At 71.6% G+C, this 83,808-nt stretch carries 80 protein-coding genes, 5 tRNA genes and 1 pseudogene; 42 read left to right on the top strand and 44 right to left on the bottom strand.

Going from position 1 to position 83,808, the window contains the following annotated elements; translation table 11 throughout:
• Positions 1-78 precede the first annotated feature (78 nt).
• Entirely contained in the window at positions 79-915 is an 837-nt protein-coding gene (locus KV557_RS26630) for a hypothetical protein (protein WP_218204024.1), read from the bottom strand.
• Between the two features lie 824 nt (positions 916-1,739).
• Here KV557_RS26630 and KV557_RS26625 point away from each other — a divergent pair.
• Positions 1,740-2,678, top strand: a complete 939-nt coding sequence (locus KV557_RS26625; RefSeq protein ID WP_308130081.1) for a hypothetical protein — start codon at positions 1,740-1,742, stop codon at positions 2,676-2,678.
• An 88-nt stretch (positions 2,679-2,766) separates the two neighbouring features.
• Here the strand turns inward: KV557_RS26625 and KV557_RS26620 are convergent, their stop codons facing one another.
• The 3 genes from KV557_RS26620 to KV557_RS43015 all read right to left on the bottom strand — a co-directional run bounded on the left by KV557_RS26620 (position 2,767) and on the right by KV557_RS43015 (position 6,911).
• A complete protein-coding gene (locus KV557_RS26620) occupies positions 2,767-4,449 on the bottom strand; it encodes a DEAD/DEAH box helicase (protein WP_218204022.1) in 1,683 nt (560 codons plus the stop codon).
• A 539-nt stretch (positions 4,450-4,988) separates the two neighbouring features.
• Positions 4,989-5,849 carry an LPXTG cell wall anchor domain-containing protein gene (locus KV557_RS26615; protein WP_218204021.1) on the bottom strand — a complete coding sequence of 287 codons (861 nt, stop codon included), beginning with the start codon at positions 5,847-5,849 and terminating at the stop codon, positions 4,989-4,991.
• A 129-nt stretch (positions 5,850-5,978) separates the two neighbouring features.
• A complete protein-coding gene (locus tag KV557_RS43015) occupies positions 5,979-6,911 on the bottom strand; it encodes an LAETG motif-containing sortase-dependent surface protein (protein ID WP_308130080.1) in 933 nt (310 codons plus the stop codon).
• Between the two features lie 232 nt (positions 6,912-7,143).
• Between KV557_RS43015 and KV557_RS26605 the strand changes: the two genes are divergently transcribed.
• Together KV557_RS26605 and KV557_RS26600 are read left to right on the top strand one after the other, a co-directional pair.
• Complete coding sequence (locus KV557_RS26605; RefSeq protein ID WP_308130079.1) at positions 7,144-7,362, top strand: hypothetical protein; 219 nt, start codon at positions 7,144-7,146, stop codon at positions 7,360-7,362.
• Positions 7,363-7,395: 33 nt separating this feature from the next.
• The gene (locus KV557_RS26600) at positions 7,396-8,760 is read left to right on the top strand and encodes an amidase (RefSeq protein ID WP_218204019.1); all 1,365 of its coding nucleotides are present in this window, start codon (positions 7,396-7,398) and stop codon (positions 8,758-8,760) included.
• Positions 8,761-8,814: 54 nt separating this feature from the next.
• Here KV557_RS26600 and KV557_RS26595 read toward each other — a convergent pair whose 3' ends face one another.
• A complete protein-coding gene (locus tag KV557_RS26595) occupies positions 8,815-9,456 on the bottom strand; it encodes a TetR/AcrR family transcriptional regulator (protein ID WP_218204018.1) in 642 nt (213 codons plus the stop codon).
• Positions 9,457-9,611: 155 nt separating this feature from the next.
• Here KV557_RS26595 and KV557_RS26590 point away from each other — a divergent pair, with 155 nt between their 5' ends.
• Together KV557_RS26590 and KV557_RS26585 are read left to right on the top strand one after the other, a co-directional pair.
• A complete protein-coding gene (locus KV557_RS26590; protein WP_218204017.1) occupies positions 9,612-10,475 on the top strand; it encodes an alpha/beta hydrolase in 864 nt (287 codons plus the stop codon).
• Positions 10,475-11,089 (top strand): TIGR03086 family metal-binding protein, encoded by a 615-nt coding sequence (locus tag KV557_RS26585; RefSeq protein WP_218204016.1) that lies wholly within the window; start codon positions 10,475-10,477, stop codon positions 11,087-11,089. Before KV557_RS26590 ends, KV557_RS26585 begins: the two co-directional genes overlap by 1 nt.
• On the opposite strand, the gene KV557_RS43010 is transcribed toward KV557_RS26585, so the two are convergent.
• Entirely contained in the window at positions 11,090-11,212 is a 123-nt protein-coding gene (locus KV557_RS43010; protein WP_256177976.1) for a hypothetical protein, read from the bottom strand.
• A 214-nt stretch (positions 11,213-11,426) separates the two neighbouring features.
• On the opposite strand from KV557_RS43010, the gene KV557_RS26580 reads away from it, so the two are divergent.
• Positions 11,427-12,248, top strand: a complete 822-nt coding sequence (locus KV557_RS26580) for a protein phosphatase 2C domain-containing protein (RefSeq protein ID WP_218204015.1) — start codon at positions 11,427-11,429, stop codon at positions 12,246-12,248.
• Between the two features lie 39 nt (positions 12,249-12,287).
• Here the strand turns inward: KV557_RS26580 and KV557_RS26575 are convergent, their stop codons facing one another.
• Both KV557_RS26575 and KV557_RS26570 read right to left on the bottom strand, forming a co-directional pair.
• Positions 12,288-13,238, bottom strand: a complete 951-nt coding sequence (locus KV557_RS26575; protein ID WP_218204014.1) for a pirin family protein — start codon at positions 13,236-13,238, stop codon at positions 12,288-12,290.
• A gap of 190 nt (positions 13,239-13,428) precedes the next feature.
• Entirely contained in the window at positions 13,429-13,932 is a 504-nt protein-coding gene (locus tag KV557_RS26570) for an SseB family protein (protein WP_374106673.1), read from the bottom strand.
• 214 nt (positions 13,933-14,146) lie between these two features.
• Here KV557_RS26570 and KV557_RS26565 point away from each other — a divergent pair, with 214 nt between their 5' ends.
• Positions 14,147-15,976: an acyl-CoA dehydrogenase gene (locus KV557_RS26565; RefSeq protein WP_218204013.1), complete on the top strand. Its 1,830-nt coding sequence runs from the start codon at positions 14,147-14,149 to the stop codon at positions 15,974-15,976.
• Between the two features lie 102 nt (positions 15,977-16,078).
• Here KV557_RS26565 and KV557_RS26560 read toward each other — a convergent pair whose 3' ends face one another.
• From KV557_RS26560 to KV557_RS26550, 3 genes are read right to left on the bottom strand one after another with little or no spacing between them, the layout of a single operon-like run.
• Positions 16,079-17,329, bottom strand: coding sequence for an ABC transporter permease (locus KV557_RS26560; RefSeq protein WP_308130078.1), 1,251 nt, complete (start codon positions 17,327-17,329; stop codon positions 16,079-16,081).
• Positions 17,326-18,054: an ABC transporter ATP-binding protein gene (locus tag KV557_RS26555; RefSeq protein WP_218204012.1), complete on the bottom strand. Its 729-nt coding sequence runs from the start codon at positions 18,052-18,054 to the stop codon at positions 17,326-17,328. Before KV557_RS26555 ends, KV557_RS26560 begins: the two co-directional genes overlap by 4 nt.
• On the bottom strand, positions 18,051-19,580 hold the full coding sequence (locus tag KV557_RS26550; protein WP_218204011.1) for a peptidoglycan-binding domain-containing protein: 1,530 nt from the start codon (positions 19,578-19,580) through the stop codon (positions 18,051-18,053). Before KV557_RS26550 ends, KV557_RS26555 begins: the two co-directional genes overlap by 4 nt.
• Positions 19,581-20,017: 437 nt before the next feature.
• Between KV557_RS26550 and KV557_RS26545 the strand changes: the two genes are divergently transcribed.
• Positions 20,018-21,325: a M18 family aminopeptidase gene (locus KV557_RS26545; protein WP_218204010.1), complete on the top strand. Its 1,308-nt coding sequence runs from the start codon at positions 20,018-20,020 to the stop codon at positions 21,323-21,325.
• A 69-nt stretch (positions 21,326-21,394) separates the two neighbouring features.
• Here KV557_RS26545 and KV557_RS26540 read toward each other — a convergent pair whose 3' ends face one another.
• The 3 genes from KV557_RS26540 to KV557_RS26530 are packed head-to-tail and all read right to left on the bottom strand — an operon-like array spanning position 21,395 to position 24,154.
• Positions 21,395-23,224: an NHL domain-containing thioredoxin family protein gene (locus KV557_RS26540; RefSeq protein WP_218204009.1), complete on the bottom strand. Its 1,830-nt coding sequence runs from the start codon at positions 23,222-23,224 to the stop codon at positions 21,395-21,397.
• A 14-nt stretch (positions 23,225-23,238) separates the two neighbouring features.
• Positions 23,239-23,769: a GNAT family N-acetyltransferase gene (locus KV557_RS26535; RefSeq protein ID WP_218204008.1), complete on the bottom strand. Its 531-nt coding sequence runs from the start codon at positions 23,767-23,769 to the stop codon at positions 23,239-23,241.
• A gap of 34 nt (positions 23,770-23,803) precedes the next feature.
• Entirely contained in the window at positions 23,804-24,154 is a 351-nt protein-coding gene (locus KV557_RS26530) for a winged helix-turn-helix transcriptional regulator (RefSeq protein ID WP_218204007.1), read from the bottom strand.
• Between the two features lie 96 nt (positions 24,155-24,250).
• Between KV557_RS26530 and KV557_RS26525 the strand changes: the two genes are divergently transcribed.
• Positions 24,251-25,147: an NAD(P)-dependent oxidoreductase gene (locus KV557_RS26525; RefSeq protein WP_218204006.1), complete on the top strand. Its 897-nt coding sequence runs from the start codon at positions 24,251-24,253 to the stop codon at positions 25,145-25,147.
• A 23-nt stretch (positions 25,148-25,170) separates the two neighbouring features.
• A complete protein-coding gene (locus KV557_RS26520; RefSeq protein ID WP_218204005.1) occupies positions 25,171-25,740 on the top strand; it encodes a GNAT family N-acetyltransferase in 570 nt (189 codons plus the stop codon).
• Positions 25,741-25,808: 68 nt separating this feature from the next.
• Here the strand turns inward: KV557_RS26520 and KV557_RS26515 are convergent, their stop codons facing one another.
• Positions 25,809-26,864, bottom strand: coding sequence for an aldo/keto reductase (locus KV557_RS26515; protein WP_218204004.1), 1,056 nt, complete (start codon positions 26,862-26,864; stop codon positions 25,809-25,811).
• A 157-nt stretch (positions 26,865-27,021) separates the two neighbouring features.
• Between KV557_RS26515 and KV557_RS43005 the strand changes: the two genes are divergently transcribed.
• Complete coding sequence (locus tag KV557_RS43005; protein WP_256177975.1) at positions 27,022-27,948, top strand: hypothetical protein; 927 nt, start codon at positions 27,022-27,024, stop codon at positions 27,946-27,948.
• Between the two features lie 200 nt (positions 27,949-28,148).
• Complete coding sequence (locus tag KV557_RS26505; protein WP_218204003.1) at positions 28,149-29,030, top strand: class I SAM-dependent methyltransferase; 882 nt, start codon at positions 28,149-28,151, stop codon at positions 29,028-29,030.
• 42 nt (positions 29,031-29,072) lie between these two features.
• Here KV557_RS26505 and KV557_RS26500 read toward each other — a convergent pair whose 3' ends face one another.
• The gene (locus tag KV557_RS26500) at positions 29,073-29,384 is read right to left on the bottom strand and encodes an ArsR/SmtB family transcription factor (protein ID WP_218204002.1); all 312 of its coding nucleotides are present in this window, start codon (positions 29,382-29,384) and stop codon (positions 29,073-29,075) included.
• A gap of 141 nt (positions 29,385-29,525) precedes the next feature.
• Between KV557_RS26500 and cutA the strand changes: the two genes are divergently transcribed.
• Entirely contained in the window at positions 29,526-29,861 is a 336-nt protein-coding gene (cutA, locus tag KV557_RS26495; protein ID WP_218204001.1) for a divalent-cation tolerance protein CutA, read from the top strand.
• 114 nt (positions 29,862-29,975) lie between these two features.
• Here cutA and metG read toward each other — a convergent pair whose 3' ends face one another.
• The 3 genes from metG to KV557_RS26480 all read right to left on the bottom strand — a co-directional run bounded on the left by metG (position 29,976) and on the right by KV557_RS26480 (position 32,887).
• The gene (metG, locus tag KV557_RS26490; RefSeq protein ID WP_218204000.1) at positions 29,976-31,709 is read right to left on the bottom strand and encodes a methionine--tRNA ligase; all 1,734 of its coding nucleotides are present in this window, start codon (positions 31,707-31,709) and stop codon (positions 29,976-29,978) included.
• Between the two features lie 114 nt (positions 31,710-31,823).
• Complete coding sequence (locus KV557_RS26485) at positions 31,824-32,036, bottom strand: DUF397 domain-containing protein (RefSeq protein ID WP_218203999.1); 213 nt, start codon at positions 32,034-32,036, stop codon at positions 31,824-31,826.
• Positions 32,033-32,887 carry a helix-turn-helix domain-containing protein gene (locus tag KV557_RS26480; protein ID WP_218203998.1) on the bottom strand — a complete coding sequence of 285 codons (855 nt, stop codon included), beginning with the start codon at positions 32,885-32,887 and terminating at the stop codon, positions 32,033-32,035. The genes KV557_RS26485 and KV557_RS26480 overlap by 4 nt, the downstream gene beginning before the upstream one ends.
• A 310-nt stretch (positions 32,888-33,197) precedes the next feature.
• On the opposite strand from KV557_RS26480, the gene KV557_RS26475 reads away from it, so the two are divergent.
• Positions 33,198-33,353, top strand: a complete 156-nt coding sequence (locus KV557_RS26475; protein ID WP_218203997.1) for a hypothetical protein — start codon at positions 33,198-33,200, stop codon at positions 33,351-33,353.
• 293 nt (positions 33,354-33,646) lie between these two features.
• Positions 33,647-34,183: pseudogene (locus tag KV557_RS26470) on the top strand (NUDIX hydrolase); the annotation flags it as partial.
• A gap of 40 nt (positions 34,184-34,223) precedes the next feature.
• Here KV557_RS26470 and KV557_RS26465 read toward each other — a convergent pair.
• Positions 34,224-35,354 (bottom strand): helix-turn-helix domain-containing protein, encoded by a 1,131-nt coding sequence (locus tag KV557_RS26465; RefSeq protein ID WP_218203995.1) that lies wholly within the window; start codon positions 35,352-35,354, stop codon positions 34,224-34,226.
• 263 nt (positions 35,355-35,617) lie between these two features.
• Here KV557_RS26465 and KV557_RS26460 point away from each other — a divergent pair, with 263 nt between their 5' ends.
• Positions 35,618-37,036, top strand: coding sequence for a pyridoxal phosphate-dependent decarboxylase family protein (locus KV557_RS26460; protein ID WP_218203994.1), 1,419 nt, complete (start codon positions 35,618-35,620; stop codon positions 37,034-37,036).
• The gene (locus KV557_RS44940) at positions 36,970-37,365 is read left to right on the top strand and encodes an HIT family protein (protein WP_374106674.1); all 396 of its coding nucleotides are present in this window, start codon (positions 36,970-36,972) and stop codon (positions 37,363-37,365) included. The genes KV557_RS26460 and KV557_RS44940 overlap by 67 nt, the downstream gene beginning before the upstream one ends.
• Before the next feature lie 166 nt (positions 37,366-37,531).
• Here the strand turns inward: KV557_RS44940 and KV557_RS26450 are convergent, their stop codons facing one another.
• From KV557_RS26450 to KV557_RS26440, 3 genes are all read right to left on the bottom strand, one after another.
• Positions 37,532-37,726 carry a DUF397 domain-containing protein gene (locus KV557_RS26450; protein ID WP_218203992.1) on the bottom strand — a complete coding sequence of 65 codons (195 nt, stop codon included), beginning with the start codon at positions 37,724-37,726 and terminating at the stop codon, positions 37,532-37,534.
• Positions 37,727-37,800: 74 nt separating this feature from the next.
• Positions 37,801-38,001: a DUF397 domain-containing protein gene (locus KV557_RS26445; RefSeq protein WP_218203991.1), complete on the bottom strand. Its 201-nt coding sequence runs from the start codon at positions 37,999-38,001 to the stop codon at positions 37,801-37,803.
• A 2-nt stretch (positions 38,002-38,003) separates the two neighbouring features.
• On the bottom strand, positions 38,004-38,948 hold the full coding sequence (locus KV557_RS26440; RefSeq protein WP_218203990.1) for a DUF5753 domain-containing protein: 945 nt from the start codon (positions 38,946-38,948) through the stop codon (positions 38,004-38,006).
• Positions 38,949-39,189: 241 nt separating this feature from the next.
• Here KV557_RS26440 and KV557_RS26435 point away from each other — a divergent pair, with 241 nt between their 5' ends.
• Positions 39,190-39,609 (top strand): ATP-binding protein, encoded by a 420-nt coding sequence (locus KV557_RS26435; RefSeq protein ID WP_256177981.1) that lies wholly within the window; start codon positions 39,190-39,192, stop codon positions 39,607-39,609.
• A gap of 64 nt (positions 39,610-39,673) precedes the next feature.
• Here the strand turns inward: KV557_RS26435 and KV557_RS26430 are convergent, their stop codons facing one another.
• Both KV557_RS26430 and KV557_RS26425 read right to left on the bottom strand, forming a co-directional pair.
• Positions 39,674-40,276, bottom strand: coding sequence for a GNAT family N-acetyltransferase (locus KV557_RS26430; RefSeq protein WP_218203988.1), 603 nt, complete (start codon positions 40,274-40,276; stop codon positions 39,674-39,676).
• A 124-nt stretch (positions 40,277-40,400) separates the two neighbouring features.
• Positions 40,401-41,684 (bottom strand): adenylosuccinate synthase, encoded by a 1,284-nt coding sequence (locus KV557_RS26425; protein WP_218203987.1) that lies wholly within the window; start codon positions 41,682-41,684, stop codon positions 40,401-40,403.
• A gap of 126 nt (positions 41,685-41,810) precedes the next feature.
• On the opposite strand from KV557_RS26425, the gene KV557_RS26420 reads away from it, so the two are divergent.
• The 3 genes from KV557_RS26420 to purM all read left to right on the top strand — a co-directional run bounded on the left by KV557_RS26420 (position 41,811) and on the right by purM (position 45,742).
• Positions 41,811-42,656, top strand: coding sequence for a diacylglycerol kinase (locus tag KV557_RS26420; RefSeq protein ID WP_308130077.1), 846 nt, complete (start codon positions 41,811-41,813; stop codon positions 42,654-42,656).
• Between the two features lie 323 nt (positions 42,657-42,979).
• The gene (gene purF, locus KV557_RS26415) at positions 42,980-44,560 is read left to right on the top strand and encodes an amidophosphoribosyltransferase (protein ID WP_218203986.1); all 1,581 of its coding nucleotides are present in this window, start codon (positions 42,980-42,982) and stop codon (positions 44,558-44,560) included.
• A 96-nt stretch (positions 44,561-44,656) separates the two neighbouring features.
• The gene (purM, locus tag KV557_RS26410; protein WP_218203985.1) at positions 44,657-45,742 is read left to right on the top strand and encodes a phosphoribosylformylglycinamidine cyclo-ligase; all 1,086 of its coding nucleotides are present in this window, start codon (positions 44,657-44,659) and stop codon (positions 45,740-45,742) included.
• 157 nt (positions 45,743-45,899) lie between these two features.
• On the opposite strand, the gene KV557_RS26405 is transcribed toward purM, so the two are convergent.
• Both KV557_RS26405 and KV557_RS26400 read right to left on the bottom strand, forming a co-directional pair.
• Positions 45,900-46,160, bottom strand: coding sequence for a DUF3073 domain-containing protein (locus KV557_RS26405; RefSeq protein ID WP_218203984.1), 261 nt, complete (start codon positions 46,158-46,160; stop codon positions 45,900-45,902).
• Between the two features lie 395 nt (positions 46,161-46,555).
• Positions 46,556-47,713, bottom strand: coding sequence for a Glu/Leu/Phe/Val dehydrogenase dimerization domain-containing protein (locus tag KV557_RS26400; protein WP_218203983.1), 1,158 nt, complete (start codon positions 47,711-47,713; stop codon positions 46,556-46,558).
• A 198-nt stretch (positions 47,714-47,911) separates the two neighbouring features.
• Here KV557_RS26400 and KV557_RS26395 point away from each other — a divergent pair, with 198 nt between their 5' ends.
• Together KV557_RS26395 and bldC are read left to right on the top strand one after the other, a co-directional pair.
• Positions 47,912-48,835 (top strand): hypothetical protein, encoded by a 924-nt coding sequence (locus KV557_RS26395; protein WP_218203982.1) that lies wholly within the window; start codon positions 47,912-47,914, stop codon positions 48,833-48,835.
• Positions 48,836-49,320: 485 nt separating this feature from the next.
• A complete protein-coding gene (gene bldC, locus KV557_RS26390; protein ID WP_014137253.1) occupies positions 49,321-49,527 on the top strand; it encodes a developmental transcriptional regulator BldC in 207 nt (68 codons plus the stop codon).
• A 410-nt stretch (positions 49,528-49,937) separates the two neighbouring features.
• Here bldC and KV557_RS26385 read toward each other — a convergent pair.
• Both KV557_RS26385 and hrpA read right to left on the bottom strand, forming a co-directional pair.
• Positions 49,938-50,011: transfer RNA gene (locus KV557_RS26385), tRNA-Asp, on the bottom strand.
• A gap of 115 nt (positions 50,012-50,126) precedes the next feature.
• A complete protein-coding gene (hrpA, locus tag KV557_RS26380) occupies positions 50,127-54,110 on the bottom strand; it encodes an ATP-dependent RNA helicase HrpA (protein WP_218203981.1) in 3,984 nt (1,327 codons plus the stop codon).
• Between the two features lie 198 nt (positions 54,111-54,308).
• Between hrpA and KV557_RS26375 the strand changes: the two genes are divergently transcribed.
• The 3 genes from KV557_RS26375 (at position 54,309) to KV557_RS26365 (ending at position 57,038) form a co-directional block, all read left to right on the top strand.
• Positions 54,309-54,827, top strand: a complete 519-nt coding sequence (locus KV557_RS26375; protein ID WP_218203980.1) for a SigE family RNA polymerase sigma factor — start codon at positions 54,309-54,311, stop codon at positions 54,825-54,827.
• Positions 54,824-55,738: a hypothetical protein gene (locus KV557_RS26370; RefSeq protein ID WP_218203979.1), complete on the top strand. Its 915-nt coding sequence runs from the start codon at positions 54,824-54,826 to the stop codon at positions 55,736-55,738. The genes KV557_RS26375 and KV557_RS26370 overlap by 4 nt, the downstream gene beginning before the upstream one ends.
• A gap of 94 nt (positions 55,739-55,832) precedes the next feature.
• On the top strand, positions 55,833-57,038 hold the full coding sequence (locus KV557_RS26365) for a serine hydrolase domain-containing protein (protein WP_218203978.1): 1,206 nt from the start codon (positions 55,833-55,835) through the stop codon (positions 57,036-57,038).
• A 19-nt stretch (positions 57,039-57,057) separates the two neighbouring features.
• Here the strand turns inward: KV557_RS26365 and KV557_RS26360 are convergent, their stop codons facing one another.
• Positions 57,058-58,038 (bottom strand): LysR family transcriptional regulator, encoded by a 981-nt coding sequence (locus KV557_RS26360; protein WP_218203977.1) that lies wholly within the window; start codon positions 58,036-58,038, stop codon positions 57,058-57,060.
• A gap of 331 nt (positions 58,039-58,369) precedes the next feature.
• Between KV557_RS26360 and KV557_RS26355 the strand changes: the two genes are divergently transcribed.
• A complete protein-coding gene (locus tag KV557_RS26355; protein ID WP_218203976.1) occupies positions 58,370-59,290 on the top strand; it encodes a zinc-binding dehydrogenase in 921 nt (306 codons plus the stop codon).
• A gap of 48 nt (positions 59,291-59,338) precedes the next feature.
• Positions 59,339-60,430, top strand: a complete 1,092-nt coding sequence (locus KV557_RS26350) for an alpha/beta hydrolase family protein (RefSeq protein ID WP_218203975.1) — start codon at positions 59,339-59,341, stop codon at positions 60,428-60,430.
• A 9-nt stretch (positions 60,431-60,439) separates the two neighbouring features.
• Here the strand turns inward: KV557_RS26350 and KV557_RS26345 are convergent, their stop codons facing one another.
• The gene (locus tag KV557_RS26345; RefSeq protein WP_218203974.1) at positions 60,440-60,985 is read right to left on the bottom strand and encodes a Uma2 family endonuclease; all 546 of its coding nucleotides are present in this window, start codon (positions 60,983-60,985) and stop codon (positions 60,440-60,442) included.
• Positions 60,986-61,277: 292 nt separating this feature from the next.
• On the bottom strand, positions 61,278-62,519 hold the full coding sequence (locus KV557_RS26340; protein ID WP_218203973.1) for a plasmid pRiA4b ORF-3 family protein: 1,242 nt from the start codon (positions 62,517-62,519) through the stop codon (positions 61,278-61,280).
• 73 nt (positions 62,520-62,592) lie between these two features.
• Between KV557_RS26340 and KV557_RS26335 the strand changes: the two genes are divergently transcribed.
• Positions 62,593-63,726, top strand: a complete 1,134-nt coding sequence (locus KV557_RS26335; RefSeq protein ID WP_218203972.1) for a hypothetical protein — start codon at positions 62,593-62,595, stop codon at positions 63,724-63,726.
• 73 nt (positions 63,727-63,799) lie between these two features.
• On the opposite strand, the gene KV557_RS26330 is transcribed toward KV557_RS26335, so the two are convergent.
• Both KV557_RS26330 and KV557_RS26325 read right to left on the bottom strand, forming a co-directional pair.
• On the bottom strand, positions 63,800-64,225 hold the full coding sequence (locus tag KV557_RS26330) for a cytotoxic translational repressor of toxin-antitoxin stability system (RefSeq protein ID WP_218203971.1): 426 nt from the start codon (positions 64,223-64,225) through the stop codon (positions 63,800-63,802).
• On the bottom strand, positions 64,222-64,638 hold the full coding sequence (locus tag KV557_RS26325; RefSeq protein ID WP_218203970.1) for a type II toxin-antitoxin system HicB family antitoxin: 417 nt from the start codon (positions 64,636-64,638) through the stop codon (positions 64,222-64,224). Before KV557_RS26325 ends, KV557_RS26330 begins: the two co-directional genes overlap by 4 nt.
• Positions 64,639-64,982: 344 nt before the next feature.
• On the opposite strand from KV557_RS26325, the gene KV557_RS26320 reads away from it, so the two are divergent.
• The 4 genes from KV557_RS26320 to KV557_RS44545 all read left to right on the top strand — a co-directional run bounded on the left by KV557_RS26320 (position 64,983) and on the right by KV557_RS44545 (position 69,214).
• Positions 64,983-65,711: a hypothetical protein gene (locus KV557_RS26320; protein WP_218203969.1), complete on the top strand. Its 729-nt coding sequence runs from the start codon at positions 64,983-64,985 to the stop codon at positions 65,709-65,711.
• A 196-nt stretch (positions 65,712-65,907) separates the two neighbouring features.
• On the top strand, positions 65,908-66,138 hold the full coding sequence (locus KV557_RS26315) for a FitA-like ribbon-helix-helix domain-containing protein (RefSeq protein ID WP_218203968.1): 231 nt from the start codon (positions 65,908-65,910) through the stop codon (positions 66,136-66,138).
• On the top strand, positions 66,135-66,539 hold the full coding sequence (locus KV557_RS26310) for a type II toxin-antitoxin system VapC family toxin (RefSeq protein WP_218203967.1): 405 nt from the start codon (positions 66,135-66,137) through the stop codon (positions 66,537-66,539). The genes KV557_RS26315 and KV557_RS26310 overlap by 4 nt, the downstream gene beginning before the upstream one ends.
• 251 nt (positions 66,540-66,790) lie before the next feature.
• A complete protein-coding gene (locus KV557_RS44545) occupies positions 66,791-69,214 on the top strand; it encodes a helicase-associated domain-containing protein (RefSeq protein WP_218203966.1) in 2,424 nt (807 codons plus the stop codon).
• A gap of 279 nt (positions 69,215-69,493) precedes the next feature.
• Here the strand turns inward: KV557_RS44545 and KV557_RS26300 are convergent.
• The 4 genes from KV557_RS26300 to KV557_RS26285 form a co-directional block, all read right to left on the bottom strand.
• Positions 69,494-69,567, bottom strand: a tRNA-Phe gene (locus KV557_RS26300).
• 27 nt (positions 69,568-69,594) lie between these two features.
• Positions 69,595-69,668, bottom strand: a tRNA-Asp gene (locus tag KV557_RS26295).
• Positions 69,669-69,725: 57 nt separating this feature from the next.
• Positions 69,726-69,798: transfer RNA gene (locus KV557_RS26290), tRNA-Glu, on the bottom strand.
• Between the two features lie 126 nt (positions 69,799-69,924).
• Positions 69,925-70,266 (bottom strand): metallopeptidase family protein, encoded by a 342-nt coding sequence (locus tag KV557_RS26285; protein WP_218203965.1) that lies wholly within the window; start codon positions 70,264-70,266, stop codon positions 69,925-69,927.
• 70 nt (positions 70,267-70,336) lie between these two features.
• Between KV557_RS26285 and crcB (KV557_RS26280) the strand changes: the two genes are divergently transcribed.
• From crcB (KV557_RS26280) to crcB (KV557_RS26270), 3 genes are read left to right on the top strand one after another with little or no spacing between them, the layout of a single operon-like run.
• Complete coding sequence (crcB, locus tag KV557_RS26280) at positions 70,337-70,855, top strand: fluoride efflux transporter CrcB (protein ID WP_218203964.1); 519 nt, start codon at positions 70,337-70,339, stop codon at positions 70,853-70,855.
• On the top strand, positions 70,852-71,253 hold the full coding sequence (locus tag KV557_RS26275) for a DUF190 domain-containing protein (protein ID WP_218203963.1): 402 nt from the start codon (positions 70,852-70,854) through the stop codon (positions 71,251-71,253). Before crcB (KV557_RS26280) ends, KV557_RS26275 begins: the two co-directional genes overlap by 4 nt.
• The gene (gene crcB, locus KV557_RS26270; RefSeq protein ID WP_218203962.1) at positions 71,250-71,624 is read left to right on the top strand and encodes a fluoride efflux transporter CrcB; all 375 of its coding nucleotides are present in this window, start codon (positions 71,250-71,252) and stop codon (positions 71,622-71,624) included. Before KV557_RS26275 ends, crcB (KV557_RS26270) begins: the two co-directional genes overlap by 4 nt.
• Before the next feature lie 117 nt (positions 71,625-71,741).
• Here the strand turns inward: crcB (KV557_RS26270) and KV557_RS26265 are convergent, their stop codons facing one another.
• Entirely contained in the window at positions 71,742-72,557 is an 816-nt protein-coding gene (locus tag KV557_RS26265; RefSeq protein WP_218203961.1) for a hypothetical protein, read from the bottom strand.
• A 238-nt stretch (positions 72,558-72,795) separates the two neighbouring features.
• On the opposite strand from KV557_RS26265, the gene KV557_RS26260 reads away from it, so the two are divergent.
• Together KV557_RS26260 and KV557_RS26255 are read left to right on the top strand one after the other, a co-directional pair.
• Positions 72,796-75,153 (top strand): DEAD/DEAH box helicase, encoded by a 2,358-nt coding sequence (locus tag KV557_RS26260; protein ID WP_256177974.1) that lies wholly within the window; start codon positions 72,796-72,798, stop codon positions 75,151-75,153.
• Between the two features lie 217 nt (positions 75,154-75,370).
• Positions 75,371-76,201 (top strand): TIGR02452 family protein, encoded by an 831-nt coding sequence (locus KV557_RS26255; RefSeq protein WP_218203960.1) that lies wholly within the window; start codon positions 75,371-75,373, stop codon positions 76,199-76,201.
• A gap of 30 nt (positions 76,202-76,231) precedes the next feature.
• Here the strand turns inward: KV557_RS26255 and KV557_RS26250 are convergent, their stop codons facing one another.
• Positions 76,232-76,567, bottom strand: coding sequence for a hypothetical protein (locus KV557_RS26250; protein WP_218203959.1), 336 nt, complete (start codon positions 76,565-76,567; stop codon positions 76,232-76,234).
• Positions 76,568-76,714: 147 nt separating this feature from the next.
• On the bottom strand, positions 76,715-77,809 hold the full coding sequence (locus KV557_RS26245; protein ID WP_218203958.1) for a hypothetical protein: 1,095 nt from the start codon (positions 77,807-77,809) through the stop codon (positions 76,715-76,717).
• A gap of 106 nt (positions 77,810-77,915) precedes the next feature.
• Here KV557_RS26245 and KV557_RS26240 point away from each other — a divergent pair, with 106 nt between their 5' ends.
• Positions 77,916-79,172 (top strand): low temperature requirement protein A, encoded by a 1,257-nt coding sequence (locus tag KV557_RS26240; RefSeq protein ID WP_218203957.1) that lies wholly within the window; start codon positions 77,916-77,918, stop codon positions 79,170-79,172.
• Complete coding sequence (locus tag KV557_RS26235) at positions 79,165-79,614, top strand: RICIN domain-containing protein (RefSeq protein WP_218203956.1); 450 nt, start codon at positions 79,165-79,167, stop codon at positions 79,612-79,614. Before KV557_RS26240 ends, KV557_RS26235 begins: the two co-directional genes overlap by 8 nt.
• Positions 79,615-79,636: 22 nt before the next feature.
• Here the strand turns inward: KV557_RS26235 and KV557_RS26230 are convergent, their stop codons facing one another.
• The 3 genes from KV557_RS26230 to KV557_RS26220 form a co-directional block, all read right to left on the bottom strand.
• A complete protein-coding gene (locus KV557_RS26230; protein ID WP_218203955.1) occupies positions 79,637-80,332 on the bottom strand; it encodes a tyrosine-protein phosphatase in 696 nt (231 codons plus the stop codon).
• A 124-nt stretch (positions 80,333-80,456) separates the two neighbouring features.
• Positions 80,457-81,215 (bottom strand): SDR family oxidoreductase, encoded by a 759-nt coding sequence (locus KV557_RS26225; RefSeq protein WP_218203954.1) that lies wholly within the window; start codon positions 81,213-81,215, stop codon positions 80,457-80,459.
• A gap of 24 nt (positions 81,216-81,239) precedes the next feature.
• Positions 81,240-82,433, bottom strand: a complete 1,194-nt coding sequence (locus KV557_RS26220; RefSeq protein WP_218203953.1) for a DNA glycosylase AlkZ-like family protein — start codon at positions 82,431-82,433, stop codon at positions 81,240-81,242.
• Between KV557_RS26220 and KV557_RS26215 the strand changes: the two genes are divergently transcribed.
• Together KV557_RS26215 and KV557_RS26210 are read left to right on the top strand one after the other, a co-directional pair.
• A complete protein-coding gene (locus KV557_RS26215; RefSeq protein ID WP_218204025.1) occupies positions 82,432-83,421 on the top strand; it encodes a nucleotidyltransferase domain-containing protein in 990 nt (329 codons plus the stop codon). The genes KV557_RS26220 and KV557_RS26215 overlap by 2 nt on opposite strands.
• Positions 83,384-83,456 (top strand) — tRNA-Lys (locus KV557_RS26210). Before KV557_RS26215 ends, KV557_RS26210 begins: the two co-directional genes overlap by 38 nt.
• Positions 83,457-83,808 lie beyond the last annotated feature (352 nt).

The raw sequence follows: 83,808 nt of genomic DNA, 5'->3' as shown, positions 1-83,808 counted from the left end.
TCCTCGGCATGCCCACCGACGAGGCGTCCGTCAACATCACCCGCAGCCGCCTCGGACGCCTCACTCGCCAAGGCTTCCTCACCCAACCCGGACGAGGCCGCTACCAGAAACGGACTTAACGTCCACTGAGATACAGCGGTGGACTATCTGCAAGTCCGGCCGAACTTCAGGGCCGGCCGTACTCAGTTCAGCAATCGCCTGGCTACGGCTGCGGGCGCGCTCCGACTGGAGGGCTGCCTCGGCGGCCAGCAGGCGAGCTTCCAGTCGAACGCACTGTTCCTCCGTGGCGTGCTTCAACGCCTGGGCGCGGGACAGCTCGATCCGTAGTGCCTCGACCTCAGCCTTGAGGCTGAGGATTTCGTCTCGGAGTTCATCGGCTCCGTCTGGTCGGGCGTAGATGTCTAGTGTCGTGGAGCCCGAGGCATAGCGGGCGATAGCCCAGTCGCTCTCTAGCTGGCGGTAGCGCTGTTCAGCCTGGTGGGTGTGGTCCTCGGCTGCTTCAAGGGCCCGCAGCAGGGCGCGCTCACGAACGCTGGCGAGGTGTAGTTCCCGTTCGGCGGCGCCCAAGCTCTCCCGGAGTTGTTCGAGTTCATGCTGGGAGGCGTTGCGCACGCGCAACGCCTCGAGCCGAAGTTGGTGTGCCTGTGCGCGAACCTCGTCAGTGACCGGGTTGCCCGTGAGGTCGGCGACCTGGCGGATCAGCTCGTCGACGAAGTCCTTGGGGGCGATGCGCAGGCCGTTGAAGTAGCGTGAGACGGAGCCCTTGTCGCGGTTTACGCGGGCGGCGTACCGGGTGAGTGAAGTGCCCAGGGCATCGAAGAGTTGCTTGATGAATGCGGTGAACGCGGCAACCTCGGGCTCGGGCTGTGTACTCTCGGGCACCTTGCCAGGGGTGGGGCGTTGGAGCACCGCCATCTCCTCTCCTCGGACCGTTGCAGGTGATTGGCAACGTGTTCCGGCTCGTGCAACGGTCTCGGCGATCGGCAGCCTAGGGGAGTCGGATCAACTCGCGTAGTGGAAAGACATCCTGATGCTCAATCTTCTGGCTCGACTTGTGCCAGCGCAGCGGGCGCTGATTGTTGGACTGGCGCTCGTGCCGCTGGTGCTGGCGACCGTTGCGCTCTTGCCGGCCCTGGCTCTGCTTCCGCTGTCGCCAGGCGGTGCCCGACGCGCTACGAGTCTCCTGACGCACCTGCGGGGCTGGACGGAGGCCGTCCTCGAAAAGAGCCGCGATGGACGGGCTCAGAGCAGGGTTACCCGGGCGGATGCGTGAGCAGGTCGGGCGGCAGGTGGGGCCGAGGTTGGACCGGCAAGCGGCGGAAATCGCTTCGCGTGACCAGCGATGACTCTGCGGAGCACGAGCGGATTGCGGCAGCGAGGACGATAACCGCCGTCGCCCATGAGCGTGGCCTCGTCCGTCGCATCGCCCACGAGATCAACCACAGCCCCGGTCTGCTCTGAACCGACTGCGTACGCCCCGATGTACACCCGATTCCGGTCGAGGAATGCCACAGCGCAGGTTCGACTTGGGCGTAGTGGTTAGGGGAACGTGCCCGATCTCGCTTCCCTCCAAGGGGAGTTGTGATCAAGGCCGCTCGCATGATTGGCCCCCGCCGTGCCGGGTGACGTGGTACGTTCCGTGGTCCAATCGAAAACAGGCGACCCCGGCGGTGCGCTAACACCCCGGGGTCCGGCACCAGGAGCGTCAACTCCCGATGCGAGTCCATCGTAGCGCCCACGTGCGCAATTTCACCGTGCTGCCCAACGCCATGCTGCAGAACCGGCAGCTGTCCTACACCGCCCGCGGTCTGCTCGCGGACCTCCTCTCCCGCCCGGACGGCTGGCGCGAGGACGGCCGGCACATGGCCGACTCCAGCCCGCAGGGGCGTGGGACGATCCGCAAGGCCCTGAAGGAGCTGACCGAGGCCGGGTACTACCGGGTCGAGAAGATTCGCATGCCGGACGGGACGATCCGTACCGAGACCCACGTCTACGACACCCCGCAGCTGGCGGTGCCGGGTGTCACCCGTCCGGTCTCCGGCGAGGCGAGCACCGGCCGTGCTGGCGCCCCTCTTGTAAAGAAGCGGTACCAAGAACCCTCCCGCCCCGCCGAGCAGGTCGACCAGCGGACGGTCCCCGGCGATGAGGCCGCCGATCGACCCAAAGGGCGGGAGGAAGGCCACACCATCGAGCAGGAGCCTCCGGCCATGCCGGACGAACAGGTCCAGGAGGCGGTGGCGACGCTGTTCCGGGCGATCCGCCCTGAGCCGCGCCTGCAGCTGGGCGAGGCCGAGGCCACCGAGCTGGCGCCGCTCGTCGCCCAGTGGCTGGAGCGCGGCAGTACTGCCCAGGAGCTGGCCCAGGCCCTGCTGCCCGGCCTGCCCGTGCCCCTGCACTCCCCGGTCGGCGTCCTCCGCAGCCGCCTGCAGCGCAAGATGCCGCCCGTCCTGGCCCCACAGCAGCCGTCCAAGCCCTGGTACGCCGAGTGTGCCAAGTGCCACGACCCGGTGCCGCAACCAGGCATCTGTGCCGGATGTGCGGGCCTTGGCGGGAGAACGCTGCAGGTCGGTAGTGGAGCGGCCGTGGCCACCGCTGGCGCCGCACGTGTTCGGGCCGCCGTGCTCGCTGCCAGACCGGCGCTGAGAACCGGGCAGTTCGCTGCCACAGGCGCCGGATAGGCGCTCATCGCCGTGCGGGCGTTGGCGCCGCTGCCCAAGGACTTGTTCCGCAGGGAAGGAACGAGAGCTTTGGCCCCGGTGCTGGCCTTCAGCCGCTTGGCTTCGCGTCGTGGATCCAACCGTCGAGGATGACAAGGCGCTCGTTCAGCGTGTGCATGGTGGCCTGCTCGATGTTGTCCTCGTGGAAGAAATCGTGGAGGCTGCGGTGGATCTCACTATGAGCCTGGCGCCTCAGAGCAGCTAGGTGCCCCACCTTGCGATTAACGACCAGCCGCAGCTCCTTTTTCTGCTCGGCCAAAGTCTGTTCCTTCACGACTGGCCAGGGTTTGCCGTCGCCTGTACGGATCCCGGCCAGACGCATCAGGCGGACAATGGCAGACGGTTCGGAACTGATCGGCAGACCAGCTTCTTGCCCCAAGCGTCGAGCCTGTAGGAGAAGAGGCTCGCCAATGGCCTCGCCTTTGTTGATGGTGTACGGGTGAATAGAATTTGAGGTGCCGATCACCTCCAGCTTGCGCGGAGGGGCGACTGCGGAGGGAGTTCCCTCATCGATGGATTCGTTGTTGCTGTGGCGTGCTCGAACCATCTCCTCCTGATAACGCACCACGTGCTGGACGGTTAATTCGATCCGCGCAGCGGGTTCAAGGAGGGGCTGGATGGTTGGGATGAACACGCGTGCATAGAGGTCGTCGTCTTCTCCGCGGCGCCGGATGCAGCGGCCGACGACCTGACGGAAGAAGAGCTCCGTGCGAGTGCGGGTTGCATAGACGATGACTCCCAGGCGTGGAATGTCGACACCCTCGGCGACCATGTGGACGGCGACAATCCAGCGGGACGAGCCGCCGGAAAACTCGTAAATGCTCCTCGATGCGAGAGGTTTGTCCGAGATCGCAAGCGTGGCAGGCTCGCCCGTTAGGCTTTCGAGGATTGCAGCGTATTTTCGGGCGTATTTTTGATCAGTGGCAAGAACCAGCCCGCCGATATCCGGAGTATCCTGCCGGATCAATGACAGCTCGTCGTTGGCGCGGCGCAGGGCTGATGGAATCCAATCCTTTTCCGGGTCAAGGGCGGCGGTAAGAGCGTGCGAGATTGTCCGGGGATCGGTTTCGGATAGCTTCCTTGCCGTCGCGTGCTCGGACGCCAGCCGCCATCTGGCCTCGCCGTCCAGGGCCGGGAAAACGACGGGTCGAACAACGTCCTGGTCCTGCAGAGCCATGCCGTAGTCATAGTTGATGTCAGGGATTACCCGGCGTTCCTCGTCGTAGCGAAGGAACGGGATCGCCTTTGCGTCGGTCCGAAACGGAGTGCCGGACAGCATGAGCCGCCTGTGAGCGTCGCTGAACGCCTCGAACAACGCCGGTCCCCATGCGAGCTGCTGGGCGTCCCCAGCGTGGTGCACCTCGTCCAGGATGACCAGGCACGGCCGACCGGGCTGGTTGGCCATGCGTGACCATACAGACGGGTCGGCCGCCACGGACTGGTACGTCGTCACCACGCCGTCATAGTCGGTTGCGGTGCTCTTTCTGGCGTTCTTGAAGGCTGGGTTGAGCTTGATGCCCGGTCCCGCTGCGGCTCTGGCCCACTGCCCCTTCAGGTGGTCGGTCGGCACGACAACAACGACCCAACTGATCTCGCCCCGGTCCATCATCGCTAGGGCGGCGAGCAGCGCGAATGTGGTCTTGCCTGCACCCGGGGTAGCCACGGCGAGGAAGTCGCGGTTCGTCCCCAGGAACTTACGTAGGCCGTTGTCCTGCCACTGCCGCAACCGCACGTGCCGAACCTCCAGTTGGGACTGCGCCCGCGACTGCCGCGGGCATCACCGTGGTCAGGCGACCAACGCGGGCGCAGGATCGGCATTTGTGCTCCTGCCGGCGCTGATCACCAGGTAGAACCTGGGTCCGATGTCGGGGCTCCGCGAGGTTCACAACATGGCACCGTAGACCAACGCAGGGGTGGTCTATCCGCGTTGAAGGGGGCGCTGAGGGATCCCTTGGAGCGGCCAGTATCACCCAAACGGCGCACAGCAACGGCGTGCGCCCCCGTCACTTCAGTCGCCAACTCATCCGTACCGTGGAGGGGCGGTGGGGAACTGAGCCGGGCGGCCCCGGGCACATCCGGGGCACATGAGGGCCAAAAGTGCCGCTGACCAGTGCGAACTACTGAAGGTAGTTTCGCCTGGTCAGCGGCACTTTTCTGGTTGAACCCGCAGGTCACGGGCTTGTGGGGGTCAAAAGATCCTCAAGTGGCAGGACGGCGCGTTGTTGCAGGCGGCGTCGTAGGGGCGCCGCCTGCTCTGGGGGGTCTTCCGGGTCAGTCCTCTTCGACGTTGCGGCGTCGGGTGAGCAGGAGGAGGGCCGTGCCCAGGGCGATGGTGGCGGTGCCGGTGAGGGCGATGGGGGTGGAGTCGGTGCCGCCGCCGGTGTCGGCGAGCCGGCCGGGGGTGCGGGTGGGGCCCGCGGCGGGGGAAGGGGTGGTGCCGGAAGTCGCGGCGGCGTGGTCGGTCACCGTGAACGTGCCGCCGAAGGTGCCGGCCAGCTGGGGGCAGGTGTACTTCTTCGCCGGGGCCGAACCGATCGGCAGCACCTCGGACTTGGCCGCGAACGAGAACCGGTAGTCGTCGAGCGCGGCCCGGGCGCCGGCGGTGATCCGGACCTGGAGGGTCAGCTTCTCGCCCTGGGCGAGCTTGTACGTCCCCGTGTCCGCCGCCGTGAGCGGCTTCCAGTCGGAGCCGGGCGCGCGCAGCTTCACGTCGAGGCCGGCCGTGCCGTCCTTGCCGGTCAGGGTGAAGGTGGTGGCCAGCTCCCGGACCGTGGTGGTGCTGACGTTGTCGAAGGTGACCGACAGTTCGCCGGGTGCCCCGCCCGTCGCCACGACGCCACCCGCCGGGCCGCCGCCGGTGGCCGGCATTGGGGAGGCCATCGGGCCCTCCGGGCAGTTGTAGGGCCAGGGCGAGCCGGTGGCGGTCGGGGTCGCGGTGGCGCTGGGCGTGCCGGTCGCGGTGGGTGTCGCCGCAGGGGTGGTGGCGGGCGCGGTCGGGGCCCCGGTGGCCGTCGCGGACGGGCTCGCGGTGGGCGTGGCGTCGGCGGCGAGGGCCGGGGCCGCGCCGACGGCCGCCGTACCGGTGGTGAGCACGAGCAGGGCGCAGGCGGCGGGCAGCCGGGGGGAACGCATGGTCAGGCTCCAGCGGTGGGTTCGGGGGTCGCTCTCCGGCGGGGAAGACCACCGAGGGGCGCGAACGGTTGTCCGCGCCCCTCGGGTGATCTCACCGGCGGTGGATCGGCCGGTCGATCAGCTGGTCGGTCAGCTGTGCGCGCCGGCCTTGCGGCGGCGCAGGACGAGCAGTGTGCCGGCACCCGCGGCGAGCACCGCGGCACCGCCGAGGGCGATCGGCAGGGTGTTGGAGGAGGCACCGGTCTCGGCCAGGTGCGGGCCCGCGGACGGGGACGCGGAGGCGGCGGCCGGGGCGGTGGCCGCAGCGGTGGTCGCCGGGGTGGTGGCGGTGCCGGCACCGGCCTCGGCGACCTGGAACTCGCCCGCGTAGGTGCCGTAGTACTGGGTGCAGGCGGTCGAGATGTGGTTGGCCGGGGTGGGGGTCCTGTCGTTGTCGAAGGCGTCCGAGCCGGCGTCGTAGTTGCCGCCGTACTTGCCGGCCGGGGCCTTGGCGGTGGCGGCTATCCGGAGCTGGACGGTGAACTTCTCGCCCTTGGCCAGCTTGAAGTCCTGCATCGGGAGGACGCGCTCCTTGCCGGTCAGCTGCTTCCAGCCGTCGGCGGTCTTCAGCTGGATGGTGAAGAACTCGGGGCTCCAGTCGACCGGGCGGTCCCTCATCTCGTCCGTGAGGTAGAGGGCGTTGTGCACGGCGGGCAGGTCGATGCCGGTGATGTTCTCGAAGGTCAGCGTGACGTCTGCGGCCGGGCCGCCCTTGACCAGGGTGGTGCCGTACAGGCCGGTGCCGGTCTCCTGGAGCAGCGTGCTCTGCCAGACGCCGCCGTGGCAGCGGTCGCCGTTGGTCGGCGTCGGGTTCGGCAGGACGGTCGGCTTCGCGGTCGGGGTTCCCGTCGCGGTGGCAGTCGGGGCGGCCGTGGTCGGAGCGGCGGTGGCCGTCGCGGTGGCGGTGCTGGTGGTGGTCGGGGTCGGCGTGACCCCGACGGCGCCGGCGGTGGCGGCGCCGACCGTGGCGCCGAGCGAGAGCGCCACGAGGGTGGACGCAGCCAGGAGGCGGGAAGAGCGCACGATCAATGCTCCAGCTTTGGGTGAATTCTGTCTGTTTTAGGGCGACTTGAGGCGACGGCGGAGCCGCCGGCGGCAGTCGCGCCCGCGCACCCTACAGCTCCGCGGTGGCCGGATTTCGGCCAGGGGGCGGCGTCATTTGATCGCCCTCGAACGAGGCCTCTCCGAGCCCGCCCGCGGGCCACCGGTTGCCGGGGCGGAGGGGCGGTCGGACGATGGGGGCATGATGCACCAGATGCGAGCCGAGTACGGCGCGGGTGGCCCGTCGGACGGGGTACGGCTGTGGCACATGGTCCGGGGCGCCGAGGACGTCGCGATGTGCGGCCGGGAGCTGGACGCGGGGGCGCCGGTCCGGGATGCGGTGGACTGGGGGAAGACGCCCGAACTCTGCTGCCACACCTGCGGGGCGTACTACCTGCGCGAGACGCCGTACCTGGCTGCCGAGCACCAGTAACACCGGGTCCGGCGGCGGTCTACCGTGATCGGCATGGAGGAATCTCTCGTCCGGCCCCGGTCGTTGACCCGCGAGGCCGCCGAACTGCGGTCCGGTGAGCCGCCGCTGCCCGAGTACGTCGACCGGCTGTGCGCCCGGATCGGGCATGTCGACCCGCTGATCCACGCCTTCGTCCCCGAGCCCGGTCGGCACGACCGGCTGCACGCCGAGGCCCGAGCGCTGGCCGCAAGGTACTCCGGACAGCGGGGGTGGGAGCCGGCGGACCGGCCGCCGTTGTACGGGGTGGCGGTGGGAATCAAGGACATCATCCACGTGGACGGGCTGCCCACGCACGCCGGCTCGGCGCTGCCGCCGGGCGTGCTGGCCGGGCCGCAGGCCGTCGTGGTGGACCGGCTGCGGGCGGCCGGGGCGCTGGTCGCGGGCAAGACGGTGACCGCCGAGTTCGCCGCCAGCGCGCCCGGCCCGACCCGCAATCCGCACCACCCCGGGCACACGCCCGGCGGGTCGAGCAGCGGTTCGGCGGCGGCGGTCGCGGCCGGGCTGGTGCCGCTGGCGGTGGGCACCCAGACGGTCGGCTCGGTGATCCGGCCCGCCGCGTACTGCGGGGTGGTGGGCTTCCGGCCGACGTACGGGCGGATCCCGATGGCCGGGGTGATCCCGAACGCGCCGAGCCTCGACACCTTGGGCGTGTTCACCGCCGACGCGGCGGGTGCGGTGCTGGCGGCCTCGCTGCTCTGCGACGACTGGGACGGTCGGTGGGTCGAGAGCGCCGCCCGGCCCGTCAGGCGGGCCGAGTTCAGGAACATCCTGCTCGGGGTGCCGACCCGGACGTACCTGGAACGGGCCGGTGCCGGGCCGGAGGCGATCGACGTCTTCGAGGAGCAGGTGGCGCGCCTTGCCGCGGCGGGGCTGACGATGGACCGGCTGTTCCCGCTGTCCGACGACGTGGAGGAGATCACCCGCCCGCTGCAGACGATCAACCGTTTCGAACTCGCACGCAGTCACGCCGACTGGTTCGCGCGCTTCGGCGGCCTCTACCGGCCGGAGACGGTGGCCGGCATCCGGCACGGTCAGAGCATCGCCGGGGAGGACCGGACGGCGGCGCTGCGGATTCGTGAGCACCACCGCACGCAGATCACCGAGATGATGCGCGAGTGCGGGGTGTACGCCTGGCTGGTCCCGTCCGCCACCGGCGGAGCCCCGCAGGGGCTGCACAGCACCGGTGACTCCGCGATGTCGGCTCCGTGGAGCTACCTCGGTTACCCGGCGATCAGCCTGCCGGCCGGGCGGACCGCGGACGGCCTGCCGCTCGGCCTCCAGGTGGTCGGCGAGCCGGGCGGCGACGAGTCGCTGCTGGGCCTGGCCACCGTCCTGGAACGGGTGTTGGCGCAGCCCTGAGCCCGATCGGCTTTGAGTCCGATCGGCTTTGAGTCCGATCGGCTGTGGGCCGGTTCAGCCGAGCGCGGGGTCGGACGGGTCGGCGGCCTCGGCGCGCAGGAGGCGCAGCAGGGTGCGCCCGGCCCGGTCGTACGGGGTGGCCTCGTCGTAGAGGACGGCCTGGGAGTTGGCCAGTTCCAGCACCGCGATCAGGGTGAACGCGAGGTCGGCCGGGTCGGTGTCGGGACGCAGGCTGCCTGCGGCGCGGGCCTCGGCGAGGGCGTCCTGCACCAGGCCGTGCCACTCCCGGGCGCAGGCGGCGAGGGCGTCCCGGACGGCGCCCGGGCGGGCGTCGAACTCGGCGTTGACCTCGAAGAAGAAGCAGCCGCCGGGGAAGACCCGGGCGCGTGAGTAGGCCAGCCAGCTCTCGCAGAGCGCGCGGGCCCGGGCGAGGCCGGGCGGGGTGTCGGCGACGGGGGCGACCACGGCGTCGGCGAAGATCCGGCGGGCGGCGCGGACGGTGGCGAGCTGGAGCTCCTCCTTGGAGCCGAAGCCGGCGAACACCCCGCTCTTGCTGAGCCCGAGGTCGGTGGCGAGGCGGCCGATCGAGAGCGCGTCGAGGCCTTCGACGGAGGCGATCTCGACGGCTCGGCGCAGCACCGCCCGGCGGGTCTCCTCGCCGCGCAGGACCCGTCCGTCCGTGGTCGACCCGGCCACCCGTCCACCTCAGCTCTCGTCGTCGGCACCGTCACGGTGTGTCCGGTCAGGGTAGCCCCGGAGGCCGAGGACTGAGCAGAAAACTGCACGAACGGTCGTGCTAATATCTGCCGAGCACGGCCCGGCACACCCGTCCGCACCGACAGGGAGACCGCATGGACCCGGCCCTCGCACTGGTACGCACCGCCCTCAACTCCACCTCGCACCTCGCGCCCCGGGCGGCCGGGCGCGCCGCCTTCGAGCTGTGGCGGCACCCGCTGCGCCGCAGCGCCCTGCGCCCGGACGAACGCGAGATCCACCGGCAGGCCGCCGTCGACGAACTCACCGTGAACGGCAAGCGGGTGCAGGTCTACCGCTGGGGCGACGGCGCCCGCCCGGTGCTGCTGATGCACGGCTGGCGCTCCCGCGCCTCGCGCTTCGCCGGCTACGTGCTCAGGCTGCGCGCGCTCGGCCTGACCCCGGTCGCCTTCGACGCCCCCGGCCACGGCGCCTCCGGCGGCCGGGCCACCACGGTACTGGAGTACCGTGAGATCGCGCGCCAACTCCAGCTCCGGTACGGCAACTTCGAAGCGATCGTGGCCCACTCGCTGGGCGTGCTGGGGGCGTTCCTCGCGCTGCGCGAGGGCGTCCGGGCCGAGCGGCTGGTCTCCCTCGCCGGGGTGAGCGAATTCACCTACCTGCCACGGGCGTTCTGCGCCGGGCTCGGGCTGAACGCCGCCGTCGAACGGGACTTGCGGCACCGCATCGAGCACGACCTCTTCGCCGGCACCGAGAACCCGTGGCAGCACTTCGACGCCGCCCACCGGCCACAGGAGATCGACGTGCGGATCCTCGTGGTGCACGATGAGAACGACGACGTGGTCGGCCTGGACCACGCCCACCGGCTGAAGGCCGCGTACGGCGACCGGCTCGACCTGCTGGTCACCCGGGGGCTGGGCCACCGCCGGATCGTCACCGAACCCACCGTCCTCGACAATGTCGTCGGCTTCGTGGCCGCCGGCCGGGAGATCGTGACCTGATGGAGCTGACAGAGCTTTACGCCCGCTCGGTGGACTTGGCCGCCGAGGTGGTCGACACCGTCCGCCCGGAGCACCTGGAGCTGGCGACGCCGTGCGGCGACTGGACGTTGCGCCGGCTGATGGGGCACATCGTCGGCCAGCATCAGGGCTTCGCCGCTGCCGCGCGCGGGGCCGGGCCGGATCTGGCCCTCTGGGCGGACGCACCGATCGATGACGACCCGCCAGGTGCCTTCCGGCGCACGGCGGATGATCTGAAGGCCGCCTTCGTCGAGGCCGAGGCGGCGGACCGCAAGCTGTGGCTGCCCGAGATCCGGGACGGCGGCCCGTTCCCGCTGCACATGGCGGTGGGCTTCCAGCTGGTCGACACCCTGGTGCACGGCTGGGACGTCGCGGCCGCCCTGGGCTCGCCGTCGGGTATCGCGGCAGCCGTGGACGGTGACCCGGTGCTGGCGGAGGCGCTGCTGACGGTGTCCGAGCTGGTGCCGGCCGGGCCGGGGAACCGGGGGCCGGAGCGCGCGTTCCGCGAGCGCCGTCCGCAGGGCGATGCCTACGGGTCGTTCGACCGCGCGCTCGCCCTGCTGGGCCGCGACCCGGCCTGGACACCGCAGAACTGATCAGTCGGTACTGATTCGGTCGCGTTGCTCGTCGGGGAAGCGCGGCCCGCCGATCAGGAAGAACAGTGCGGCGGCCGGGAAGCCGAGCGCGGCGGCCAGCACCACGATGAACTGCCAGAACATGTCGCGCTCCTCGTCAGTCCAGGGACGCCCGGCCACCCGAAGGTGATCCCAAACCCGACCGGCCCCGATTGGCCGAATTGTCCACTCGGTATCCGACGGTATGGCCGATTCACCCCGGCTGCCACCGGGCGGCCACCGCCCCGAGGGCAACGGCCCGCGCCACACCCGCGCAGGGGTCTGGGCGCGGGCCGGGGGAGGCGGCCACACTGTCGGGATGCAGCTACAGCTCGCAGGGGAAGCACGGCGGCCCGGCCGCGAGAGCGAGGACTTCGCGGCGGCCTCGCCGGAGGCGCTGGTACTGCTGGACGGTGCGAGCTCGCCGGCCGGCCTGGAATCCGGGTGCCGGCACGGGACCGCCTGGTACGTCCGCCGGCTGGGCGTGCACCTGCTCGCCCGGCTCACCGACCGGGCGGACCGTGCGATCGCCGAGTGCCTGGCCGACGCCATCGTCGAGACGGCCGCCCTGCACGGCGGCCGGTGCGACCTCGCCCACCCGAACACGCCCGCCGCGATGGTCGTCGCCGCCCGACGGCACGGCGAGTCGCTGGAGTACCTGGTGCTCGGCGACTCGCTGCTGGTGCTGGAGTTCAAGGACGGCCCGCCGAAGGTGATCGGCGACAACCAGCGCTTCCCCGGCGGCGAGGGGCTGCGCCGGCAGATATGGGCGACCGTGCCCGGCTCCACCGAGCGGGCCGCGCTGCACCTGGAGTACGCGCTGGCCGTCCGGGCCGCCCGCAACACCGGCAGCGGCCCGTGGATCGCCGCTGCCAGCCCGCGCGCCGCCGAGCACGCCGAGACCGGCTTCGTCCGGCTGGACCGTCTGCACGCGCTGGCCGCCCTCACCGACGGCGCCTCGCGCTTCACCGAGCGCTTCGGCCTGGGCAGTTGGGCGGACGCCCTGCGGCTGCTCGCCGAGTCGGGGCCGGGCGAGCTGATCGCCCAGGTCCGCGAGGTCGAGCGGGCGGACGCCGCCTGCGAGCGCTGGCCGCGCGGCAAGGCGCACGACGACGCCTCGGCCGTCTACGCGCTGCTGTAGCTGCGGCAGTCGGCCGAGGCGTCGTCGGGCAGGGGCAGGTCAGTCGATCGGGTGGCCGAACCGGCCGTCCTGGAAGTCCCGCATGGCCTGTTCGAGCTCGCGGTGGCTGTTCATCACGAACGGCCCGTACCAGGCGACCGGCTCCCGGATCGGCTGCCCGCCCAGGATGATCACGTCCAGGTTGGGGTGCCGGGAGTCCTGCCTGGCGTCGGCGGAGACGGTGATCGTGTCGCCCTCGCCGAACACCGCCGCCTGCCCGGTGCGGATCGGCCGGCGCTCGGCGCCGACCGTGCCGTCGCCGTTGAGGACGTACGCGAGCGCGTTGAAGTCCGGCCGCCACGGCAGGGTGACCTGCGCGCCCGGGGTGATGCTGGCGTGCAGCAGGGTGATCGGGGTGTGGGTGACGCCCGGGCCCCGGTGGCCGTCCAGCTCGCCCGCGATCAGCCGCAGGATCGCCCCGCCGTCCGGGGTGGAGAGCAGCTTGACGTGCCCGCCGTGGATGTCCTGGTAGCGCGGGGCGGTCATCTTGTCGGCCCCCGGGAGGTTGACCCAGAGCTGGATGCCGTGGAACAGGCCGCCGGTCAGGACCAGCGACTCCGGCGGGGTCTCGATGTGCAGGATGCCCGAGCCGGCCGTCATCCACTGGGTGTCGCCGCCGCCGAGGTGGCCGCCGCCGCCGTGCGAGTCCTTGTGGATGAACTCGCCGTCGATCAGGTAGGTGACCGTCTCGAAGCCGCGGTGCGGGTGCCAGGGCGTGCCCTTGGGCTCGCCGGCGGCGTACTCCACCTCGCCCATCTGGTCCATCATGATGAACGGGTCGAGGTACTTGGTGTTGATCTTGGCGAAGGCGCGGCGGACCGGGAAGCCCTCGCCCTCGAAGCCCTCGGGCGCGGTGACCACGGTGAGGACCGGTCGGTTGCTCGTGACGGCGGGGTCGGGGGTGGCGACGCGCGGCAGGGTCAGCGGGTTGTCGACGGTCACGGCGGGCATGTCGGCCTCCTTCGGGGGTTCCTCTGGCCTACGTCCACGAGAATAGTTCAACTCTCAACAAGTAGCAAGTTGAAAGTTGAACCATGTGGTGATGGAGAAGCCGGGGGCTTCTCTTCTCGGGGTGGGTCGGCCGGGGGTTGGCGGTCAGCCGTCTGCGAAGCAATGGCTGTGGGCGGCCGCGAAGCGGACGTCAGCCATACATGCGGCGCATGGTGAAGTCGACCATCTGCTCGACCGCCTTGGCGTCGAACACCATCCGGTGCTCGCCCTCCATGTCCAGCGCGAAGCCGTAGCCGGTCGGCAGCAGGTCCAGGACCTCCGCGCCGGTGACGGTGAAGTGCTTGGAGTCCTTGCCGGCATAGCGGCGCAGCTCCTTCAGCGAGCTGAACATCGGGATCACCGGGGTGGGGGTGTTGTGCAGCGCGAGGAAGCCGGGGCGGTCGCCGCGCGGGCAGTGCACCTTGGAGGTGATGAAGATCGCCTGGAAGTCCTCGACCGCCATCGACCCGGTGGTGAACGCCCGGACGGCGTCCGCCAGGGACGGCGGGGAGGGCTCCGGGTAGAGCGACTGCTGGTTCGCCTGCGACTGCGCGCCGTAGGCGTCGGCGCCGGGCATGCCGTTCATGCCCGGCTGCGGACCCGCCTGCTGCTGGTAGGGGTCGCCCGGGTATGCGTTCTGGTCATATCCGTACACACGGACAGGCTAGCGGGAGCGCACCCGCCCGTGCTGGCGCCGATCCTGACAAGGAGTGGTTGTCCCGCCTTGTGGGACGTGACCACGTTCATAGCGGATTCACTGCCGGGGGCTTGCCCAAGTTACCGCTGGGTAGCATCATGATGCCTACTGGTGGGTACGGGACGCCCGAACGCGGCGGTCTCCCGGAAGCGACGAACCGGAGAAAACGGCCATGGGTCACTACAAGTCCAACCTGCGGGACGTGGAGTTCAACCTCTTCGAGGTGTTCGGCCGCGAGCAGGTCTACGGCACCGGACCGTTCGCGGACATGGACGTCGAGACCGCGAAGAACATCCTCAGCGAGATCTCGCGCCTGGCCGAGAACGACCTCGCCGCGTCCTTCACCGACACCGACCGCAACCCGCCGGTCTTCGACCCCGAGACCAACACCGCGCCGATCCCGGCCACCTTCAAGAAGAGCTACCAGACCTACATGGACGCCGAGTGGTGGCGTCTGGGCATCCCGGAGGAGATCGGCGGCCAGGTCACCCCGTCCTCGCTGATCTGGGCCTACGCCGAGCAGGTCCTGGGTTCCAACCCGGCCATCTGGATGTACTCCTCCGGCCCGGCCTTCGCCGGCGTCATCGCCGATGAGGGCACCCCGGAGCAGCTGGAGGTCGCCAAGCGGATGACCGACCGCCTCTGGGGCTCCACCATGGTCCTCACCGAGCCCGACGCGGGCTCCGACGTGGGCGCCGGCCGCACCAAGGCGATCAAGCAGGAGGACGGCTCCTGGCACATCGAGGGTGTGAAGCGCTTCATCACCTCGGGCGAGCACGACATGTCCGAGAACATCATCCACATGGTCCTGGCCCGCCCCGAGGGCGGCAAGCCCGGCACCAAGGGTCTCGGCCTCTTCATCGTCCCGAAGTTCGACTTCGACTGGGAGACCGGCGAGCTCGGCGAGCGCAACGGCGTCTACGCCACCAACGTCGAGCACAAGATGGGCCTCAAGGCCTCGAACACCTGCGAGATGACCTTCGGTGCCAAGCACCCGGCCAAGGGCTGGCTGCTCGGCGAGACCGTCGACGGCATCCGCCAGATGTTCAAGATCATCGAGTTCGCCCGCATGATGGTCGGCACGAAGGCCATCGCCACCCTCTCCACCGGCTACCTGAACGCCCTGGAGTACGCCAAGGAGCGCGTGCAGGGCGCGGACATCTCGCAGTTCCTGGACAAGACCGCCCCGCGCGTCACCATCACCCACCACCCCGACGTGCGCCGCTCGCTGCTCACCCAGAAGGCCTACGCCGAGGGCATGCGCGCGCTGGTCCTGTTCACCGCGTCCGTCCAGGACGACATGCTGGCCGCCAAGCTGCGCGGCGAGCGCGACGAGGCCGCCGAGCGCCTGAACGACCTGCTCCTGCCGATCGTCAAGGGCTACGGCTCGGAGAAGTCCTACGAGCAGCTCGCCCAGTCCCTGCAGACCTTCGGTGGCTCCGGCTACCTGCAGGAGTACCCGATCGAGCAGTACATCCGGGACGCCAAGATCGACACCCTCTACGAGGGCACCACCGCGATCCAGGGCCAGGACTTCTTCTTCCGCAAGATCGTCAAGGACGGCGGCCAGGCGCTCACCGCGCTGTCCGAGCAGATCCAGAAGTTCCTCGGCTCGGCCGAGGGCGGCGACGCCCTGGCCGCCGAGCGCGAGCTGCTCGCCAAGGCCGCCGGCGACCTGGAGGCCATCGTCGGCAAGCTGCTGGCCGACCTCTCGTCGGTCGAGCAGGACGTCAAGAACATGTACAAGGTGGGCCTGAACACCACCCGCCTGCTGCTCGTCTCCGGCGACGTCGTCGTCGGCTGGCTGCTGCTGCGCCAGGCCGCGGTGGCCCTGGCCAAGCTGGAGGCCGGTGCCTCGGAGAAGGACGTCCCGTTCTACCAGGGCAAGGTCGCGGCGGCCCGCTTCTTCGCCAAGAACATCCTGCCGACCGTCGCCCCGCAGCGCCTGATCGCCGAGGGCATGGACAACGAGATCATGGACCTGGCGGAGGAGGCCTTCTAAGGCCCGCACCCCCTTCTGGCCGCCTGACACCACCCTCACACCGAAGGGCCCGGCTCCAACGCCGGGCCCTTCGGTGTTGCTCGCTGTCTCCGGGCGCCGGCTCTACGCGCTGCGCAGGGCCTTCAGCGGATCCGTGCGGGCTGCCCGGAGGGCCGGATAGAGCCCGGCCAGCAGGCCCACCACCGTCCCGATCAGCGGGGCGGGGAGGGTGGCGGCCGGCTGGAGGACGGCGGTCCAGTCGCGGGCGGCGGCCACCGCGACCACCGTCACCACGCCGAGGCTGGTGCCGATCAGGCCGCCGAGGGTGCCCAGCGCGGTCGACTCGGTCAGGAACTGGGCCGCGATGTGGCCGGTGCGGGCGCCCAGCGAGCGCCGCAGGCCGATCTCCTCGGTCCGCTCCAGCACGGCCACCAGCGTCGTGTTGGCGATGCCGACCGCGCCGACCAGCAGGCAGATCCCGGCCAGCGCCAGGAACAGGCCGGTCAGGTCGGAGGTCACCCCGTCCTGCAGGCTGTGCGGGTCCGGCGGCGGGACGACGGTGAACGCGTCCGGCGCGTCCGGCCGCAGGGCGAGCGGGATCTGCGCGGCCACCACCGAGGCGGCGCCCACCCTCGTCGCCACCAGGCCCTGCGCGCCGCGGTCCGGCTGTGGGGCCGGGTTGCCGTACCGTTCCAGCGCCGTACTGGCCGGGATCACCAGGCCGAGCAGGGCGCCCGGCCGGCGCCGGACGTCCGAGTAGATCCCGATCACCGTGTACGGGACGTTGTCGAGGAAGACCGCGGGCTGGGCGTCCAGGCGGCTCACCCCGAGGCGTCCGGCGGCGGCCTCGCTCAGCAGCACCACCGGCTGCGCGGTCCGCTGGACGAACGCGTCCATGGTGACCCCGGCCGCCAGGGTCGGCTCCATCGCGGCGACCGCGCCCGGGGTGGCGGCCAGCACGGACAGGCCGGTGCCCTCGTTCGGGCCGTTCGGGCGGGCGGTGATCACCGGGGCGCCCGGGACCGGCCACCAGACGCCGCCGGCCCGGACGCCGTCGATCGCGGCGAGGCGGCGGTCGGTGTCCTCGGGGAAGTTGCTCGGCGGGTTGGCGCCCGGGGCGACGCCGTCGGTGCGCGGGCGGTCGGTCACGTCGACCGTGGTGGCCCTGGTCAGGCTGAACTGCTCGCCGATCTGGCCGGAGGCCGTTGCGGTCAGGCCGAGCACGGCGACGAACGCGCCGATGCCCAGGACGGTGCCCAGCATGGTCAGCACGGATCGGCCGGGGCGTTGCAGGACGCCGGAGAGCGCCTCGGAGAGGAGGTCGCGCAGGCCGAGGCGGGAGGACGGCTCGGGGAGCACGGAACGGCGGCTCACCGGGCTGGCCCCTCGGCCGTCCGGACCTCGGCCTCGGCCTCGCTCAGCACGCCGTCGCGGATGGCCACCCGGCGCTCGGCGCGGGCGGCGACGGCCGGGTCGTGGGTGATCACCACCAGGGTGAAGCCCTGCGCGTGCAGCGCGTCGAACCGGTCCAGCACCGCCTCCGCGCTGGCCGAGTCCAGGTTGCCGGTCGGCTCGTCGCACAGCAGCAGGCTCGGCCGGTTCACCAGGGCGCGGGCGATCGCCACCCGCTGGCGCTCGCCGCCGGACATGGTGCCGGGCAGCGCGTCCGTGCGGTGGCCGAGGCCGACCAGGCGCAGCGCCTCCAGGGCGGCGGTGCGGCGGGTGCGGGGCGGGGTGCGGTTGTAGAGCTGGGCGAGGACGACGTTCTCCTCCGCGGTGCGGTGCGGCAGCAGGTGGAAGGACTGGAAGACGAAGCCGATCCGGCGCCCGCGCAGCGTCGAGCGGTCCCTGTCGCGCAGGCTGCCGGTGTCGATGCCGTCCAGCTCGTAGCGGCCGGTGGTGGGGGTGTCGAGCAGGCCGAGCAGGTGCAGCAGGGTGGACTTGCCGGAGCCGGACGGGCCGGTGACGGCCAGGTACTCGCCGTGGTGGACGGTCAGGTCGGACGGGTGCAGCGCGACCACGGGCGGGCGGCCGGGATGGGTGCGGCCCACGCCGGCGAGGGCGATGACCGGGGGCGTCCCGGGTGGTTCCGTGGTCACTTGCCGACCACCACCTGGTCGCCGGGCCGCAGTTCGGCGCCCGCCGCCGGGGTGACGGCCACCATGCCGTCGGCGGAGACGCCGGTGGTGACCGGGACGGTGGTCCGGTTGCCGGCCGCGTCCACCGTGGTGACGGAGGTCTGGCCGGCCGCGTTGGTCGAGACGGCCGCGACCGGGACGGCGGTGACGGGGGCGCTCGCCTTGTCCTTCAGCACGGTGAGCCGGACGTTCTTGCCGTTCAGGGCGGCCGGCAGTGGGGTGCTCGGGGTGATCGCCACGGGGACGTAACTCGTCGCGCCAGGGCCGTTGTTGGGCGGCCCGGCAGGGGCTCCTCCGCCGCCGGGCTGGGCGCCGGGACCTCCGCCGTTGCCTGCGGCCGCCGCGCCTGCGGCTGCTGCGCCGCCGAGGGTGATCACCTTGCCGGCCGGGGGTGCGGTGGTCGGGGCGCCGACCTCGGCGACGGTGCCGGCGATGGTGGTGTTGGTGTCCTCGGCCAGGATCTCGACGGCCATGCCCGGCTTCACGCCCGCGGCCTGGCTGGGCGTCAGTTGGCCGGTGATGTTCAGGCCGCCGCTGGTCAGCGACACCAGGGTGCCGGAGGCGGGCGAGCCCACGGAGCCGTTGACGGCGGTGACGGCGGCGGGGAGCGCCGGCAGGAACACCACGTGGGCGGCGGGCACCATCGGGCCGTTCACCGCCCGGGCCTTCGCAAGGGCGGCCTGGTCGGTGGCCAACTGCTTCTTGGCGACGGCGAGTTGTTGGTCGATGTCGCCGGCCGGGGCGGGTGGTTGCGCGGGGGCGGTCGGTGCGCCGGGTTGGGTCGGGGGCTGCGTCGCGCCGGCCTTCTTCTGCGCGGTGAGGCTGTCCACCGTCTGCTTGTCCGCGTCCACCGCCTTCTGCGCCGTGTCCACGGCCTGCTGGGTGGTGGCGCCGGTGGTCGGCACCGGGTAGCCGAGCTTGCGGTAGAACGCCGTCACCGCTTGCGCCGTCCCCCGGCCGAACACCCCCTTGTCGTCGTCCCCGACCGAGTACCCCAACCCCTCCAGCGCGTCCTGGAGCTCGGAGACGTCCGGGCCGGTGCTGCCCGGCTTGATGTCCCGGTACGCGGGCACCGGACCCGGGAGCGCGAACAACGGCTGACCGGACACCTCGGCCAGTAACTCCCCGGCCGCGACCGTGTCCCCCGTCCTCACCCCCAGCTTCGACACGAACAGCTGGGTGACATCCGGCGACGCCGCGGCCGGCACCACGTTGTACTGCGCAGGCGGATACACCACCGCCCGCGCCACCACCGACTTCGTCAACACCCGGCTCACCACGGGCGCGGTGATCAGACTGTTCGGCGGCGCCGCCGCCTGCGCCGCCCGCTCCGCCGGCGACTTCACCCACGTCGCCGCCCCCAGCCCCCCGACCGCCACCAAACCCGCGGCCAGCGCCACCCCCACCAGCACCCGCCTCCGTCGCACACCCCGCGACCGGGTGGGCGGTGCGGCGGTCACGTCGTCGGCCGTGCTCGTCGTCGTCAACTTGGCTCTCTCCCCGGAGACTTCACTTCCAAGAGTGTTATCACCCGGCTGCCGGGCGGAGGTAGCCGGACATGGATCGGTGCACCGACGGATTTCTCCTCTCAACTTCCCTGTGGTGGAGGTGCGGTGGGGGAGGTGTGCGCGATGGCTCGTACGGGATTGATCCTTGCGTGCGAAGGGTCGGGGGAACAGGAACTTTTGCCGGAAGTTTTGAACGGGCCGGTGAACCGGTGCCGGGGTGCGAGGGGGCCGGATGACCGTCCGCGACCAGGGCAGATCTCTGGGTGAACGGGCTGCGAGGCAGCGTCACTTCACGGTTGTGTCCTCGTTCTGCATCCGTTGCGAGGTTGCGGGTGCCCTGTCCGTGTACGGGCATATGCTCAAGGTGCGAAGCCGACCCCCATCCGGCTTCGGCCCTCCATCGACTCAGGAGCAGTATGTCGCCCGCCGCCGCCCGACAGGCGTTCTTCGACCGGACACACACCGATGATCTGATCGCGTTCCTCGGCACCTCGCCGTCTCCGTACCACGCGGTCGCGAGTGCCGCCGAGCGGTTGGAGAAGGCGGGGTTCCGGCAGGTCGCCGAGACGGACGCGTGGGACGCGGCGGCCGGGGGGCGCTATGTCATCCGGGGCGGCGCGCTGATCGCGTGGTACCTGCCCGAGGGGGCCGGCCCGGAGACGCCGTTCCGGGTGGTCGGGACGCACACCGACTCGCCGAACCTGCGGGTCAAGCCGCTGCCGGACACCGGGTCGGCGGGGTGGCGGCAGGTCGCGGTGGAGATCTACGGCGGGGTGCCGCTGAACACCTGGCTCGACCGGGACCTCGGCCTGTCCGGGCGGCTGACGCTGAAGGACGGCAGCTGGCGGCTGGTGCAGCTGGACGAGCCGCTGCTGCGGGTGCCGCAGCTGGCGATCCACCTGGACCGCCAGGTCAACGACGGCATGAAGCTCGACAAGCAGCGCCACCTCACGCCGATCTGGGGCCTCGGCCCGGTCGACGAGGGGTCGCTGATCGCGTACGTCGCCCAGCGCGCCGGGCTGGAGCCGGCCGAGGTGGTCGGCTGGGACCTCATGACGCACGACGTCCAGCCCGCCTCCTACCTGGGCCGGGACCGCGAGCTGCTGGCCGGCCCGCGCCTGGACAACCTGCTGTCCGTGCACGCGGCCACCGCCGCGCTGGCCGCCGTCGCCTCGGCGGGCGGCGCCGGGCTGCCGTACATCCCGGTGATGGCGGCCTTCGACCACGAGGAGACCGGCAGCGAGTCGGACACCGGCGCACAGAGCCCGCTGCTGGGCAACGTGCTGGACCGCACCGTCTACGCGCGCGGCGGCACCCCCGAGGACCGCGCCCGGGCGCTGGCCGGCACCGTCTGCCTCTCTTCGGACATGGGCCACGCCGTCCACCCGAACTACACCGAGCGGCACGAGCCGGGCCACCACCCGCTGCCGAACGGCGGGCCGATCCTCAAGGTGAACGTCAACAACCGCTACGCGACCGACGGCGTCGGCCGGGCGGTGTTCGCGGCGGCCTGCGAGAAGGCCGGCGTGCCGTGGCAGACCTTCGTCTCCAACAACGCCATGCCCTGCGGGACGACGATCGGCCCGATCACCGCGGCCCGCCTCGGCATCAAGACGGTGGACTGCGGCATCGCGGCGCTGTCCATGCACTCGGCGCGCGAGCTGTGCGGCGCGGCCGACCCGTACCTGCTGGCCAGCGCGATCAAGGCCTTCCTGGAGGGCTAGGCACGGGCTGAGCGAGAAGACGGACAGGGGCCCGGCGGACGATCGTTGCGCCGGGCCCCTGGCGTTCGGCTACTCCATGCCGGCGAGCACCAGCGGCAGCCGGTCGGCGCCGCCGGCGACCAGCTTCACCGGCACGCCCCAGTCCTGCTGGTGCACGTGGCAGGCCGGGAACTCGATCTCCGGGTCGTCGTCGCAGGACGCGGCCATCGCCGAGACGTGCAGCACGCCCTCGGCGATCCCGTCGGACAGGACCAGCTCGCGGGAGAGGTCGGTGTCCGCGCCCGCGCCGGAGACCAGCAGCTCGGGCGGGGTGGCGCTGACCAGCAGCCGGGTGGACGGGCCGTACCGCTCGTCCAGCTTCTGGCCGCTCGGCGCGGAGAACACCACGTCCAGCCGGAGCGCGCCCGGCGCGACCTCGGTGGCCGCCCGCTGGGTGCGGTGCGCGACCGACTCGACCCGTACGGCCTCCTCGGGCAGCCGTAGCCTGGTCAGCCGGTGCCGGGCCGACTCGACCACCACGATGTCGCCGTCCACCAGGACGGCCCCGGAGGGCTCGCGCAGGTCGGTGGCCAGCGTGGTGACCTCGCCGCTCGCCGGGTCGAAGCGGCGCAGCGCGTGGTTGTAGGTGTCGCTGACGGCCACCGAGCCGTCCGGCAGCACGGTGACGCCCAGCGGGTGCTGGAGCAGCGCCTGCCCGGCCGCGCCGTCGCGGTGGCCGAAGTCGAACAGGCCGGTGCCGACGGCGGTGTGGACCGTCTTCGTTTCACGTGCCCCTTCTGATCGACTGAGCCAACGCAGCGCGGAGGTCTCCGAGTCGGCGACCCAGAGCCGCTCACCGTCCGCCGAGACCGCCAGGCCGGACGGCTGGGCGAACCAGGCCTCGCCGGCCGGACCGTCCACCAGGCCCTCGTTGGTGGTGCCGGCCGCGACGCCGACCGTGCCGGCCGCCGGGTCGTACGCCCACAGCTGGTGCACGCCGGCCATGGCGATCCACACCGCGCCGTCGAACCAGGCGACGTCCCACGGCGAGGAGAGGTCCACTTCGCGGGCCGGGCCCTCGGTGGCCGAGCCCTGCCACCACTGGCGGCCGGTGCCGGCCAGGGTGGTGACGCTGCCGTCGGCCAGCCGGACGCCGCGCAGCGCGTGGTTGACGGTGTCGGCGACGATCACGTCGTGGTCGTGGCCCTCGGGCAGCAGCGCGAGGCCCTGCGGCTCGCTGAACCGGGGGCTGGTGCCGTCCACCAGGCCGCGCTGCCCGTCGCCGATCCGGCGGACCACCGTCTCGCCGTCCTCGGCCAGTTCGACCAGCGAGTGGTGGCCGGAGTCGGCGACCAGGAAGTGGCCGTTCGCGAGGCGGACCGCCTTGCCGGGGAACTTGAGGTCCCCGGCGGTCGGCTCCGGCGCCACGTACGGGCCGTCGCCGCGGCGCAGCGTGCCCTTGGCGGCGTGCTCCGCCTCCAGCTCCTCGACCAGCCGGGCGATCGCGTGCGCGTGCCCCTCGCCCGCGTGCTGGGCGACCACGTAGCCCTCGGGGTCGATCACCACCAGCGTCGGCCAGGCGCGCACCGCGTACTGCTTCCAGGTGGCCAGCGCCGGGTCGTCCAGCACCGGGTGGTGCACCTCGTACCGGGCGACGGCGTCCACGACGGCCTGGTGGTCGGCCTCGTGCACGAACTTGGGGGAGTGCACGCCGACGATCACCACGGTGTCGCGGTGCTTCTCCTCCAGCTCGCGCAGCTCGTCGAGGACGTGCAGGCAGTTGATGCAGCAGAAGGTCCAGAAGTCCAGGACGGTGATCTTGCCCCGGAAGTCGGCGAGGGTGAGCTCCTTGCCGCCGGTGTTCAGCCAGCCGCCTGCGCCGACCAGCTCGGGGGCGCGTACACGTGCACGAGATGCCATGCCTGTATCCAACCTCATCGGGTGGGGGAGGCATTCCGGGGTGCGTCGATGCGCGCGTGCCAGCGGGTTTCGCCGTCCTGCTGTTCGTCGGTGGGGGCGAGGCCGAGGGCGCGGGCGACGGCGGCCGAGGCGTGGTGGTCGGGGTGGATGTGGGCCGTCACGATGGTGACCCCGGCGGCGGTGAGGTGGCCGAGCAGGGCGCGGGCGGCCTCGACGGCCAGGCCGCGGCCCTGCCACGGCGTGCCGACCACCCAGGCCAGCTCGGCGGCCTCCGGGCGGATCGTGGCCTGGACGTAGCCGGCCAGGCGGCCGTCGGCGCGCAGCCGCAGCGCCCAGTTGCCCCAGGCCTCGGCAGGGCCCGGGGAGCCGGCGGCGAGCCGGGTGTAGCGGGTGTGCAGCGCTTCGGCGGTGGCCGGGGTGCCACCGATGAAGGCGTGCAGGGCGGGGTCGGCGAGGGCGGCGGCCATCTCCTCGGCGTGCTCGGGCCCGATCGGGACGAGGTCGAGGCGTTCGGCGGGGACGATCGCGGAGGTGTCGGGGCGCATGGGCGTATTCAACGCCCACGACCGACGACCGCTGCTACACGGGGTGCGGGGCCGTCCCGCCCAGGACGTGCTCCCGCCCCCACGCGCCGAGCGGGGCCAGCGCCGCGTTGAGCTGCGCCCCCGCCTCCGTCAGCGTGTACTCCACCCGGGGCGGCACCTCGTCGAAGGCCTCGCGGTGCACGATGCCGTCCGCCTCCAGTTCGCGCAGGTGGGCGGCCAGCACCTTCTCGGTGATCCCCGGCACCAGCCGGCGCAGCTCGCCGAACCGGCAGCCCGGGCGCTCGCCCAGCGCCCACAGGATCAGCACCTTCCACTTGCCGCCGATCACGGCCATCGCGGCGTCGATCCCGCAGACGTACGCCCCCGGCCTCGGCACGGTCGCCATCGCCACCCCTCCCGACCTCGTCGCTCACCCCAGGGTAACCACCCACTTCGAAGTGCGTACTTGATCGTCCGCGGGGCCCGGACGAGGCTGATCGGCATGGCACAGCACGCAGTTGAGAAGACCGCAGTTGAGAAGACCCCCGTCACACTCCTCGGCCTCGGCGCGATGGGCGCCGCCCTCGCCCGGACCTGGCTCGCCGCCGGGCACCCGCTGACCGTCTGGAACCGTACCCCCGCCCGCGCCGACGCGTTCGCCGCCGAAGGCGCGGCCGTTGCCGCCGTCGCCGCCGAGGCCGTCGCGGCCAACCGTCTGGTGGTCGTCTGCCTCCTCGACGACGCGTCCGTCGAGGAGACGCTCGCCGGCGCCGACCTCGCGGGCAAGGACGTCGTCAACCTCGTCACCGGCACCCCCGCCCAGGCCCGTGCCCGCGCCGCCTGGGCCGCAGAACGCGGCGCCCGCTACCTGGACGGCGGGATCATGGCCGTCCCGCCGATGATCGGCGTCCCGGCCGCCGGGCCGTACGTGTTCTACAGCGGCTCGGCCGATCTGTTCGACGAGCACCGGGCGGTCCTTGCCGTCCCGGCCGGCGCCCGCTACGTCGGCGCGGACGCCGGGTACGCGGCGCTGCACGACGTGGCGCTGCTCAGCGCGATGTACGGGATGTTCGCCGGGGTCGCGCACGCGTTCGCGCTGATCCGCGAGGAGGCGGTCGCGCCGGGCGATCTGGCTCCGCTGCTGGGGAGTTGGGTCACCGCGATGAGCGGGTCCATCGCGAAGACCGCCGAGCAGCTGGAGAGCGGGGACTACACCAAGGACGTGGTGTCGAACCTGGCGATGCAGGTGGCGGGCCGGCAGACGCTGCTGCGCACGGCCGAGGAGCAGGGGGTGAGCGACGAACTGCTCGCGCCGTACTTTCGGTTGATGGAGCGCCGCCTCGCGATCGGCGGCGGGGACGAGGACCTGACCGGCGTCGTCGACCTGCTGCGTCGGTGAGGCCCGGCCGGTAACGTACCGGCATGGCTGACCTTGAAGAACGCGCCAACGTCGTCGCGTCCGGTTCACGGCAGGCCGGGGCAGGGGTGTCCGTCCGCCGGCGCCGCGTGACCGACCTCGCCGACTGCGTCCGGCTGCTCGACGACGTCCACACCGCCGACGGCTACCCCACCGACTGGCCCGACCGGCCCGCCGACTGGCTCACGCCCGACGGCCTCCTCGCCGCCTGGGTGGCCGAGCTGGACGGCCGCCCCGCCGGGCACATCGGCCTCGCGCGCAGCACGCCCGGAGACGTCGCTCCCCTTCTGTGGAGCCGCCGCACCGGGGCGCGGCCGGAACTGACCGCCGTGATCAGCCGGCTCTACGTCGCCCCCGCCGCGCGCGGCCACGGCATCGGCGCGCGCCTGATGGCGAACGCGCTGACGCACGCGCGGGCCCTCGGCCTGCATCCCGTCCTCGACGTGCTAGCCACCGACACGGGGGCGGTGGCCTGCTACCGGCGCCTCGGCTGGACGTGGCTGGGCAGTGTGGACCAGCAGTGGAGCGGGGGCCGCAGCGTCGTGGTGCAGTGCTTCGCCGCACCGAGGGAGTAGTAACTGGCCTGCGGGGAGCCGCTGGTGGCTCCCCGCAGGCGTCGCTTTGGCGTCAGCTCGCCGAGCCGTCAGCTCGCGGAACGGTCCGAGGCGGGCCGGCGGCGGAGGGCGGGGGTGGTGAGCGCCGGGGGCTGCCAGACGCCGTCGGGCTGGTACACGTTGGTGCCGGGCGGGACGATGGCGTCGATGCGGTCGAGGGTGGCGTCGTCGAGGACGAGGTCGGCGCCCTTGAGCGCCGCTTCGAGCTGCTCCATCGTGCGCGGGCCGAGGATCACCGAGGTGACGGCCGGGTGGGCCGGCGGGAAGGCGACGGCCAGCTCGGGGAGCGTGCGGCCGAGCTCCTCGGCGAGCGCGGTGAAGGCCTCGACGGCCTCCAGCTTGGTGGCGGTGAGCGCCAGCTCCGGGTCGAAGCGGGCCGGGTTGATGGCGGCGCGGCCGGCGGTGAGGTCGATCGGACGGCCCTTGCGGTAGCGGCCGGTGAGGAAGCCGGAGGCGAGCGGGCTCCAGGTCAGCGCGCCCATGCCGAGCTGCTGGACGACGGGCAGCACGTTCGCCTCGATGCCGCGGGCGAGCAGCGAGTACGGCGGCTGCTCGGTGCGGAAGCGCGGCAGGCCGCGGCGTTCGGCGACGTGGTGCGCCTCGACGATCTGCTCGGCGGGGAAGGTGGAGCAGCCGAAGGCGCGGATCTTGCCGGCCCGGACGAGGTCGTCGAGGGTGGAGAGGGTCTCCTCGATGTCGGTGGTGTGGTCCGGCCGGTGCACCTGGTAGAGGTCGATCCGGTCGGTCTGCAGCCGCCGCAGGCTCTCCTCGACCTCCCGGACGATCCAGCGTCGCGAGTTGCCGCCCCGGTTGCGGCCCTCGCCCATCGGGAAGTGCACCTTGGTGGCCAGCACGATCTCGTCCCGGTCGCCGCGGGCGGCGAGCGCCTTGCCGACGATCTCCTCGGACTCGCCGGCCGAGTACATGTCGGCGGTGTCCACGAAGTTGATGCCCCGGTCGAGGGCGGTGTGGATGATCCGGATGCAGTCGTCGTGGTCGGGGTTGCCGATCGCGCCGAACATCATGGTGCCGAGGCAGTAGGCGCTCACTTCGATGCCGGTGCCGCCGAGGACGCGGTAGCGCATGGTCGTGCTCCCCCTGGTGGTGGGTGGTCCGTCTGACGGCTCAGAGGCTAGGAGTTGGAGTGCACTCCAGCGCAAGGGCCGGGATCCCCCGGCAGGGGGAGCGGGTTCGTCACGGCGGCGGAGGCCGGGGCGAGGGTGTGCGGGCGAGCCTGGAGGTATGACGAGAAGCGGATGGGGAGTGGCCGGCTGGGGAGTCGTCCATGCCGGGTTCGGGGCGGGCTGCGCGATGAGCGGGACGGCGCTGTTCGGTGTCTCCTGGCTGGGGTGGGTGGTCGCCGGGGTGGGGGCGGCTGCGGTGCCGGCCGGGGTGGCGGTGGCCCGGGGGTGGCCGGTGCCGGGGCTGCGGCCGGTGCTGTGGGGGCTCGCGGGGCTGGCGGCGGCGACGGCGTTCAGCCTGCTCATGGACGTGGTCACGCTGCTGTTCGGCGAGGGCGTGGACAACGTGCCGAACGCGGTGCTGCGCGCGCTGGCGGCCGCGGGTACCGTCCTGCTGGTCGCGACGGCCCGGGTCCGGCGCCCTGATGCGGTCCGGGCGGTCGGTGCCTCTGCCGCTCCCGATTCGGTGCAACTCGCGGCCATTGCAGGGACCTTGGCCTTCATCCCGTACGCGGCGATGAAGCTGACCTGGGCGTTCGGCGGCACGTTCGCCGGGGCGAGCGGCGCGGAGATGCGGGCCGGGAACGAGCGCAACGGCGCCTCCGGGCTCTGGCTCACCCTGGAGTCCTGGGGGATCGACGGCACCGCGCTGCTGGCCGCGCTCGGGGTGTTCCTGCTCTGGGGTCTCGTGCGCCCGTGGGGGCAGGTCTTCCCGCGGTGGACCCTGCCGCTGAGCGGCCGTCGCGTCCCGCGCTGGCTGCCGCTCGTCCCCGCCCTGCTGGGCGCGGGCACGCTGGCGCCGTACGGGGTGGTCGGGCTCGGCTACCTGATGCTGTGCACCGTCGGCGTGTTCTCGCTCCGGAAGGGCGAGTTCGCGAGCCCGACGGACGCGATGCTGGTGGCCTGGATCGGCATCGGCGCGTTCGCGGTGTACGGCGTGGCCCTGGCGGTGGCCGCCCGCTCGTACTGGCGACGGACGGGCGGGTGAGCCCTGGTGTGTGGGCCCGGGGAAGCAGTTTGCGGAAACAGCAACAAAGCTTGCCGTTCCAGTAGCGGTGGTCGCAGCCTGGCGGTGGAGTGTGACCGCCATGAGCGAGACGAACACGAAGCCCTCGGAGCTGAGCGGGGAAGCTCCCTCCCGTACGCCGTTCCGTCACGCCGTCCCGTCCCCACGATCGGAGACCTTGCATGTCCGAGCACCAGCACCACCACCACGGCCACGGCCACGTCCCTGCCGCCGACTTCGACTGGGACGCCCTCGCCGCCCACCTGGAACGGGAGGCCGAACTGCGCGCCCCCGCCGTCACCGCGGCCGCGCAGTGGCTGCGCGACCTGCCGGGCGGGGGCGAGGCCCGGCGGGTGCTCGACGTCGGCAGCGGGCCGGGCGTCATCGCCGGGCTGCTCGCCGAGGTCTTCCCGGACGCCGAGGTGGTTGCCGTCGACCAGTCGGCGGCCCTGCTGGAGCGCGCCCGGACCCGGTCCGGCGGGCGGCTGAACGTCCAACAGGCCGACCTGCCCGATGAGTTCGGCAAGCTGGGCGAGGCCGACCTGATCTGGTCCGCGAACGCCATCCACCACCTCGGCGACCAGCAGACCGCCCTCACTGCGCTGGCCGGCCGCCTGCGGCCCGGCGGCCTGCTCGCCGTCGCGGAGCGCGGACTGCCGCTGCGCTACCTCCCGCGCGACTTCGGCCTCGGCCGGCCCGGCTTCCAGGCCCGGCTCGACGCGGCCCACGAGGACGGCTTCAGCACGATGCGGGCCGAACTCCCGGGCGCCACCGAGGAGGTGGAGGACTGGACGGCCATGCTCGGCCGGGCCGGCCTGACCCCGTCCGGCACCCGCACCTTCCTGGTCGACCACCCGGCCCCGCTGGCCCGCCCCGCCCGCGAGCACCTCCACGCCCAACTCAGCCGCCTGCGGGACCAGCTCGCCGACCATCTCGACCCCGAGGACGCGACCACCCTCGCCGCCCTCCTCGACGAGCACGCCCCCACCGGCATCCTCCACCGACAGGACGCGTTCTTCCTGTCCGCCATGACCGTCCACACCGCCCGGGCCCTCCCCGCCTGAGTGCTCCTCGGGTGCCGCCGGGACGCCGGTGGCACCCGGGGTTCAGAGCGTGCGGCCGAGGGTGCCGACGAGGTCGGCGATGCGGGCCTCGTCGCGGCGGTAGTGGGTCCACTTGCCGATCCGGGTGGCGCGGACGAGTCCGGCGCGCTGGAGTTCGGCCATGTAGGCGGAGACGGTCGACTGGGCGAGGCCGGCCTTGGCCTGGAGGTGGCTGACGCAGATGCCGACCTCGTACGGGTCGGCGATGGCCTCGTCCAGCGGGAAGTGGCGTTCGGGCTCGCGCAACCACACCAGCAGTTGCAGACGCATCGGGTTCGCGAGTGCGCGCAACGCGGTGACGAGGTCGGCATCCATGGCAGGAAGCGTACCGGCGGGCCGCTGCTGCGGCAGAGCCCGAGCGTGGGGGGCCTTGCCGGCGTCCGGTTCGAGCGAATATGAGCTGCAAGGGTCGTCGGACGCGGCGTCAGATCCCGACGGGCGGGTACCGTCGCCGGTATGGCAGCCAACGAGCACGGGTTCGTCGTGGTGACGACCACCCACGAGACCGAGGTCCAGGCCAGCGTCCTGGCGTCCGCCGCCGTCCGCGAGCGGCTGGCCGCGTGTGCGCAGGTGTATCCCGTCCGGTCCGTGTACTGGTGGGAGGGGGAGGTCCAGGACGCCGAGGAGTGGCGGATCGACCTCAAGACCCGGGCCGAACTCGCCGACCGGCTGAGCGCGTTCCTCGCCGACCGGCACTCGTACGAGATGCCCGAGGTGATCGCCGTCCCGGTGGTCGCGGGCAGCCCCGGCTACCTGGCCTGGGTCACCGCCGAGACGGCCGCCCCCAACTGACGCCGGAGGACGCCGGGTTCACCCGACGGCCTCCGCCTTCCCGCTGCGCCCAGGGCGTGTCCGACAACTTCCGTGCGCCAGGCGGGAATTGTCAGACACGCCCAAGTCCCCGCGCTACGCCGACTCGCCGCCGAAACGGACCGTCCAGGCGGCCAGGTCCTCGTCCGTGATCTTCGCGAACAGCACCGGCGGCACCGTGAACGCCGTCCCGGCCGGGACCAGGTCCAGCGCCCGTGCCTCCGCGGCGCTCACCCACCGCCGGGACGCCGCCGGGGCGTCGTCGGCCGACGCGAACGCCCCGCGCATCGCCGCCGCGGCCGTCGGGATGAACGGCTCCGACACCACCGCGTACAGGTGGATCAGGTTCATCGCCGTGCGCAGGGTCAGCGCCGCCGCCTCCGGGTCGGTCTTCACCTGGAGCCACGGCGCCTTCTCGTCCAGGTACGCGTTGCCCGCGCTCCACAGCGCGCGCAGACTCTGCGCGGCCTTGCGGAAGTTGAGCGCGTCCAGCTGGGCCTCGTACTCGGCCAGCAGGTCGGCGATCTGCGCTCCCAGCCGCTGCTCCGCCTCGCCGGGCGCGTGCCCGCCCGGGACGTGGTCGCCGAAGCGCTTGCGGCTGAAGGACAGCACCCGGTTGACGAAGTTGCCGAGGGTGTCGGCGAGGTCCTTGTTGACGACGCCGGCGAACAGGTCCCACGTGAAGCTGGAGTCGTCCGACTCGGGAGCGTGCGCCATCAGGAAGTAGCGCCAGTAGTCGGCCGGCAGCAGCTCCAGCGCGACGTCCGTGAAGATGCCGCGCTTCTGGCTGGTGGAGAACTTCCCGCCGTAGTACGTCAGCCAGTTGAAGGCCTTGACGTAGTCGACCTTCTTCCACGGCCGGCGCGAGCCGAGGATCGTCGCCGGGAACATCACCGTGTGGAACGGGACGTTGTCCTTCGCCATGAACTCGGTGTAGCGCACGGTCGCGTCGGCCTCGTACCACCAGGACTTCCAGTCCCGCAGCTGCCCGGCCGGGGCCGCGTCCGCCCACTCCTTGGTGGCGCCGATGTACTCGATCGGCGCGTCGAACCAGACGTAGAACACCTTGCCCGCGGCCGCCAGCTCCGGCCACACGTCGGCCGGCACCGGGACGCCCCATTCGAGGTCACGGGTGATCGAGCGGTCCTGCAGGCCCTCGGTGAGCCACTTGCGGGCGATCGAGGAGGCGAGCACCGGCCAGTCGTCGCCGTGGGCGGAGATCCACTCCTCGACCTCCTCGGTGAGCTTCGACTGGAGCAGGAACAGGTGCTTGGTCTCCCGCACCTCCAGGTCGGCGCTGCCGCTGATCGCCGAGCGCGGCTCCAGCAGGTCGGTCGGGTCCAGCACCCGGGTGCAGTTCTCGCACTGGTCGCCGCGCGCCTTGTCGTAGCCGCAGTGCGGGCAGGTGCCGACGATGTACCGGTCCGGCAGGAAGCGGCCGTCGGCGTTGGAGTACACCTGGCGGATCGCGCGCTCCTCGATGAAGCCGTTCCGCTGGAGTTCGCGGGCGATCTCCTGGGTGATCTCCCGGTTCTGCGGGGACGAACTGCGGCCGAAGAAGTCGAACGAGAGCCCGAACCCGTCGTACACCGCCTTCTGCGCCTCGTGCGCCCGCGTGCAGAACTCGGCCACCGGCAGCCCGGCCTCCTGCGCGGCCAGCTCGGCGGGGGTGCCGTGCTCGTCCGTCGCGCAGATGAAGAGCACCTCGTGGCCGCGCTGGCGCAGATAGCGGGAGTAGACGTCCGCCGGGAGCATGGACCCGACCATGTTGCCCAGGTGCTTGATCCCGTTGATGTACGGAAGGGCGCTGGTGATCAGGTGCCGAGCCATCCTGGGATGCTCCGATTTCTCCCGCACGCGCACCCCGCCCGGGGATACCGTGCCAGGCGCAGGGTCCACTGTGAGGGCCAAAGCCTACCGCCGCCGGTAGGCCGCCGACCGGGATCAAAGCCCGCCGAAGTCGCTGCCGAAGTCGCAGTACCGGTCGAACTCCCCGGCCTTCACTCCGCGGACGAACGCCGCCCACTTGCGCGGCGTGGTCCGGACGACGACCTCGGCGAGGTCCGACTCACGGATCTCCACCAGGCCGTCGGCGGCCCTGATCTCGACGCACTCGTTGGCCTCGCCGCTCGCCGACGACTTCTGCCAATCACTCATGCGACGGCTTTATTCAGCATGGTCCGGATGAAGTCCCGGGACTCGTCCGGCCCGAGCGCGATCGCCTCGGTCTCCGCCTTGATCTCGCGGTACGTCCGCAGATCGGCGTCGGTGTGCACGAACTTCGGCCCCTGGGAGAGATCGATCTGGACGGTGTCCAGCTCCGGAACCGGCCCGCAGGCGAGATACAGGCTCTCCCCGGAACCCGGAAAGGTGTCCACGCTGAACGGGATCGCCCGGATCTCCACCCCGGGACGCTCGGAATCCTCCAGCAGGCTGAGCAGCTGCTCGCGCAGCACGGCAGGCCCGCCGAACTGCATCCGCAGCGCGGATTCGTGGACGAAAGCGGTGTACGGCTTCGGCCGGTCGACCAGGATCTGCTGGCGCTGAATCCGGAATGCCGTCCGCACGTCCGTCTCGTGCCAGGGCAGCGGGGGGCGCAGCCGGGCGAACACGGCGGTGGCGTATGCCGAGGTCTGCAGCAGCCCGGGGATGAAGCTGGTGTGCAGGATCGTCAGCGCCTCCGCGTGGTGCTCCATCTCCGCGATGTCGATGATCCCGCTCGGGATCCGGCCGCGGTAGCCGTCCCACCAGTACTTCCGGCGGTCCCGGGTCATCGCGAGCAGCGCGTCGAGGTAGGGGCCGTCGGCGCAGTCGCAGGTGCGCGCCCAGATCCGGAGCCGCTCGGCGCTGATGCCGGACTTCCCGTTCTCCATCTGCGAGATCTTGGGCAGGTCGGTCCCCAGCGTGGCGGCCAGGCTCTTGGGCGTCACGCCCACGCGTTCACGCATCTTGCGCAGCTCGATGCCAAGGCGCTGCTGGCGCACGGTCGGCGACAAGCGGGGTGGCATGACTCTCTTCTCCGGGTCGCGGGGTTCCGTCGATGCTTCCGGTGAAGTGTGCCGTGCGTACCGGGCCCTAGCTACTGAAACGGGGGATACCCCACGATGGAGTGAACGTTCACTCTCTCGGTAGCAAGTCTTGCACTTCGACCCTAGGGTCGAACGCGTCACACAGTGACCAGTTGTCCTCCCGCCTTGTCGTCAATCAGCCGTAAACACACACCAGATGCATGGTCGGCAGGCTCGACATCACCCGACCGGAGACAACCATGCCGCTTCCGCCGCTTCCCCGCCCTTTCCGACGCATTCCCGTAAGCCGGTGAACACCCTGCTCGTCGCCGGACTGTCCCTTCTCCTGCTGGCCGTGCTCTTCGTCGGCTGGCTGGTCTGGCTGGTCAACACCCAACCCCGCGTACCGCGTTCGGCCAAGTGCGACCTCGCCGCCCGCCGTTCCCCCTCCGCGAAGAAGAAATAGCTGGCGGTGGTCCCCGGTGCCCGGTTGCCCGGCGCTCAAACCGCCGGGCAACTCGCCATCGACCAGGCTCGGTTGGGGCACACGATGACGCAGTGACCGACCCCCGGCTGTCCGGCACCCACCCACTCTTACCCATGGAAGTGCAGGGCGCCCGTTCCTTCGCCCTGGCCGTCCGCAGCCGCAGGCCGGTTCAAGCTCGCAGACACTTGTCAGGGTCTCGGAGCATTGTGGTCAACTAGGGCCATTGCTGCTCTCACACCGGGATGTGAACGCTGATGAGCAATCAGGCGGACGAGCTTGAGCCGTGGCGGATCCACGGGGACCGAGTGGTGTACGACAACCCCTGGGTGCAGCTCGCCCTGGTGGATGTCGAACCACCGGGAGTTCCGCGGTTCGAGCATCACGTGGTCAGGTTGAAGCGGGTCGCCATAGCTGCGGTCCTGGACTCCGAAGACCAGGTGCTGATGCTGTGGCGATACCGCTTCGTGCCGAACTCCTGGGGCTGGGAGCTTCCGGGTGGCATCGTCGATCCTGGGGAGGACGGCCGGCAGGCGGCGCTGCGTGAGGTGGAGGAGGAGACCGGCTGGCGTCCGGACGGCCTTGACCACGTGGTGACGTTCCAGCCGATGGTCGGGATGGTGGACTCCCCCCACGAGGTCTTCGTCGGCGAGGGAGCGACCTTGGTGGGCAAGCCCGAGGACGGCGAGGAGGCTGGACTCATCTCGTGGGTGCCGCTGGCCGACATTCCGGCGCTCATGGCGGAGGGGAAGTTGATGGGCTCCGGCACCTTGGTGGCGCTCCTCCATATCTTGGCTGCCCGAACGCGGTGAGTCGGCGCGGGGCCAGCTCCCCCGCCGTCCACTGATGTCCTCAGAACTTGGCGCCCAGCTGGTCGATGCGCGCCCGGTGACGGGCGGAACCCGTGCGGTTGGCGAGCAGTCGAGCCTTGCGTAAGTGGTTCACGGCCTGGTCCTGTTCCTCGCGCGCGAGATGGGCCTGTGCAAGGTCGCAATGCAGTCCGGCGGCGGCCCGGGTGAACGTCGCGTCCATGCCTGCGAGCGCGTCGTACAGGTCGCTCATCGCGGCGTCGTCGCCGAGTCGGGCCAGCACGTTGCCACGCCACCGGGTGAGGTGGTTGCCGTTGAGGAAGACGCTCAGCATGTCGGGATCCCGGTCGGTGTCCCCGGGCGGGAGGACGGCGGCTGCTCGGTCCAGTGAGCGGCGGCAATCGTCCGGACGGCCCGCCTGAGCTAGGAGCTCGGCTTCGGCGGCGTGCAGCCATGCCAGCAGGCGCGGCGATGCCTTGCCGCCGACTGTCCGATGTGCCTCCTGCACGAGCTGCACGGCCAGGTCCGACTTGCCGGCCGCGGACAGGACGTAGGCCTGCTCCGCCATGGCGTGAGCCAGGTACATCGGCTCCTTCGCCTCGGCGGCGGCCCGCTTGCCCAGCTCGTAGTGCCGCCAGGCCCGCTCGGTGGCGCCCACGTCGAGTGCCTGCCATGCACCGAGCGTGGCTGCCCCGGCGAGCGCTCGTGCAATCGGCTCCCGGGTACTCGGCAGCACGGCGAAGGTCAGACACTCCTCCAGCGCCGCCAGATGGGCCTGCATCTGGTCCACCAGGGCGGCGGCGCCCATCTGACGGTCGACGGTGCGCAGCAGCTCGGTCTGGGCCATGAACGTGTCGACCATGCCGAGGCTCAGGTTGTGGGCCGAGTCGATGCGGCCGATCAGCTCGTCGTAGCCGGTGACGGTGACGGGCTCGGCCGATGTCGTGCGGCCGAGGAGTTCACGATCGGTGAGCCCGAGGAGGGCGCGAAGTACGGCCGCGTACAGCGGGCCGATCGGGCGCCGGTTGTTCTCCCACTCCGACACGTAGACACGCAGGCTCGCCGTCGAAGCCACGTCGAGGCTGTGCTGCCGGGCGTAACGCTCGATCTCGTGGACAAGCCGCTCCTGCGACCAGCCGTGTGCCTTGCGCGCCTGCCTGAGCCGAGCTGACACCGTCGCCCCCACCTTGAGATCGTGCCACCGACCGGTGCCGTACCTCGGGCGTATCGGCGCAGGTCGGCAGGGGTTAACCCCGTGACGTTAAGGCCCGTTGGCTACCGGCCGGGCCGCCGGTCAGCTCTCATGGTTCCCAAGCTAATCGCCGCGCCTCCCGTCCGGGGAGGGTTCGCTCCGATTCGATCGGTTGGCGGCAGCACGGCATGTCTCATCCAGCCGCTGGCTCGCAGGCATGTGACGTTGCATCACTGGAGGCATCGATGACCACACCGCTTGTCCTGGATCAGCCGCCGCGCCATCTCACCGCCGAGCACCGCGAGGAGTTGCTCGGCCTGTTTACCCGCCTTGTCGGCCTGGGCCTCGATTTCAAGCTCCAGGACTCCGTTTCCCAGGCACGCCGCCGGCCGTTCGAGCTGAGGGACACGCTGCTCGTCCCGCTGCCGGAGGAAGGCAGCCCGGTCGAGGCGGTACTCGACGAGTTCGTCCGCGACGTGCTTCCGGACTGCAAGAACGAGAACACTCCCTTCTTCCTCGGCTTCGGCGACACGGGCGATGACGTGGCGGCCCTCTGCGGCGGTCTGCTCTCCCTGTTCACCCAGCAGAACCTGATCAACCAGAGCTTCGACTCCCCGAGCGGCACCTTCGTCGAGATCGTGGTGCTGCGCTGGCTGCGCGAGCTGCTCGGATACGGCAACTCCCAGGTCGAGAGGACGGAGTCGATCTGGGACGTCGGTGGGTGCGTCACCCACGGCGGCACGCTCAGCAACACCATCGCGATGATGCTCGCCAGGGAGCACCGTGCGCCGGGCACCATGGAGCACGGGATCACCGACCCTTCCAAGCTGTCCATCGTGGTGCCGCGCGGGATCGGCCACTACAGCGTCAAGAGCGCCATGGCGTGGATCGGCTGCGGCTCCCGCCTGGTCGAGGTCGACACCGTCGACTACCGCTACGACCTACGGGCGCTGGAGCGCACGCTCCGCGAGGAGGCCGGCTCGGTGATGGCGGTCGTCGCGTACGCCGGCGACAGTCGCACCCACACCATCGAGAACCTCCGTGGGGTGCACGACCTGGTGCGCTCGGTTGACGAGAGCATTTGGCTGCACGCGGACGCGTGCTGGGGCCTCGCGTGTGCGCTGACGGACAAGCTCAGTCACAAGATCGACGGGATCGGCGGCTTCGACAGCATCACGGTGGACCCGCACAAGGTCATGGGCATCCCGTACGCGCTCAGCGCGCTGCTGGTGCGCGACCCGTCACACATGAGGATGGTCGCGAGCTACTCGGACCTGGTCATGCAGGAGGACTTCGCGATCGGTCAGACCACGCCCTTCATCGGCTCGAAGGCGTGGATGTCGCTCAAGCTCTGGATGATGGTCAAGGCGTACGGCCGGTCCGGGCTCGCGGCCATGGTCGAACGGCGGCTGGACACGACGAGGCGGTTCACTGAGCTGGTGGACGCCTCGCCCAGGCTCGTGCGCCTGAACGACCCCGACCTGACGGCGGTGGCGTTCATGTACGTCCCCGCCGATGTGGACCTGGCGGCCCCCGACGTCGTTCGGATCAACAAGGTCAACCAGGCCATCCATGACCGCATGCTCGCTGAAGGCACCTGGCACCTGAAGACAACGGCTATGGCCTCCGGATCCTGCACGGAGCCTTCGCCGACGTCTACCTGAACCGGGCAGCCCTTCCTGGCTACGCCATGGCGATCTGGAACGGACCCCACGTCGCCGAGCCGACCCAGCTCGACGAGGACCAGGCCGCTGGCTTCTTTCGCGATACGCTCCTGGCCGCGCGAGCTGTCGAGAGCCACTTCAACCCCGTCAAGATGAACTATGAGGTGCTGGGAAACTCGGTTCCCCACCTGCACGTCCACCACATCCCCAGGTACACCGACGATCCGGCGCCAGGATCACCACTCCCCACATCCTTCCTCCGGCCAGGCCATCCAGCGGATCACCGATTCCGCGCGGATGCCGATGCTCTCCGCGGGCTACTGGCGTAATGGGCTACCCCTTCGAGCCTGAACCGGATTGCTGTGTCCGATGCTCCAGCGGAGGATGATGCCGCATAAGGATGGGGTTATGCAGTAACGGGAATAGGCCAGGGCCCACGTGGCCGTTGCCCCGGCGGCCCCTTGCGAGGAACAAGGGGCCGCCGGAACAGCTCGGCTATGCGTCGGCGATGAAGTGGTCGAACTCGCCGGCCTGGACGCCGAGGAGGAAGGCTTCCCACTTCTTCGGGGTGGTGCGGACGATGATCTCGTCGGAGTCGGACTCGCGGATCTCGACCATGCCGTCGACGGTCCGGACTTCGAGGCATTCGTTGGACTCGCCGCTCAGTGACGGCCTCTGCCAGTCGCTCATGGTGGCTCCCAGGATGGTGCGGTTGTGGTTGGCCGGCGGCCCCTTGCTCCGCAAGGGGCCGCCGGAACGATTCGCTACGCCTTGCCGAAGTGGTCGAACTCGCCGCGCTTGACGCCTTCGATCCAGAGGGCGAACTTCACGGGGGTGGTGACGATGACCGAGTTGGGTGCGGCGGACTCGCGGACCTCGATCAGGCCCTGGTCGTTGACGGAGACCTCTACCGAGTTTCCGCCGTCCTGGGAACTGCTGGTCGACTTCTGCCAGTTTCGCGGCATGGCTACCTCTCCAATTCGAGTCCGTGCTTGATGTGTTGGATCACTGCCCAGGAGTCCCGCTGCGAGTGAGGAGCGGATGACGTCGCTGAGCTTCCGGGGCACAGCGCCAGTCGGCGGAGATCATTGAACCGATCTCTGAACTTCCTCACGGTCTCGGGCAGGTCATGGAAGGCCGGCTCGCCTGGGCTGTCGATGACGACGGTCGAGAGGTCGACTGAAGCAGGTTGGGTGATGAGAAAGGGGCCGCTGTACGGCGGGGTCGCCTTCGCGCTGAACGGGAAGACCTGGATGGTCACGTTCGGTCTTTCGGATACCGCAAGCAGATGGGTGAGCTGGTGGCGCATCACGTCAACACCTGCGAAGGACATCAGAAGGGCGGCCTCGTGGATCACGAAATGGAAGTCCGTTGGCCCGTCCAGGATCCGCTGTCTCTGGAGACGGAAGAACACGGTGTCTTCGCGTTGTTCGGGCGAGAGTGGAGCTTCGCTCGTCTCGAAGAGCTGGTGCATGTAGCCCGGGGTCTGGAGCAGGCCTGGGACCAGGAACGTCTCGTAGTTGAGGTAGGCCCTGCTCGACCAGTGCTCCAGTTCGGCGAGGTCCAGCGCGAAGGCGGGAACGCGCCGCTTGTGGGCGTTCCACCAGCCCTTACCGTCGCTGGCACCGAGCGCTGCCAGCGTGGCCAGGTACTCCTCATCCGTGCAGCCGTACAACTCAGCCAGTGAACGCATCCTGGTCTCGTCGAGCCCGGTGCGTGCGGCTTCGATGTGGTTGAGCTGGGGGCCGCGCATGCCGACATGGGCTGCGGCTGCCTGAACCGCCACATCGGCATTCAAGCGGAGTCGGCGCACCTCGGCGCCATACCGCCGCTGGCGTTCGCTGATGTGCGCTCGCAGAGCCAAAGTCCGTTCCCTTCCCGTGGCACCGGCAGTGTCGCGCGTGTGGGTCACGCAGCGCCACCCGCCCCGGGACTCACCGTAGCGTCACTCTTGTGAGTGGTTGCACTCATGAGGGGGTTGGCTTTACCTTGAGTGTCGGATCGACTACTGAGTGTTGATCGGATCCAAGTGCACTCCGGGTGTGAGGGTGCAGGCTGCCGACGCCTGTCCTCTTCGCCGTCGGCGGGGGCAGGCCACGGGTGACCTCTTCTCGTGTGGGTACATTCCTCTCAACTCAGGGCTGGAGACAGTCATGTGCCTTCCATCTTTCCGTCCCTCAAGGGCCTCTCTGGTCTCCGAGTTCAGGCTGGACCTCTCGCCGCCCGCCCTTCCCGGGATGGTCGGGCCGATCCGGCGACTCCTCCGGGACGTTCTCCGAACCATCGGGCTGGACGGCGACTCGGCGTGTCTGATCGTCTCCGAGTTGGTGACCAATGCGCTGGTCCACGGGGAGGGGCGGCCGACCGTAGTACTCGAACTCCGGGGCGGGAAGCTGCACATCACCGTCTCCGACGCCTCGGGCGATCCGCTCCAGCGGCAGGCCCCGGACGACTCGCGGGCGAGCGGCCGGGGCCTGGACATCGTCGACGCGCTCTCGGAGGAGTGGGGTGTCGAGGTCATCGGAAGCTACGGCAAGGCGGTGTGGGCCGTGGCGAAGGTGGGGCGCACGTGATCGGGCTGGTGTCGTTGCTCGTCGCGCTCGTCTTCGTGGGCTGGGTGACGTGGCGGGTAGGCAATCAGCCGAGTGAAAGCCGCTCGGTGAGCCGGGACTTGGCGGCCGGCCACTCGTCGGCGAGCATCGAGAAATAGGCGGTGTCGCGCCAGATGCCGTTGGCGCGGAGCTTGTGGCGGCGGAACGTGCCCTCGTACTGGGCGCCGAGGCGCAGGATCGCGTTGCGGGAGCGGTCGTTGAGCGCGTCCGTCTTCCAGCACACCCGGCCCATGCCCAAGTCCTCGAACGCGTACTGCAGGAGCAGCAGCTTCGACTCGGAGTTCACGGCCGTCCGCCACACCGACTGCGCGTACCAGGTGCCGCCGATCTCGACCAGCTCGTCCACCGCGCTGAAGTCGTAGAAGCCGGTGATGCCGACGGCCTTGCCGCTCGCCACCTCGACGACGGCGAACTTCACCGCCGCCCCGGCCGCGATCTCGCCGAGGCGGTGATCGATGATCGCGCCCAACTCCTCCTCGGTCGTGGGCGGGAGGAAGGGGATCCACCGCCAGACCTCGGGATCCGGTCCGACGGCGGCCCAGAGGTCGGGGACGTGGTGGCGCCCGAGGGGCTCCAGGCGGACATGGCGGCCGGTCAGGGTGACGGGCGCGGGCAGCTTCGCGGTCATGATCCGCAAGGTAGCGCCACTCTGCACTAGACGCAATGGATTTATGTGCTAGTGCAAAAAGGGGCGAGGCAAGGCGAAGGGCCCTGCGGGATGGATCCCACAGGGCCCTCGAAGAGGTTCAGGCTCAGATGAACGAGTTGATCTGGATCGTCTCGTCCCGGCCCGGGCCGACGCCGATGGCGGAGATCGGCGCGCCGGACATCTCCTCCAGCGCCTTCACGTACGCCTGCGCGTTCTTCGGCAGGTCGGCGAAGGTCTTGGCCTTGCTGATGTCTTCGTTCCAGCCCGGCAGCGTCTCGTAGATCGGCTTGGCGTGGTGGAAGTCCGACTGGTTGTAGGGGAGTTCCTCGACCCGCTGCCCGTCGATCTCGTACGCGACGCAGACCGGGATCTGCTCCCAGCCAGTCAGCACGTCGAGCTTGGTGAGGAAGAAGTCGGTGAGGCCGTTGACCCGGGTCGCGTAGCGCGCGATGACGGCGTCGAACCAGCCGCAGCGGCGGTCGCGGCCGGTGGTGACGCCGCGCTCGCCGCCGATGCGGCGCAGGGCCTCGCCGTCCTCGTCCAGCAGCTCGGTCGGGAACGGGCCGGAGCCGACGCGGGTGGTGTAGGCCTTGAGGATGCCGATGACCCGGTCGATCTTGGTCGGGCCGATGCCGGCGCCGGTGCAGGCGCCGCCCGCGGTCGGGTTCGACGAGGTCACGAAGGGGTACGTGCCGTGGTCGACGTCGAGCAGGGTGCCCTGGCCGCCCTCCAGCAGGACCACCTTGTTGGCCTTCAGGGCCTCGTCCAGGACGAGGGTGGTGTCGGCGAGGAAGGGCTTGATCTTCTCCGCGTAGCCGAGGTACTCCTCGACGACCAGCTCGGCCGGGATGGCGCGGCGGTTGTAGAGCTTGACCAGGACCTGGTTCTTGTCGTGCAGCGCCGCCTCGATCTTCTGGCGCAGGATCGACTCGTCGAACAGGTCCTGGACCCGGATGCCGACGCGGTTGATCTTGTCCGCGTAGGTCGGGCCGATGCCGCGGCCGGTGGTGCCGATCCGGCGCTTGCCCAGGAAGCGCTCGGTGACCTTGTCCAGGGTGCGGTGGTACGGCGTGATCAGGTGGGCGTTGCCCGAGATCAGCAGCTTGGAGGTGTCGATGCCGCGCTCGTTCAGGCCGTTGAGCTCGGAGAGCAGCACGCCCGGGTCGATGACGACGCCGTTGCCGATCACCGGCGTCACATTCGGGCTGAGGATGCCGGAAGGGAGCAGGTGCAGGGCATACTTCTGGTCACCGATGACCACCGTGTGACCGGCGTTGTTGCCGCCCTGGTAGCGGACGACGTAGTCGACGGAGCCGCCGAGGAGGTCGGTCGCCTTCCCCTTGCCCTCGTCTCCCCACTGAGCGCCAACGAGCACGAGTGCCGGCACAGGCGTACACCCCTTCCGGTTGGGGCATCCTGCGTAGGCCGCAGTCTGCCCCGAGATAGACGAAGCCCCTGGCGCAGTAGCGCAAGGGGCTCTTGCACCGAGAGATTACCTGAGGAAGGACCGGTCGTGTCGTCCCTGTCCACGCCTGCAACCGGCGGCCCCGAGCCGCTCCTGCTGCTCCTCGACCCGGCGGCCCGGCAGGCCGACGGCGAGTCGGTGCGGATCGCGAAGGACGTGCTTTGCGGGGGTGCGGACGTCAAGGTGGTGTATCCGGAGAGCACATCCGAACTCGACCGAGTGCTTTCGCACCGGGGTCGACGGAGACCGGTGGTGATCGGTTCCGATCTTGCTCTGCAGCGGGTCCTGCAAGCCCTGCATCGCCACCGTGAGCTGGGAACGGATCCGGTGGGCATGGTTCCGGTCGGCCGGTCGGAGGACCTGGCCACCGCCCGCGCGCTCGGCGTGCCGGCGGAGCCGGTGCCGGCGGCGCGGGCGGTGCTGTCGGGTGCGCCGCGGAAGCTGGACCTGCTGGTGGACGACGGTGGCGGGGTCGCGCTCGGCGGGGTGCGGATCTCCGGGGTCGGGACGCGGCGACTGGCCGGGCGCCCGGGTGGCTGGCGTTCGCTATGGGCGAAACTCGCTGCGGCCGAGCAGGGGACCGTACTCACCCCCGAGCCGGCCGAGCACAGTTCCCGGATCCGGGTCGAGGCCGACGGCCGGCTGCTCGCCGACGTCCACCGGCCGGTGCGGCTGGTGCAGGTCACGCTGCCGTCCGGCGAGTCGGACGGGACGGGCGTGATGGAGATCGTCGTCCGTGCGTCCGGCGCGCTCGTGCGGGCCCGCGCCGCGAGCGTCTCGGTGGTCGGGCGCGGCTTCGGCTACGAGGCGGACGGTCACCCGGTCGGCCCGGTCCGCGCCCGCACCTGGACGGTGCACCCGGGCGCCTGGGGCCTCCTCCTGCCCGCGGCGTGAAGCCGGGCCGCGAACGGAGCCGTGAGCCGAGCCGCCAAGCCGAGCCGCCGGGCCGCCAATCACCCCGTCAACCGACCCGTGAAGCCCGCGTGAACCCCGGGTGAGCAGGCTCACGTTCGCCGCGGCCCCGACACCCGGCGCTTCGCACGCGGATTACGCCAACGGGCGCGAACCGCAAGGCGAATCGGCGCGCGCCGGAATTCCGCGCCCCGAAATCCCCACCCGGTAAGGGGTTTTGTCTACGCGCGTTGCCGACCGATCGCCCAACAATCCCGGCATCCCGGGTTCCGGAAGCCTGTGCCAACTGCCCTAGACTCGAAGGCGTGCCACGTGGTGACGGAAGACTCAACCACGATCTTCTTCCCGGCGAGAAAGGCCCCCAGGACGCTTGTGGCGTCTTCGGTGTCTGGGCTCCCGGCGAGGAGGTCGCCAAGCTCACGTTCTTCGGCCTTTACGCCCTGCAGCACCGCGGTCAGGAATCCGCGGGCATCGCAGTGAGCAACGGCTCCCAGATTCTCGTCTTCAAGGACATGGGACTCGTCTCCCAGGTCTTCGACGAGGCCTCGCTGGGGTCGTTGCACGGGCATATCGCCGTCGGACACGCCCGCTACTCGACCACCGGTTCCTCGGTCTGGGAGAACGCCCAGCCGACCTTCCGGGCGACCGTGCACGGTTCGCTGGCCCTCGGGCACAACGGAAACCTGGTGAACACCGCCGAACTGGCGGCCATGGTCGCCGAACTGCCCGGTGAGGAGCACGTCTCCCGCTCCGGCCGGACCGCCGCGACCAACGACACCGACCTGGTGACCGCGCTGCTCGCCGGCCACCCGGACCTCTCCATCGAGGAGACGGCCAAGGTCGTGCTGCCCAAGGTCAAGGGCGCGTTCTCGCTCGTCTTCATGGACGAGCACACGCTCTACGCCGCCCGCGACCCGCAGGGCATCCGTCCGCTGGTGCTCGGCCGGCTGGAGCGCGGCTGGGTGGTCGCCTCCGAGACGGCGGCGCTGGACATCTGCGGCGCCTCCTTCATCCGTGAGGTCGAGCCCGGCGAGCTCATCGCCATCGACGAGAACGGCATGCGCACCTCCCGCTTCGCCGAGGCGAAGCCCAAGGGCTGCGTGTTCGAGTACGTCTACCTGGCCCGCCCCGACACCTCCATCGCCGGCCGCAACGTCCACCTCTCCCGCGTGGAGATGGGCCGCAGGCTGGCGCAGGAGGCCCCGGTCGAGGCCGACCTGGTGATAGCGACGCCCGAGTCCGGCACCCCCGCCGCGATCGGCTACGCCGAGGCCAGCGGCATCCCGTACGGCTCGGGCCTGGTGAAGAACGCCTACGTGGGCCGCACCTTCATCCAGCCCAGCCAGACCATCCGCCAACTCGGCATCCGACTCAAGCTGAACCCGCTGCGCGAGGTCATCGCCGGCAAGCGCCTGGTCGTCGTCGACGACTCGATTGTCCGCGGCAACACCCAGCGCGCGCTGGTGCGGATGCTGCGCGAGGCCGGCGCCGCCGAGGTGCACATCCGGATCTCCTCGCCGCCGGTGAAGTGGCCGTGCTTCTTCGGCATCGACTTCGCCACCCGCGCGGAGCTGATCGCCAACGGGATGACCGTCGAGGAGATCGGCCGCACGCTCGGCGCCGACTCGCTCGCCTACATCTCGATCGACGGCATGATCGAGGCCACCAAGCAGCCCAAGGACCGGCTCTGCCGGGCCTGCTTCGACGGCGAGTACCCGATGGAGCTGCCGGACCCGGCGCTGCTCGGCAAGCTCCTGCTGGAGGCCGAGATCAAGGGCGGCCAGCAGCCCCCGGCCGTCCGCGGCAAGCCGACGGGCAGCGACCTGGACGGCGTCCAGTCCCTGCTCGGCGGAGCGGGCGCGGCCGACGCGCTGCGCCGCCCGTAACGAACCACGGTGGGGTCCCGCAGGCGGGGCCCCACCGCTGTTCCCACCCCCGGTGTTCCGAACACCCCCCACCAGACCCGAAAGGGCCGCACCGCAGTGACCACGAACCAGAACGGCGCCACCTACGCCGCCGCCGGCGTCGACATCGAGGCCGGCGACCGCGCCGTCGAGCTCATGAAGCAGTGGGTGAAGAAGGCCAACCGCCCCGAGGTGGTCGGCGGCCTCGGCGGCTTCGCCGGGCTCTTCGACGCGTCCGCCTTCAAGAACTACGAGCGGCCGCTGCTGGCCTCGGCCACCGACGGCGTGGGGACCAAGGTGGCCATCGCCGCCGCCATGGACAAGCACGACACCATCGGCCACGACCTGGTCGGCATGGTCGTGGACGACCTCGTGGTGTGCGGCGCCGAGCCGCTGTTCATGACCGACTACATCTGCGTCGGCAAGGTCGTGCCGGAGCGCGTCGCCGCGATCGTCAAGGGCATCGCCGAGGGCTGCGCGCTGGCCGGCTGCGCCCTGGTCGGTGGCGAGACCGCCGAGCACCCGGGCCTGCTGGGCCCGGACGAGTACGACGTCGCGGGCGCCGGCACCGGCGTCGTCGAGGCCGACGCGCTGCTCGGCGCGGACCGGGTCCGGGCCGGCGACGTGGTGATCGCGATGGCCGCCTCCGGCCTGCACTCCAACGGTTACTCGCTGGTCCGCCACGTGCTGCTGAACCAGGCCGGCTGGAAGCTGGACCGCAAGGTCGAGGAGTTCGGCCGCACCCTCGGCGAGGAGCTGCTGGAGCCGACCCGGATCTACTCGCTGGACTGCCTGGCGCTCACCCGCGCCACCGAGATCCACGCCTTCTCGCACGTCACCGGCGGCGGCCTGGCGGCCAACCTGGCCCGGGTCATCCCGGCCGGCCTGCACGCCCGCCTGGACCGCGGCACCTGGACCCCGCTGCCGGTCTTCCGGACCGTCGCCGAGGTCGGCAAGGTGGCCACCCTGGAGATCGAGAAGACGCTCAACATGGGCGTCGGCATGGTCGCGGTCGTCCCGCCGGACTCGGTGGACGTCGTGCTGTCGGTCCTGGAGGACCGCGGCGTCGAGGCCTGGCTGCTGGGCGACATCGTCGAGCGCACCGACGAGCACGAGGGCGGCGCGGCGCTCTACAACGCCTACGAGGGCTTCACGGCGGGCTGATCCGGCCCGTACGTCGAGAGGGCCCCTCCGGTGCTCCGGAGGGGCCCTCTCGCGTCACTGCCGGCCCGGTGGCGCGACCGTGCGCCGGCCCGTACGCGGGAACGCCGAAGACCGGCCCGGCGCTCTGGGCGCCCGGACCGGTCCGGCGAAGCTGCGGTTACGAGCGGCGGGAGGCCTGCGACGGCCCGGTGCCCGGCTCGGTGTCGTCGTCCTCGTCGTCGAGGTCGCCGTAGCGAGCGGCGTACTCCGCGTACGGGTCGTCGTCCTCTTCTTCCTCGATCGGCTCAGGCTCGATCGGGGTGGTGGAGGGCGATACGCCCAGCTCGCTGGACAGGCGATTGGCGTCGAACCCGCCGCTGTTGTACTTCAGCTCGCGGGCGACCTTCGTCTGCTTGGCCTTGGCCCGGCCGCGCCCCATGGGTCGACCCCCTCAACGATGGGGCTCACGGCCCCGAGTCTGACACGTGTTCATGACCAAGAGCGGCCTGCCCGAATGGGGAGGACCGTCCCTTGGAGCATTAACGGTACCTGTTTCTGCCGCTGGACGATACGTCGTCGGTGTGACGTGGCGCGCACTGGCCGCACCCGAGACCAGGTCTTCCCAGGTCACGGGAGGGTTTGCGGCAGTTTGCACGCTGTCCGGAGGTACCTCAGGTCCGTTGTTCCGGGATCGATTATCCCCCCTAGGGGGACGTTGGATCACCCGATCGGGCGTAGAAGTGAGAATCCGGTTCCACATCGTGATGCGCGGGGGGCGAATGTGGGCCGCCCCCCGCGCACCGGGTGTCCGAACGTGATCCGAAGGGGACCGGATCAGCCGCGGCGGGCGCCCGGCAGCAGGACCGTGCGCAGCGCGCTGATCTCGCGCATCCGCTTCTCGGCCAGGCGGTCGGCGGCGACCGCCGGCGGGACGCCGTCGGCGGCGGCCCGGGTGAAGATCTCCAGGGTGGTGTCGAAGATCTTGGTGGCCTTGTTCTTGGCCCGCTCGAAGTTGAAGCCCTCGATCTCGTCGGCGACCTGGATGACGCCGCCGGAGTTCACCAGGTAGTCGGGGGCGTAGAGGATGCCGCGGTCGGCGAGGTCCTTCTCGACACCCGGGTGGGCCAGCTGGTTGTTGGCCGCGCCGCAGACGATCGAGGTGCCGAACTCGGTCAGCGCGGCGACGCTCTGGTCGGTCAGCGCGCCGCCGAGGGCGCAGGGCGCGTAGACGTCCAGCTTGGCCTGGAGCAGGGCGGCGGTGTCGGCGACCACCTCCACCTCCGGGTGGGCCGCGCGGACGCGGTTGACGGCGGCCTCGGAGACGTCGGTGATGACGACGGTGGCGCCGTCCGCGACGAGGTGGCCGACCAGGTAGTGGCCGACCTTGCCGACGCCCGCGACGCCGACCCGCTTGCCGCGCAGGGTGGGCTGGCCCCAGCGGGCCTGGGCGGTGGCGCGCATGCCCTGGAAGACGCCGAAGGCGGTCAGGATGGACGAGTCGCCGGCGCCGCCGTGCTCGGGCGAGCGGCCGGTCACGAACTCGGTCTCGCGCGCGATGACGTCCATGTCCTGGACGTAGGTGCCCACGTCGCAGGCGGTGATGTAGCGGCCGCGCAGGGACTCGACGAAGCGGCCGTAGGCCCGGAGCATCGCCTCGTTCTTGTCCTTGTTCGGGTCGCCGATGATGACGGCCTTGCCGCCGCCGAGGTCGAGCCCGGCCAGCGCGTTCTTGTAGGACATCCCGCGGGACAGGTTCAGTGCGTCCTCCAGGGCCGCCTCCTCGGAGGCGTACGGGAAGAAGCGGGTCCCGCCGAGGGCCGGGCCGAGTGCGGTGGAGTGGATGGCGATGATCGCCTTGAGCCCGGAGCTGCGGTCGTGGCAGAGGACGACCTGCTCGTGGCCGTCGCCGGGGGCGCCGTCCTGCTCGGTACGGAAGATCCTGCTGAGCACGCCGGGTGCGGGGTGCGTGGCGGGGGTCTGTACGTCGGTCACTGTGGTGACTCCAGTATCGAAGGCCCGCTGCTGTGGTGCGGGCGCCTAAGGCGAAGCGTAGTCGCGGGCGCGCCGCCGATCCGCCCTCTTGTCCGAGCTTGTGCCGGTTGTCCGCGGAGTGAGACGGGAGGGGGTGCGGAGTGCGGGCGCGAACGGTTCGGGGGCGCGCTCTCCCGGCTCCGGGCGGCGCGTGCGACCATGCAGGACGTGACCGTCGTGCGTACGTCCGTACAGCCGCCCTACGCCGCCCACCTGCGGGTCTACGAGCCGCTGGCCGCCTACCCGGGGCCCGAGCGGGCGCGCTGGCAGGCCTACGCGGCGGAGCACGGGCCGGACGCCGCGGAGGCCGCCCGGCCGGTCGCCGAGGCGGTGCTGGCGGAGCAGCGGGAGGCCCTGGCGGAGCTGGTCGGCCGGACGCCCCGGGCGCTGCCCGAGCGGGAGAGCGAGCGGGCCTACGTGCGCGTGGTGGACGGCGTCCTGTACGTCTGCCCGTGGGCGACCAGGCTGCGCAGCTGGCAGGCGCTGGAGGAGCTGCGGGCGGGGGCGCCGGTGGCGCTGCTGGACACCGCGGTGCCGCCGGTGGCCCGGGCGGCCGCGGAGGCCGACCGGGAGCGCTGGCGGGCCGAGCACCCGGACGCCCGGCCGTGGATCCTGACCAGCCGGTGGGAGGTGCCGGTGCGGTGGTTCCTGCCGTTCGGGGAGGAGGACCGCTGCTTCGTGCCGTCGGGCGAGGGGGTAGGAAACGAGGGGGCAGGAAAGGAGAAGGGGGAGACGCGGCCGGCGGCGCTGTTCTATCTGACGCCGATGGCGCAGGCGCGCCGGCGGGTGGCGCGGGCCTACCGGGCGCTGCGTGAGGCGGTGCCGGACGGGGAACTGGTGGTGGGGGCGGAGCAGGTGGGGCGGTGGCTGGAGGAGTTCCATCCGCGCTCGCTGGTGGAGCTGGACTACGGGGGGCTGGTGCATCTGCTGGGGCCGGAGCGGCTTCTGGCGGACCGTTCGGCGGGGGAGCTGGAGGAGGGCCTGCGGGCGCTGCGGGCGGGGGACACCGTGGAGGCGCTGCGGATGTACGGGGAGCTGACAGTGCGCTGGCGGCGGGTGCTGGCACTGCGGTACGCGAACTGACGTCCGACCGCCCCTGTATGACTGTAAGAGTCCTAGGGCCCGAGCCTCATGACCAAGGTCCCGGTTCGGGTCAATAGCTGTCGAACGTGACACTACTCACCGTTGACGCGAACTTACCCCTATGTGCAAAAATGGGACAACCAGCCCAACTTCACGTGAGCGTGCCCACTTTTGGGTGGTTCTGGAGTCAATGCGTGCTTTGCGGGGAAACGGAGGGTCTGGTCCCCTCGTAACCGGATGTCACGGCCGCGTGACTGTCCGTTATGGGGTGGTCCATCGCCATCCGTCGGCCTTGAACCCGTGAGGGGTCAATTTTGGCGGTTTGGTCGATAGGGCTGGACGGATGGTGTAGTTGTAGACACCAGGACAAGCCGTTCGTCCTATAACCGACTCGGCCCGTCTATGCCATTTCGGGCATCGCGGGCCAAGGTGCAGAATTTGAAGGATAGAACCGCCCTGGTTCGGTTCTCCCGAGGAGGCCGCTCATGACCGCTCGTACCCCTGATGCTGAGCCGCTGCTGACGCCGGCAGAGGTTGCCACCATGTTCCGCGTGGACCCGAAGACGGTTACCCGCTGGGCCAAGGCCGGCAAGCTGACGTCGATTCGCACGCTCGGCGGTCACCGCCGTTACCGCGAGGCGGAGGTGCGTGCACTGCTGGCCGGGATTCCCGCTCAGCGCACCGAGGCCTGATAGGCCAAAGGCTCTTTAAAGGGGCCGCTTACCGGACTCCGCCGGGTCCGGTAAGCGGCCCCTTTGCCATGCCCGGTTTGCCGTGCCCGGTTTGCCGTGCCCGGTTTGCCGTGCGCGGGGCGCGACCGTTCGATCCGGTTCCGGTCGGCAGAGCTGTCGGAATGTTGAACTCCGGATAACGATTTGATGCTTGTGTGGCGGGGGGGATTTACAGTGAATAGCAGTGCAATTTTACATATTAAATTAGTGGCTCTTTGACAGGGGCGCGCCGCGCCCGGTCTCAGGGAAAGACAAGTGACGACTGTCACACGGGTTGTCACTTGTGGTCCAGACCTGGTCCGGGATAGAAGCCGGACGGTCAAAAGCGAGAGGCCCGGAACCTGAACGGTTCCGGGCCTCTCGCGTTACGGCGATCCCGACGGGACTTGAACCCGCGACCTCCACCTTGACAGGGTGGCGAGCTAACCAACTGCTCCACGGGACCAGAGTGTTCTGATCTCGTTCACTCGCTTGCCGCGCTGCGAACAAGACAGATCGTAGCCCATGGTGGGCCCCCAGGTCGAACTGGCTCCTGAGGGCCCGTTCCGGCCCGTCCCAGCTCAGAGTGCGGCCCGGGCCGCCTCCATCGCCTTCAGGATCCGCTTCTCCGAGACCGGGGCCGGCGTGCCCAGCGACTGGGCGAAGAAACTGACCCGCAGCTCCTCGATCATCCAGCGGATTCCCCGCACCTCCGGGGACGGCTGCCGCCCGGCCGGGAGGGCCGCCAGCAGGTCCCCGTAGGCCTGCTGCACCTGCTGGACCTTCAGCAGCTGCTGGGCGTCCCGCTGCGGATGGTTGGGCAGCGCCTCCAGCCGGCGGTCCACCGCCAGCAGGTAGCGCTTGAGGTCCGGCAGCCGCTGCCAGCCGGTGTCCGTCACGAAGCCCGGGTGCACCAGCGAGGCCAGGTGCAGCCGGATGTCGTTCACCGCGTTCAGCAGCACCGGGCTGCTCACCGTCTTCAGCCGGGTCGAGGCCTTGTGGAAGGCGATCAGCGCGGTGGCCGTCTTCAGCGTGGTGTCGGCGGACAGGTCGTACAGGTCAGCCCGCACCTTGTCGCGCAGCTTGCCGAAGGACGCCTCGTCCCAGGCCGGGCCGCCGCCCAGGGTCATCAGGCGGTCCGTCGCACAGGCCACCACGTCCTCGAACAGCGCGGCGATCGAGCCGTGCGGGTTGTGCGAGAGCGCCAGCTTCGCCTGGTTGCCCAGTCGGCCCTGGATCGACTTGGCGGGCGAGTTGGTGCTCAGCATCAGCAGCCGGCGGGTGCCCTCCCACATCGCCTTCTCCTGCGCCTCCGGGGTGTCGAACAGCTTGATGCCGACGGCCTCCCCCTCGTCCACCAGGGCCGGGTAGGCGCGCAGCGAGTGGCCGCGCGAGCGCTGCTCGAAGGTGCGCTGGAGCACCGGCATCCCACTCGGCCAGGCGGTCAGCCCGCTCTGCTCGATGCCCTGGCCGGAGGCCGCCGAGGAGAGCGTCTCCTTCAGCTTCGGCTTGAGCCGCAGCCGCAGTTCCTCCAGGTCCTTGGACTCGGCGAGCTTGCGGCGGCCGTCCACCACCCGGAAGGTCACCTTGAGGTGCTCCGGCACCCGGTCGTCGTCCCAGGCCTCCGGGGGAACGGTGACGGCCGTCAGGCGCTTGAGCGCGTACTCCAGGGACGGGAGCAAGGGCTCTTGGCGGTCCTTCAGGCCGCGCAGCGCGGCCTTGGCGAAGTCCGGCGCCGGGACGAAGTTGCGCCGGACGGCCTTCGGCAGCGACTTGATCCAGGCGGTGACCAGCTCCTCCCGCAGGCCCGGGATCTGCCAGTCGAAGCCCTCCGCGGTGACCTGGTTGAGCACCGGCAGCGGGATGTGGACGGTCACGCCGTCCGCGTCGCTGCCCGGCTCGAACTGGTAGGTCAGCTTGAACCGCAGCTTGCCCTGCTGCCAGTGGTCCGGGTAGTCGGCCTCGGTGATGCCGTCCGCGGCGTCGTTGATCAGCATCGACTTCTCGAAGCTGAGCAGGTCCGGCTGCTCGTGCCGGGCCTTCTTCCACCACGCGTCGAAGTGCCGGGTGGAGACGATGTCGTCGGGCAGCCGGGCATCGTAGAAGTCGAACAGGGTCTGGTCGTCGACCAGGATGTCCCGGCGGCGGGCCCGGTTCTCCAGCTCCTCGACCTCGCCGAGCAGCCTGCGGTTCTCCGCGAAGAACTCGTGGTGGGTCTCCCAGTCGCCCTCCACCAGCGCGTTGCGGATGAACAGCTCGCGGCACAGCTCCGGGTCGATCCGGCCGTAGTTGACCTTGCGCTGGGCGACGATCGGCATCCCGTACAGGGTCACCCGCTCGAAGCCGAGCACCGCGCCGGCCTTCTTCTCCCAGTGCGGCTCGCTGTAGCTGCGCTTGATGAGGTGGCCGGCCAGCGGCTCCACCCACTCGGGCTCGATCTTCGCGTTGATCCGGGCCCACAGCCGGGACGTCTCGACCAGCTCGGCCGACATCACCCAGCGCGGCGGCTTCTTGAACAGGCCGGAGCCCGGGAAGACCGCGAACCGGGCGCCGCGCGCGCCGCCGTACTCGCGCTTCTCCACGTCGAACAGGCCGATGTGGGAGAGCAGCCCGGACAGCAGCGACTGGTGGATCCGGTCGGCGTCCGGCTCGGCGTCGGGATGCGGCTCCTCGATCGTGACGCCCAACTGCTTCGCCACCGTGCGCAGCTGGGTGTAGATGTCCTGCCACTCCCGTATGCGCAGGTAGTTGAGGAACTCCGCCTTGCACATCCGGCGGAACGCCGAGGAGGACAGCTCGCGCTGCTGCTCCCGGACGTAGCGCCACATCGCCAGGTAGGCGAGGAAGTCGGAGGTCTCCGAGTTGAACCGGCGGTGCCGGTCGTCGGCGGCCTGGCGCTTCTCGGTGGGGCGCTCGCGCGGGTCCTGGATGGAGAGCGCGGCGGCGATCACCATGACGTCGCGGACGCAGCCGTTCGTGTCCGCCTCCAGCACCATGCGGGCCAGCCGCGGGTCCACCGGGAGCTGGGCCAGCTTGCGGCCGAGCGGGGTGAGGCGCTTGCGCGGGTCCTTCTCGTCCGGGTCCAGGGCGCCGAGTTCGTGCAGCAGGTGCACGCCGTCCTTGATGTTGCGGGAGTCCGGCGGGTCCAGGAACGGGAAGGCGGCGATGTCGCCCAGGCCGGCGGCGGTCATCTGGAGGATCACCGAGGCCAGGTTGGTGCGCAGGATCTCGGCGTCGGTGAACTCGGGGCGGGAGAGGAAGTCCTCCTCCGAGTACAGCCGGATGCAGATGCCGTCCGAGGTGCGGCCGCAGCGGCCCTTGCGCTGGTTGGCGCTGGCCTGGCTGATCGCCTCGATCGGCAGCCGCTGCACCTTGGTGCGGTGGCTGTAGCGGGAGATGCGGGCGGTGCCCGGGTCGATCACGTATTTGATGCCCGGGACGGTGAGCGAGGTCTCGGCGACGTTGGTGGCGAGCACGATCCGGCGGCTGCCGGAGCGCTGGAACACCTTGTGCTGCTCGGCCGAGCTCAGCCGGGCGTACAGCGGCAGGATCTCGGTGGACTTCAGCTTCAGGCGGTTGAGCGCGTCGGCGGTGTCGCGGATCTCGCGCTCGCCGGAGAGGAAGACCAGGATGTCGCCCGGGCCCTCGGCCTGGAGCTCCTGGGCGGCGTCGCAGATCGCCTGGATCTGGTCCCGGTCGCGCTCGGCGTCGGTGGAGTCGTCCTCGGCGTCCTCGTCGAGCATCGGGCGATACCGGACCTCGACGGGATACGTCCGGCCGGACACCTCGACGATCGGGGCCTCGTTGAAGTGCCGGGCGAAGCGCTCCGGGTCGATGGTCGCGGAGGTGATCACGACCTTGAGGTCCGGGCGGCGGGGCAGCAGCTGCTTGACGTAGCCGAGGATGAAGTCGATGTTGAGGCTGCGCTCGTGCGCCTCGTCGATGATCAGGGTGTCGTACTGGTGCAGGTCGCGGTCGGTCTGGATCTCCGCGAGCAGGATGCCGTCGGTCATCAGCTTGACCAGCGTGTCCTGGCCGACCTGGTCGGTGAACCGGACCTTCCAGCCGACCGCCTCGCCGAGCGGGCTGTCCAGCTCCTCCGCGACGCGCTCGGCCACCGTACGGGCCGCGATCCGGCGGGGCTGGGTGTGGCCCACCAGGCCGCGCACGCCCCGGCCGAGCTCCAGACAGATCTTCGGGATCTGGGTGGTCTTGCCGGAGCCGGTCTCGCCCGCGACGATCACCACCTGGTGGTCCCGGATCGCCGCCAGGATCTCGTCCTTCTTCTGGCTGACCGGCAGCTCGGCGGGATACGTGATCGTCGGGACGGCGGCGCGGCGCTGCTCGACCAGCAGCTCGGCGCGGTCGATGTCGGTCGCGATCTCGTCGGCGATCTTCTGCCGGGCCTCGGGCTTGCGGACCCGGCGGGCCCCCTCCAGCCGGCGTCCGATCCGCACCTGGTCGCGCAGGGTCAGCTCGGGCAGGCGGGCGGCCAGCTCGCCGATACCGGGGCCCGCGGCGGGCGCGGTGGCGGACTGGACTGCGGGAGAACTCACTGCGGGCATCCCTCTAGGTTCGCAAGGAGGTACGGCGGCGCGCACCTCGGTTTTCGAGCCCCTCCAGTGTCACAGTCGCCGGTGGCGAATCGCGAACGCCCGGTGGACGGGTCGGCGGCGGAACGTTTCCGCGGGCCAGGATCATTCCGCCGGCGGTGCGGCAACGGTTTCGGGGCGCTCTGGGCTCTGGGGGTTGAGGAGGTGCTCATGGGAGCCCAGAAGGCCGCGTGCGACGAGGAGTTCCGCGCGTTCACCGGCAGCGCGTGGACGCGGCTGCTCAGGACGGCATACCTGCTCGCGGGGGACAGGCACACCGCCGAGGACCTGGTCCAGCAGGCCCTGGAGCGGGCGTACGTCGCCTGGGGCAGGGTCCGGGCGGCCGACGACCCGCACGCCTACGTGCGCCGGATCCTGATCAACGAGCACGCGCGGCGGTTCCGCCGCCGGCCGTCCGAGTACCTGGTCACGGCCGTTCCCGACCGGGCCGCGCCCCAGGGCGCCGACCCGGACGACCGGGCCGCGCTGCTCGCCGCCCTCGGCAGCCTGCCGGCCCGGCAGCGCCAGGCGGTCGTGCTGCGGTACTGGGAGGACCTCACCGAGACCCAGACGGCGGCCGCGATGGGCTGTTCCGTCGGCACGGTGAAGAGCCAGTCGGCGAAGGGCCTGGCCAAGCTCAGGGCGGCTTCCTCACTCACCGGACTGACGAGCATCGGAGGCAGGGGATGAACATCGAGGAACTGGCCGGGGACGAGGCCGCCGCGGCGCGGGTGCTGAGCGGGCTGGCCGAGAGTGTCGAGATCGGGTCGGCGCCGTACGACCGGCTGATCGCCGGGGGCCGGCGGCGGCTGCGGCGCCGGCGGGTGCTGAGCACCGGCGCGGCGGCGGTGCTGGTCGCGGCGGCCGTCGGCGGGGTGGCGGTGTTCGGCGGGCTCGGCCAGAAGGGGCCGGGCGTCTCGGACGTCGCGGCCGCGCCGTCCGCGGTGGCCACCAGCGAACCGGCGGCCGCCGTGACCGTTTCGGCCACACCGACCGCCCCCGCGCGGGACCCGTTCACCCCGGTCCGGACCGTGGTCGGCCACGGCACCGCGAACGGCCGGCAGTGGCAGGCGTGGGCCGCGCTCTGGCCGGCGACCGCCACGAAGGAGGACGCCTACCGCCAGGCCGAGCTGATCTGGGAGGACCGGCACGCCGCCATCCCGCAGCTGCCGAAGACCACCCGGGCGGACATCGACCGCGGCTGGAACCCGCACGTGGACACGGTGAACCTCTACCTCACCGTGGACGGCCAGCGGCAGGTGGACGACACCGTGCACCAGACCGACGTCCCGGGCGGGCCGGACACCGGGGCGGGCTCCAGCAGCCCCACCTCCGGCGGCGGGGCGATGCTCGGCTTCAAGGGCGCGGAGATGGGCGCCTCGCCGGTCGTGATCGAGGGCGTCCGCCCCGGGGTCGCGAAGATCGCCGTCACCTGGAACACCGGTGGCACCAGCGAGGCGGTGCCGGTCACCGTCGGGGACTCCCCGACCCGCTGGTACGCCGTCGCCAAGAAGCCCGGAGCCCAGCCCGACACGTACACGTACCTGGGCGCGGACGGCACCGCGCTGGGCACCAACACCGGGTGGTTCCGCTCCTTCTGAGCCGCCGCCTCCGCCCGATTGTCAGTGCCGTGCCCCACAGTGGTGCGGGACAGTGACAATGACGGACCGTCAGCGGCCCGGAGGGTGGTGACCGATGAGCGGCGTGACGGGGTTGTCGAAGGAACGGCTGGACCGGGTGCACACGGTCCTGGCCGGACACGTCGAGCGGGGCGGGGTGCCCGGGCTGGTGGCGGCCGTCGCCCGGGACGGCGACGAGCACGTCGAGGTGCTCGGCCGCATCGGCGCCGACGGGGGTGCGCCGATGCGGCGGGACACGCTCTTCCGGATCGCGTCCATGAGCAAGCCGGTCACGGCCGTGGCCGCGCTGACCCTGGTCGAGGAGTGCGTCCTGCGGCTCGACGACCCGGTCGACGACCTGCTGCCCGAACTGGCCGACCGGCGGGTGCTGCGCCGGCCCGACGGCGACCTCGACGACACCGAGCCCGCCGTCCGGCCGATCACCCTGCGCGACCTGCTCACCTTCCGGCTCGGGTACGGCCTGGTGATGCTCCCGCCGTCCGCCCCGATCGCCGGGGCGATGGCCGACCGCGGCATCAACGTCCAGCCGCCCCGGGCCGACTGCCCCGCGCCGGACGAATACCTGCGCCGGCTCGGCGAGTTGCCGCTGCTGCACCAGCCCGGGGCGGGCTGGCTCTACCACACCGGCTCGGCCGTCCTCGGCGTCCTGCTCTCCCGCGCCTGCGGGAAGCCGCTCGGCGAGGTGCTGCGCGAGCGCGTCCTGGAACCGCTCGGCATGCGGGACACCGGCTTCGTCGTCCTCGCCGACCAGCTGCACCGGCTCCCCGTCGAGTACATGCGCGACCCGGGCAGCGGGCGGCTCGTCCCGTACGACGACCCCGCCGACAGCGCGTGGGCCCGCGAACCGGACTTCCCCGACGGCGGCGGCGACCTCGTCTCGACGGTGGACGACTACCTCGCCTTCGCCCGGATGCTGCTCGGCGGGGGCAGCCACGGCGGCGTCCGGATCCTCTCCCGCCCGACCGTCGAGCTGATGACCGCCAACCAGCTCACCCCCGCCCAACTGGCCTCCGCCGCACCGCTGCTCGGCCGCGACGACCTCACCGGCTGGGGCTTCGGCGTCTCCGTCACCACCACCCGCACCGGCCTCGCCGCCCCCGGTCGCTACGGGTGGGACGGCGGCCTCGGCACCTCGTGGTTCAACGATCCGGCGGAACGGCTGGTGGGCATTCTGCTCACCCAGCGGATGTTCGAGAGCGCCGCTCCGCCGCAGGTGGTGCAGGACTTCGAGGTGCTGGCGCACCAGGCGGTGGCGGGGTGAGGGTCTTCAGGGGGGCTCCTCAGGAGCTGAGGGCGGCCTCGTCCGGGCCCGGGAGCCAGTCGCGGGCGGGGTCGTACTCCAGCCACCGGCTGCGCCGCGCCTCCTCGGCGAACGCCCGCAGCAGCGGCTGCAGTTGGGGGTGTGGATCGGCGTTCGGGGCGCCGCTGCGCCAGACCAGCGACCAGGCGTAGAGCGGGGTCGGGTCGGCCAGCGGCACCGTCCGGACACCCGGCCGCCCCGGCGCGGCCGGGACGTCCGGCAGCGGGCAGTCGGCCGGGACGAGGGAGAAGCAGGACGGATCCGTCCGGACCCGGTCCACGAAGTGCTCCAGCCCCAGATTGGTCGAGCCGACCCGCTCCTCGATGCCGAACCGGACGGCGAACCGGGTCAGGAAGTCCAGCCGGTCCACCGCGGCCGGATAGCGCAGCACACTGCCGCGCAGGTCGGCCGGGCTCAGCACGTCCTGGCCGGCCAGCGGATGGTCGGTGCTGAGCAGCGCGTCCACCGGCTCCAGCCGGACCAGCCGGTGCGTCAGCCCCGCGTCCCGGCCGTCCGGCAGCGGGTGCACCCGGCCGAAGCCCGCGTCCGGCTCCCCGCGCAGCAGGGCCGCCGCGACCGACGGCAGATCCCGCCCCGGTACCGGCTCCACCTCCAGCCCCGGCGTGCCGTCCACCGCCTGGGCGACCGTCCGCATCGGCGCGTACAGGTGCCCCCACACGTCGATCCGCAGCGGCCGGCCCGTGCAGGTCACCGCCGCCACCGCGCGGTCCCCCTGGTCGAGCACCCGCCGGGCGGGCTCCAGGAACCGCCGCCCCGCCTCGGTCAGCCCCACACCCCGGGCGTCCCGGTCCAGCAGCCGCACCCCGAGGGCGGCCTCCAGCCGGGCCACCCGCTTCGACAGCGCCTGCTGGCTGACCGCGAGCCGGCCCGCCGCCCGCCCGAAGTGCAACTCCTCGGCGGCGGCCACGAACGCCCGCACCTGCGCAAGATCGAGATCCATGGGCGTCCACCCTAGGGCGTGTCTGACAATTCCCGCCTACCGCGCGACGCCAGGGCACGCACCTCGCTGCGTTGTCGTCGGTCGCCGATGTCCCCCAGCCTGGCGGCCGGGAGGTGCCCCCACCGCATGGACTCCCTCCTCCGCCTTGCGATGCACGCACCCTGACGCCGCGCGCATGCGCCGGGAATTGTCAGACACGCCCTAGGGGGCGCCTCCCGCACGGACGACAACTGCCCGTTGTCGCCGCCGCTCGGCGGTTGTTGGACCGGCCCGCGCCGGGCGCGGTGTGCTGAGCGGGTTCACGGATGGACGTTGAGAGAGGGCGAACGGGATGAAGGCACTGACACCGACCGGCCGGGCGGACGCACCGGTCGGCTTCGCCGAGGTCGCGCAGCCGGAGCCGGGGCCGGGGGAGGCCCTGGTCAAGGTCGAGGCGTTCTCGGTCAACCGGGGCGAGACCTTCCAGCTGGAGGCCCCCAGGCCCGGCTGGCGGCCCGGCAAGGACGTGGCCGGCCTGGTCGTCCAGGCCGCCGCCGACGGCTCCGGGCCTGCGGTCTGCCGCCGGGTGGTCGGCCACCCGCCCGCGGGTGGGTGGGCCGAGTACGTGAGCGTCCCCACCGCCTCCCTCGCCGAACTCCCCGACTCGCTCGACGCCGTCCGGGCCGCCGCGCTCCCGTTGGCCGGCCTCACCGCGCTGCGCCTGCTCCGCACGGCCGGCGCGCTGGCCGGCCGGCGGGTGCTGCTGACCGGGGCCTCCGGCGGCGTCGGGCACTACTTCACCCAGCTGGCCTCCGCCGCAGGGGCCGAACTGACCGTGGTCACCGGCTCCCCCGAGCGCGGCCGCCGGCTCGCCGACCTCGGCGCGGCCGAGGTCGTCCACGAGGTCGGTGCGGCGCGCGGACCGTACGACCTGGTGCTGGAGTCCACCGGCGGCGCCGCCCTGCCGCTCGCCCTCGCCCGGCTGGCCCGGCGCGGCACGCTGATCTGGTTCGGCCAGGCCTCCAGGACGCCCGCCACCCTCGACTTCTTCGACTTCTTCGCGGGCCCCGAGTCCGCGACCCTGCGGCACTTCCACTACGCCGACTCCGACGTGTCCGACGGCCGGGACCTCGCCACCCTGGTCCGCCTGGTCGGGGAGGGGCGGCTGACCCCGGAGCTGGGCCGGGTCGCCCCCTGGAGCGAGACCGCCACCGTGCTCACCGACCTGCGCGACCGCCGGATCCGCGGCAAGGCCGTGCTCACCCTGGCCTGACCACCTGACCGTTGCTCTCACCCGACCATCGCTGAAAGCGGGTTCACGATGCACGACGTCGACCTCTCGTTCCTCGACGCCCCCGGCTTCCTCGCCGCCTTCGTCGAGGAGAACCGCCCCCGCGCCCACGGCGCCGGCCTCGACCCGTACGACTACACCCGGGTCACCGCCCCGCTGACCTCCCCGTACGACTGGCCGGCTGCCTGCCGCGCCGCCGGGCAGCGGTACGCCGAGACCGCCGAGCACGCCGCCGCCGAGGGCCGTACGGTCACCGCCGGCGAGGCGTACCGGACGGCAGCCCGCTGGTACCACCTCGCCGGGCTGCTCCCGCACCCCGACCGCGAGGCCGCGGCCCGCGCCGCCACCGAGGCGGACGAGGCCATGCGGCGCTCGCTGGCCCACCTCGACCCGGGTGCGGAACGCGTGGAGGGCGACGGCTTCGCGGGCTGGCTGCGCCGGCCCAAGGACGGGCGGGGGCCCGGCGACGCGCGGCCGGTGGTGCTGGTCGTGCCGGGGATGGACTCCGGCAAGGAGGAGTTACACGCGGTCGCGGACGCGCTGCTCGCCCGGGGCCTGGCCGTCCTCGCGATCGACGGACCCGGCCAGGGCGTCCTCGCCGCCACCAGCGCCCCGGAACCGGACTACCACCGCGTCGTCGGCCGCGCGATCGACGCCCTGGCGGAGGTTGGTGGCGGGGGCCGCCGTGGCCTGGACCGCTGTGGCCTGGACCTCGACCGGATCGCCGTGATCGGCCTGAGCCTCGGTGGCTACTACGCCGCCACGGCCGCCGCCCACGAGCCGCGCATCCGCGCCGCCGTCCTGGTCAGCGGCCCCTACCGGCTGGACTGGGACGCCCTCGTCCCGTTCGTCACCGCGACCCTCGCCCAGCGCTGCGGCGGCCTCGACGCCGCCCGCGCCTTCGCCCGCCGCGTCGACCTGACCACCCTCGCCCCCGCGATCACCGCCCCCGTCCTCGTCGTCGAGGGCGGCGAGGACGCCATCCCCGGCGTCACCAACGCCACCGCCCTCCCAGGGGACCTCCTCCTCGTCCCCCACGGCAACCACCTCCTCGGCACCGCCCTCCCCGACTGGCTCCCCACCACCGCCGACTGGCTCGCGACCCACCTGGCCGCCCAGTAGCGCCCGGAGTCAGTACGGCAACAGGTCGGCGGTCCCCAGCTCGAAGTCGAACGGCTCCGGAATGTGCAGGATCTCCCCGAAGGCGATGTCCTCGCGCCGGTGGTACCGGGTGCCGTCCGGCCTGCTGAGCAGGGTGACGGTCTTCTCCCGGGCATCGACCAGGAGGTACAGCGGGATGCCCATGAGCGGGTAGTCCCGCACCTTCCCGACCCAGTCGTTCTCAGGGTTGGACGGCGAGACCAGCTCGACCGCGATCGCGGCCAGCTCGGCCGGCACCTGGTTGTCGGTGGTGGCCAGCGCGTCGTCCGGAAGGTACGTCAGGTCCGGATTGCGGCTCTTGCCGACGTTGGGCGAGATCAGATCGGTGTTCTCGCTCGGCAGCAGCCCGGGCGGGGTATGTGCGTCGAACTGGCGGCGCACCACCAGCAGGTTGCGCCGGTGGATGCCCGAAGGGCTCACCATCATGACGATGGTGTCGCCGGAGATCTCCACCTTGAACCCGTTGGGAAGGCTCCTGCGGGCCTCTTCCAGGAGTTCGAAGTGTTCCGGGGTCATAAGCGCCGCGCCTCCCGAACTGAATCCGCCGGTGTCCGACACCCAGCGTAGTCGCGGCGCAGGGCCCCGGAACGGCGAAAACCCCCGTAGCGCGTGCGCTACGGGGGTTTCCCGGCTGTGGCCAGGGCCGGGGTCGAACCGGCGACCTTCCGCTTTTCAGGCCAAGCCGGGGCATCGATACGCCCTGTTTTGAGCGGTTCTGACGTCCGTAGAAGTGCGGCTGCGGACGTCATCGTGCACGGCGGTTGGCGGCAGCGTTGGCGTCAACCGGAGTGCCGGGATCGGGCCCTGCTCACCAGTCGAGTGCGCGCAGTTGCCGGTTGGTCTCGCGCAGGTCGAAGTGGGCCGGGTCGAAGTCGGCTGCTGACTCGAGACCGAGCCAGCGCAGCAGGTCCTCGTGCTCCGGGTGGGCGGGGTCGCGGAGGGTCTGCTTGAGTTCTTCGTACCCGCCCGGGCCGCCGCAGTCCTCGGGTGGGCAGGCTCCCGCTCCGTCCACGCAGGCGGGATAGTGCTGGCCCGCCTCGGCTGCCATCCGGTGTTCCACGGTGATGCGGTGATCCCACGAGTCGCCAAAATCGTAGGTGTAATCGAGGTGTGCCCCCTCCTTGGCGACAGTGGCCAGGGCGGCGGTGGTCTCGTCGACGAAGTCGAGCTCGGACGAGCGGCGCCCGTAGTCGACGCCGTTCGCGCTGAACGCGTGCAGGTGGCAGTTCTGCCAGCCCATCGCCGCCTGGACGACCCGGTGCAGGTTGTCGAGGCGGATACCGGCCGGCACCTGGACGCGGCGCCACACCGCAGGCTGATCCACATCGGCGAGTTGGATGCGGAGCTGGTAGACCGGGTCGCCAGGGCGTGGCTCCCCGCGTAGCCGGGCCAGGGTTTGACGGCCGTCCGAGGTGAGAGTGACGGACTTGCCGGTCTGCTGGGCGGCTCCGAGGCCCTTGAGCGTGGCGAGGAGGCGGTCCACGTCGCGGTCGTTGCTCTGACGCAGGAGGCGAAGGCGGTCCTCGGGAAGGTCGTCGAGGACGAAGAACCCGGACAGCGCCTCCCACACCGCAGCCCGCAGCTTCTGCTCCGGCACCGGGAGGTCCGTGGCGTAGAGGCTCGTCAGCACCGCCCGCAGCCCGGCGGGGTACTCCTCCGAGAGCATCGAGCCGAGCCACCCGGAGGGGAGTACCGCCTCGCCGATGCGCGGCAGGGCCTCGAACAACGCGTCGAGGATGCGCTCGGGGTCCTCCAGTACGCGCGCGTTCTTCTTGACGGGCACCAGGCGGCCGCCGGTGACCCGCAGCAGCCGGGCCGCTTTGGCCCATTCCGCCAGCAGGTTCAGGTGGTACAGCTCCTGGCTGGACTTGGTCTTGAAGGTCCTGTCACCGATGGCCGGGTCGATGGTGTCGCCGGTCTCCAGAAGAGCGACCAGGGCCCGCGCGTCTGCGAGGGTGACCTTGCCCGTCTGGGTGAGCTTGCGTCCCGCGCCGATCCAGCTGACGAGACCTCGGACCTGCTCGACGGTGCGTGGCTGCTCGGGTTCCATCGCCGCTTCCTGTCTGCTCTGGGCCTGACGGATTCCATCATCGAGGACCGGCATTCCCGCTAGGGTCGCAGCGATGAGCGAGTACCAGTACTACGAGTTCCTGGCGATCGACCGACCGCTGACCAGCGACGAGCAGGAGCAGCTGCGGTCGCTGTCCACCCGGGCCCGGATCACCGCGACCAGCTTCACCAATGAATATCAGTGGGGCAACTTCCGCGGCGACCCTCGGCGGATGATGGAGCAGTACTACGACGCCCACCTCTACCTGACCAACTGGGGCACCCATCAGGTGATCCTGCGCCTGCCCAAGGGGCAGCTCCCGCTGCAGGCGGTGGAGCCGTACTGCTTCGACGAATGCGTCGAGGCGTGGACCACCAAGACCCACCTCATCCTGGACCTGCGCAGCGAGGACGAGAGCGGGGACTGGGACGAGGGTGCCGAGGACTCACTGGGTGCCATCGCCGGGGTACGGGCCGAGCTGGCTTCCGGGGATCACCGCGCCCTGTACCTCGCGTGGCTGTCCGCCATCGGCGCTTGGGCGCTGCAGGACGATGACGAGGAGGCTTACCAGGAAGCGGTCGAGCCCCCGGTCCCGGCCGGGCTCGATCGGCTCACCGCACCGCAGCGAGCGCTCGCGGACTTCCTGCGTGTCGACGCCGACCTGTTGGCGGTCGCCGCTCAGGCCAGCCCGCCCGCCCCCGCACCTCGGAAACGGCCCGGGAAGAAGGAACTGGCGCCGCTGATCGCCGCACTTCCCGAGACGGAGAAGGATGACCTCCTGCTGCGCCTCGCGCTGGGTGGTGAGCCTCAGCTGGGAGCCGAACTCGTGCGCCGGCTGCGTGGCGAGCCGTCTGTCGCGACCGTGCCGGGGCAGCGCTCAGCCGCAGAACTGCTGGATGCCGCGCACGCGCGAGTCGCTGAGCGTCGGCAGCGCGGTGAGCGGGTTCGTGTGGAGGCTCGGGCGGCGAAGCTGTCCACCCTGGCTGCCGACGAGGAAGCGATCTGGCGCGAGGTCGAGAACCACGTCGCGTGTAAGCAGGTGGCCCGCTACGACGTCGCCGTGGCCCTCCTGGTCGAGCTCCGTGACGCCTGTGACCATGTCGGACGCGGCCCTCAGTTCCGGCAGCGACTGGCCGCCCTTCGCGACCAGCGCTGGCACCTGCCCGGCCTGCTGCGCCGGCTCGACGACCGGGCCTTGCGGGGCTGACACCTGTCCGTCCCGTTTGCGGAGGCTCGCCGAGAGACACCAGCGGCCCCACGCGGCGATCCAGCAACCTGAGTCAGTAGCCCTCGGTCCAGAACTGCTGGAGTCGCGCGATCGCCTGGGCCTTGTCCAGCTCGGCGACCTGGTCCTCGGTGAGTCCGACGCGGTTGATCAGCATGTGGACCAGATCTACGGGAAGCGCCTCGCGTGGTGGCCCGGGCGCGCCTCGATCGGGAAGCGTGCCGTCCAGGACGCACGGCCAGAAGACATCCTCCGTCACGTCCAGCTGATCGCGGAGGATGTGCGCCCACATGCTCGCGCCGTACGCGGTGCGGTCGACCGGATGTGACACCCGAGTACGCAGGATCCGCCCATCGGGGAGCCCGAACTCATAGGTGATGTGGTGGGTGCCGGTGCGACCGCGCGCGTCACGTACGCGATCCCAGCCTTCAACCTTGCAGAACTGCTCGTGTCGTTCGCGTGTCGGCTGAGGCCAGGTCACTTCGCGACTCCGAGCAGCCAGTCGCGGAGCTGCGCGTCGTCGCTGAGACCGATCAGCTGGACCAGGCCCCAGTTGTCACGGTGGTTCGGAGCGCTCAGGAGTCGGTCCTGCCAGTCCTCCGCATACTCGCGGAGCGCGTCGATCATCTCGTCGATGGCCTCATCGAACGTGCCGCCGTCCGCGGCGACCGGGAGGCCAGGGAAGAACACCGACCAGCCGCCGCCCTCGGCGACCATCTGGGCCTTGGACGGGCACAGCAGTGTGAGGGCGTGGCGCAGCCGCCCCGCGTCGACCACGGCCGCACAGCCGGCGTCTCGGCGAACGGTCGCGACCCGGCCCTGCCCGGCTGCGTCCAGTAGATCCTTCAGGTGTGCTCGGGCTTCGGTGTAGCTCTCGTAGTGGACTGCTGTCATGGGGAGCCTCCTCGTCCGAGAACCAGGGTGGCGCGCGCCATTAAGTACGTCAAGTACGTCGCGTACTCACCGCTGACCCCAGGACGGCGGTGACCGTCCGCTGTGTCGTTGGCGTCAAACAACGCAAAAATGCCCCCGAAGCGATCTGCTTCGAGGGCATCGTGCCTGGTCAGGCGATGTGGCCAGGGCCGGGGTCGAACCGGCGACCTTCCGCTTTTCAGGCCAAGCCGGGCAGTCGAGATACCCCGGTTCGGGTGGGCTCTGCTGTTCGTGGAAGTGCGGCTTCGGGTGCCGTCGTCCACGCCGGTTGGCGTCGGCGTTGGCGTCAACCGGCGGAGCTTCGCATGTGCCGGCTGTGCTCAGTAGGGGAGCAGGCCGGTCGTGATCAGCTCGAAGTCGAACGGCCCGGGGTGCGGGCCGAGCTGGCCGCCGGGGATCGCCGCGCCCTGTACCTCGCGTGGCTGTCCGCCATCGGCGCCTGGGCGCTGCAGGAGGACGACGAGGAGGAGTACCGGGCGGCGGTCGAGCCCCCGGTCCCGGCCGGGCTCGATCGGCTCACCGCACCGCAGCGGGCGCTCGCGGACTTCCTGCGTGTCGACGCCGACCTGTTGGCGGTCGCCGCTCAGGCCAGCCCGCCCGCCCCCGCACCTCGGAAACGGCCCGGGAAGAAGGAACTGGCGCCGCTGATCGCCGCACTTCCCGAGACGGAGAAGGATGACCTCCTATTGCGCCTCGCGCTGGGTGGTGAGCCTCAGCTGGGAGCCGAACTGCTGCGCCGGCTGCGCGGCGAACCGTCTGCCGTGACGGTGCCGGGGCAGCGCTCCGCCGCGGAACTGCTGGACGCAGCGCATGCGCGAGTCACGGAACGTCGGCAGCGCGGTGAGCGGGTTCGTGTCGAGGCGCGGGCGACGAAGCCGACCGCTCTGGCTACTGACGAGGAAGCGATCTGGCGCGAGGTCGAGAACCACGTCGCGTGTAAGCAGGTGGCCCGCTACGACGTCGCCGTGGCCCTCCTGGTCGAGCTCCGTGCCGCCTGTGACCATGTCGGACGCGGCCCTCAGTTCCGGCAGTGAGTGGCCGCGCTCCGCGACCAGCGCCGGCACCTGCCCGGCCTGCTGCGCCGGCTCGACGACCGGGCCCTGCGGGGCTGACGCCCGTCCTGCCCGCGTGTGGGGCTCGCCGAGGGACACCGGTGGCCCCTGGGCCGTGACCAAGCGGCTGGAATATCAAGTGCAGGCATTTCGCAAGCGTTGCAGCTAAAATGCCTGCATGACTGCGATCACGATTCGTGAAGTCCCGGACCCGATTCTCGAAACCCTCAAGCTCAAGGCGGCCAAGGCAGGGAAGAGTCTCCAGGCGTACCTGCTCGACCTCGTCACCCGCGAGGCGGCCACGCCGACGTTGGCCGAGATGATGGCCCGCCTTGACCGGGAGACCCGTACCGACGTCAGTACCTCTGACATCCTCGCCGCGATCGATGACGGGCGGGAGCGTCGGTGAATTCAAGCGTTGTCATTGACTGCTCTGCGCTGGTGCGGGTGCTCACCGACCACGGCCCCGCCGGCCACGCCGTCCGCGACCGACTCCGCGGGGTGGATGCGCTTGCCGCCCCTGGCCTGCTCGACTACGAACTCGTGTCGGCTCTCTTCGGCATGGTGCGGGGCGGCAAGCTCGCGGAGAAGGAAGCGGTGAAGGCCATAGCCGACTACCAGGCACTCGCCATCACACGACACGAGACGCTGATCCTCTGGCAGCGGGTGCGAGAACTGCACCACAACATCAGTGCATATGACGCCCAGTATGTGGCGCTCGCCGAGACCCTCGGCGTGCCGCTCGTCACCAGCGATGCCCGAATCCAGCGCAGCGGTGCGGCCAAGTGCACCATCGAGGTCTTTGCCTAGCCGCTGGTGAAGGCGGGCCGGAGCAGAGCAACGACCGTCCGCTGTGCCGTTGGCGTCAAACGGCACGAAAATGCCCCCGAAGCGAACTGCTTCGAGGGCATCGTGCCTGGTCAGGCGATGTGGCCAGGGCCAGGGTCGAACCGGTGACCTTCCGCTTTTCAGGCCAAGCCGGGCAGTCGAGATCGATGGAAGGGCCGCTGGCTTCAAACCTCTGGTCCCGTCCCCGCTGGCGGCTCACTACGCTAGGTGTGGTGAAAGCCGAACGAAGCCTCGCGATCTGGCTGGCCGACCGTACTCCCTCGCAGCTGACCGAACTGCTGGAGCAGCGCGAACTTCCCTACGCGGCCAGGGTGGCGAGCCTGACCGACCTGGCCGGCCACCTGTTGACGGACGCCTCCACGGCCCTGGGGCTGAGCGAGATCAGCCTCGGGGACCTTCAACTGCTGGTCGCTGTGGCAACCTTGGCCGAACGGTTGCACGGTCCGCTGCCGGCCGTTCCGCCTGCTCATCACCTGTTCATGGGCTACGGAGGCCGTTCACCACGGCTCGACGCGCCTGCGGTCGACCCCGCTGACCGGTCCGTGACCCGGGACCAGCTCTTCCGATTCCTGCAACTCGACGGCGCGGGTCGGTCCGCGGCCGAGGCCGCGCTGTCCCGGCTGACCGAGCGGGCCCTGGTACTGCCCTCGTCCGGAAGCAGGGTCATCGTTCCGATCCTGGTCCACCGCCAGGCGGGCGAAGGCGGCGGTTACGGTCGGCCCGCCGAACAACTGCTCACCGAGGCCTTCAACGCTCCGGAGATTCACCGCATCGCGCAGGGGCTGGGGCTCGCGAAGGCGCGGACTCGGGACGAGGCGCAGCGGCAGATCGTGGACGTGCTCAGGGACGCGAAGCGCGTGCGAGCCATGGCCGCCGAGGCGCCGCCCGCGGCCTTGGACCTGTTGGACAAACTGGTCCCGGGCCCGCCACTGCTGCGCACGCACTGCTTCGTCTCCCGGTACGGCGGTTTCTACCCGGGTTCCGGAGGCAAGTTCACCTTCCGGGAAGGCGGCTCGGGAGATCCCGGCACGGACTGGCTGGCCGCCCGCGGCCTGGTCCTTCCGGTGGATGAGGACCTGGCGGAACTGCCGCGCGAGGTGGCGGACGCGTTGCGCGACCACGACCGCGCGCCGAGCTACCAGTCTGCCTCGCCCCCGGTCGAGGGCACGGTGGAGATCCCGGCTGGTGCAGTCGAGAGCCAGGCGCAGGCGGCGTTGACCGAGGCGGCCTCCCGGGTCGAGCTGATGCTCCGCCAGGTGGCCGTGCAGCCGCTCGCTGTGCGCAAGGCGGGCGGAATCGCAGTCCGGGACACCCGTCGGCTGGCGAAGGCGGTCGGCATGCCGGAGGAACAAGCCCGGCTGTGGCTCGACCTGGCGAACAACGCGGACCTGATCATCCCTTGCGCCGAGGAAGCGGAGGCCCCGACGAGAGGACGGGGCCGCGCGCGTCGGCCGGAATCCCAGCCACCTGCCCGGATGCTGCCCACCGAGCGGTACGACGAGTGGCTGGCGGCTCCACCCGCTCAGCGGCTGCTGCCGCTCGTCGCCACCTGGGCGGTGGTGCCCGAGGTGTTCAGCTATTGGCCGGACGAGAATGACACCCCGGTCGCGCTGGTCACGCCGGAGGACGGCGAGGCTGTCGATCTGCGCCATGCCGTGCTGGAGGCTCTGGCCACCCTCCCGGCCGGGCACGGAGTCCCCACCGGCAAGTCCGCTCGCGCTCGGGCGACCGCTCTCGCCGGCCTCATCGCCACGGCGGCCTGGTTCCGCCCGGCCGCCCTCGCCCAAGGTGCGTGGGAGGCTGAGCGGGTCGAGGCGACCCTGGCGGAGGCGGAGCTGTTCGGGGTCGTCGCCCACGGAGCGCTGACTCCGCTCGGGCACGCCGTGCTCGGGCTCCTGAGGGCGGGTGCACACCGCCACTTCCCCGCCGTTCCGGGCGCCGGGCCGGCGCTGCGCGACCGTCCTGCTCTGGACGACGCGGTTCGGCAGCTGTCCACAGCCCTGGACGCGCTGCTGCCCGCGCCGCAGACCACCGTCCGGTTCCAGGCGGACCTTACGGCCGTGGTCGCCGGAGCTGCCGCATCGGAGCTGACCGACCTGCTGGCCGCCTGTGCGGACCGGGAGTCGGAGGGCCATGCCGTGGTGTGGCGGATCACCCCTGCGGCGGTCCGCCGGGCGTTGGACTCCGGACTGGACGCCGCCGACCTGCTGGCTCGGCTGGCCGACGTCTCCGAGGGCGGGCGGCCGCTTCCGCAGCCCCTGGAGTACCTGATCAAGGACACCGCGCGGACCCACGGCAGGATGCGAGTGGTGCGCTCCGCCTGCTGCATCCGCTCCGATGACGAGGCACTGGTGTCGGAGCTCGCCGCGGCCCGTGCGCTGTCCAGGCTCGGGTTGCGACGGATCGCGCCGACCGTGCTGATCAGCACGGCCGAGCCCGAAGCAACCCTTGCCGCGCTTCGGGCCGCCGGCTACGCCCCCGTGCTGGAGGCGGAGACCGGGACGACGGTCATCGAGAAGGCCCGCCAGGAACGCGGTCCCAAGCGCATGCCGTCACTGTCCGGAGCGCGACCGCGTCACGGCAAGGGGCCGAGCACCGCCACTGCGCTGGCGAGCGCGTTGCTGGCCGGCCGGTGACCAGAGGGGGATCGCCCCAAGCGCTCGGACAGGGCGATGTGCGCCGCGCCGTGGCGGTGAAGTCACCTCGGAGCTCCCTGACTCGGGGTAGGAGCTCAGCACGCTGGGCGCGTTGAATCGGTAGCGAGGGCAGCGTGTCAGTGGCCTTCGGTCCAGAACTGTTGGTACTCGCTGTCGGGCGGAAGGATGGTGACCGTCCGCCGTTCCGTTGGCGTCAAACGGCACGAAGATGCCCCCGAAGCGAACTGCTTCGAGGGCATCGTGCCTGGTCAGGCTATGTGGCCAGGGCCGGGGTCGAACCGGCGACCTTCCGCTTTTCAGGCGGACGCTCGTACCAACTGAGCTACCTGGCCGTACTGCTTCGTCTCAGGTGAGACGAGCGATCCCGACGGGACTTGAACCCGCGACCTCCACCTTGACAGGGTGGCGAGCTAACCAACTGCTCCACGGGACCTTAGGTGGCTGGTGGGCCACCAGGTCTTGCGGCACTGCACTTTACTACGGTACTGCGTGCCCCCAACGGGATTCGAACCCGTGCTACCGCCTTGAAAGGGCGGCGTCCTGGGCCACTAGACGATGAGGGCTTGCGGCCTGTCCCGCTGTTTCCAGCGTTCGGGGACGTCGAGAAGCATATGGGATGCCGGGCGGATCGCCAAAACGGGTTTCGGCCGGGTGGGTGTCGGGTGGGTGCGGGGCCTGTTGGGGCGGGGTCAGGACCAGCCGAGTTCGCCGAGCTCGTGGTCGTCGAACCCGAAGTGGTGGGCGACCTCGTGGATCACGGTGGTGCGGACCTCCTCGACGACCTCCTCATGGGATTCGCAGTGCCGGAGGGTGGGGCCGCGGTAGATGATGATCCGGTCGGGGAGGACGCCCGCGTACCACTCGCCGCGTTCGGTGAGCGGGGTGCCCTCGTAGAGGCCGAGGAGTTCCGGGTCGGCGGGGTCGGGTTCGTCCTCGACGAAGACCGCCACGTTGTCCATCATGGCCGCGAGCTGCGGGGGAATCTGGTCGAGGGCATCGCTGACCAGCGTCTCGAACTCTTCCCGGGTCATCTCCACCGGATCATTGTCGGGTCTGGGGTGATGGTGTGCCAGGTGGTCGGGGCCGGTGTTTCATGGGCCTATGACGACCTCGGACGGGACGGTGGACGGTCCGGCGCGGGTGGCTGGCGGCGGCGCGGCGCAGGGCTTGGGCGGCGCGCCCGCGGGGCGCCCGCCGGTGCTGCGCGGGCAGGGGCGGGCCGTGGCGGTGGTCGCGGCCGGCGGGGCGATCGGCGCGGTGGCCCGGTACGGGGCGGGGCTGGCGTGGGCCGGCGGGCCGACCGCGTTCCCGTGGACGACGCTGCTGATCAACGTGGTCGGCTGCGCGGTGATCGGGGTCTTCCTGGTGGCGATCACCGAGGGGCGGCCGGCGCACCCGCTGCTGCGGCCGTTCTTCGGGACCGGGGTGCTGGGCGGGTTCACCACGTTCTCGACGTACGCGGTGGACATCCGGCGCCTGCTGGAGGAGGAGCGGCTCGGGCTCGGGCTGGCGTACCTGGGGCTGACGCTGCTGGGTGCGCTCGGCGCGGTGTGGGCGGCGGCCGGGGTGACGCGCCGTCTGATCCACCGAGGGGCCCGGGCGGACGGGAGGCGGGCGTGAGCAGGCTGACCGGGCCGGCGCTGCGGCTGACCGTCCTCGTGGGAGAGAACGACCGGTGGCACCACCGGCCGCTGTACAGCGAGATCGTGCACCGGGCGCACGCCGCCGGGCTGGCCGGGGCGAGCGTGTTCCGGGGGATCGAGGGGTTCGGGGCGTCGTCGCTGGTGCACACCGCGCGGCTGCTGTCGCTGAGTGAGGACCTGCCGGTGGCGGTGGTGATCGTGGACGAGGAGGAGCGGGTGCGCGGGTTCCTGCCGCAGCTGGACGAGCTGGTGGCGGAGGGGCTGGTGGTGCTCGACCGGTGCGAGGTCATCCGGTACGTCGGGCGAGGCACGGCCGGGCGGGGCACAGTCGGGCGGGGCACAGTCGGTCGGGGCACGGGAGAACGCGAGAAGTGAACTGGCTGCTGGTGGTGGCGGGGGCCGTGATCGGCGCGCCGCTGCGGTATCTGACGGACCGGGCGGTGCAGGCCCGGCGCGACTCGGTGTTCCCGTGGGGGACCTTCACCGTGAACGTGGTCGGCTGCCTGGTGCTGGGCCTGGTGACCGGGGCGGTGGCGGCGGGCGCCGCGTCCACGCACGTGCAGGTGCTGGTCGGGACGGGGTTCTGCGGGGCGCTGACCACGTACTCGACGTTCTCGTACGAGACGCTGCGGCTGGTGGAGACCGGGGCCGGGCGCTACGCGGCGGCGAACGTGGTCGGCAGCCTGGTGGCGGGGCTGGCGGCGGTGTACGCGGGGGCGGGGCTGGCCTCGGCGCTCTGGGGGTGATCCTTCGCGAGCTCTCGGGGTGATCCTTCGCGGGGGTGGTTTGAACCGTCGGCGTTGCGCCGGGTGGGCGGCTTCGGCACGCGCCGCCCGTGTCCCGTCGGGGCGGGCGCGCGTTGGTCACCGAGAGCGGCCGCCCAGGGAGCGGGCGGCCCGGGTGGGGCGGTAGGGAGGAAGCTCGGTGGCTTCGGTACGGGCGGTGCGGACGGTCTCGGCGCAGGCGACGGCGCAGGCTGCGGCGCACGCTGCGGCACACGCGCAGGACGGTACGGCGGCTCCGCTGCGCGCGGTGGCCGCGCGGCGAGGGGCGCGGGCGGCGAACCTGCGGACGGGCGCGGTGCGGGCGGCGGCGCTGCTGGCGGTGGCCGGGCTGGGGCTGACGGGGTGCATGTCGGTCGGCCCGGCGGCGGAGGAGAACCACGGCGGCGTCGCGCCGGTGGGCCAGGCGGGCCCGGCCGGGAAGCCGGGGGCGGCGGGTGGTCCGTCGGCCGCGCCGGGCGGCGCGCACCAGGGGGGTGCGTCCGGGCGTCCGGAGCGGCAGGGGGGCTTGCAGGCCGAGAACGCGCCGGCCGGGGGCGCGTCCCCGGTGGCCGGCGAGCCGGCGCCGGGCGCAACCGCCGGTGTGGTCCCCGTGCCGGGGGCGGCCGCACCGGACCGCGCGCCGGGTGCCCCCGGCACGAACGGCGCCGCCGGGGGCGTGGGAGCCAGCCCCGCGCCCCGGCCGGGCGGCTCGTCGGGCGGGGCGGGCGGAACTGCGGGCTCCAGCGGTGCGGGCGGGTCCGGAGGCTCTGCCGGTACCGGCGAGGGCCGCTCGGGCGGCGGTTCGTCGGGCACCCCGTCGGCCACGCCGAGCAGCCGTCCGTCCGCGTCCCCCGAACCCGACCACACCTCGCCCGCCGCAACCGTCCCACCGGCCCCGGAGCCCTCGTCCAGCAACTCCGGTTCTTCGGCGCCGAGCCCGCACGCGGGTGCGCATTAGCTGGTTGGCCTGGGCGTTTGCCTCTGATCCCGAGGTTCGTCTATGGTGGTAGATCGTTCGTTTGATCCATTTGACTGGCGCCCTAATCCCATCTGGCGCCCTTGGCGCGTTCCGGCGATCCGTGGCTGACCGCATAGAGGCGGTTGTGAAACAGAACCCCGGACTTTGGCGCGTGCCACTTCCGGAAGGTTTTGAATGTCTCTCGTTGACGACGCCCGCTTCGCCATGCCCGCAAGCGAGTCCGCCGCCGATGCCGCCGACACCACCACCACTACCGACGCCGAGCTGACCGCCGAGGCCGTCGAGATCGTCGAGGCCGCTGAGGCCTCCGAGCTCGTCGAGACCGACGCCGTCGAGGGCGAGGAGGCCGAAGAGGCCGCCGAGCCCACCATCACCTTCGGCGACCTGGGCCTGCACGAGGACGTCGTGCGCGCCCTCGCCAAGCGCGGCGTCACCACCCCGTTCCCGATCCAGGCCGCGACCATCCCGGACGCCCTGGCCGGCAAGGACGTGCTGGGCCGCGGCCGTACCGGCTCCGGCAAGACCCTCAGCTTCGGCCTGCCGCTGCTGACCCGCCTCGCCGACGGCGAGCGCACCAAGCCCAAGCACCCGCGCGGCCTGATCCTGGTCCCGACCCGCGAGCTGGCCATGCAGGTCGCCGACGCCCTGGAGCCGTTCGGCTCGGTGCTCGGCCTCAAGCTCAAGGTCGTCTGCGGCGGCACCTCGATGTCGAACCAGATCTACGCGCTGGAGCGCGGCGTCGACATCCTCGTCGCCACCCCCGGCCGTCTGCGCGACCTGCTGAACCGCGGCAGCGCCAAGCTGGCCGACGTTCGGACCGTCGTGCTCGACGAGGCCGACCAGATGGCCGACATGGGCTTCCTGCCCGAGGTCACCGAGATCCTCGACCAGGTGCCGGCCGGCGGCCAGCGCCTGCTGTTCTCCGCCACCCTGGAGAACGAGATCGACACCCTGGTCAAGCGCTACCTGAAGAACCCGGTCACCCACGAGGTCGACCCGTCGGCCGGCGCCGTCACCACCATGACCCACCACATCCTCGTGGTGAAGCCCAAGGACAAGGCGCCGATCACCAACGCGATCGCCGCCCGCAAGGGCCGCACGATCATCTTCGTCCGTACCCAGATGGGCGCCGACCGCGTCGCCGAGCAGCTCATCGAGGCCGGCGTGAAGGCCGACGCGCTGCACGGCGGCATGACCCAGGGCGCCCGTACCCGCGTCCTCGGCGACTTCAAGGACGGCTACGTCAACGTCGTCGTCGCGACCGACGTCGCCGCCCGCGGTATCCACGTCGACGGCATCGACCTGGTCCTCAACGTGGACCCGGCCGGCGACCACAAGGACTACCTGCACCGCTCCGGCCGCACCGCGCGCGCCGGCCGCTCCGGTGCCGTCGTCACCCTGGTGCTGCCGCACCAGCGCCGTGGCGTGTTCCGCCTGATGGAGGACGCGGGCGTGGACGCCTCGCGCCACATCCTCGACCACGCCTTCGACGCCGAGGTCGCCAAGATCACCGGCGCCCGCTCGCTGACCGAGGTGCAGGCGGAGAGCGCCGCCAACATCGCCGGTGCCGCCGAGCGCGAGCTCGCCGACATGACCCGCCAGCTGGAGCGCGCGCAGCGCCGCGCCACCGAGCTGCGCGACGAGGCCGACCGCCTGGCCGCCCGTGCGGCGCGCGAGCGGGCCGACCTGGGCATCGAGGACGAGGCTCCGGCGGCGGAGGCCGGCGAGGCCGCTGCCGAGGCCGGCGTCGAGGCTCCGGCTGCCGCTGCTGCTTCGGTTCCCGCGCAGGCTGCTTCGGCGGGCGAGGAGCGCACCCCGTCGTACCGCGAGGCGCGCACCGAGCGTCCGGCGTTCGGCCGTGACCGTGACCGTGACCGGGACCGTGACGACCGTGGCGGCCGTTCGGGTGGCTTCGGCCGCGACCGTGACGACCGCGGTGGCCGTTCGGGCGGCTTCGACCGTGACCGTGACGACCGTCGTTCGGGTGGCTTCGGCCGCGACCGTGACGACCGCGGTGGCCGTTCGGGCGGCTTCAACCGTGACCGCGACGACCGCGGCGCCCGCTCGGGCGGCTTCAACCGTGACGACCGTGGTGGCTTCAACCGTGACCGTGACGACCGTGGCGCTCGCTCCGGCGGCTTCAACCGTGACGACCGTGGCGGCTTCAACCGCGACCGTGGTGGCTTCGGCCGTGACCGCGACGACCGTGGCGCCCGTTCCGGCGGCTTCAACCGTGACGACCGTGGTGGCTTCAACCGTGACCGCGACGACCGCGGCAGCCGTTCCTTCGGCGACCGTCCGGCCCGCTCCTTCGGCGACCGCCCGTCCTTCGGCCGGGACCGCGACGAGCGCGGCGGCAGCAGCAGCCGTCCGTTCGCGCGCCGCGACGACCACCGCTCCGGCGGCCGTCCGCAGGCCTCCGGTGGCTTCGGCCGGGACCGCGACGACCGTGGCGCCCGTTCCGGCGGCTTCAACCGTGACGACCGTGGCGGCTTCAACCGCGACGAGCGCAAGCCGCGCTGGAAGAACTGACACCGCGTCGCCGGTAGGCGTTCTGCAGTCGCCGGCCGCGGCTGGTAGTTGACGCGCGAAGGGCCCGCTCCACTTGGTGGAGCGGGCCCTTCGGCGTTCCCCCCGGAACCTTCCCCGGTATCCCCCGATACCCCCCTGTGGTGTCCCCCGAGGTGTTGTTCTGTCAGTGAGAATAACCTGTGGCACGCGTTGAGGGAAGTCCCGTAGCGTCTCCGGCATGAGCAGCAGACTGCATGACGTGGCCGTGGTGAACGAGGGGATTGCCGAGCGGGGGAGCTACCGGGCCGGCGGGGGCGAACTCGTGCAGGTGGAGGAGCAGTTGGCGGCGGCCAGGGCCGGGACGGTGTCGTACGCGCCGGCCGCGCTGGACGCGCTGGTGCGGGACGGCGGCCCGGGGCCGGGCCCGCGGGGGCGGCTGGAGGTGACCGCCGAGGGCAGCATCCAGGCCGCGCGGCGCCTTGTCGAGGCCGGGGCCGGGCCGGTCGGGGTGCTCAACTTCGCGTCCGCGCGCAACCCCGGCGGCGGCTACCTGCGCGGCGCCCGCGCCCAGGAGGAGGACCTGTGTCGCAGCGCGCTGCTGTACACCTGCCTGCTGGAGGCGCCCGACTACTACGAGGCGCACCGCGCGTCCGGCGACCTGCGCTACAGCCATCGGGTGATCGTCTCGCCCGGCGTGCCGGTCATCCGGGGCCCGCGCGGCGACCTGCTCGCCCGGCCGTATCCCGTCACCTTCCTGACCTCGCCGGCGCCCAACGCCGGCCAGCTGGAACGGCGTTCGGCCGGCGTCGACGTCCGCGCCGTGCTCGCCGAGCGGGCGCTGCGGGTGCTCGCGGCGGCCGCCCGGCACGAGGTCCGCGCGCTGGTGCTGGGCGCCTGGGGCTGCGGGGTGTTCCGCAACGACCCGGCGCAGGTCGCCGAGGCCTTCGAGGGCGCGCTGGCCCGGTACGGGGCCGCCTTCGAGCACGTGGTGTTCGCCGTCTGGGACCGCTCGCCGGTCTCGGCGAACCGGGCCGCCTTCGAGGCGCGCTTCGGCGCGGCGGTGGGGTGACCTCGTTCGGCGGCTACTGCTGGCGGGCGGCTACTGCTTGCGGGCGGTCAGCGCCGTGGCGACGGTCGAGGCGGCGGCGACCACCCCGGTGACCGCGAAGACGGACGGCCAGGCGCCGATCTTCTTCGCCAGCGGGTGCGAGCCGCCGAACGCTGCCACGTACAGCCCGGTCAGCGCCGCCGCCGTGGCCGCGCCCGAACGGCGGTGCCACTGCGCGGCCGCCCCGGCACCGGCCACCGCCAGCACCGCGCCGCCCAGCTCGCGCCGGCCGCTCCACCGGGCCACGCCGTAACCGCCGACCAGACCGCTCGCCGCGGTCAGCGCGGCGGGCGCGGCGGCCGAGAGCACGTTCGGGACCTTCGCCATCGTCGACTCCACTCGTCACTCGTCGGACTTCGTCACTCGTCGGAACTCGTCGGAACTCGTCGGAACTGGTCGGAACTCGGCGGACTCCGTCGGAGCTGTTCCGGCTTCCGACGATAACCCGGCCGTCCCGTAGGCCGGTTGCGGCCCCTACCGGAACGCCTGCTCGGCGGGCTGCGCCGGTACCGTCCGGGCCAGCCGCTCCGCCGCCTCCGCCGGGGACAGCACCCGCTCCAGCCGCAGGTCGCCCGGGATCTCCTGGATGAACCGCCCCGCCGACCAGCTGCGCTCGTACGGCTGCGGCTCCAGCACGAGTGTGCGCACGCCGTCGACGACCGGGATGTCGCTCGGCGTGCCCTCGTTCCAGAGCCACGAGCCGTCCGGCGCCACCAGGTTGAACGCGCCGGTCGCGATCACCCGGCGGCCGTCGAGGTACGCGCCGCGGCTCAGCGCCACCGCCTCCGGGTCCGGCCGGGTGCCGGGCAGGTGGCCGCCGCCGATCAGGACGTCGGCGAGCAGGGTGTGCAGCTGGAAGGTGTCGCTCAGCCCGTCCATGCGGAGCAGGTAGCCGGTGCCGGTGGGCCGGTCCAGCACCAGCAGCGGCTCGTCGTCGAGCATCTTCGCCAGGTAGGTGAGGCCCTTGAGGTCGTGGCAGTCGCCGGTGTACCGGGCGGCCAGCTCCAGCAGCACGTCGGTCACTCCCGAGGCGCGCGCCTCGGTACGCACCGGCGCGTGCGCGTACACCGCCCACGCGGCCTGCTGCCACAGGTGCAGGGTCCACCAGCCGACGACCGCCAGGTGCGCCTGCCACTCGTCCAGGACCGCGGGATCCGCGATGCGTCGGTGCGCCTCCGCCGGATCGTCCTCCTCCGGGTCGGGCAGCGGGCCGCCGCCCGTCGCCTCCCACCGCTCCACCAGCCGCTGCGCGTCGGTCAGGGCACCGCGCAGACCCGCCAGCACCGGGCCCGCGCAGGCCGACGGATCGGCGCCGCCCTCCACACACGCGCCCACGACCATCGCCAGATGCGAGCGGGGGAACGGCGGGGCGTCCGGCAGCAGCGCGGCCAGCCGGGGGCCGGCCGCAGCCACCTCGGCCGGGGCGGCGTTGCCGAAGAGCCCGCCCACCAGGCCCAGCGCGGGGCCGAACCGCTCGTCGTTGGCGGTCTCGACCGCCGCCTCCAGATCGGCCACCGCATCGGTGAGGGTGGGCTGCTGACGGAACGGGGGAGTCTGCGCGGAAGCCATTCGCCGCAGCATAGGCGGCGGTGCGGACGGCGCGGGCGCCGGGTGCCCGGTCGCCGTCCGGTGGAAACCCCCGCGCCGGGGTGGCTCGGTGCCGCATACTCGCGCGGTGAACGCGTCCCGTGCCCTTACGACTCCCGACACCGAGGCCGAACCCGTGGCGCCCAACTCCCGCGCTGAGCCAGCCGAGCCCGCCGGGCACGCCGAGGCCGCCGAGCCTGCCGAGCCCGCCCTGAAGGTGGCCCCGCTCGAACTCTTCCTCGACCTCGTCTTCGTCTTCACCATCACCCAGCTCACCGGCAGCCTGGTCCACCACCTCACCCCCGGCGGGCTCGCCCAGGTGCTCGTGATGCTGGCGGTCATCTGGTGGATGTACGACGCCTTCATCTGGCTGACCAACGCCATGCCGCCCAGCAGCCACGGCCGGCGCGGCCTGCTGTTACTGGCGATGGGCGCCTTCCTGGTGATCTCGCTGTCCGTCCCGCACGCCTTCGAGGGCAGCGGCGTCCCGTTCGGCTGGGCGTACCTGGTGGTCGTCGCCGTGCACACCGGCATGTTCGCCGCCTCCGGGGTCGCGCTCGCCCCCGTGCTGCGGATGGGCGGGGCCAACCTGGCGGGCGGCGCCCTCGTCGTGATCGGCGGCTACTACACCGGTACGGCCCAACTCGCCTTCTGGGCCGTGGCCTTCGCCATGCAGTTCGTGACCCCGCGGGTGGCCGGCCTGCCCGAGTTCCGGCTCCGCGCCGACCACTTCGTGGAACGCCACGGGCTGATCGTGATCATCGCGTTCGGCGAGTCCGTCATCGCCATCGGCGTCGGGGCCGCCGGCCTTGACCTCGGCCTGCCGCTCATCGCCGTCGCCCTGCTCAGCCTCACCGTGTGCGTCGGGCTCTGGTGGGCCTACTTCGGGCACGACGACGACGCCCACGCCGAACACCACATGGCCGCCCTGCCCTCGGACCGCCGCAACTGGACCGCCGTCACCGTCTACAACCTCGGCCACGGCGGACTCCTGCTCGGCATCCTGCTGTTCGCCGCCGGGGTCAAGTCCGCCGTCGCCCACCCCGGCGCCCCCATCACCCTCCCGCAGGCCGCCGCCCTGGCCGGCGGCATCGCGCTCTACCTCGTCGTCAACACCGCCATCCGCCGCACCTTCGGCCTCACTCCCAACCTCCCCCGCCTCCTCGCCGCGGCCCTGCTCACCGCCACCGTCCCCCTCGGCACCACCGTCTCCGCCCTTGCCCAGGTCGCCGTCACCGCCGCCGTCCTCGCCGCGACCTTCGCCTACGAGGCCCGTCGGCCCCGTCGGCCCCGTCGGTCCCGTCGGTCCCGTCAGTCCCCGGTGGGAGACTTCCCCCGTGACTGACACCGTGATCACGGACGGCCTCTACCGGGTCCGCAACGTCGCCGGCGGCCTCCTCCTCGAAGTCGCCGACGGCAGCCGCCGCAGCGGCGCCCGCATCCGCCAGGGCGAGGACACCGGCACCGACGCCCAACTCTGGCGCCTCACCGCCGTCCACCCCGGCGGCGCCCTCTACCACCTGGAGAACGCCGCCAGCGGCAAACGCCTCGACGTCACCGGCGCCTCCCCCGACAACGGCGTCCCCATCCAACAGTGGTCCGCCAACGCCTTCGGCGCCCAGGAATGGCTTCTCGAACACCACGACGACGCCCCCGGCACCTACACCATCACCAGCTTCATCAGCGGCAAGCCCCTCACCGCCGCCGAGGCCCCCGACCGCGCTGTCCACCAATGGGAGGACACCGACTCCCCGACCCAGTGGTGGCACCTCGAACGCCAGGCGTAGGGGGTCGGCGCTTTCTCCCGTCTCAGGCGGAGAGGTTGGTGCGGAGGGCGGTCAGGTCGGCGTCGGTGACGCCGTGGGGGTGGAGGTAGGCGGGGAGGGAGCCGTGGTGGGTGTGGATCCAGGAGAGGGCGGAGGTGAGGAGGGGGGCGCTGATGGGGCGGGAGACGCGTTCGGTGCCGGTTTCGTCGATGTAGGGGGCGGGGCCGTCGAGGAGGTCGAGGCCGGCGTTGGAGAGCAGGAAGTCGGCGGTGATGTCGGCCTCGGAGGCGCCGAGGAGGGACTGCAGGACGGCGATGGTGAGGCCGGTGCGGTCCTTGCCGACGGCGCAGTGGACGACGGTGGGGGTGGCGCCGGGGGTGGCGAGGCGGCGGATGACGGCGGCGAGGGAGGGGCCCGCGGTCTCGGCCATGAAGGGGTAGAGCTCGGCCTGGCCCTCGGGCCAGGGGCGGTCGAGGTCCTCGCGGTTGGCCGGGAGGGTCGGCAGGTTGAGGGTCTCGTGGTCGAGGTCGTGCCGCAGGTCGGGCCAGACCTCCAGCTCGAAGGGGCTGCGCAGGTCGATCACGGTGCGCAGGCCGAGGGCCTTGAGCCGCCGGGCGCCGTCCTCGGTGAGGGTGTGGAAGGACCCGGAGCGGTAGAGCACGCCGCGGCGGAGGGCGCCGATGCCCCCGGCGTCACGGAAGTTGCGCACGCCGGGGATGTCGATGAAGGCGTCGGTCATGGGCACCACGGTACGGGCGCGGACGGCGTCAGGGTTGGTCTTTCAACAAGCCTTTCAGCAAGCCTTTGACGAGCAGTCGGCCGGCCGTCGGCGGCCAGCCTTCTGCCGGCCGTCGGCGCGCCTCTCAGCGGCCGCCGGCCACGTCCAGGAACGCCCCGGTGGTGTACGAGGCGGCGGGGGAGAGGAGGAAGAGGATCGTCTCGGCGACCTCCTCCGGCCGGCCGCCGCGCCGCATCGGCAGGTTGGGGGCGACCCGGTCGACGCGGCCGGGCTCGCCGCCCAGGGCGTGGATGTCCGTGTGGATGAGGCCGGGTCGGACGGCGTTGACCCGGATGCCCTCGGCGGCGACCTCCAGGGCGAGCCCGCGGGTCATCGAGTCGACGGCGCCCTTCGCTGCCGCGTAGTCGACGTACTCGTTGGGCGAGCCGAGCCGGGAGGCGGCCGAGGAGACGTTGACGATGGCCCCGCCGCGCCCGCCGTGCCGGGTGGACATCCGGCGGACGGCCTGCGCCGCGCAGAGGAACGGGCCGGTGATGTTGGCGGCCCAGATCCGGGTCAGCCGGTCCTCGTCGAGGTCCTCCAGCCGGCACTGCTTCTCCAGCGTGCCCGCGTTGTTCACCAGGCCGGTGAGCGGCCCGAGTTCGGCGTCCACGGTGGCGAACAGCCGCTCCACCTCGGCGGTGCGGGTGACGTCGGCCCGCACGGCGACGGCGGTGCCGCCCTCGGCGCGGATGGCGTCCACGACGGCGGTGGCGGAGGCCTCGTCCGTCCGGTAGTTGACGCAGACGTGGTAGCCGCGCCGCCCGGCGAGCAGGGCGGTGGCGGCGCCGATGCCGCGGCCGGCGCCGGTGACGAGCAGGACCTCGGCCGGAGTGGTCGACATGTCCCGTACGCTACCCGGCCGACGTTACCCGGCCGATGTTTCCCGCAGCGCCGCGATCTTCGGCGCGCGGCTCCTCGGGGAGTCGAGGCTGAACCCGCGGGCGTCGCCGAGCTCGTCGCGCACGAATGCCTCGGTGCGGGCCACCGCCGCGCGCAGCGCGTCGTCGGGCGGCACGAAGGACTGGAGGACGATCTCCGCCCGCTCGGTGTCGTACTCCCACAGGCCGACGATCCGGCCCCGGTCGAGCACCACGTGGGTCTGCGGGTCGGCCTCGCTGCCGAACGAGCGCCCGGCCCGGCCGGCGGGCAGGGGGCGTTCGGCGTCGGCGGGGTCGAGCAGCCGGGGCAGGTCGCGGTGCAGCAGGTGGATGCCGTCGATGCCGGCGAGCAGGGTGTAGTGCGGCTCGGTGGGTACGGTGAACTCGGCCAATTCGATGGCGAGTTCGGGCAGCAGGAGGAACTCCGAACCGGGCGCGAGCGGCACCAGCCCGCCCTCGGCGACGGCCCGCCGGGCGGTGGCGGCGGTGAACCCGGAGAACCAGCGGAAGTGCTTCAGCGTGGCCGGTCCGGCCCACGAGAAGTAGCGGCGGGCGAGGTCGGCGGCGTTCCCGGCGACCGGCTGGTCCCAGCTCACGTACCCGTAACGCTGCTGATCCAGACGGCCGTTGACGGGCACCCGGCGGATCCGCCCGCGCGACTGCATCAGCCCGAGAGCCAGCGGCAGGGTCGTCGACACGCCGCGTTTCTTCCCCGCCTCGCCGAGCGTCCGGACGGCGTCGCCGACCTCCTCCCGGATCGACGTCGGATCCAGCGGCTCCACGTCCGACAGCACCCGCTCGATGGCCAGGCAGAGCTTCTCCACCTCGTCCCGGCCGACCCCCAGATGCTTCTCCGCGGCGGCCAGTTCACCCTCCGGAGCGGCGGCACCGACGGCCAGGCCAAGGGCGAAGTCCACCGCCGGCAGGACGTACGTACAGCCGGGCGCCGACGGCAACTCGTGCACCTCCAGCCGCGCCACCGCCGCGTCCACCGCCGCCCGGCGCAGCCCGGCCCGGGCGAACAGGCCCAGGTACGGCGCCGCGCCGCCCACCGAACGGGCCCATCCGGTGGCGGCCAGCACCTCGGCGGGCGACGCGCCGGTGCGCGGGCGGTCCAGCCACTGGCGGTGCGACCACCAGGCCCGCAGTTTCTCGGTGCTGATCGCCGGTCTGTGCTCCATGGGGCCAGTATCGGCGGACGGGCGGGCCCGGCACCGGAATTCGCTCGCCCGGCGCGGCCTGTTCCGGAGAGGATGCGGTACCGGCCGGTTCGTTCCGGTTCGTTTTGGTTCGTTCACGCCGTGCCACGCCGTGCCACGCCGTGCCTTCGCTTCGGTCGAGAGGAGACCGCCCATGCCCGCCGTACCCGGCACCGTCCTGCTCGCCGGCATCGTCGGCTCGACCGCGTACGGCTTCGCCCACGCCGGCTCCGACATCGACGGGCTCGGCCTGTTCGCCACCCCCACCGAGGAGTTGCACGGCCTGCACCGGCCCGCCGAATCGCACGTCGAAACGGCGCCGGACGTCACCCTGCACGAGGCCGCCAAGTGGTGCCGCCTCGCGCTCTCCTGCAACCCCACCGCGTCCGAACTCGTCTGGCTGCCCGACGACCTGTACGAGATCCGCACCCCGCTCGGCGCCGAACTCATCGCGATCCGGAGCTCGTTCCTCAGCGCGCCCGCCGTCCGGAACGCCTATCTCGGCTACGCCGAGCAGCAGTTCCGCAAACTGCTGACCCGCGACACCAGCGACCCCGCCACCCGCCGCCGGGCCGCCAAACACGCCCGCCACCTCGTCCGGCTCGTCGAACAGGCCGTCCGCCTCCACGAGACCGGCACCAACCCGGTCCGCCTCCCCGACCCCGAACGCATCCGCGACCTCGGCGAACGCATCGCCGACGACCCCGCCAGCGCCGAACCCCTCCTCGCCGCCGCCGCCGACCGCCTCACCCGCCCCGGCGTCCTCCCCGCCACCCCCGACCCACGCCCCGCCGAAGCCTGGCTCCGCCGCGTCCGCGCCGCCCACTACACCCCGCCCCCACCCCCGGCGCGTCCGCCCAATCCACTGGCGGACCGACGGGCCCCACCGGGTAGGATCACAGTGGCCCTCCCCACACGGGGACCGGGGCCGCGGGCCACTAGCTCAATTGGCAGAGCTGCGGACTTTTAATCCGTAGGTTCAGGGTTCGAGCCCCTGGTGGCCCACCGTACGAAGAGGCGGCCCGGCCTCCTCCGATCTGCGGTACGGCACTGCGGCTGCTTGACGCGGCTGCGGTGCCGTTCGCGTTTCCGGGTCGGGACGAGCCGGGGCGGGGCCGGAGGCAATAGGTCGGTCATGCCTTCGTCTCAGGTCTGTCGCGGGGGGTTCGCCCGCGGTTGAAGGTTGGTAGAACTGGAACAGGCATGTCTGGTCGGACGGACGGGGGAGCGGTATGAAGTTCGACATGGGGAACCAGGCGCTGCAGACGCTGATGTCGGGGTCGAAGACCTCGAACACGGATCTGGGTGCGCTGGTCAAGCAGCTCGTGGCGGCGGCGGAGCCGCTGGAGGGCAAGTT

This window comes from Kitasatospora aureofaciens (genome assembly GCF_019192735.1).
GTDB classification, from domain to species: Bacteria; Actinomycetota; Actinomycetes; order Streptomycetales; family Streptomycetaceae; genus Kitasatospora; species Kitasatospora aureofaciens_A.
This window is presented reverse-complemented; position numbering and strand designations above follow the sequence as displayed.

Excerpts from the sequence above, each read along its gene's own strand:
- KV557_RS26365 (WP_218203978.1), top strand. The coding sequence starts at position 55,833 with ATGAGCGGCGTGACGGGGTTGTCGAAGGAACGGCTGGACCGGGTGCAC.
- KV557_RS26540 (WP_218204009.1), bottom strand. The coding sequence starts at position 23,224 with ATGGCATCTCGTGCACGTGTACGCGCCCCCGAGCTGGTCGGCGCAGGC.
- KV557_RS26500 (WP_218204002.1), bottom strand. The coding sequence starts at position 29,384 with ATGGATGCCGACCTCGTCACCGCGTTGCGCGCACTCGCGAACCCGATG.
- cutA (WP_218204001.1), top strand. The coding sequence starts at position 29,526 with ATGGCAGCCAACGAGCACGGGTTCGTCGTGGTGACGACCACCCACGAG.
- KV557_RS26600 (WP_218204019.1), top strand. The coding sequence starts at position 7,396 with ATGGAGGAATCTCTCGTCCGGCCCCGGTCGTTGACCCGCGAGGCCGCC.
- KV557_RS26480 (WP_218203998.1), bottom strand. The coding sequence starts at position 32,887 with ATGCCACCCCGCTTGTCGCCGACCGTGCGCCAGCAGCGCCTTGGCATC.
- KV557_RS26335 (WP_218203972.1), top strand. The coding sequence starts at position 62,593 with ATGAGCGAGTACCAGTACTACGAGTTCCTGGCGATCGACCGACCGCTG.
- KV557_RS26375 (WP_218203980.1), top strand. The coding sequence starts at position 54,309 with ATGGGAGCCCAGAAGGCCGCGTGCGACGAGGAGTTCCGCGCGTTCACC.
- KV557_RS26355 (WP_218203976.1), top strand. The coding sequence starts at position 58,370 with ATGAAGGCACTGACACCGACCGGCCGGGCGGACGCACCGGTCGGCTTC.
- hrpA (WP_218203981.1), bottom strand. The coding sequence starts at position 54,110 with ATGCCCGCAGTGAGTTCTCCCGCAGTCCAGTCCGCCACCGCGCCCGCC.
- crcB (WP_218203964.1), top strand. The coding sequence starts at position 70,337 with ATGACGACCTCGGACGGGACGGTGGACGGTCCGGCGCGGGTGGCTGGC.
- KV557_RS26515 (WP_218204004.1), bottom strand. The coding sequence starts at position 26,864 with ATGCGCTACCGCGTCCTCGGCGGCACCGGCATCGAAGTGAGCGCCTAC.
- KV557_RS26360 (WP_218203977.1), bottom strand. The coding sequence starts at position 58,038 with ATGGATCTCGATCTTGCGCAGGTGCGGGCGTTCGTGGCCGCCGCCGAG.
- KV557_RS26350 (WP_218203975.1), top strand. The coding sequence starts at position 59,339 with ATGCACGACGTCGACCTCTCGTTCCTCGACGCCCCCGGCTTCCTCGCC.
- KV557_RS26520 (WP_218204005.1), top strand. The coding sequence starts at position 25,171 with ATGGCTGACCTTGAAGAACGCGCCAACGTCGTCGCGTCCGGTTCACGG.
- KV557_RS26315 (WP_218203968.1), top strand. The coding sequence starts at position 65,908 with ATGACTGCGATCACGATTCGTGAAGTCCCGGACCCGATTCTCGAAACC.
- KV557_RS26460 (WP_218203994.1), top strand. The coding sequence starts at position 35,618 with ATGACCACACCGCTTGTCCTGGATCAGCCGCCGCGCCATCTCACCGCC.
- KV557_RS26630 (WP_218204024.1), bottom strand. The coding sequence starts at position 915 with ATGGCGGTGCTCCAACGCCCCACCCCTGGCAAGGTGCCCGAGAGTACA.
- KV557_RS26525 (WP_218204006.1), top strand. The coding sequence starts at position 24,251 with ATGGCACAGCACGCAGTTGAGAAGACCGCAGTTGAGAAGACCCCCGTC.
- KV557_RS26285 (WP_218203965.1), bottom strand. The coding sequence starts at position 70,266 with ATGACCCGGGAAGAGTTCGAGACGCTGGTCAGCGATGCCCTCGACCAG.
- KV557_RS26250 (WP_218203959.1), bottom strand. The coding sequence starts at position 76,567 with ATGGCGAAGGTCCCGAACGTGCTCTCGGCCGCCGCGCCCGCCGCGCTG.
- KV557_RS26260 (WP_256177974.1), top strand. The coding sequence starts at position 72,796 with ATGTCTCTCGTTGACGACGCCCGCTTCGCCATGCCCGCAAGCGAGTCC.
- KV557_RS26405 (WP_218203984.1), bottom strand. The coding sequence starts at position 46,160 with ATGGGGCGCGGCCGGGCCAAGGCCAAGCAGACGAAGGTCGCCCGCGAG.
- KV557_RS43005 (WP_256177975.1), top strand. The coding sequence starts at position 27,022 with ATGACGAGAAGCGGATGGGGAGTGGCCGGCTGGGGAGTCGTCCATGCC.
- KV557_RS26430 (WP_218203988.1), bottom strand. The coding sequence starts at position 40,276 with ATGACCGCGAAGCTGCCCGCGCCCGTCACCCTGACCGGCCGCCATGTC.
- KV557_RS26245 (WP_218203958.1), bottom strand. The coding sequence starts at position 77,809 with ATGGCTTCCGCGCAGACTCCCCCGTTCCGTCAGCAGCCCACCCTCACC.
- KV557_RS26370 (WP_218203979.1), top strand. The coding sequence starts at position 54,824 with ATGAACATCGAGGAACTGGCCGGGGACGAGGCCGCCGCGGCGCGGGTG.
- KV557_RS26605 (WP_308130079.1), top strand. The coding sequence starts at position 7,144 with ATGCGAGCCGAGTACGGCGCGGGTGGCCCGTCGGACGGGGTACGGCTG.
- KV557_RS26585 (WP_218204016.1), top strand. The coding sequence starts at position 10,475 with ATGGAGCTGACAGAGCTTTACGCCCGCTCGGTGGACTTGGCCGCCGAG.
- KV557_RS26505 (WP_218204003.1), top strand. The coding sequence starts at position 28,149 with ATGTCCGAGCACCAGCACCACCACCACGGCCACGGCCACGTCCCTGCC.
- KV557_RS26215 (WP_218204025.1), top strand. The coding sequence starts at position 82,432 with ATGGGGCCAGTATCGGCGGACGGGCGGGCCCGGCACCGGAATTCGCTC.
- KV557_RS26485 (WP_218203999.1), bottom strand. The coding sequence starts at position 32,036 with ATGAGTGATTGGCAGAAGTCGTCGGCGAGCGGCGAGGCCAACGAGTGC.
- metG (WP_218204000.1), bottom strand. The coding sequence starts at position 31,709 with ATGGCTCGGCACCTGATCACCAGCGCCCTTCCGTACATCAACGGGATC.
- KV557_RS43010 (WP_256177976.1), bottom strand. The coding sequence starts at position 11,212 with ATGTTCTGGCAGTTCATCGTGGTGCTGGCCGCCGCGCTCGGCTTCCCG.
- KV557_RS26435 (WP_256177981.1), top strand. The coding sequence starts at position 39,190 with ATGTGCCTTCCATCTTTCCGTCCCTCAAGGGCCTCTCTGGTCTCCGAG.
- KV557_RS26530 (WP_218204007.1), bottom strand. The coding sequence starts at position 24,154 with ATGGCGACCGTGCCGAGGCCGGGGGCGTACGTCTGCGGGATCGACGCC.
- KV557_RS26320 (WP_218203969.1), top strand. The coding sequence starts at position 64,983 with ATGTGCCGGCTGTGCTCAGTAGGGGAGCAGGCCGGTCGTGATCAGCTC.
- KV557_RS26220 (WP_218203953.1), bottom strand. The coding sequence starts at position 82,433 with ATGGAGCACAGACCGGCGATCAGCACCGAGAAACTGCGGGCCTGGTGG.
- KV557_RS26535 (WP_218204008.1), bottom strand. The coding sequence starts at position 23,769 with ATGCGCCCCGACACCTCCGCGATCGTCCCCGCCGAACGCCTCGACCTC.
- KV557_RS26345 (WP_218203974.1), bottom strand. The coding sequence starts at position 60,985 with ATGACCCCGGAACACTTCGAACTCCTGGAAGAGGCCCGCAGGAGCCTT.
- KV557_RS26230 (WP_218203955.1), bottom strand. The coding sequence starts at position 80,332 with ATGACCGACGCCTTCATCGACATCCCCGGCGTGCGCAACTTCCGTGAC.
- KV557_RS26340 (WP_218203973.1), bottom strand. The coding sequence starts at position 62,519 with ATGGAACCCGAGCAGCCACGCACCGTCGAGCAGGTCCGAGGTCTCGTC.
- KV557_RS26255 (WP_218203960.1), top strand. The coding sequence starts at position 75,371 with ATGAGCAGCAGACTGCATGACGTGGCCGTGGTGAACGAGGGGATTGCC.
- KV557_RS26590 (WP_218204017.1), top strand. The coding sequence starts at position 9,612 with ATGGACCCGGCCCTCGCACTGGTACGCACCGCCCTCAACTCCACCTCG.
- KV557_RS26565 (WP_218204013.1), top strand. The coding sequence starts at position 14,147 with ATGGGTCACTACAAGTCCAACCTGCGGGACGTGGAGTTCAACCTCTTC.
- KV557_RS26225 (WP_218203954.1), bottom strand. The coding sequence starts at position 81,215 with ATGTCGACCACTCCGGCCGAGGTCCTGCTCGTCACCGGCGCCGGCCGC.
- KV557_RS26580 (WP_218204015.1), top strand. The coding sequence starts at position 11,427 with ATGCAGCTACAGCTCGCAGGGGAAGCACGGCGGCCCGGCCGCGAGAGC.
- KV557_RS26450 (WP_218203992.1), bottom strand. The coding sequence starts at position 37,726 with ATGAGCGACTGGCAGAGGCCGTCACTGAGCGGCGAGTCCAACGAATGC.
- KV557_RS26575 (WP_218204014.1), bottom strand. The coding sequence starts at position 13,238 with ATGCCCGCCGTGACCGTCGACAACCCGCTGACCCTGCCGCGCGTCGCC.
- bldC (WP_014137253.1), top strand. The coding sequence starts at position 49,321 with ATGACCGCTCGTACCCCTGATGCTGAGCCGCTGCTGACGCCGGCAGAG.
- KV557_RS26445 (WP_218203991.1), bottom strand. The coding sequence starts at position 38,001 with ATGCCGCGAAACTGGCAGAAGTCGACCAGCAGTTCCCAGGACGGCGGA.
- KV557_RS26545 (WP_218204010.1), top strand. The coding sequence starts at position 20,018 with ATGTCGCCCGCCGCCGCCCGACAGGCGTTCTTCGACCGGACACACACC.
- KV557_RS26325 (WP_218203970.1), bottom strand. The coding sequence starts at position 64,638 with ATGACAGCAGTCCACTACGAGAGCTACACCGAAGCCCGAGCACACCTG.
- KV557_RS26615 (WP_218204021.1), bottom strand. The coding sequence starts at position 5,849 with ATGCGTTCCCCCCGGCTGCCCGCCGCCTGCGCCCTGCTCGTGCTCACC.
- KV557_RS26395 (WP_218203982.1), top strand. The coding sequence starts at position 47,912 with ATGCAGGACGTGACCGTCGTGCGTACGTCCGTACAGCCGCCCTACGCC.